We start from the raw sequence: 115,343 nt of genomic DNA on the forward strand, positions 1-115,343 counted from the left end.
GACCCAGTTGACCCAGTTGACCCAGTTGACCCAGTTGACCCAGTTGACCCAGTTGACCCAGTTGACCCAGTTGACCCAGTTGACCCAGTTGACCCAGTTGACCCAGTTGACCCAGTTGACCCAGTTGACCCAGTACAACCACCATTAACAGAGCTTGATAGTACAGATGACAATAGTGCTAGGACCGACGCGCAAAACACTAATGTTGCGGAGCGAGGCAGTATTGGTCTAAATGACATTTCAAATATTAATTATGTCAGCTTAGATGATACGCCTACTGCCGCAGGTGAAAATATGACTGAAGAAGCGCCAGAGCAGAAAAAAGGTCCAGTTAAAAATGCACGTGCACTGGTGATTAACTACTTTGGTAACGGTATTAATGTTCCACAATAGTTAACGCAATGATGTAATGAACAAAGCTCACTTAAATCATCTTTATATAGATGGCTTTTGTGAGCTTTTTTTGTGTAAAATGTATTCAATTTAAATATTAATCAATAGATAAGCCAATGATGCAAAATAAAAAATTAGTTCCAATCACATTATTAGCAATGTCAACCTATACAGGCTTATTAGTCGCTGGTGAGGTTCAACCACAACCTGACGCAGGCCGTACGTTGCAAGAGCTTTCAATAACACCTCCTGCCTTACCTAAGAAATCCATTGAGATTGATGTTAAAGCACCCGAAATTAAAGAAGATATAGCGGGTGGTATTTCAGTTGTAGTGGAAACAATTACGCTAAGTGGCAATACTGTTTATAGTGATGAAGTATTGTTGGGTGTAATTGGAGATTATGCAGGTAAATCTTATGATCTAGCCGCAATAAAAAACTTAGCTAATTTAATTACGACTTACTATCGTAGTCATGGCTACCCTTTTGCACGTGCTTATATTCCAGCACAGTCGATGACTGATGGAAAAGTAAACATTGAGGTGATTGAGGGTAGGTATAACAACTCTACGATTAATAGTACGGATGCAAAAGCCCAAAAAGGGGCTCAGAAATTCTTAGATTACTTAAAGACTGGTGATGTGATTGATAGTCGTAAGCTTGAGCGGACAATCCTAATTCTGTCTGATCAACCAGGCTATAAAGCAACACCAGTCGTGAGTCCTGGTGAAAAAGTTGGTACTGCTGATTTGGATGTAAGTGTTGTGCCAGATAAAAAGTATGGTGGTGATATTGGGATAGATAACTACGGCAACCGCTACACAGGTCGTTTACGTGGTTCAGTCAACTTGTATGTAAATAGTCCATTTGTATTTGGTGATCAGTTACGTGTAAGCACATTATATTCTGAAGAAGACTTATGGTTAGGTTCTGTGAATTATAGCTTACCTGTAGGTGGCTCTGGATTAAGAGCAAACTTTGGTTATGCACATACGTCTTATGACCTTGGTAAAGAGTTCGCAGTACTAGATGCTACTGGTACGGCACAAGTAGCAAGTATGGGCTTATCTTACCCAATTATTCGAAGTCAAACGGCTAACCTTACTATTGGTGCGAATTATCAGCACAAAAAACTACAAGATAATCAAGGTGTATCAGATCAGCGGGATTCAAAATACAGTAACTCATTACCAATTAGCTTGAGTTTCGATTTGGTTGATCAGTTGTTTGGTGGTGGCGTTACTTATGGTAGTGTGAGTTGGACGCATGGTGACCTTAATTTAGATAGCAGCCTATCTGCGGTTGATAGGCAATCTGCTAAAACAGAAGGTACATTTGATAAATATAACTTTGACATTGCCAGATTACAGGCATTGCCTGGTAATTTTTCATTTTTGGGTAGATTATCCATGCAAGTTGCTTCTGATAATTTAGACTCATCTGAGAAGTTTGGTCTCGGCGGTATCAATGGCGTAAGAGCATACCCAAGTGGTGAGGGTTTTGGTGATGAAGGTAGTTTAGCTCGATTAGAGTTACGCTACGACATTAATCAATTCACACCCTATGCATTTTATGATATTGGCACTATCAAATTTAACCATAATGAGTTTTCTAATGGTGATAATCGTAGAACCGTTGCGGGCTCAGGTTTAGGCTTGAGGTTTAATACTGCATCATGGACTGCAGATACCAGCCTTGCTTGGAGAAATGTTGGCGGCAATCCTTTATCAGATACTAAAGATTACCAACCTATGTTTTGGGCAGGTGCAAGATACAAGTTCTAATATATTTTTAAGCAGTAGCTAGCTAATCAAAAAACCCTGATTTGAAAAGATCAGGGTTTTTTATTGTGAGTAGTTATTACGGAATTAGCGAATGGTTAGGAGAACTATCGTTAATCACTATAAAGAATATAAGAGTATTAGTATTAGGGCGGTCTTACATTTATTTGATTACAGCTAATATCCTAATCAACTAATAAATGAAAATACATAACATGCTAAATTTTCGACATGCTAAGTTTTTGGATATTATATATACTGAATTTAATGCTAAACGGCTAATTGATGCGACAACTATTTCAATGAAAAACTGGATTGCGTAGCATCAAGAAGACTTTCAAATTCATCAATAGTCACTGGTTTGGAGTATAAATAGCCTTGTGCAAAATCACATCCAGCGCTACGTAACAAATCTCGTTGCTCATTAGTTTCTACGCCTTCAGCAATCACTTTCATGCCAAGTTTGTGTGACATTTCGATAATCGCTTCGCACAACACCATATCGCTAGAGTTGGGAGCGATATTAGAGGTGAATGAGCGGTCAATCTTAACGAAATCAATATCGAACTTTCGTAGGTAAGCTAGTGATGAATACCCAGTGCCAAAATCGTCAATCGCGATTTTCATCCCAGCTTCTCTAAATGCGTTCAGTTGGTTAATTACAGAGTCCCTAGCATCTAGCAGCAAACCCTCAGTAATTTCGACAATAAAACTTTCACCCGACAACCCTAATAGCTTTAACTGTTCTATCCAATTAGTGCAATTATCGTGCACACTTCTAAACTGAACAGGTGATTTATTGACGCTTACTTGCAGGTTAGGGTAGCGTTGTTTCCATTTTGCAGTTTGGCTGGCAACTTCATTAAAAAGCCAATCGCCAATATCCACAATTAAGCCAGTATCTTCAGCCACTGGAATAAATTCATTGGGGCTGACTAAACCACGCGTTGGATGTTGCCAGCGTATCAGCGCTTCTGCTTTAAACACTGCGCCTGTCGCAAGGTCTACAATCGGTTGATAGTACACTCTAAACTGGTTGTCATTTAAAGCACCCCATAAATCGCTGATTAAGCGCATACGCTTTAATGCTTCTTCTTGCATGATCGGTGTGAAATACTGAAAACGGTTTCGACCTTGCTCTTTAGCCGCGTACATGGCTTGGTCTGCATTTTTGAGTAGCAGTTCTACCTCATTACCATCTTTAGGATAGTTGCTAATGCCGATACTGGTTGAAATATGGATGACTTCATCGCCAAGATGAAATGGCGTGGTCATTTTATCTAGAATGTCTTGTGCGATACGCTCGATATTTATTTGGCTATTGATATCACTTAAAATAATCGTGAACTCATCGCCACCCATGCGCGCCACAGTGTCAGATTCTCTCACGCAACTTTCTAAGCGTCGCGCAACACCTTTTAATAGCATGTCCCCAATGTCGTGACCAAGTGAATCGTTCACTTCTTTGAACTTATCTAGGTCTAAAAACATGAGCGTCACGGATTGCCCTGTCCGCTGTGCTTTTTTAATATCTTGTCTCAAACGGTCAAGAAATAGCACACGATTTGGTAATCCTGTTAATTGGTCGTAGTGGGCTAAATGCGTCACTTGGGCTTCTGAAGTTTTGCGGTTAGTGATGTCAGTATGTGTGCCAATCATCCTGATTGGCTTTCCATCTTCAGACCTGCTGACTACCATGCCACGGCTTAGCGTCCATTTCCATGAGCCATCTTTACAGCGTAGACGAAACTCAGAAGTATAGATTTCTTTGTCCCCAGTAAAATAGTCTTGTACATCACTTAATAATGTAATGAGATCATCAGGATGTACTAACTCTCTACCAGCAGTTGCAGTAGGTGTTATTTCATTTTCAGCGTAGCCATAAATTTCATGCCAGCGTGTAGAACGAAAAACATGGTCAGAAGGAATATCCCAATCCCATACGCCATCGCCAGAGCCCTCAAGTGCAAACTTCCAGCGTTCTTCACTTGCTTGTAATGATTGTTCAATGAGTTTTTGTTGACGTAGGGTTTTTCGGAACAGTAAATAAAGAATAACCGCCGTGACTAAAATAAAGGCAACACCTTTATAGGTGTTAAGCAGTGAGAGCTCCTCATGATTAGCAATGAGCTTAAACAGCGCAGAGTCAGTAACAACTATCCAAAGCAAGCCGAATGCAAGATAGATAGCTACGATGCGTAAGACAATTAAATCTAGCTTAGATATTATTTTATTGAACAGCTGATTCACTACTGAGCCTTTTTAGACATATATATTGCATTGTAGATTGATTTTATATTGTGACAAGGTTTGGTTTTACGCTGTGATATTGAAAGTGGTTGCAATGTTTGGTAGCGTACAGATTAAATATTGATAGGTAGATAAATTATGATAAGGATTGATAGACTACACACATTGCACTTAAGCGATTGATGATGCCAACAGTATTAAAGGAGTGCTTTTAATTTCAATATTGGTCAATACATTTCTAGAGAATGCTATCACATTCATCGGAAATAATGATGACGGCCGTCATCTTGGTATTGATGATTCAGCACGAATCAAGTGACAAGATAAAAGAAGTAATAAATAGAGTAGCTTTATAAACACTATACATAATCACTAGCAAAGTAAGATGAAATCGCTGTTACAGATATTAATGTTATTTTAGCTAAGTTGTTGATATGGTTTAAATAATATCTAATCTCCAAAAACCACAGGCAATCGCTGAGTAATAGCACTAAGGAGTAGCATATGAAAACAAGAATAGAATTTATGATGCCAAACTTGGAAGCTTCTATTCAAGTCAGAGGTGCATTGCTTGCTGAGTTGGTCGAGATTAAAGATATTCATTTCTTAGCAAACGAAGAGACTGATTTAGCTGATTTAAATGTAGCAAACGCAGTTGAAGGTAGCAATCTTCTTCATGAGGGGGAAAAGGGACTGCTGTACGGCATGGGCTTTGGTTTGTTAGCTGGTTTATATGTTTTGTTTTTCCCAAGCTGGTTGACCACTTCGCCTACTTGGTACAGTCAATCACCTTGGTATGTTGTTTTGATGGTGACCATTTCGTTGGGTGCTATATTTACTGCGATAGGTGCGGCATTTTTAGGCGTAAATATCTTTAATACAGATCTTAAGCAATATAAAAAAAGAATCGGAAAAGGAGAGATACTAATGATTGTTTCAGCAGATATGTATAGGGTTCCTAAAATTCGTAGGATTGTGAAAGAGAATCTAAAAAATGCAGACGCTAATAAGACTGCAAAAACGACTTAAGCTGATTTAAGTCTTTCTGTCGTTTTACAATGTTAAGTCTCAGTGAATGTTAAAGCCAGCGTCTCGCAAGTATCTTTAAACAAACTCTTTGAGTAAACTTTTCACAAAATCTGCACGTAGATTAATCGCTTCAAACTCTACTGAAACCCTGAGTTTATCTGGCCCATTCATACGGCATCTTCTGTCACGCTGTAATAGGTTAATTAATTTCAATGGGTCTATATCTGCCTTAGGGTTAAATTGCAATTGAATTGCAGCATCCGAAGCATCAATTTTAATAATACCTAGCGGTTTAGCGGCGATACGCAGGCGGTGGCATGCCAGCAGTGCTTCACCTTGCTCTGGTAGTAATCCAAAGCGGTCAATCAGTTCTTCTTGCAAGTTATCTAATGCATCGTCATCGTTGCAATTAGCTAGGCGTTTATAGATTACCAAACGTTCATGCACATCAGGGCAATACTCATTGGTGAGTAGTGCAGGGGTATGTAGATTGATTTCTGTGGTCACGCCTAATGGTGCATTTAGGTCTGGCTCTTTGCCAGCTTTCAGTTGTTTCACGGCGTGGTTCAGCATATCGGCATATAAGTTAAAGCCAATTTCTTGCATTTCACCGCTTTGTGAGTCACCAAGTAATTCACCTGCGCCACGAATCTCTAAGTCGTGCATCGCAAGGTGGAAGCCTGCGCCAAGATCTTCCATTAATTGAATCGCATCTAAGCGTTTTTGTGCCTGTACGGTGATTTTACGGCCAGCTTCCGTGAGCAGGTAGGCGTAAGCTTGATGATGTGAGCGCCCAACACGGCCACGCAGTTGATGCATTTGCGCTAGGCCAAACATGTCGGCTTTGTTCATGATGATAGTATTAGCCGTTGGCACATCAATACCAGTTTCAATAATGGTGGTGCAAAGCAATAGGTTGTAACGTTGGTGATAAAAATCACGCATCACATGCTCTAGCTCACGTTCGCGTAACTGTCCGTGTGCAACGGCAATGCGCGCGTCTGGCAGAATACGTTCAAGTTTTTCACGCATGGAATGGATCGTGTCTACTTCATTGTGCAGAAAGTACACCTGGCCGCCACGTTTAAACTCACGGGTCGCCGCTTCGCGGATAATGCCCTCTGAATATTCCGTATGGAATGTTTTAATGCTCAAGCGTTTTTGTGGTGGTGTGGCAATCACACTAAACTCACGCAGACCTTCCATTGCCATACTCAATGTACGTGGGATAGGCGTTGCCGTGAGCGTCAGTACATCAACCTCTGCACGTAAGGCTTTGAGTTGCTCTTTTTGACGCACGCCAAAGCGATGCTCTTCATCCAGAATCGCTAACCCTAAGTTTTTGAACTTCACGTCTTTTTGAATCAAACGGTGGGTGCCGATAATAATGTCAATTTCACCAGCTTCTAGCCCACGTAAAGCTTCAGCCTGTTCTTTGGCTGTTCTGAAACGTGAGATTTCTGCGATTTTGATGGGCCACTCGGCAAAGCGGTCACTAAAGTTATTGAAATGCTGTTCGGCAAGCAAGGTTGTCGGCACTAGCACTGCAACCTGACGCCCACCCATGACGGCAACAAATGCCGCGCGTAGTGCAACTTCGGTTTTACCAAAGCCAACATCGCCACATACCAACCTATCCATGGGGCGGCCTGATTGCATGTCTTTAATGACGTTTTCAATCGCTTCTAGTTGGTCTGGCGTTTCTTCAAACGGAAAACCCTCGCTGAATGCTTCATAATCTTGCAGGCTTAAGGTAAATGCATGACCACGCCTTGCGGCACGTTGCGCATAAAGATTCAGTAACTCAGCCGCAGTATCGCGGATTTGTTTCAGGGCTTTTTTCTTCGCTTTTTCCCAACTGCCACTGCCTAAACGGTGTAATGGGGCAGATTCTGGCGGTCCACCAGAGTAACGTGAGATGATAAATAACTGTGACACTGGCACATATAGCTTATCGTCACCGTAATACTCTAACAGTAAGAACTCGGTTTCACCTTCACCTAGGTCAAGGTTAATCAAGCCTTTGTAGCGGCCTACACCATGCTGTTCGTGCACGACAGGGTCGTTGATGCGTAACTCAGATAAGTCTTTGAGCATGCCTTCTGTACTACGGGCTTTTTCTTTCTCGCGACGGCGCTGCTGGCGCACGGTGGCAGCATATAGCTCTGCTTCAGTAATGATAGCAATCGATTGTGCATGGATATCTTTAAAAGCGACACCACTATGCAGTGAGCTGACGCCTAACATCACATGCGCATCACTGGCTAGAAACTCAACCCAAGTTTCGCAGATGGCGACTTTTAAGCCATGTTCTGCAAACAATTGCGACATGGTTTCACGACGGCCAAGACTTTCAGCCACAATCAGAATGCGGCCCTTAAATTGACTGATGAAGGCGGTTAATTTATGTAGTGGATGCTCTGCACGACGCTCAATATCGAGTGCAGGCAGTGTGCTGGTCGTTTTTCCTGCTTCTAAGGTGCCGCTAGTGAGTACCACTCTGGCAAAAGTATGGGTAGTGCTGAAAAAGTCTTCAGTTTTAATGAGCAGTTTTTCTGGCGGCAATAGTGGGCGCTCAGCATCATGCGCTAATGTGCGGTAGCGAGATTGCGCCTCCCGCCAGAACTGTTGTGCACTTGAATCTAGGTCGCCATGCAGGCATAGCAGACTGTCATTTGCTAAATAATCAAGTAGTGTGGCGGTTTGTTCAAAAAATAGGGGTAAATACCACTCAATACCACCAGAGGCGACACCTTTACTCACATCTTTATAGATTTTTGCGCGTTGTGGGTCACCTTCAAATGTTTCACGGAATTGGCTACGGAATAGGGCAATCCCTGTTTCATCCAGCGGAAACTCACGCGCAGGCAATAATCTTATCTCAGGCACTGGATAAAGGCTACGCTGAGTATCTACGTCAAAAGTGCGGATGGTTTCAATTTCATCGTCAAACAGGTCAATACGATACGGCAGTGCAGAACCCATTGGAAATAAGTCTACCAAACCACCGCGTACACTGAACTCACCATGAGAGATCACTTGTGTGACATGGTGATAACCCGCTTCTGCGCATTGCATACGCAGTGCTTCAATATCGAGTGTTTGCCCTTTTTTGAGCATAAAGGTATTGGCACTTAAATAAGCCTTAGGGCTTAAGCGAATGAGCGCTGTTGCCAACGGTACAATCACCACATCACAGGCGTTTTGGGCGATATGGTAGAGCGTGGTGAGGCGGTCTGAAATTAAATCTGGGTGTGGCGAAAACTGGTCATACGGCAATGTTTCCCAGTCTGGCAGTAAATGCACGGATAAATCTGGCGAAAAATAGGGGATTTCTTCTAATAGTCTTTGCGCGTCAAATCCACTCGCAGTGATAATCACTAATGGTTGATTAGGTTTCTGCGCCTTGGATTGCGTTGCTAACATGGCGAGTGCATAGGCATCCTCACCACTGTTTTTGAGCGTTAGCCGATTCGCTTGGCCTTTATTGGGAATAGGCAGGGTGTTCTGCGTCATGGGGTTATGATTTTGTTGCGATGAGAAAGGGCAGATTATAACGGCTGTTGGCAACTAACCGTTATAAAATCTGCGTTATAAATTTTACGTTAATTTAGGCCGTGCCACCTACTGTTAAGCCGTCAATTTTCAGGGTTGGTTGCCCAACGCCCACTGGTACGCTTTGTCCTTCTTTGCCACAAGTGCCCACGCCAGAGTCTAGTGACATGTCGTTACCAATCATGGAGACGCGTTTCAGCACATCAGGGCCATTGCCAATGAGTGTTGCGCCTTTCACTGGGTAGGTAATTTTACCGTCTTCAATCATATAAGCTTCTGCGGCACTAAATACAAACTTGCCGCTAGTAATATCGACCTGACCACCACCGAAATTAGCCGCGTATAAGCCTTTTTTCACAGATTTGATGATTTCTTCAGGTGGTAGCGTGCCATTTAGCATGTAAGTATTGGTCATGCGCGGCATTGGAATATGCGCGTAGCTTTCACGGCGCGCATTACCTGTAAGCGGCATATTCATGAGGCGTGCATTTAATGTATCTTGAATATAACCACGTAAAATACCGTCTTCTATCAACACGGTTCTATTGGTAGGGTTGCCTTCATCATCGATGCTAAGTGAGCCGCGACGGTCTGCAATCGTGCCGTCATCAACAATGGTAATGCCTTTTGCGGCGACTTGCTGCCCAATCATATTGCTAAATGCAGAACTGCCTTTGCGGTTGAAGTCACCCTCTAAACCGTGGCCTATTGCCTCGTGTAATAAAATACCTGGCCAGCCTGCACCTAATACGACGGTCATGCTGCCAGCTGGGGCAGGGCGCGCATCTAAATTAACCAGCGCTTGGTGCACTGCTTTTTGTGCATAGTCGTGTAGAACTTCATCGGTGAAATAGCTGTAATCAAAACGGCCACCACCGCCTGCGGAACCTTGCTCGCGGCGACCATTGCTTTCTGCAATGACGTTAATGCCAACACGTACTAAAGGGCGAATGTCTGCAGCCATCACGCCATCATGGCGTGCCACCATAATGACCTCATACTCACCAGCAATTGATGCAGTCACTTGCGTAATGCGTGGGTCTAGTTTTCTTGCAATAGATTCTAAATGCTCTAAAAGTTTTACTTTTGCATCTGCTGAGAGTGAGGCAATCGGATCTTGTGGAAGATATAACTGCGGTGTCTGTGGCTTGATGATAGCACTTGCAGTTTGTTCATTACCCAAACTCGATATCGACTTTGTGGCTTTAGCTGCTTCTACCAACGCTTTTAGATTAATATCATCCGAGTAGGCAAAAGCTGTTTTCTCACCGCTAACAGCGCGTACGCCAACCCCTTGGTCGATTGAAAAATTACCAGATTTCACTTGACCTTCTTCTAGCCCCCAGCTTTCACTACGGCTATATTGAAAATATAGGTCAGCATAGTCAATTTGATGAGACATCATGTCCGCGAGTACATTCTGTAGTTTCGCTACATCTAAGTTTGCAGGTGCGAGCAATGCCTCGGTAGCGGCATCAAAATGCGAACCTTTGATAAGGTTGGTATGCGGTAGTGATGATTCAGTTTTCATGAGTTTATTTTCAATAAGTATTCGGTAAGCAAATGCTATATGTCAGCAAGGTTAATTAATAAGCAAGATTGATTATAGCTAGTCCTCTACTTAATGGCAGTATTTGTAGATTGAAATCTCAGCGTTCGCAGTCGTCATTCCGACGGAGGTCAGAATCCAAGTCACGTGAATACTAGCTTTTTAACAATAAACAATCATTTCTGATCATCACCTTGACTGAATACCAACCTTTCGCGCTTCCACTTAGCACTTTAGTGCTTAGTGGAGCGGTGAAGACCTCCACGGTCTCGCTGATATGACGTTATTTGTGAGATTAGCTATAGTAAATTAGTTGCGTAATTTTCCAGTTAAAACTTACTCCTTAGCCAAGTAGCGTCGATGTAATGCAATGGAATCGAGGGGAGTATGCTTATCCGACAACCTTAATAGTGCGATGTTTCAATGCAGGCAAACTTTTTCTTAAACTTTCCTGATATTTTGGGTTCATGGTTGCCATGACAACCCCTGAGCCGCGCGGTAAACGATCAAGCACGACGCCCCACGGGTCTACAATCATACTATTGCCATGTGTTTCACGTCCTGAAATATGGTATCCACCTTGTGCAGGTGCAATTACATAGCTTAAGTTTTCTATTGCGCGTGCACGAATCAGGCTTTCCCAGTGGGCTTTGCCTGTGGTATCTGTAAATGCAGAAGGCACGACGATGATGTTGACCTCTCCCATGGCGCGGTATAGCTCTGGGAAACGTAAGTCATAGCAAATGGATAAACCAATTTTGCCGAACGGGCTATCAATTACTTTAATTGTGTCGCCAGCTTCAATCGTTTTTTCTTCCGTGTAATGTTCGTTACCAAGTTTTAGGCCAAACAGATGAATTTTATCGTAGCGTGCAACTTGCTTACCTTTGTCATCGAACACTAAGCAACTATTGCGTACTTTGTTTGGAAAGTTACTCACTAACGGAACAGAGCCGCCAATCAGCCAGATTTTATGTTTTTTCGCAGTTTTGCTTAAAAAGTCTTGAATCGGACCTTTGCCATCTTCTTCGCGCGCAGCTACTTTGTCAGATTCTTTTAAGCCCATGATGGCAAAGTACTCTGGTAATACAATCAGCCTTGCACCTTGGTTAGCGGCAATTTCAATTAGACGTTCAGCTTCACTGAGGTTGGCACTTACATAGGGGCCAGATGCCATCTGAATGCCAGCCATTTTAATAATACCTTTTGTTGCACTCTGGCTGCTGAGTTTAGCTTTGGTAGTTGTTACGCGGGAGGTAATCGCCATATGATATCCAAACAGTTTTTAAATTCTTTTTAATGCTTAAGTATAGGTGCTTATTTTTAATTGATTAGCGGGTTATTTTCATTATTTTTAGGTTCATTCTCAGACTTTACTTCTTGTGGGTTATCCCACGTGCCAATGATTTCATAGTCAGTCGATGCGATTTTGTTAAAAGGGTCTTTTAGCACTTTTTGCGCTAAAAATGCCACAGCACCGACTAGGGGCCCGCCAGCCAAGGCCGCAAGCGAAATGCTATCACTAATTCTAGGGGAAACGTTAACAAAAAGATGCTGCGTCTCTTTTTGGAGGTTTGTTTCACCTTTAATACTGACATCGGCCGCTGGGCCTGCCATTTTAAAATTGTCACTGCGCATAATGCCTCGTTCAATTTTAACGGTTGCATTGATTTTATCAAAAGCAAAGCCATTACTAAACAAATCTCTAAAATCCAATGTCAGGCGTCTTGGTAAGCTTTGCAGGCTGAGTAAGCCTAGCAATCTTCCTACCCCTGGCTGAACTTGTAAGATTTGACCTTTACGCACGTCAAACTTAAGTTCACCACTTAGCCTTGTTGTATTAAATTGATGTGGGCTGCCTGGCCAATGTAGCTGGCCACTAAGTTTACCTTCGCCATCTTTGATGGTGTTGGCATAACCTAGTCTAGTCAGTGTTTTGCCTAAATCTTTAATATCCCAGTTGATATTAAGATAAGTATTGGGGCTTCTTACCCAGTTATTCCATTGGCCTTCTGCACTTATCGAACCTTCAGGTGAGCTGAGTTTTATTTTCTGCATATCCCAGTTGTCGTTCTCTGGGTAAGCGATTAACTCTAATTTCCCTAGGTTTTTTTTATTAAACTCAAAATTTTCCGCAATGATGTCTAACGTTGGGTAGTCTTGCTCTAACTTGATAAATTGTTTGATATTGGCATTGTCTGTAGTGTCACTTGGCGCTGACATTTGGTCTGGTGCAGGTTCTGGAATAGTGAGGTTGCTTAAACGAGCAATCAGCTTGCCATTTTTATGGTCTATCCACTGCAAGTCGCCTGTAATTTCTTTGCTTTGAATAGCAATACGCAAATTATCTGTGTTGTTCAGCTCAGTGATGTTAACTTGGTTAAGGCGTCGGTTAAAGATGTCGAGCGCTTTAATGGATAGTGCAACTTTTTGAATTGGCAGATTAGGCTGTTGCTCCGATGAGTCGGACAAGTTCTTCACCACATAACGCCATGCATCAGCGTTCAGGTAATCTAAGTTGCCAGTTAAAGAAATACCGGCTAGCTTGCCTGATTCATTAGGTATTGAAGGCTCAACTTTGATGTCGCCCCCCAAATTGATATTGGCATTATTCAATTCAAACTTGCCGTCGTTTAAGGTGCTGGTGATTTTTGCACTAGCTTTGTTGCCAAGGTTGATAAAAGTGTTACTTAAATTACCTTCTTGTTTTTTATCAATACGCAGGCTTAGTGCTTGGTTTGCAGGTTTATTAAATGGCGCTGGTAGGCCAGAGCTTATGCCTGTTAAGTCCGAGCGGATACTAATGTTGGTGCGTGGTTTCTGAATTAGAATGTCGCCAATCCAATCAGTGCCACCGCTGATATAGTTACTCACTTTTTCCAGTGATTGCTCTTTTAGTATTTGCTTGATGCTGCTATCACTGAGTTTTCCTCTTGCCAGTATTCGTATGGACTGGTCTTTATTTGTGCTTAAGTTAAAAGTAAGCGGGGAGCCAAAAGCCAAGGCTTTAATATTTTTAGCGCTCAAGCTACTTTCTGTGAACTCTAAATTACCGTTAATTTGGGTCAGTGCTGGGATGTCTTCACTTTCCATTTTTCCGTTGGTAATTTGATATAGCCCTTTATATTTAGAGGCATCTAAGTCTTCTAATGGAATACTTAAGCCTAAATTAAGTTTACCTGCGCCACTGGTTTTAAGATTATCAGTAAAGCCTTCCGTGAGTTTATGTACTGGGCTTTTGTTCACAAAAACAATCCCTTCACTTACTGGCCCTTGGAGCTCAGATTGAATATTGAGGATAGGGTAGTCAGCGTCTAATTGCGCGATGGTTGTTTTGCTTTTAATGATTTGATTGCCAAATATACGTCCCGTATGCGCATTAAGCTCCATGCGCTTACCTTCAAATAGAAGGTCTAAACCTAATTTTTCGATGGCAGGCCAACCTGTGCCGTACTCTAAAAGAGCATCGCTGACCTTTGCGGTTACTCTGAATACCCCCTTTTTGGTGTCTAGATTATTTTTGCTATCCACAAACGGAAAGTCTGCTAAACGGCCTTTTACCGTTAAATTGATATCGTTAGCAGTACCCTCTAGTATTGAGGTATCTAACCAATTAAGCGTGGTCTCACCTAACATGGTTGGATAGTAAAATTTGGCATATTGTGCATTGCCGTTATTAAACTTCCCTTTTAAATCAAGGTAGCCATCTTTGCTTCCATCTTTTCCCACACCTTTTTTTTCTTCCATCAAGTAAGTTGCATTAACAGTGCCAGATAGATGCGGGCTATTCATCGTTAATGAATTAACATTAATTTTTGTTTGCTTTTGATCGATGTTCCAAGTGATTTTTCCCTCAAGTGTATTAAAAGGGATTGGCCAACGTAATATGCCCTTCATATCCAGATGAGCCTGTTGTGTATCTAACAGTAGAAGCCCCGATTTTTGGTTCGCGTTAAGCTCACCAGATAGATTATTGAAACCAGGTATGTTTTCGTAAGCAGTTGAACTTAAGCGATTAAATTTAGTATTGAGTTGGTAGTTTTTTGTGACATTGTTTTGTGCTTCCCATATGATGCTCAGGTCTTTTAACTCTCCTTGTGGGTTGGTAGCGTTGATAGATGCTAACCATTGTTCAGGAAGTGGTAACTGCGATAGTGTTGTTTGAATGTTAGTTAACCCTAAGCTTGGCATGCTTAGATTAAAGTTTTGTTCACCTTTAACTGTTTGGGTATAGTTAGCTGATAGCGCTTTGATATTAAAGCCATTAACTGTGCTGGCATCCAGCTCGCTTACACTTATAGACTGGCCGAACTTGCTTGCAGTACCTAGTAGTCTGTTCTTGTTTAGATTTTTCCATACAATGTTGCCAGATAGTTTATCGAGCATTAATGGCGCAAGGTTAGGCTTTGTTTGTAGCTGTATGTTTTTTAAAGCAATATGGCTGTTGATTGATTGAATTTGGTGATTCGAGAAGCTCATCAAGACATTTGTACTACCTGTGCCCGTTCTTAAATCCATTGGGTAATCTACCCATGCTTTGTAGGCAGCTAAATCAGCATTTTCTAGTTGTAAACGTATTTTGCCATCCCAGTCTTTAGTTTTACTGATATCGCTTCCATAAAAGCTACCACTTAAGCGTACTGGATAGATACTGCCGACTGATGGTGATGCGCTGATCGTGAAGCTGTGATTTCTCACTAAGCTTCTCCACGGCGGGCTTAAAATCTCTAAGTTGAGGTTATTTAAACTTAGTTCAGGCGCGTTTCTCAGTTCGTCTAACCAAAGCACTTTAGCATTGGTGATGGCTAATTTATTTTGTCTTAACAACCAATTGGCTAACTCAGGTTTTGATTCTCCAGCGGTACTAATGCCTGCAACAAAAATTTCGCCCTTGGTATTGCGACGTATGGTGAGCTCTGTGTCGTGAATGATGAGCTCAGCTAAGTGCGGCTCTAGCAGTGGAATACTTAGCCATGACAAAGCGACATCAATATTTTTTAACTGTAGTGCAGTGCGGTCTTGTGCATCAAAAATATCGATATTACTTAATAGTAAATGTGGATTAATGCCTTGCCAGTCGGTCTTGATGTCACCGATGGTGATTTTTTGATTAGATGATTTGCTAGCAAAACTGGCAATTTCATCTTTATGCTGGCCGATATTTGGCATCAGCCAGAAATGAATAGTGAGTGCGGTAGCAACTACGATAACAGCTGACACGCCAGCTAGCCAAAGTATTGCTCGATAAACCCAAAGTAGAGATTTTTTAACCATTGATAATGTGGGTTTTATTTTTAATATGTTCAGCCCTGCATTTTACTTGAATATTGCGTGTATAGATTGATAATCAGGGCGGAGCAACTGTAAAACTGCGTAAATTTTCACAAATCTAGCCTAAAAGTAAAAGAGTGTTTAAGACTATGCACGTTAATCATTTAGAATAACGAACTTGTCGAGTTAGCAACACGTAATGGTGACGCTTCATTATGCTAACCAATTTACTGGGTGACGCTCACTGTAATTGACCAGTTTTGTTCAATTTAATTCATATGGTTATCTCTTGATTCAATTTAAACAACTTACTTTAACGCGCGGCCTTAAAATTTTAATTCAAGGCGCATCCATGCAGCTTCATCCTGGCCATAAAGTTGGTTTAACGGGGGCTAATGGGGCGGGTAAATCGTCTCTTTTTGCCATGCTGCGGGGCGAGGTGCATCCTGAGCAGGGTGATTTAGAAATGCCAGCAAGCTGGGTGGTGGCACATGTTGCGCAAGAGACGCCTGCACTAGCTATGCCCGCGATTGAGTTTGTGCTGGATGGCGATGCTGAGTTACGTGAAATTGAAGCAGGGTTAGTAGCCGCAGAGACGAACCATCAAGGTGAACTCATTGCAGAGTTGCATCAGCGTTTAACTGATATAGATGGCTACAGTGCAAAAGCGCGTGCTTCTGAGTTACTGAATGGTTTAGGATTTAGTCAAACAGCGCTACAACAGCCTGTATCAACTTTTTCAGGTGGCTGGCGTGTTCGTTTGAACTTGGCGCGTGCTTTGATGTGCCGTTCCGATTTGCTACTGCTCGATGAGCCAACTAACCATTTAGACTTAGACGCCGTCATTTGGCTTGAAAGCTGGTTGCAGAGTTACCGCGGCACGCTGTTATTGATTTCGCATGATAGAGATTTCTTAGATGCCATTGTGAACCACATTGCACATATTGAGCAGCAGACATTAACGCTTTATCGCGGTGGTTACTCTGATTTTGAGCGCCAACGTGCTGAAAAACTGGCATTACAGCAAGCCATGTTTGAAAAACAGCAACGTAAAGTAGCCCATTTGCATAGCTATATTGATCGCTTTCGTGTGCAGGCAACTAAAGCCCGCCAAGCACAAAGCCGCATTAAAGCGCTTGAGCGTATGGAGATGATTTCTGCTGCACACGTAGATTCACAATTTTCGTTTGAATTTAGAGCGCCAATTGCTGCGCCTGACCCTTTGCTAGTGTTGGATGATATGAGCGTGGGCTATCAGCACAAACCATTGATTAGCAATATTGAATTGGCGATTAGGCCAGGTGAGCGTATCGGTTTGCTAGGAAAAAACGGCGCAGGTAAAACCACGCTCATAAAATTATTAGCGCATGAACTTGCACCGCTTGGCGGCAAACGGGTAGAAGGCAAAGACCTTAATATTGGCTATTTTGCACAACATCAGCTTGAGCAACTGCGTCCTGATGATTCACCGTTGCAACACATGATGAAGCTGGACCCACTCACACGTGAGCAAGAGCATCTTAATTATTTAGGTGGTTTTGATTTTAAAGGCGATATGGCTAGAGCACCTTGTGCTAATTTTTCTGGTGGTGAAAAATCGCGTTTAGCGTTGGCATTGTTGATTTGGACGCGACCTAATTTGTTATTACTCGATGAGCCAACCAACCATCTGGATTTAGAAATGCGTCATGCGCTGACGCTGGCCTTACAGGATTTTGAAGGTGGCGTTATCTTAGTGTCGCATGATAGAGCCTTGCTGCGAGCGACCTGTGATGAGTTTATTTTAGTGGCAGATGGCAAAGCTACGCAGTTTGATGGTGATTTAGAAGACTACGGCCAATGGCTGAACGAGCAACGTATTAAAGAAAATAAGCTAAATCAGGTGGTTGCAACAGATAAGCCTAATAAAAATGATCGTGCCGCTAATAAAGCTGAGCGCCAGGCTAGAATTTTAGAACGCCGCCCACTATTAAAAGAACTTGAGCAAATAGAGCGCAATATGGCACAGTGGCAAACGGATAAAAAATTGTGTGATGAGCAGTTGAATGATGCCGATCTTTACACCAGTGCTGATAAATCGGTATTGCAGCAACTTTTAAAAACACAAGCGACGTTAACGAATCAATTAGAATCCGCAGAAGAGCGCTGGCTCACATTACACGAGATGTTAGAGGCGATTCCAGCTTTAGATTAATGAATGGCTGGATTAAACCCCGTTTTATTTAAGATTAATAAGGACTGCAAAGATGGAAATGACGTATTCACAACGTTTAAAGCTCATGCATGGTTTATGCTTGGCTGCGACACACCGCGATGACGAAACCCCTAATACTAATCTAGATGATTATGATGCGTTGAATGCGGCTGATTATTTAAGCTGCTATGTTACGTTTAAGGCGATTCAATCAGCTGACCGCTCACCACTGGCTGAGCGTAGTGAAAATTTTGACATGTTGAGTGTGTACCAAGCATTTGCATTATTGACCTATGCATTTTTTACTTCGCCCCTAGTGCAAGAGAATATCAAGCCTGATTTCCAAGCTACGCAAATAACCATAGCAAAAACGCTATTCGCAGGTTTACCAGATGCCGAGTTAATTGAAATTGTAGAGTCAGGCTTTAGTAAATTCCAATTAATTGCGGATGCAGAAGCCGAGCACTGGACGCAATTTAGAGAGAACGTAGATAAATTAGTGATTGCACTTGTGGTTGCTGGGACGGACGATGATAGCCCGCATACGATGGAAGAAGTGTTGCCGATTTTTGGTCAGTTGCTAAGCCAGTTGTGTGAGGCGTTTGAGAGCGCTTAGTAAGTAGTGCGCAATCTAATGGTATTTTAATGATGGGATTGTGCTAAGTTTCAGCACTGATTGTTTCCCCCTCTAGGGCTTTGTGAATCTGCTCCATTAAAAAGCTTGCAGATTCACGCCCCAGTTTGGATTCTCGCATCGCCATGTGCCAATTTGAAATTGTTTGTCTTAAGTTATTTTCGTTGTCGCAGGTTTCAATGTTGGCTTTAATACCTCGTCCCATAATGCCAAGGTAGTCATCGGTAGCCTCTATCAGAATAGCTTTCACGGTTGCCATCTTTGTTGAGCAGATTGGCTCTGTTTTGCTTGGTATATCCTGCAAAACAAGTGGATTTTGGAATGTGTTTGCAAATTCAGGCGGCCTTTGTTGCCCATATGGCAGTTGAATATAGCCTTCCGTTTCAAGTTTTTTGATAGTGTCTAGTAATAAGTCTTTTTTAAAGAACTTATTCAAATCATCTAAGTTCCGCACACCATTCACCAGTAGCAATACCTGACGTTCACGCACACCTAAGGTACGTTTGTTATTGGTAAATTCATTAAAACCGAGCCTGGATTTTTCATACACCATGGTCGTTATCTCAGCTGATTTCAATGATTTTCAATAATATCTTTGTGAGCATAAAATCTATGTAAGCATTCATGAGTAGAATGCTACTTAATCAATATGAAATTAACGTGACAGTTTTATGGTGAGAATCTTCATTAACCGAGTTGTCGTCGCTTAATGAAAGATATTAGGTTTTAAATTCGAGTAACGAAAGTTAGTTTGAGATTAGTTCTTAACTTCTAACTTTTAAATTCAGTGATTTTTAGTGTGCATCCTTGCCTACAAAATTAAACGGATAAGTTTGTTATCTTAGTCGCTATGGTGATGATGTATACCATAGTCTATAGCACCCCAAGCCAAAACCTCATAGAATGACATGTGCATTGTAAATGTTTGATAAATATGAAAATAATAACTTCTAGGAAGTGATAATAAAACCTTATGCAAACCTCAATCTCGTTAAAAGAAATTTGCACAATTAATCCAATCAGCGTATCGCAGACTACGGTATTAGCTGATGTGTTAGAAATGATGGCTAGCCATCATATCAGTTCGATTGTGGTGGTTGAGGGGAAACGCCCCGTTGGCATTTTTACCGAGCGAGATGCCTTACGTATTATTCCTGATTTATTGAACACCGCGACCACATCTATTAGTCGTGTCATGAGTGATATTCCTGTAGTTGCACCTACACATCTTGATCTATATGAGGCATACCATCTTTGCGCGCAAAAAAATCTGCGTCACTTAATTGTTGTGGATAGTGAAGGTGACTTATATGGTATTGCCACAGATAACGACTTTATGAAAATGCTGGGGTTTGACGTACTTTCTGGACAGGAAGTCGTTGAAAATATCATGCATAAGAATATTCATACGCTCGCCAAGCATGACACGCTAAACGATGCGATTATTTCGATGGTTAAATCTAATGCAAGCGGGATTGTGATTACTGAAGCAAATAAGCCGATTGGCATTATCACCGAGCGCGATTTAGTGAGGCTAGGGCGGGATCATGCAAATGGCAGCATGTTATTAGCAGATGCAATGACTTCTCCTGTTGTTTGTATAGATAGTAAGCGTTCAATTTACTTTGCGATAGAGCGCATGCGTGAGCAAAAAATACGCACTTTGGTTGTAGTGAATGATCAAGGCATATTAGAAGGTCTGATGACTGAGCATGACGTAGTGAAAAAAATTGAGAGCCACTATGTACATATGCTTAATACGATTATTAAAAGACAAGCGGATGATATTGTTCGTATCCGAAAAGAGTTGGATGACCGACATGTACTTTCTGCGGTGTTGCATGAATCACTTGGCGTGAGTTTGATTATTGCCGATCCTGACAAAAAAGTACGATATTTGAATCCTGCCGCCTCCGATTTATTCGGTATTACCCATGAGAAAATAGACGGACAACACATTGAATCGTTATTTAGCAAGGCGAATATGCCTGTGGACAATCTACTTGTCGCCTTAGAAAAAGTGCAAAATGGCGAGAGTTATGAGTATGATTTAGCGCATCAGATCAACGACGAAATGTTTGAGCTACATGTGCGAATGGCGCCAATTCAAGATCAAGATAACAACCTGTTAGGGTATGTACAAACGATACAAGATGAAACTGATAAAAAACACTCGGAGCGTAAGTTAAAACAGGCGGCTTCAATTTTTGATAATACGATTGAAGGGATTATTATCACTGACGCAAAGGCCAATATCCTTTCAGTTAACCCTGCATTTATGAAAATTACAGGGTACGATGAAAATGAAGTTCGTGGTAAAAATCCAAGCGTGCTTAGTTCAGGCAGGCAAGATAAAGCTTTTTATGGTCGCATGTGGGAGTCTCTAAATGCAAGTGGTCACTGGCAAGGAGAATTGTGGAATCGGCGAAAAAGTGGTGAAACATACGCTGAATGGCTAACAATCAGTGCTATTCTAGATGCTAAAAGCCAAGTGAAAAATTACATTGCAGTATTTGCAGATATTACCTCTTCTAAATTAGCGCATGATCAGTTTGAGTTTTTAGCCCATCATGACCCTTTAACTAAACTACCTAACCGCCTTTTGTTTAATGCTCGGTTGAGTCATTCGTTATCTCGTACAAAACGGACGGGCGATTTGGTTGCAGTGTTGATGGTTGATCTAGATGGGTTCAAACTAATTAATGACCATTACGGACATCAAGCAGGCGATCGCGTACTTGAAGTGGTAGCTGAACGTTTAATCGCTCATACACGTGGTGAAGATACTGTTGCTCGCTTGGGGGGGGATGAGTTTGTTGTTGTGTTAGAGGATATTACAGAGCAGTCAGAGGCGATGGAGGTTGCTAATAAGTTAATAGCCTCTATCTCGCAACCTATTATGCTAATGGAAAGCACAGTGTCTGTGACGGCGAGTGTAGGTATTGCATTGTCTTTTAATGCAGGAAATAACCCAAAAATGCTTGTGGCAGACGCGGATGATGCTTTATATCAAGCTAAGAGTGCTGGTAAAAACACAGCGATTTGTGCGCAACCTCAATCTTAAATAATACTTAAAAAACGGAAGTTCATGCATAAATCTTTATTTGGTACAGTCATTAAGAAAGTTCGTCAAGATCTTGGCCTTACACAGGAAATGCTAGCCTCTCTTTCTGGCTTAGAGCGTACTTTTATTTCTATGCTAGAGCGAGGTGTTAAACAGCCTAGCTTAAAAACGGTGAGTAGTATTGCGCATGCGATGCATTTGAAAAGTTATGAGCTGTTGCATCTGGTGGAAGAGCAGATTCATGCTGATCATGTGCAAAATCACTTAAGTACAGACCTTGAAGCGGAGCAACGTCGTTTAGATGCGTTGGAGTTAGAGCGTGAAAAATCTCGTATCGGTGAGATTGTGAACACGATTCCAGTCATCTTTTTTGCCAGAACGCCTATGCCAGAATATGCCATGACCTTTGTGAGCAAAAATATCAGTCAATTATTTGGCTATGACAAAGATAAGTTCATGGCGCATAGTGGATTTTGGCATGCGCATATTCATCAAGATGATCTACCAAAGGTGATGGAGCGCTTACAAAACATTAGTGCAAGTGATTTGTTAAGGCACGAGTACAGGTTTTTAACAGCAAGTGGAATATGGTTGTTGGTAAGAGAGGAGCTGAAATTAGTGGTGAGTGAATCTGGCGCGCCAAAAGAGGTGATAGGCTCAATTGTAGGCGTTACGCCACTTGGTCGGGATTAGTGTTCCAGGCTATTGTTTCAATCGCTTTATAAAATAGATAGTGAACCAAATTCCCCCTAATTTACCAACTAAACTTACCTAAGTAATGCGCTTAGTTGGGTTAAATGGTTTCGTAAGATAATCATGGCTTCAATCAATGGTTGAAATAATTGATTGGCTTTTTGATTCAATCAATTAGCTTGAATCAAAAAGCTCAAAATACTTTTTCGGTTTGAGCTTTGTTTTTAGAACATGAAGTTTTATCACAATAAAACTGTAGAAAATTACTGATCTTCACCGCTCACGTAGTACCAGCTTGCGTTAATGCGCTCAAACTGACTAACTTCATGTAGCCTTTCAGCACGGCCGCTTAGGTTGTCGGCATGCTTATAACGCGCAACAAACTCAACTACTGCGTGATTCTCATCAATTTGTTTGTACTTTTTTACCTGCAAACCTAACCATTTCAGTGGATATTGGTTTAAATCTAGTTGTGCAGGGCGCGTGTCTGGATGCCAAGTCTTAAGTAGGTATGCCTCAAGTTTTAACACATAGGCACTGTAACGCGAGCGCATCAGTGCTTCTGCATTAGGTGCGGCAATACTAATATGATATTGTTCACAGCAAGCTTGGTATGCGTTGCCACTTCCACATGGACATTCAGACATTGTTTGCTACCAAGTGCCAGCAAGTTCAGCAATGGCTTGCTGGGCTGTGTGGCTTGATAAATTATGCAATTTCACGTGTTTCTAAAAATTGAATATCAGGGTAACGTTCTTGCGCCATCTGTAGGTTAACGCGGTTAGGCGCTAAGTACACATAATCATCTGCACCATCGAATGCCACGTTAAAGCCGTATTTATCTGCAATGGTTTTTAAATCTGCGTCAGAGCCGCGTAACCAGCGTGCTGTGTAGCAATCGTATGGTTCAAATACCATATCTACGCTGTATTCATGCTCTAAACGATGTGCAACCACCTCAAACTGCAACATACCAACTGCACCTAAAATAAGATCGTTTGAAAGCAGAGGGCGGAACAACTGTGCAGCACCTTCTTCTGCCAATTGTTTTAGGCCAATTTGTAGCTGCTTCATTTTCATCGGGTTTTTAATGCGCGCACGGCGGAAGAACTCAGGCGCAAATGATGGAATCCCCGTGAATTTAAGGTTTTCACCCTCAGTAAAAGTATCGCCCAATTTCACGGTGCCATGGTTCGGAATGCCAATAATGTCACCAGAATACGCTTCATCCATCGTGGTACGGTCTTGTGCCATAAAGGTAATGGCGTTGTTCACGCTTAATGTTTTGCCAGTGGCAACTTGCTTCACCTTCATGCCACGTTCGAAACGGCCTGAACACACACGCAAGAACGCGATACGGTCACGGTGTTTTGGGTCCATGTTTGCCTGAATTTTGAATACAAAACCTGAAAACTTACCCTCATTTGCTTCTACAGGGCGGCTTGCTGTGTTGCGCGATTGTGGAGGTGGAGATAAATCTACTACTGCATCTAGCAATGATTGCACGCCAAAGTTGTTAATGGCAGAGCCAAAGAACACAGGTGTTTGTTTACCGTTTAAATAGCGCTCTTTATTAAACTCATGTGATGCACCACGCACCAGTTCAATATCAATACGCAATTCCTCAGCTTGACGGCCTAATAGTTCATCAACGCGTGGATTATCTAAGCCTTTAATCGTTTCAGAGGTGCCTTTTTCTGCACGCGGGTCAAAGAAAGAGATTTCATCGTTATACAAATGATAAACGCCACGGAAGCCTTTGCCCATGCCAATTGGCCAGGTCATTGGCGCGCATTCCATGCCAAGCGTGGTTTCAATTTCATCTAATAATTCAATGGGTGGGCGGCTTTCACGGTCTAGTTTATTAATGAACGTGATAATCGGTGTGTCACGCATACGACATACGTTTAATAGTTTAATGGTTTGCGCTTCAACACCGTTTACAGAGTCAATGACCATCACCGCAGAGTCTACTGCGGTTAATGTACGGTAAGTATCTTCAGAAAAGTCATCATGGCCTGGGGTGTCTAGTAGGTTAATCATGTGTTCGCGGTAAGGGAACTGCATGACAGATGAGGTCACGGAAATACCGCGTTGTTTCTCAAGCTCCATCCAGTCTGACGTTGCATGACGTGCAGCTTTACGGCCACGCACCTCACCAGCTACCTGAATTGCACCACCGAACCAGAGCAGTTTTTCGGTCAGTGTGGTTTTACCAGCATCGGGGTGAGAAATAATAGCAAACGTACGGCGGCGGGAAATTTCGTCTTGAAGCGATGACATGTTTTGATAGATTTGATTTAAAAGCGTCATTTTACCTTAAATATGGCTTAACTCGAAAAAACGGGTATTAGCTGAGATGGCTTTGTTGTCAGCTAATGACGCATATTTTATATTTGAGATGACTAGCTTAGACGTTACCTTGGCCTTAACGTCTTGATGACGTCTCATTTTTAAGTTCACGCGTCACCAATTTTGATAATGAGCCAATCTCGTTAGAGAGCAGTATTAGTAAGTCATCCAGCGTTACAATGGCTGTGAGTGTGCCATGCTCGTCCACAACAGGTAGTCTTCTAACACCTTTTGATGTCATGATTTTAATCGTATCAAATATCCCAGAATTTTCTTTGACTACTGATAAATGCCTGACCATGATGTCACTCACCGTCATGACTTTGCAATCTAACTCAGTTGCTACAACTTCTATGACTAAATCACGGTCTGTGACGATGCCTAAGGGGATATTTTTACCTTGATTTTCTTTGACGACCACAACATCGCCAACGTGGTGGCTACGCATTAATTGAGCAGCTTCAAAAACAGTGGCATCTGCTTTAACTGTGACCACTTCGTGATTACAAATAGCGCTAATTGACATAATGGGTTCCTTTTTACTGTTAAATACGATTGTGGGTATTTCAGTCATTTACTTATTTAACTGTGCGTCTTAACTAGTTTAACTGTGTGTCTTAACTAGGAGCACAGGTACGTGGCTTTGTTTGATCACCATATCTGCATCGCTACCCATCATTAAACGTGCGAATCCACGTAGGCCGTGTGTCCCCATCACAACTACATCTGCGGGCCACTCTTCTACTTGTTTAATAATCTGTTTAGATACACGCTCACCAATACTTTCTACGATAATGCACTCGGCTGACACGCCATATTGACGTGCTCTTTCTTCAGCAACCTCTAGTATTTTTTTACCTTGGCTACGTTGAATATCCGCAAGATACAAAATATTAAGTTCTCCATTTGCGTCTAAAATCGGGAAATAAGTATCGACTATATGTAAGAACCTAAGGTTTGCTTGAAGTGCTTTTGCAAGACTAATAGCTTCCACCATGCCACAGTTTGAAGTGCTGCTACCATCTATCGGACAAAGAATATGTTTGTACATTTTTAAACGCCTCCCAACACACACACGCCGCGTTGATCGTATGCAAACCAATCATTTCTTAGCTTAATTATGTTAATTAACGCTCCCTGTCGTTATGTTCGACAGAATGCGAGGATGTTTACGCGAGGAGGGAGGAGGCATGTCATCAGGGTAGCCAACAACAATCGGTGCTACTACCGTAAACTCATTAGGGATGCCTAGTTTAGTTTTTACCTCGGGTAAATTTAGAACAGGAAGCGCACTCCCAATAATGCATGACCCAAGCCCCATTGCGCAGGCAGCTAAAATTAAATTTTCAGCGGCCAGCCAACAATCCCCCCCAAAAAATTTTATCTTTGTATTCCCACAGATTAGGATGAGCGTTCCTGCATCATAAAAAATATTAAAGTCTTGATCGATTGGTAATTCAAATAGCTTCAGCGCATGCTGATGTTGATTGTGATGCATCATCGTGAGTAACATGGGCTTAGCTTGGTCTGATATTTTTTTTAGCAACTGCTGATCTTGTATGATGACAAATGCCCAAGGTTCACCATGCATAGCGGTGGGTGCACGTATTGCAGCTTCAAGAAGGCTAGAAACAGCCCCTTTTTCTAGCTTTTGTGTTGTGTAGCTACGTACAGAGCGCCTAGCTAATATGGCTTCGTAAAGGCTCATTTCGATTTCAAGTAATGACATTTATGTACTCCCATCAGTGACTCACGCGATACATTTACCTGTATTTTTTTAAAACTTGTCCAGAACTACAGTATCAAGAATAAACGCATTAGTTAATCCGCGCGAACACGTATAAATGATTATTTTAGGTTGATGGGTTCGATGGCATTTGAAGCGTTACAAACGGGAAGTGATTGAGTGCCTAACGCATTGAATGGTCACCAAAGCGCAAAATAAACTTTAATCATCACCCTAAAATAGTTACAGTTCTGTTATCTGGCACACAGTCAGTAGCAAATTATTCATTAATAATTATTTCAGTAGAGATCAACTTCACCCCTGCTGTTGAATAATTGTTTAATGAAGGAGAGCATTATGTTTAACGATACTCACAAGTTATTGCTCGGTTTGGCATTACTTGGGCCTAGCTCGGCATTGGCAAACGTCATCCATTGGGAAGTTAATAGCAACTTTGACCCTAACGCGTATTGGTGGGGTGAGGGTGGGGATGAGAACTTTATACTAAGTGGCGGTTTTGATTTAAACACTGATACTGGCACTATTTCCAACATTACCGTGAAAACATCTGGCGCGGCTGGTTGTGTAGCCTGTAATGATTTTTCTGATGGTGGCATCGGGGAGTTTAGCATCATTTCATTTGATGGTGCCGTTACATTTACCGAGAGTTATGGCCCTAATATATATTCCCCTGGAAGTTATTGGTTACAGATTCTAGGGGAGGGGTTTGATCCTTCCACGCCAGGTACTCATGCAACAATGGACATATCGTATTGGGGGCAGACTTTGCTATACGACCCATTTGACCCTAACACGTACATGAATATTGGTTGTTATTGGTGCGTTAGCATGATAGGCACGCTATCACCTGTACCAGAACCTGAAACCTATACGCTGATGCTGGTTGGGTTGGGAATATTGGGATGGCGTGCGAAGCGCAAAACCAGCTTTAATGCACAGGGCGCACTTATGTATGCATAAAATAAATGAGCTCAGACTCCTTCAGCGCTTAAATGTGGGCATAGTTCAGCTGAACCTAAGTAGGTGTTTTAAGCAAAAGTAGCTTATTCAAATATAAACAAAATAGAAACTACATTTGCGCTAAATTCCACAGTTTATGACAGGCTCAAATTTACTCTTTTAAGCCACTTTTATGTGCGATACGAGCTAAATCGAGCACATGGTTTGCGCCAGTTTTGTGCATGATATTGGATTTATGAATTTCTACAGTACGATGACTAATGCCAAGTTTTCGTGCGATATCTTTATTGTGATGCCCTTGTATTGCTAGCAGCATGACGTCGTATTCTCGCTCGGTTAGGCTGGCGATGCATTTTTCAGCTTCTTTACAGCTAGCGCTTTCTGTTAGTGATTTTTCTGATTCCATCATTGCCGCTGTGACAACGCTGATTAGTTTTTCTCGTCTTACGGGTTTGGTTAAGAAATCTATTGCCCCAGCTTTAATGGCTTTTACGCTGGTTGGAATATTTCCATGACCTGTTAGAAAGATGATAGGTATTGAGATATTACGTTTTGCGAGTTCTTCTTGAAGTTGCAAGCCATCCATTTCAGGCATTCTGTAGTCGACAATTGCACATCCGTAGCACTCTTCTGGGCAAACGGCTAAGAACGCTTCAGCACTTTCAAACGCCAATACTGGAATGTTTTCTTGAGCAATCATTAATGTTAATGAGTCACGAATCGCATGTTCATCGTCAATAATATAAATGGTAGGGTGATGAGTGTTCATGATGCGAATGGGAGTGTGAAATGGAAGGTTGCACCTACTTTGATATCAGGATCTAACCAGAGTTGACCACCGTTAGCCTCTGCTAGCGTACGGCTAATCGCAAGTCCCATCCCAATACCTTTAGCTTTTGTGGTAAAAAACGGCTCAAAAATTCGGCTGGCAATTTCATCACTAAGTCCAGGGCCGACATCTTGTACGGTGACATGTGCCATGTTGATATTAGCGTTAGTGCGGACGGTAATGCTAATGGATGAAAGTGATATTCCAGCGCCACGCATCGCTTCAACGCCATTTCTTAACAGGTTGACGAGTATTTTAAGCACTTGTGTTTTATTCCCGATAACTGGTTTTATATTGCTTTCTAACTGTAATACTGGGTAAAAATCGTAATAACCATAGTTTTTTGCAATCACTAACGCTTCTTTTACGGCCTCGTTAATGTCTAAGTGATCTTTGATTAGCTCTCCTTTTTGCAGAAAAGCGAGTAACTCATGCAAGCTTCCACCAGCACGTTGCGCTTGTGTTACACAGCCTTCAAGTGCACGCTTGAGGCTGGATGAATCAATTTTTTCCTGCTCTAGTGCATGCAGGGCAACCTCGCTATAGGCAGAGATTGCAGTGAGTGGTTGGTTAATTTCATGCGCAATCGCAGAGGCAGTTTGTGTTGCTACTTCTTTTGCAAATAGCGTTTCAGTTTCTGCATGTTGGTCTTGCAGTTTTTTCTCAAGCAATTTTTGCTCGGTGATGTCTCTTGCTACGCCTAATAATCTGGTTGCGTGACCATCTTTAAAATGTGCTTTGCCTATGGCAGATACCCAGTGTATGGAGTTGTCTGTTCGATTGATGACACGATACTCTACGTTAAACTCACCATTACCTGCGGGATCAGTTGCAAGCTGTATAGCTGATTCTCTAGTAGCTAGGTCTTGTGGATGTATTAGAGGCGTTTTTTCATCATATTGCTTTGTTTTATCTGGATCTACTCCCCAAATGGCTAATAAATGTTCATTTTCGTTGAGCATATTTAGATTTTCATCAAAATCAAAAACGCTTAATCCAGCAGCTTTCTTTGCAAGTCTTAAACGTTCTTCGCTCATGCGTAGCGCACGTTCAACTTCTTGACGTTTAAATACGCTGTAAAAAGTGACTAGGATATAAAGCTGGCCTTCATGATGAATTGGACTAAGCCCGATATCTACTGTGAGTTCTTTGCCACCTTTTGTTAAGACTGAAAGTTCGTTCCCACTACCCATGGGGCGTTTTTCTGGGTTTTGTATAAAGGCCATTCGATAGTGGCTGTGATGATCTCGATAACGTTGAGGGATTAGCGCGTCAACTTCTAGCCCGATGATTTCTTGCGCGGTATAGCCTAACAGCGTTTGCGCTGCCACGTTTGCTTGGGCGACTTGTCCTGTGCGGCTAACAAGTAACATGGCGTCAGCTACTGCATCAAATAAGGTTTGAAAACTTAAGCTTTGTAATGGGTAGGTCAAGAAAAGTCCTTATCAAATATCGAGATACACGTAAGGCAACTTGTTAATTCATTATAGATTAAAAATTAATGAATGTGTGCCTCAACCAATAGCCCATAAAGGCTAGGGGTTCGCTCGTATATTAGTGTTAGGGCGATTGCAGTAGATTATGCATATCGGCGTAACAGTAGGGCTGATAAAGGAATAATAAAAAGTGATTGCCGCAAGGTGAGGAAACACAAAGCAGTAAGCAATGGTAGTTTTGTAGCACGTATTTTTCAATAAAAGGAGTTTCAAAATGAAAAGTTTATATTTAGGTTTGCAGCGATTCATTCATGACGAAGAGGGCGTTACTGCTATTGAATATGCGTTGATTGCAGCGCTTATTGCGGTAGTGATTATCGCCGCGGTCACAACAACAGGTAATCGTGTTTGTGAAACTTTCAGAAGTGTTGCAACCGCGCTTGGTGGTAGTCCAGCAGCTTGTACTGGTGGAGGCGGAGGTACTTAATATATAGATAATTGTAGCCTTGATAGTTAATCATAAACCAATGTTGCTTGTAGTTTGCAAGGGGTATAGGCGGCGTTAATCAAGGCTACGATTTCTAGATGTATTAAAAATTAGCAAAGTAAAGAGGTACCAAAATGACGCCAAATTTAATGGGTCTATTAGCGTTAATGCCAATGATTATATTGCTGTTGCTGGCGACAAAACAGGATGTTAGTAGTCATCGAATATCTAACAAAGTAGTGTTAATTGGCGTGTTGCTTGGCGTTGTTTTAAATGGAATTTTACCTGAGGGCTGGGGGTTTAATTCACAGATACCCGGTGCGTTGGGTTGGTGGGTAGCATTGAAAGGTTTGGTGGTAGGCATGGCAGTGTTTTTACCACTTTATTGGTTACGTGCCATGGGCGCAGGGGATGTGAAGTTGATGGGCATGGTAGGCGCCTTTTTAGGACCCAATGAAGTATTAGGCGCTGTGTTAGCCACATTGGTAGTAGGTGGAGTGATGGCGATATTGGTGGTGCTGTGGTCAAAACAGTTAGGGTTGATGTTACAGAACGTTAAATTGATGCTCTACGGCAGTGCAGTTAAATTAAGTGCAGGGCAGGCGCCATTGATGAATGATTTACCAGTTTCGGTAGGAAAGTTACCTTATGCAGTGGCCATTACCTTAGGTACCTTTGCTTACCTGATTTGGCAGCGCTTGTAGAGTAAGTCTGACTTAATCGTTGATTATCAGTCAATGCTAAGTGTTAATAAGTGAGTGTATGGAGGGTTAAAGCGCGCTAGGTTCAGTTACTAAGTTTGGGTATTAGTTTGGTTGTTAAGTTTACGGATTGGTTAAGTGAGGGTATAGCCCGAAACGAGTAAAGATAATACAAAAAATAAATGAATGAATTAACCGAAAAAGTGAATGAGATCATGAAAATAGGCCTGACAGAGCATAGGCAGCAAGCGCATGAAGAACGGCGTAAAACCTTAGTTCCGATGCAGCCGCGCACTATTGATGAAACTGGGCTTAGTTTTCAATTTATTGTTGAGATTTTGACCAAAGCCTTATTCTTACGTGGCCAGATGCGTTTAATGGATCTGGTTTCTTACGTCAAACTACCTGTTTTAGTACTAGAGCCATTACTCGCATTTATGCGGACAGAACGCATGTGCGAGGCGGTGCGTAGCAGTGAAGCAGAGACAGCCATTGCTTACAGCCTCACTGAGTTGGGAAGGTTGCGCGCAGAAGATTATCTACGTAAAAATCAGTATGTAGGCCCTGCACCTGTCAGTTTAGCCGCTTATATCAAACAGGTGCGTCAGCAGTCTGTTACTAATATGCATGTGACACGAGAGCAGTTGCTTAGTGTGTTTGATGGCTTGGTGGTTAAAGAGCGCATTCTTAAACAATTTGGCGCAGCCATGAACTCTGGCCGTGCAATATTTGTATATGGTCCAGCGGGTAGCGGTAAAACATTTATAGCAGAGCATTTGGCTGGGTTGTTATCGGGTGATGTTGCGATTCCGCATGCGATTGTGGTGGATAACGAAGTCATTCAGGTGTTTGATCCCCTAAGTCATCATCAATCCATACCAGCAGATGATGCTGGTAGTCTTAGTTTAGATAGAAGATCGCAGTCAGACCAGCGATGGGTGACATGTCATCGGCCTGTGATTAAAACGGGTGGTGAGTTAACACTTTCTATGCTGGATTTAGATTTTGATGAGAGCGCTCGTTTTTATCAGGCCCCGCCTCAGGTGAAAGCCAATAATGGATTGTTGATTATTGATGATTTGGGCCGTCAGTTGACGCCAGCCATCGATATTATGAATCGCTGGATTGTGCCGCTAGACCGTCATGTTGACTATTTAGCGTTACATACAGGCAAGAAATTTATGTTGCCTTTTGATGTGATTGTGGTGTTCTCCACTAATTTAGCCCCTAGCAAACTGGCCGATGAGGCGTTTTTACGTCGCCTTGGTTACAAGATATATGTAGGACCATTAAGCGAAGATGAATATCGCATCATTGCTAAACAAGTTTGCGAAGAGATCAATGTTCCATTTAGTGAAGAAGGCCTGCATTACCTTTTGCATGAGCATCATTACAAGACAGGCAGGCCATTATCTGCCTGTATCCCTAGAGATATATTGGAGCAGTTAAGAGATATAGCACGTTATGAAGATCAGCCAGCGACGATGAGTAAAGAGTTGCTGGATTGGGCTTGGAATAATTATTTCACCCATGATTAATGAATGCGTCACGACATGTTGATGAGAACAGACAATAAAGGGGATGACAGATGAAAAATCCAAGAGCATTTTTAATGATTGTGGTTTCAGTCGGTATAGGGTTAGGCGCTGTTGTGCTGGCTTCACGATGGATCTCTCAACAAGCGGCTACAGTAGCTTCTAGCAAGGTGGTGGTGGCAGCCATTAATATTGATTTAGGTACACCACTCACACCGCAAATGCTTAAGTTGGCTGATTGGCCAAAAGGAAGCGTGCCTGCAGGTGCGACTGAAGATATGAAAACTTTAGATACGAGGGTAGTAAAAACGAGTTTGTTAAGAGGCGAGCCAGTGCTGGAATCTAAATTGGCACCCATTGGCGCAACTGGTGGTTTGTCTGCGGTGATTGGCCAAGGTAATCGTGCCATGACGGTGAGAGTGAATGATGTGGTAGGTGTGGCGGGCTTTGCTTTACCTGGTAATTATGTCGATATTGTAGTGAATACTGAGGATGAAAGTGTTAAGGCTGATAACGTGAACAAGAGTATTTCAAAAATTGTACTTGAGCACATTATGGTGTTGGCCGTGGCACAAGAGCAAAACAGAGATGAGACAAAACCTAAAGTTGTGAATGCAGTGACGCTTGAGGTGACACCAGAGCAAGCTGAAAAGCTAGACCTTGCACGTAGTGTTGGTACTTTGTCTTTAGTGTTGCGTAACCAGATTGATACCAGTGTGGTGACTAGCCAAGGGTCAACCAAAAAGGACCTGCTTAATCGTGTAGAGCAGCCTATGGTGGCGCAGCAGCCTCAGGTTAAAGCTGAGGTGAAAACGGTTGTGAGTAAATCGCCTGCACGTAAAGTGGTAGCAGTAAAAAAACCATCTTATGAGCAGGTTGAAGTGGTGCGCGGTGCAACCAAAACGATAGAGGAGTTTAAACCTGCTACTGAGTAGATTTTAAATGTAGCAAGTGAATTAAAGGACATGTTGAAGGGTAAATTGAAAGATGGGTTGAAGCGCTTAGTTTCAAAAGACAGTGAGATCGAAGCAACGGTGATGGGTTAAGTAGGTGTGAAGTGGGTACTGTGAACTGAATACTTAGACAAAACCTAGCTCGTATCGAAATTTGGAAGCGAAACGGCATATTGTCAGGGAGAAATGAGATGAACAAGCACAAGATCAAACGTGATCAGTTTTTACACAGTCAGGTAAGGTGCTGTGTGAATAATCTTTTGGCTGCCATGTTAGGAATGACGTTGCTTTCAATAGCACCGGTGTATGCAGCTGAGCCTCAGGTTGGTATGCAGAATATTTTGCTTGCTGCGGTAACGCCAAAGAAAGCAGTGCGGCCTGTGCCATCTTCTACAGAGATCGTGCCTAGCGTTGAACTGTCACTAGGGCAATCGCATCTGGTGAGGTTACCTGCTGGTGTTAATCTACAAAGGGTAAAAGTGGATGACGAAAAAGTGGTCCAGGTAGATGTCACTAGCCCGCGAGAGGTTGTGTTACATGCAAAATCTATCGGCTCTACGATGGTAATTATTTTAGATAAGTCAGGCCAGTCTGCTGTGATGGATGTAAGAGTTGTTGCCGTCACCACTGCAATGGATGCTGCTTCCTTGCATGCGAAATTGCAACAAATTATGCCAAGTGAAAAAGGCATTAAAGTCAGTACAGCCGCAGACTCATTGGTACTTAGTGGCACGGTGGCTGATGCTGTGAAAGTTGATCAAGCCATGGCGCTGGCAGAGGCTTATGGTGGTAAAGATAAGGATAAAAAAGTCATTAATATGCTTCGGGTAGCAGCCCCTCAACAGGTAATGCTTGAGGTAAAAATGGCTGAGGTGTCAAAAAACCTGTTAGATAAATTGGGCGCATCATTTGGAGCTTCTCGTAGTAATGGTGGTGTTGCTTATGCCATTGCTTCTGGGTTTTTAAGCCTGACAGGGGCTGACCCATTATCACCAGGTGGTTTATTGACCATTACCCATGGTAATAAGGAAATTAAAATCGATGCTGAGAACAAAGAAGGTGTGGTTAAGATTTTAGCCGAGCCTAATATTATTGCCATCAGTGGACAAGAAGGTAGCTTTTTGGCGGGCGGTAAAATTTTCATTCCTGTTCCACAAAACAATGCGGTTGGCGGCGCATCTATTATCACCTTAGAAGAGCGTGATTTTGGTGTTGGACTAAGATTTACACCAACAGTATTAGAGGAAGGGCTAATTAATTTAAGAGTGGCACCTGAAGTTTCTGAGCTTACTCAAGGCGGCACGACAGTGGGCGGTAGTGTGTTTCCATCATTTACCGTTAGGCGTGTTTCTACCACAGTGCAGTTGCGAGATGGTCAAAGTTTTGCGATTGCAGGTTTGATCAAAAACAACATTACAGAGAGCATTCGCCGCTTTCCAATCTTGGGAGATATTCCAATCCTTGGCGCGCTGTTCAGAAGCAGTTCTTTCCAAGAGGATAAAACTGAGCTGTTGTTTGTAATCACCCCACGTTTGGTAAAACCATTACCACCTAACTTTGCGTTGCCTACCGATAGCTTTAACCCACCAAGTAAAACAGAGTTTTTCTTGAATGGGCAGTTAGAAGGTAAACCTGCGGACTCAAAAACTACAGACCCAGCAGATAGCGCCCCTGTACCTCAGCCAAATACAGAAGTGCCAGAGCCCAATAGTGCTAAAGAAGGCGGTACTAAAGATGGTGGCGCTCAAGATGGCTTTGAAATGAAATAAGGAGATAGTCATGCACACCTCAATATTGAAAACCATTCTATCTGCCTTCATTGCATCTGTTGCAATCGCTGGTTGTGCCACTAAAACACCAATACTTGATGACCATTTTGGTGAGGCCGTGAACGCTGCAAAAGCCCAGCAGACTATTAATCCTGATGCCTCGATGAATACCGACCCTGTGGCTGGGGTGGGCGGTCAGGCAGCAGATGCTGCGGTAGATAGATATCACAAATCATTTACACAACCACCTGTCACCCCCAACGTATTTAACATTGGCATTGGTTCTAGTGGAAGTGGCGCTGGTGGCGGCAGTAGTGGTAGTAGTACAGGAACAAGGTAAGGCTTTGGCGCCCGCTGGGCAACGAAGGAGAACAACATGAGCGAGCATAGAAAATATAGTCAGCATGGCAAGCAGCAGCAAGGTGCGGTAGCGATTATCGTTGCAATCTGCCTGACCTTGCTGGTGGGAATGTTAGGCTTAGTGTTGGATCTAGGCCATCTCTATGTCGCTAAAACAGAGTTACAAAACGCAGCAGACTCTGCTTCTCTCAGTGGCGCTAAAGAGCTTAATGGTAGAGTGACAGGCATTAACAGTGCTTTGACGCGTGCCATTGAAGCGTCTGGTAAAAATAACTATGACCTCAATAGTAATCAAGTAGTGATTAACACTAGCAATGTATGGGTAGGTAGTTGCCCAAGTGATGGCTGTATGGTGCCAATAAGTTCTGTTACTACCGATGCCTTGGCGGCTGATAAGACCTTTGTCAAAGTAGATACAGGATTACGTAACTTAAATACTTGGTTTATTCAGGTGTTGCCAGGAGTTGCAAACACGACACAGACTTTCGGCATGGCGGTGGCAGGTAAATATTCCGTTGATATTACGCCCATTGCTATCTGTGAGCAGCCTGACCCTGGTACCACACACGAGTTAGGATTTGAGCGTGGTGTTTCATACAGGGTGAGCGAGGCTAACCCACTTGGCCCAGGGACGATGTTTTGGATAGATCCTGAGTCAAACGTACCAGGGGTTTGTCCAGTGACTAGTACTAACGAGACTAGACCTTATGTTTGTGCAGGTAAAACTGGTTTTACCCCGATTGTAGGTGATACGGTTAACACTAACACGGGGATATCTGTTCCACAATTGTCTGCGTTGGATTCAAGGTTTGGTGATTACACGCCTCAAAATCAGTGTGATCCAGCTACCGCACCACCTGATAGCAATGTTAAGGAATATCGTTATAACAATGCCGGTGCAGGGTCACCTCGTGATTGGATGGGTACAGATCCAGTACAACAGAGCATTACTTTTGTTGAAAGAGCTGACGTGAGCAGCCTATGTTCTCCTAGCGGTCCTTGTCAATCTAAACTATACACTCAACCAAGAGTCGCTACCGATTACGGTGTTTTATGGGCTGGTTATCGTCGGTTAGGGGCAACAGTCGCAGATTGGCCAGCGTTATACAGTGGCAATACTGCAACAGCTTACCCAGAGCCATCACCCTATGCGCAAACCAGCGGTAATTACTTTACTGCACCGCCAGCTGCTTATCAGCCAGGTAAGCCAGGACGCAGAATACTTAATATGGTGATTATCGATTGTGCAACGGCAGGTGGTGTTTGCAGGCCAGCGCCAGTGGTTGGTGTGGGTCGGTTCTTGATGCAGAGGAGGTCGGATGTTCCAGGTGACCGTGATGTTTTTGTAGAGTTTGGCGGTTTGTTACCAACGCCATTACCAACCAGTGATATTAAGCTTTATCGATAATCATGAAAATCATTCAACTAAAATTTAAGCGTAGTTTAGGGCAGGAAAAACAGCATGGCGCTGCGGTGATTGAGTTTGCTTTGTTATTAGTGCTATTGCTGATGTTTGTGGCTGGTGTTGTAGAGTTTGGCCGCGCTTTTTGGTACTACGATGCATTGACCAAAGCAACACGTGATGGTGCGAGATACCTTTCAAATACTAGAGTGAGCGCTTTAGTGGCACTTGATGCCGCAACACAAGACCAAGCAAAACAAATGGTTGTTGATGCCGCTGCTCTTGCACAAGTACCAGGCTTTGCTGCGGCAGATGTCGCCGTGATTTGTGAGCCAAGTTGCGATGCACCAGATTACGTCACAGTGGCAATTAATGCGTATCCAATTACGATAGGTGGGTGGATTCCAATCTTTTTGCCGATTGGCTCAACGACCTGGAGTGCCACGTTATCACCCTCTACCGCTATGCGATACATGCATTGAAGGGAATGATGATGCTTAACATGATTAAAAACTACAGCAAGCCCAAACAAGCGCAACGAGGTGCTGCGGCGGTTGAGTTTGCGATTATTGCCTTACTGTTGTTCACATTATTGTTTGGCATTATCGAGTTTGGGCGCTTGTTTTATCTTTACAACAGCGTTCAAGAAGTCACACGTCATGCAGCACGCGAGGCTGTGGTGAGGTGGGTTGATAACTCAAGTACTAGTCCTGCAAAAGTGTTAGCGCTTTTTGGTGGAGCCAGTTTGCCAGCGGGTGCTGAGATCACCGCAGACAATATTGATATTGAATACCTCACCGAAAGTGGCGCGGTGCCTAGTCCATTTCCAACGAGTGCATCAGACAATATATCCGCTTGTTTAACAGGGCCAACAGGTTGTATTGCACTGGTGCGAGTTTCTATTGTTAATGCTTATTATGTACCGATGGTTGGGCTGTTTCCGTTTCTTGCAGTGCCGATTCCAGCATCTACAGTGACGATGCCAGCGGAGAGTTTAGGGTATACGGGTTAAATAAGTGATTTGCGTTTAATTGAATGGCGGCAAAAAAATGAAAATAATCGTGATTTCGCCTAACAAGGTGTTAAAAGAAGAAATCTTACATAGCCTAAAAAGCGCAGATGCGGCTAGGTATTCGCTAGTATTTGATGACGGGTTGAATGATTTATGGCAAGTCACAGCGGATGAAGATCCAGACCTGATTATTATTGATGGACTCTGTGTGGAGGGGGGAGGTCTCTGTGCTTTAGAGAATATATGCCTGAGATATCCAGATGTATCTGTCATCATTTTGTCTGAAAATGCATCGACAGAGTTTTTAATGGCAGCCATGCGTAGTGGTGTGAAAGATGTATTGAGTTTGCCGCTACAGATAAGCGATTTACAGGCGGCAGTAAATCGTGTTGATCTTAAGCTAAAACAGACCGTGCCTAAAAGTAAAAAAGGCAAGGTCATTGCATTTGTTGGTAGTAAAGGCGGAAGTGGCGCTACATTCTTGGCGTGTAATCTGGCCTATATATTGGCAGAAACTAGCAAGGCTAAGGTGGCATTGTTAGATTTGAATCTTCAATTTGGGGATGCCGTACTTTTTGTTAATGACCATGTGCCATCCAATACCTTAGCAGATGTAGCAAAAAATATTAAACGGTTAGATGCGTCATTGTTGAGTTCTTCTATGGTCAGTATTTTACCTAACTTCAGTGTGCTAGCTGCGCCAGAGGATGCAGAGTCAGCACAGGATGTCAGGCCTGAGCATATTGATGCACTGCTTAAATTAACCATATCTCAATATGATTTTGTGCTCATCGATATTGGTAGAACACTCAATGCAACAAGTGTTAAAGCGCTGGATCATACCGATATTATTTTTATTGTACTTCAAGAAACGCTGCCATTTATTCGTGATTCAAAACGTTTATTACATGCACTTCAATCGCTAGGCTATGCAAAAGAGAAAGTGAAATTAGTGCTTAATCGGTATGAAAAGGGAGGGGATATCCGGTTAGTAGATGTAGAAACCGCACTAGATATGAAGGTATTTAAAACCATACCTAATAGTTATCAGGCTGTTTCTGCATCGGTTAATCAAGGTGTCCCTATCATACAAATTGCTAAGAGTGATCCAGTGACTAAAGCCTTACAAGAGGTAGCAGAAAACTTGGTAGAAGGTGCTAAAGCCAAAAAATCTAGCTGGTTAGATAGTTTGTTACATCATGCATCGTTATTTTGAACGAGATTGCAGCATGGTCGATTAACTGATGGTTGATAAGAATAAATGCTGAATTGAGGAAGGAATTAGATTATGTCACTCCGTGATCGATTAGAAGATGTCAAAAAAGATGCAGTGCAAGAACTGCAGAGCAACCAAACTGATGGTGTGATGGGTAATAAAGTGTATCAAGCGTTAAGGTCGCGCATTCATCGTAAACTGCTAGATCGGGTTGACCTAGCCATGATGGAAAATATGGCACCAGAGCTATTGCGCGCGGAGCTAAAAACATTGGTGGAGCGACTTCTGACAGAGGAAGACGTGGCGATTAATGATGCAGAACGTATTAGCTTAGTCCGTGACATTCAGCATGAGGTATTAGGCTTAGGGCCACTAGAAACATTAATGGCAGATTCAACCATTTCAGACATATTGGTCAATACCTATAACCAGATTTACGTTGAGCGTAAGGGCAAGTTAGAACTTACGGATGTGCGATTTGAGAGTGAAGCACACTTGCTGAAAATTATCGACAAAATTGTTTCTGGTGTAGGTCGCCGTGTAGATGAATCTAGCCCGATGGTGGATGCTCGCCTACCTGACGGTTCCCGCGTAAATGCCATCATTCCGCCGCTAGCTGTGGATGGCGCTATCTTGTCAATTCGTCGTTTTGCAGTCACACCGCTACAGATGAAAGATTTTATTCAATATAAAAGCTTAACGCCAGAAATGGCTGAATTGCTTGAGGGCTTAGTAAAGTCAAAAGTGAATATCTTGATTTCTGGAGGTACTGGTACAGGTAAAACGACCTTACTGAATGTGTTATCTGGGTATATTCCATCCAATGAGCGGATTGTCACTATTGAAGATGCCGCTGAGTTGCAGTTACAACAACCGCACGTCGTTCGCTTAGAAGTAAGACCACCCAACATTGAAGGTAAGGGTGAAGTGACCACGCGCATGTTAGTAAGAAACAGTTTGCGGATGCGTCCTGACCGTATCATCGTTGGTGAGGTAAGGGGGGCAGAGGTGGTGGATATGTTACAAGCAATGAACACTGGTCATGAAGGCTCTATGGCCACTGTGCATGCCAATACGCCACGAGATGCATTAACTCGTTTAGAAAATATGATGGGCATGGCTGGTTTCAATTTGCCAACTAAAGCCATGCGTGAGCAAATTAGCTCGGCATTAACTGTGGTGGTTCATGTTTCTCGTTTAGGTGATGGTAAACGTAAGGTGACCAGTATTAAAGAAATAACAGGCATGGAAAGTGAAATTATCACCATGCAAGATATTTTTGTTTACGAGCAAACTGGTGTTGCTGAAGATGGAAAAGTGTTGGGTCATTTTAAAGCAACAGGCATAAGGCCAAGATTCATTGACCGCTTACGTGTGTATGGCGTGCAAATATCAGACAACTTGTTTGATCCAATGCGATTGTATGAGTAGGAGTTTAATATGGACTATCTCTACTATCTATTTGTTGTACTAGCGTTTCTCGCAGTTGTGCTTTTTTTAGAAGGCGCATACTTGGCGTGGAACACTTATAAAGGCCCTGAAGCGAAAAGAATTGAAAAACGCTTACAGGCCATGACGATTAGTAATGCCCATGAAAGTAGTTTGGTGAAACAGAGGCTACTTGCACAAGCTCCTGGTCTGCAAAGATTTTTAGCGCAGATTCCACGTATCAATCAGTTAGATAAAGTTATTTTGCAATCAGGGCTTAATTACAGTGTAGCAAGATTTATAGCGATTTGCATACTCATGGCTGCGGGTGGTTTTGTGATGACGTTATTGCTAGGATTTAGCCTGACAGCCGCAATTGTCGTTGCAATTTTTGCCACTAGTTTGCCGCTAATTTACATGTTTAATGCTAAGCAAAAGCGTATTTATACGGTTGAGCAACAGTTACCAAGTGCGTTAGATTTAATGGGGCGCGCAATGACAGCAGGACATGCTTTTCCTAGCGCATTGCAAATGGTAGGTAGTGAAATGCCAGAGCCAATTGCTTCTGAGTTTCGGATTGTATTTGATGAAATCAACTATGGTATTCCCACACAAGAAGCCTTAATGAATCTTGCTGAACGTGTCCCAAGTACAGACTTAAGGTATTTTGTGATAGCCGTGCTAATTCAGCGTGAAACTGGCGGTAATTTGGCAGAGCTATTAGCCAACATCAGTGAGTTGATTAGAGCGCGTTTAAAACTACTCGGAACAGTACGTGTTTTATCAGCGGAGGGACGTTTATCAGCTTGGATTTTAACAGTACTCCCATTTGCCTTAGGTTTTGTACTTCAACTCATGAATCCTAAATTTTTGAGTGTGCTATGGACAGACCCAATGGGTGTGAAAATGGTAGTGATGGCACTCATCATGATGGTTTTTGGTGTTTTTGTCATGTGGCGCATTATCAAGATTAGGGTCTGATACAGATTAAATAAGCGAGAACATCATGAACACAATTCAAATAATTTATCTGGTTCTTATTTTTATCACGGTATTTATCGTTGCGATGGTGATCTTTGGGCAGTTTAGTACGCGCCCTTTAGATGCCAGACTGCAAATATTAAGAGGAGATTCACCACACTTATCAGATGCAACAGATGAACCTGCTTGGTTAAGCCACATGGTTAAATTAACTGGCCCAATTGCCAAACTTTCTTTACCAAAAGAAGGATGGGAGACATCGCAGCTACGCGTTCGGTTTATGAATGCTGGGCTGCGTAGTGCAGGGGCACCAATCTTATACTTTGCTGCTAAAACGTTACTTACCATTGCGTTACCTGCTTTGTTTGTGATGTACACCGTGATTGCTGGCAAAGTTGTGAGCCCTAATAACTTTATGATGTTGTTAATCATGTTGGCCGCGATTGGTTATTTTATTCCAAATGCTGTGCTAGCAAGGCGCATTGCTTATCGTAAACGTGAAATATTTGAAAGCTTTCCTGATGCGCTAGATTTAATCATTGTCTGTGTTGAGGCTGGTTTAGGGCTAGACGCTGCGCTTTCTCGAGTAGGTGAAGAAATGCATGTTAGAAGCCCCATCTTAGGGGAGGAATTGCACCTAATCAACCTAGAGCTACGCGCAGGCAGCTCACGGGAAAGAGCATTGCGTAATTTAGCTTTGCGTACAGGGGTTGAAGATATTGATACGCTCGTCGCCATGCTGGTGCAATCAGATCGTTTTGGTACCAATGTGGCAGATTCATTAAGAGTACATGCTGATACTTTACGTACTAAACGCCGCTTATTAGCAGAAGAGGCCGCGGCAAAAATTGCAGTTAAATTGTTGTTTCCACTTATTTTCTTTATTTTCCCGTCGATGTTGTTGGTGTTGTTAGGGCCAGCTTTTATCAGCATACACAATATTTTGTTACCAACACTGGCAGGGCAATAAGTGAATAAGACAAGTAGTGAAAGCTTTAGCTTAAACGGTTGTATGGAGGTGAATCATGAAAAGTAAACGCAAAATATTACCTGCGGCATGCTGCGTTGCAATACTTAGCGCATGTGCGTCTAATCCGCAGGTAAGTGAAGCACCGTGGGTGATTAGTCCAAATATTAAGACAAGCAACACAAGCGCTAATCCCATTGTTAACCCTAGTGCTATGTATAATTTAGGTAGATATTATCAAGGCCAGCAGCGCGATAATCTTGCGATTGAATCTTACCAAAAAGCAATTGCAGCAGATCATCGCTTTGTAGAGGCTCATAATGGCCTAGGTGTTATTTATGCTAAAAAAGGTCAATATCAAGAAGCTGCCAAAGCGTTCAAAACTGCACTTAAATATGCACCAGACGCAGCGCATTTATATAGCAATATGGGCTATGCCTATTATTTGCAAGGGCAGTATGCCGAGGCGGTGCTTGCGTTAAAGCAGGCAACAACGCTTGATCCGTCCAATCATAAGGCGCTAAACAACCTTGGGCTAGCTTATGCCAAAGCAGGTAGTCAAGGCGAGTCATTTCAGGCTTTTGCTCAAGCGGTCAATGTTGAGTCTGTCAATTCAGCATCTGCCAATGTGGCATCGGTAAAAGTCCCTTCATTGCAAGACGTACCTGCTGATGCTAGTGAACAAAAATCCGCATCGGTTACTTTGATATTTGCAGATAAAGTTTCCACACAACCAACGGATGCACAGGTGCTGGAACTTCCTAAGAATGGCGGCATTATTAGGTCAATATCTGCCTCAAATGCACTACCAGTAGTAGAAAGCCGTGTGAAATTAGTGCAGTTATCACCAAATGTCTATGAGCTACATACACAGCCAATGAGTGATATATCGGTTCAGGTTGCAGAGGTACCTGAAAAAGTTAACTTGGCACTATTACGCGTTGAGGTATCTAATGGAAATGGTGTGACTGGCATGGCGGCTAAGGTAGGTAAGTTTTTACTAGATCAAGGGTACCCAGCAACAAGGCTGACTAATCAAAAACCATTTAATATTAAAAAATCACAAATTCAGTACCGAGATGGTCACTATGCAGAAGCTCAACTTTTAAAAGATAGCTTGCCAGAGTCTCCAGAGCTTATTCAGCGTAGTGACATGCGTGCAGATATTGGCGTGAGATTAGTACTTGGTAGAGATATGAGCACACATTTGGCCTACTTTGGTACCAAACAGCAAAAAACTCAGATAGCTTTGGTGATGGACGAGCCTAAAACTTAAGGGTAACTAAATATTGAATTAACTTTCATTTAAGACTTTTTTTGGTTTAAAACTATTTTGTAGTGCAGTGTAGTAAGTCGGTAAGTTGTTAAATTCTTTAATTTAAGGGAGTGTGAAATGGCTAATATGGACAATATTATAGAACCAGAGAGACAAGGGCTTTGGATTGCGGCAACTTTCATTATTGCATTGCTAGCATTAGTTATCGCAATTGTTGGGGTTAGTCGTAATAATGATTTAATGTACATGACACAAACAGAGATGCTATTGATTAACGATAAAATCGAATCTTTACAAACTGGCGCACCTCCAGCAGCACCGAGTGCAACACAAGAGTAAACATTAACATGTGCAATCGTATTCAACATGCTCTAAAAAGTCGCCCATTAGCAATATTTACAGGGCATGTTGAATATATTGCTGCGCAATGATTGTTGTAATTATAGACCTTAGTAGTACGTAAACATTCTCATTATACTAGTAAGTATATAAGGGTTAGCCCTTACGTGTTTACCCGAATGTACCAACTTAACCAATAAGCGTAAATTATCAGCTCAACGTAGTTGTGCGCGAGTTTACAGTCAACATTGACAGTCAACAATACAATGACTAGTCAAGTTGTGCTGCTAATTTTAACCTATTGATTGGGAGGTCTCATGGTACTTTCAACAGTAAGCATTCAAGACTGTAAGTCAAAAGATTCAGTCAAGAAAAATCCTAAGCCTAATGGAGAGATACATTCACAATCAAGCATAACTGATGCACATAAGAAGTTGCTAAGTATTGCAGTGACTGCATACTACAAAACAGAGGCTCGTTGTTTTGAAGCAGGGCATGAAATACAAGGTTTGTTGGAAGCCGAAGCAGAGGTCGCTAAATGAACGCATCGTCGACCACACATCAAGCGCAAGGCATCATCGCTAGTAATCTATTAAACAATAATGAACATGATCATGAAGATATTGGTTTAAATCTGCCAATATTAACCATCTATCATAACGGTATGATTAGAAGCTGTAGTCATGCAGCTATAGAGTTACTAGGCTGCTCACAAGACACACTTAAATGGCGGCACATCTCCAGCTTCCTGCCACAATTAGCCGATATAGCGATAATCCAAGGCGGTAGAATTAATCCTAATCTCAGGTTTCTTTCACATATAGGCCACAGTTTTGATGTCATTAACATGCACGGAGTGCATATGACGTGCGCACTATTTTTTAATGAGATTGAACGCTATGATCGGCATTACTTAAGAGTCATTTTTCGTCCGCTCGAACCTCAATACTCAATGCGCTAATGTACACGCTTTAATAAAGCGTTAATAATTAACACAAGAGCCCCAGCAATACTATTGCCATAGGTTGTAGGGCAGCAGTATTGTGAACGAACTTCTTATGTGTTGTAGAATACAAACAGCGGTCATATATACGTGATATAACAGGCTATCAGATTTAAGTGGTTGAACAAAAATGAGGAGAACACCAATGAAACATTTGAAACCTATGAAGCAAATCATCACAGCTACCATCGTTGCGCTAGGGCTATCAATCTCGATGGCAGCTTCAGCATACACAGACATACCTGAAGAAATTATCCCTGAAGATTCCGCAGAACCAGACATGAGCGCAGTAAGTCCGGTTACTGTTGGAGAGATTACCTATTTATCAGGGGGGATAGGCAGGTCAGAGTCTGTCGCCATGCGCCAGAATGCTAAAAACTATCCGCTAGAAATCGTCTTTGTAGAAAAAGCGGGCACTTTAGAGGAATACCTATCAGAAGTACGCTTACAGATTCAAGACGCGAACAAAAATGATCTATTAGAAATTGCCACACAAGGCCCATATTTTTTAGCGAACTTACCACAAGGTAAATATTTGGTGAGTGCCGAATATCATGGTGAAGTCAAAACACAATGGGTCACCATTAATAAAAAGAAACATTCAAAACTAGTGTTTTGGTGGCGTGCTCAATAGACAATTATTCAGTGCACTTTTGGTATTCAGATATAGCTTATCTAAACAATAACGTCAGCTAGATGATGAAACTAAACTGATACCAACGGCTTTAAAGTCAAACTTTAAAGCCGTTATTACTCAAAACTACTTGTTTTCAGCCTTTAGCGCTAAGCATGTAAGTCACTTATGTAAATATTACTCGCCAAGTGCATTTCGCCATGCTGCAATCTTCTGCGCTAAGGTTAGCGTATGTGCAGGGCTTGAAGAGGGGAGACGTACAAAAGTGATGTCATTCATATTGAGTAACGGAAAAAATAATTTCTTAAAGCGCTCTTCTGCTTTAGCCCCGTTAAAGCCAACAAGCTTGATGTTCGGATGTTGTTTGAAAAACAACACAAAATCATTCGCTATCTGCGACTTGTTATCAATGGCACTATCTAAGCTGCCAGCGCGAGCACAAGTATGCAACACATCCCAAAGCGCAACACCAGATGCCGTTAATTTTTTAACGCGTTCCTCATAAGGTAAGTCAGCATCAAATCCGTATATGTTACCCATGATGCGCCAAAATGCGTTGCGAGGGTGTGCGTAATACTGATTAGCTTTAAGTGAAAGTACGCCAGGCATGCTACCTAAAATGATAATTCGCGCCGATTCTTCTGCAATAGGCGGAAAGCTTGTGACAGTGTTCATCTATATTCCTAACAAAGCCATATGAAAGTATCTACAAGCATCTTGCCTGTGTAAGAGCGCATAAGTCAATGTGACACGTGCTAAATATAGAGGTGAGCGACCATCATTATAGGTATTCAGTTTGTATTCAAATAGGGGCTGGCGGTGCGCTAAGCCAAATAGCCATGAAATTTGTAACAACCAATGTTATATAGAATGTATGCGACTTTTGTAGGGTGGGGTTTTCACTTAGAATAAGAAGCTTGTTTATAAGCGACTATATTCTGTGGGGTTAAGCCAAATACTGGCTTAACCCCACGCGGGATGTGAAAATTTAACCATTGCAACGCTTGGGTCAGGAGTGACCCACCCTACTGGACTAGCTTCCAAGAGTTATTACTGAGTAACAACGCGATTTCGGCCAGAATTCTTGGCTTGATACAGACGCTCATCTGCCAGCTTCAGCAAGTCATCTAATTGTTCGCTTGTATTTGCGAGTTGTGCTACGCCAAAGCTGGCAGTGAATTGGATTTTTTCTTCATTAGCACTAATCACAATCATACTCAATGATGTTCTTATTTTTTCAGCAACTAATGCTGCACCGTGCAAGTCAGTATTGCACAGCAAAATAGCAAATTCTTCGCCACCTAATCGTGCACATATATCAGAAGCACGTATAGAGATTGTTAGTGTATTAGCTACTTCCTTTAAAACAACGTCACCAACGGCATGCCCATATTCATCGTTAATCATTTTAAATTTATCAAGATCAAGCATAATGATCGCTAGATCCAGCGCTTCTCGCTTAGCCGTTTCAAGCGCATATGACCCCAACTCGAAAAAAGAGCGTCTATTTGCCAGCCCCGTTAGCGGATCGGTTCGAGCCTGTTGTTCGGCCATCTCTTTGGCCTTCTCCAACTCATTAGTACGGAGCTTTATTGTTTCTTCCATAGAGTGGTTTTGTTGATAGATGCGATCCGCCATTGAAAGCATAGCCAAGCTTAATCTTCCTACTTCATCTCTACGGTTATTAACATCAGCTAATGTGGAGTGAAGATCATATTCGCCTTTGCTCACTAATTTAGACGCAGCTTCAAACTGCCTCATCGGATCAAGTACCTTTTTCAATAAAACCAGATATAGCATGAACAGTTCAACAACAAGTGAAATAAGGCCTAGAATAAAAATAAATTGGGCTGTTTTCTGAGCAGGCGTTGCCAATAGTGATTTAGGATAAACAGTGACGAAATACCAGTCAGGCCCCTGTATTGGCGCAATGGCTATAAAGGCATTTGACTTGTCATCATCAATGATTTGCGGCTTGCGCCCATGATGATTAATGCTCGCTAAAATGCTTTGATATTGAGATGCGATTTGCTCATCCGCCAACTCAGCAATAGCCAGCAATCCATTTGCTTCTCTAATTTGATTAACATACAAAGGATGCGCGATTAAACGACCATCTTCCCTCATAATAAAATTATGAGCACCTTCAAGATGATCATCAAACACGCGCTGAAATACACTATTGAGGAGAATATCATGCCCAATATTGATGAGATGTTGTCCATTTTCATCATCAACTGGCGTTTCACAGGAAACCATCCATTCATCTGCCGTTTGATCATAATAAAGGCCTGTCCAAACTGATTTACGCTCTGGATTATGTTCCTTATTGGCAATATAAACCCACTCTTCTTTTGGAATATCCAAATCTGAGTTGGCACCTACCGCCCAATTTAGATATGGCCAATACACAATATTGACGCCCTCTGGCAATGAAACGTAGGTATTGGCAAAACGGTTGGACCAAGCGTGTGCAAACTGATCAACTAAATCATACGAAAGTAATGCCCGGTTGCGAAATTCATTACTCGTGACGGGTGTGCCCTTTCCTATAAACCCGCTGATCCACCGACTTTCCCCCTTATAGTCACTTGCCGATGTGTGAGAACGCTCAAGGCCTAAAAACGTAGCTGGAATTAATCGTAGCGTTCCATTGCCCGCGTTCTCGAATAGCTGGTCAAATCGAGGGTTTGCATTGGCTATTTTGCGTTCAGGCCACAGTTCCAGAAAGGCTTGCTTGAAGGTAGTGTGATTATCTTCTGCAAGTTTAAAGATAGCAGATTCTTTTTGCGCTCTTTCCATGATATAGCTTTCAAGCTTATCGAGCGTTTGCTGCTTAAGATTATCCAGAATATGGAAATAACTTAACAAGGACATAACCATTACTACTATGGAAATACGAATTCCCATGCTTATCAATGTTGATTTTGCTAATGATTTTTTTATACTAGTCAACACGTTATGTAATGTCCTGAAATTTTTATTAATTTTCACTTACTAAAGTCGTAGCTATTGATGTTTAAAAACAACAATCATTATCAACCTAAACCCTTAGGTTACCAAATTTCTCAGACACGCATGGTGCAAATGTAATTTTGCCTCCCATGACCATATGTATTCATTTATTACTTGGATAATTACAGTCGGCGATATATAAACACACATAACAACCGTTGACTATTGGGTAATGGATTACTACTTAGTAAGTGAATACTTAGTTTGGGTCCAGATTTAGCTCTATAGCTATTCCATCAAATAGTTCGATTGCCTCTACGTACAAAATCACTATACCGACGAGACCGTGAACCAGTGTGGCTTCCCCAGTTTGCTGCTCATAAATGGCATCACTACCAATCTAAGTAGCTAAGCTCTAAGATTGGTGCGATAAGCTAGTAAGATCGTAAAGGTATTCCCCACTGAATGTATGCGCTGAAAAAATGCAATCGAGGGGAATGAATCATCATAGCCCCTTGATTTCGTTTTGCTCTTACCATGGTGATGGTAGGCGGATGCGGTAACGTGTCCGCTGTATTAATTTACTTAACCACTTCCTTAAGTTGCTCCAAAATCGCTGGGTTGTCCAACGTAGAAATATCCGAAGTAATTTCCTCGCCTCTTGCTAGCGTACGTAATAATCTACGCATGATTTTGCCAGAGCGTGTTTTTGGTAAGTTGTCACCAAAGCGGATTTCATCAGGTTTGGCGATTGGGCCAATTTCTTTGCCCACCCATTCGCGTAGCTCTGCAACGATTTTCTTCGCTTCTTCGCCTTCTGGGCGTGCGCCTTTTAGTACCACATAGGCAACAACCGATTCACCTTTTACATCGTGCGGTTTGCCTACTACCGCGGCTTCTGCAACTAAATGATTAGCGACTAATGCTGATTCAATCTCCATCGTGCCTAAACGGTGCCCAGAGACGTTTAGCACGTCATCAATACGGCCCATAATGGTGAAGTTACCTGTTTTTGCATCGCGGATTGCGCCGTCACCAGCTAGGTAAATCTTGCCGCCTAAATCCACTGGGTAGTAGCTGGTTTTGTAGCGTTCTGGGTCGTTGTAGATAGTACGTATCATCGATGGCCATGGTTTTTTAATCACTAATAAACCACCTGTGCCCCAAGGTACGTCTTTACCTGTTTCATCTACCACATCAATATCAATACCGGGGAAGGGAAGTGTGCATGAGCCAGGTACCAGTGCAGTAGCGCCTGGTAATGGGGTAATGACATGGCCGCCTGTTTCAGTTTGCCAGAAAGTATCGGCAATTGGGCAACGGCTACCGCCGACTTGTTCAAAGTACCACATCCATGCTTCTGGGTTGATTGGCTCACCTACTGAACCTAGCAAACGCAGGCTAGATAAGTTGTAATTTTTTGGCGCTACTTCTGGCGTAGTTTCAGACGCTTTAATCAATGAGCGGATGGCTGTTGGCGCAGTGTAAAAGATAGAGACTTTGTGCTTTTCTATCATTTGCCAGAAACGGCCAGCGTTTGGATAGGTTGGAATGCCTTCAAAAATGATTTGTGTTGCACCCATCGCAAGTGGGCCGTAAGCCACGTATGAGTGGCCTGTAATCCAGCCCACATCGGCTGTACACCAAAATACATCGTTTTCATGAATATCAAAGGTCCAGCGCATGGTGTTCATGGCGTGTAGCAAGTAACCAGCAGAGCTGTGTTGTACGCCTTTTGGTTTACCTGTAGAGCCTGATGTGTAGAGTAAAAATAGCGGATGTTCTGCACTCACCATCACAGGTTCACATGTGTCTGCAACGTCGGCAATCAGATCATGCCACCAAATGTTATTGCTGTTCCATGTGATATCCAGCCCAGTTTTTTTCAGTACGACGACATTTTGAATGGCTTCGCAACCGCCCATTGCTATACCTTCGTCAACGGCTGATTTTAATGGCAAGGTTTTACCGCCACGGAACTGGCCGTCAGACGTGATGACAGCTTTAGCACCAGCATCAATAATGCGTTCGTTTAAACTTTTAGCAGAAAAGCCGCCAAATACCACAGAGTGAATCAGGCCAATGCGTGCGCAAGCTTGCATGGCAACAACAGCCTCAATACCCATTGGTAAATAGATAATTACGCGGTCACCCACGCTGAGGTTTAGCTTTTTTAAACCATTCGCAAACTGGCAAACTTGGTGGTACAGGTCTTTGTAAGTCACTTCTTTAGTGTTGCCATCATCACCTTCAAAAATAATGGCGACTTTGTTCGGGATAGTATTTAAGTGTTTATCTAGGCAGTTGGCAGAAACGTTCAGCTCGCCATCTTCAAACCATTTGTAGAATGGTGCGTTTTCTTCATTCAGCGTTTTAGTAAAGGGTTTGCTCCAGACCAATAATTCACGCGCTAACTTTGCCCAAAAACCTTCATAATCGGCAGCGGCTTCTGCGCAGAGCTGATTGTAAGTCGCCATGCCTGAGACATTGGCTTTTTTAACAAAGTCTGCACTAGGTTCAAAAACGCGGTTTTCGTGAAGAACTGATTCGATTGACATGCTTAAAATCCCCTTAAATCTTTGTGACCCGTTTATAATTTGGTCTAAAGTTATCTAGTTATACCTAGTTGCTACGTAGATAGATAACCACTAAAAGTAAGTTGTTACACCGTTGTAACTATGCCATATTACATGAAAAATCTTATGCTAACACTCGATAATTTATTATCCCTAAACCGCGCCCCTACTAGTGATGAGGCTTGTGTACTACATGCGGTCTCTTGCAGCCCGTTTGTTGAAAGATTGTTTAGAAAAGATGCGCTTTTACTGCAAGATTTGTTACAAAATCTACATCAAGCCTATCTTTTGAGCGATATGCAAAATTTTTTAGCAGCTGAACAAATCATTGATGAAACTAGTTTAAAACGAGCGTTACGATTTCTACGAAGCCGTGTCATGGCACGTATGATTGTAAGAGACTTAAGCGGTTTAGCAAATTTACAAGAGGTTATGTTCACGACATCAGCGTTGGCTGAGTGTGTGATTAACACCGCGATTGAGTATCTTCATCAATGGCAAGCTACGGTGTATGGTCAGCCTGTAGATGTAGGGGGCAAACAGCAGCAACTTATTGTCATTGGAATGGGAAAGCTAGGCGGTGGTGAGCTTAATGTTTCATCCGATATTGATTTGATTTTTGCCTATGAGTCAGATGGTGCTACACAAGGCGCAAAATCCGTTAGCAATCAAGATTTCTTTTCGCGTTTAGCCAAAAAGCTGATCGCTGCGATTGATGAAATCACTGAAGATGGCTTTGTGTTCCGTGTGGATATGCGTTTAAGACCGTTTGGGTCAGAAGGCGCCATTGTGTGCAATCTTGATGCACTTGAAGACTATTATCAAAACAATGGACGAGAGTGGGAGCGTTACGCGTGGATTAAAGGTCGCGAAGTGACGGGAGGGGATGCAGTCTCGCGATTATTGAGGCCATTTGTGTTCCGTAAGTATCTGGATTTTGGCGCTTTTACTAGCATGCGTGATTTAAAAATCCAGATTCAACGTGATGTAAACAGCAAGGGCATGCACGACAACATTAAACTGGGGCGGGGTGGTATTCGTGAAATTGAGTTTATTGCACAAGTATTTCAGTTAATCCGTGGCGGCCAAGACAATAGCTTGCAAATTAAGCCAACCTTATCAGTATTAAACTTATTAAAAAACAAAGGTCTATTGCCAGAAAAAACAGTAGTAGAGCTAAGCGAGGCTTATGTTTTTTTAAGAAATCTCGAACACCGCTTGATGTATGTCGATGACGTACAAACCCAAGAGCTGCCAAAGTCTGATGAAGCAAAAGCGCGCATTGCAAAAGCGATGAATTATCAAAGTTGGGCAGCATTTTTACAAAAACTAGACGAATATCGAGCGCAAGTACAGCAGCACTTTGATGCTACATTTGATGATGCTGGTGCCAGTAAAGATACACTGGAAGCTGAAAAGTCTATTTGGAATGCTTCTATCAGTGAAGTCGATTCAATTAAGACGCTAGATAGCATAGGTTTCTCCGAAGCGATTGAAACTTATCGCCGTTTAAATATTTTGCACCAAAGCAGCCGATACAAACAATTGCCAGAGCTAAGTAGACAACGTTTTGATGCGGTGATGCCCCATGTGATTTCACAGGCAGGGCAAATGAAAAACGCTGATATTACGTTGACAAGAGTGATGGATTTATTGGAAAGCATCTGTAGACGCGCCAGTTATTTAGCACTATTGGCTGAGCATCCGCAGGCGATGCAATTGCTGGTCAAGTTATGTAGCAGTAGCCCATGGCTCGCTAATTATTTAACCAGCCACCCAATCTTGTTGGATGAGCTTTTAGATGTGCGTACCCTACATGCAGCACCAGATTTTGCCGCGATGCGCACCGAGCTGCTTGAGCGGTTGGCTGAAGTGACGGGTGATATAGAGCGTCAAATGGATGTCATGCGCCATTTTAAACATGCTTATATCTTTCGCTTTGCGGTACAGGACATTAATGGTGAATTACAGCTAGAAACGATATCAGACTACTTAAGTGAGCTAGCGGATTTAATTTTAAGTGTAGCGTTAGAAATCATATGGCCCAACGTGCGCGGCCGACATGTAGATGTGCCTAAATTTGCAGTGATAGGCTACGGTAAACTAGGCGGTAAAGAGTTAGGCTACGCTTCCGACCTAGACATTATTTTTCTTTATGATGATGAGTCTCCCGAGGCGAGCGAGGTATATGCACGATTTGCACAGCGTATTAATAACTGGTTTAACAGCCTAACCTCCGCTGGTTTATTGTATGAAACCGACTTGCAATTACGCCCAGATGGTAACAGCGGCTTACTAGTAAGTAGAGTAGATGCATTTAGAGATTATCAGCTAAATAAAGCATGGGTATGGGAGCATCAAGCCCTAACGCGTGCTCGTTTTGTGGCAGGCGATAGGGAAATTGGTCAGGCTTTTGATGAAATTAGAGCAGAGGTCATGACGCAGGCGCGGGATGCCACAATCCTAAAAACTGAAGTGTTAGCCATGCGTGAAAAAATGCGAAAAGCGCAACATACTCACGAAGGCATGTTTGATTTGAAGCAGGGAGTAGGCGGAATTATTGACGTAGAGTTTTTGGTGCAATATTTAGTGTTACTGTATGCACCAGGCCACCCAGAACTCACGGTTAATATCGGCAATATAGGCTTACTAAAGCGGATGGCAACTTTAAAAATGATAGATGCAGAATTAGCAGAAAGCGTCGCTGATGCTTATCGAGAGTATCGACATATGCAACATATGCTAAAGCTACAAGGTGCTACGCAGTTGAATATTAACGCCGAAGAAATAGCTGAACAAATTGCCAAAGTAACTGCGTTATGGAACCAAGTGTTTGCGTAAAGTGACCACTGTTTCGCACGATAAGTAGAGATGACAGTCACTTGCGATCTAGGCAGAATGTTATAGACTAAATGGAATAAAAACTTTTAAACGCTCTGTTTATTAAGTTAAATCTAGCGATGCCTTATGACTAAGGGTTTTGAAATTGATGGTTGTAAGATACAGGCCGTGAAATAAAAGAGTATGAAAGAAGTATGAAAAGCAAGCTAGGAGCTAAAACAACTCGATTTCGCCTTCTTTTTTATTTTCTTGTAAGCTACCATCGGCGATCAATAGCTCATAAGAATCTACACGGTTACGACCATGATTTTTAGCGTAATAAAGTGCAGTATCTGCGCGGTCTATAATCTGGCTTGAGGTGTCAAAAGGTGAGATTTCAGTAAACCCAGCACTGACCGTGACTTTGCCTACTTGTGGAAATTGAAAATTAGCGACTTTGAGTTTAAATCGTTCAAAAATATTCTGAATATCCATTGTGCTGGCGCATTCAAAAAAACCAACAAACTCTTCGCCACCAAAGCGGAAAAGCGGGTCGGTTTCCCTAAAACTTTGACGCATGAGCTGCGAGAACATCAACAAAACCTCATCGCCAATTAAATGACCGAACTCGTCATTGATTCTCTTAAAGTGATCAATGTCAAAAATCGCTAAAAAATAAATCTGGTCAGCTTTATCTTCCTTGCGGTTAGTGCTGCTATGCATTTGTGCAAGAATTTTATTGATTTTAAAGTCAAAAGTTTTGCGATTTAGTAAACCAGTGAGCGTGTCACACTCGTTCTCGTTGTTAAGTAGCACAAAGTTTTGATAAATTTCTAAAATCATACAAATCGACACATCTAGATATTCATCAATTTGGTCGCTTTCTACTGCAATCACGCAATCTATATGCCCCATCACACCTCTCATGGGGTGAAGCTTAATGATACGGTTGTTTTCAGATTGATAGGTGTAACGACTATCTGTTTGTATACAGTTAAGAATAGCTTGTTTTAAGTCAGCAGAGACTATGGCGTTGTCTGGGGTATTTTCAGCCGTTAATACGGAAATTGTTTGTTTCTTTACATCTTTAAGGAGGTAAATAACGACTGATTTTTTAGGGGTAGCATGAGCTGAGTTGATAAAATGAGTCAGCGTCTTAATCAGAGAGACTTGCAGGGACAAATCGTCACGCTCTTTGGTGAGTGTTACCAGTTCGCCTAATAAAGAGTTTATGCCGTAAGTTTGCAAGGATTAGCTTGATTTAAAATGATTAATTGCTAGATGTTTAATCATTTTAAATTAATTTGGTTATTGATGCTCAATCATACTATATAACCATTCTGCTAGGTATACTTTAGTAATTGGCATTAGCCGATTGTAGAATTTAATGGTTTTGCTTAGCCCGAATGGATGGTTATGCGATGATTTAAACACCCCACCTGAGTGTGGCTGTGTGCACTGGGCTATCCCAATGCTGTTTAATTTCATCATCTAATAGGCATAACGTAATCGATGCGCCAGCCATGTCTAAGGCGGTGGTGTAGTTGCCGACTAATGAGCGCGTAATATTAATACCGTGATGATTGAGTAACTTTGCAGCGGTATTGTAAATAAGGTAAAGCTCCATTAATGGCGTAGCGCCAAAGCCGTTAATCAGTAATAATGCTTCGCTATTTTGTGCAGGTTTTAATGCATCCAGTATAGCGTTAACTACATCTTGAATAATGGCATCAGCTTCACGTATGGTTTCGCGTTTTCGGCCTGGTTCACCATGTATGCCCACGCCCATTTCAAGCTCGTTATCGTCAATGTCAAAAGTAGGGCGGCCAGCGGCGGGTACTGTGCAACTGGTTAAGGCAACGCCCATGCTTGCAGTGCGGCTGTTAACTTTGTCTCCTAGTGTTTTACAGGCTTGCAAAGTCGCACCAGTTTCGGCCAAACTACCTACACATTTTTCCACAATGACCGTGCCTGCTACACCGCGCCGCCCTGTGGTGTACGTGCTGTTAATGACAGCGCAGTCGTCACTAGTGAGTACGGTGGCAGATTCAAATGGCAACATCTCAGCAGCCATTTCAAAGTTCATCACATCGCCAGCGTAATTTTTAACAATAAATAAAATACCTTTGTCGGCATGTGCAGCCTCTGCTGCTGCTAACATTTGGTCTGGGGTGGGTGATGTAAACACATGGCCTGGGCAGGCTGCATCCAGCATGCCGTAACCAATGTAGCCTGCGTGTAGTGGCTCGTGCCCAGAGCCGCCGCCAGAAATAATTGCTACTTTATTATTAGACTTTTGTTGGCGGGTTAAAAAGTTAGGGTCCAGATTAAGCTTAACTAAATCATGATGTGCGGCAGCAAAGCCGCTAAGACTTTCAACTAAAACATCGTCAATTTTATTAATAAACTTTTTCATTATCGGCCTTTTAATTTTGAGTCCATTTAGTCTTGAACAATATTTAATCTTGAATCAATAGTCGTTGTTTGCAAACGGCTTCAATCATTAATTGGCAACTCTTTGCGCCTGGGTCGATATGCCCGATAGCGCGCTCGCCCAAGCTTGCTGCACGCCCTTTGGTTGCAATTAACGCCTTTGTAGATAACATACCTTGTTCAGCGGTGTGTATGAGTGATGCACAGATTTCTTTTGTATTTGTATGCGATGCAGTAAGTGTTAAAAATTGTTGTGCGACTGGAATAAGTACATCTAACATGGTTTTTTCACCTAAACCAGCTTTTCCGCGTTGTTGAATAGCTTTTACACCATCAGCAAATGCAGCAGCATAGCTAATAGCGCCATCATCAGCTTTTTCTTTAAGCGTTTTGCCCATACTCATAAAAAAACTCGCGAGGAGTGGGCCTGAAGCGCCGCCAATGGTACTGAGTAATTTCATGCCAATTTTATTTAGCGCTGCATCTGGCGTGAGTGATTCAAGTTCAGCACGCATTTCTACAATGGCACTCGCGCCACGTTTCATATTAATGTAATGATCACCGTCGCCAATGGCACGGTCTAGTGATTCCAATTCTGATTCATGGTCTAAAATGGCGTCGCGTATATACTCCGCAACATTTAATATAAATGATGTTTTCATGAATAACACTATATAGCGATTTGATTAAAGTTGTTAAACTCTACACATGTCATTAAGTGATTTCAACTCATGAGCTTACGTTTTCGTTTAAATTTACTGATTACCTTATTATCAATGGCATTTATATTGGTAGTGGGGTCAATATTAGTGACAGATACTCGCGTTTCGATTCGTGAACGGGTAGAGGCTGCCAGTCGCGTTACTGTGCAGTTGCTGGATACAGTGATTATTAGCTCGACATTAAATCCAGAAATGGGCCCTACCCATGTTGTGTTGCAGGGGTTCTTGGCTTCTTTGGGTTATGTGCGTAGTAGTCATATTACGCTTTATGATTACCAAGGTTACGAGCTATATAGCTCTCCAGAGTCAACTTTTAAATCTGACGTGAGCCCACCGCAATGGTTCGTTAAATTAGTGCAACCTAAAGTTGAAAGAGTTGAGCGCAGGATTCGCTATGGCACTTTAGTGGTGGAGTCCAGTGCTGCTGGTTCTATCCGTGAGGCGTGGGCTGGGTTTAATCAGCTAATGTGGGTTGGATTGGGATTTTTTGTCATACTGAATACTTTGGTTTATATATTGTTAAGCCACTCCCTAAAACCTATTGGTAGAATTTTGGGCGCAATTAACCGCATTGAGCAGGGCGATTTAACAACGCGCTTGCCAACTTTTCCTTTGCCAGAGTTCGATACGATAGGCCACAGCCTTAATAGAATGGCAGAATCACTGACTGCTGAGCGTTTGTTGGAAGAAAATCGACAGCTCACACATTTGATTCAAAAGCATATAGAAGATGAACGCCGCAGCTTAGCACGTGAGCTTCACGATGAGCTTGGTCAGTACGTGACAGCAATTAAAACCTTTGCCGTTGGGATTGCGAATAAAGCGAAAGCAAATAGCACGGGTACAGGTATGACAGAAATTGCATCAAGTGCACAGGTGATTGTGTCTGCAGCAAATCAAATTTACGATGGTATGCATAATATCGTTCGCCAATTACGCCCAGGTTCGCTTGATAATTTGGGTCTGGCTGAAACATTGAAAGACTTGGTCAGCAGTTATCAGGTGCAACATCCAGCACTAAATATTCAGCTTTATTTGTCTGAAAACCTGCAATCAGGAAACTTGCAGAGCTTAGGTGAAACTATCAGCATCAATTTGTATCGAATAGTGCAAGAGTCGCTGAATAACGCATTAAAATACGCACAGGCGACTTCAATAGAAATACGACTCATTAAAGTGTCTGATGGTGAGTTGCAATTGAGTATTAAAGATAATGGCATAGGCATGGATGTGGATGCTGTAGATCAAAGTCGGCATTTTGGATTGCTCGGTATGCGTGAGCGTGTCCAAGCCTTGCATGGTACTTTTGTCATAGAGTCTGCCCCTAGCCAAGGGACTTCAATTTTTATCAATGTTCCTGGAAATGAAGTACCTAGCATTGAAGTGCTTGGAAATAACATATCTAGAAATATTGAGAATTAATGTAATTTATGTGCCCAGCAACGGGAGAAAGTAAGTGAATGAGCCAGATTAATGTGATGTTAGTAGATGATCACGCGGTTGTTCGTATGGGATTCAAAATGTTACTTGAGTCCGATGCGGATATTAAAGTGATCGCAGAGGCTGAAAGTGGTGAACAAGCAATTCAGCGTTACGTTGAGCATAAACCCAATATCGTTGTTATGGATATTACAATGCCAGGCATAGGTGGTTTAGAAGCGATAGAGCGTATTCTGGCAAAAGACAGCGCTGCGAAAATACTAGTATTATCCGCACATGAAGATTCTGTTCATCCTAAACGCGTGCTTAATGCGGGTGCAATGGGATACCTCACCAAACGTAGTGCAGCAGAAGAGTTGATTAAAGCAATCCGCACTGTTGCTGGTGGCAAAAAATACCTAGAAGCAAGCGTTGCACAGCAAATGGCAATCCAGCAGTTATCAGGAGATCAAAACCCTGTAGATGTACTCTCACCACGTGAGTTTGAGGTGTTTATGGCATTGGCTAAAGGTAAAACGACCAATGAGATTGCAGAAACCCTATTTTTGAGCCCACGCACAGTAGGGACACATTTGTACAATATTAAACAAAAACTGAATGCTAATAACTCTGCGGAAATTGCATTGATTGCAATGCGTAGTGGTTTGTTAGATGCTTAAGTATTCACTAAAAATGATCAGTAATAATGACGTAAAGCGATAAACTGCTTTACGTCACTTTCTTGAGCTTTACTTTTCTGAATCTAGTTTAATTCTACTTGGATTAATTCTAATCGGCTTAATGCTAACGTGCAGTACGGATGCTGATAATGCCACTCAGTATAATCAAACCAATCGCAATCCATGCATCTAAGCTTAAATGTTCCTGCCACCAAATCACACCAAATAAACTTGCCAGTAAAATAGTGACATAAGCAAGGCTAGCCACGACTAAGGTGTCTCCAGTGCGGTAAGCGCGTGTAAGGGCAAGTTGTGCAACCGTAGCAGATACCCCTAAACCTATCAGAATAGGCAAATCTTGCCATACCAGTGCGTGAAAGTGATCAAACAGCATCCATGCACCTACACAGACTGAAGAAACTAACGTAAAGTAAAATACAGTACGCCAATCAGGCTCGTTAGCCTGCCCAAGTTGTTTAACATGTACATAAGCTAATGCCGCGCCAATTCCTGATAGTAGACCTAAAAAACCAGCCAACCATTGAGATTGATTGATAGTCGGCCTGAGTAATAAGCTCACTCCAATAAAGCCAATCGCCAACGCAATGAGCAATATTTTCTTTGGTTTTTCATGCAAAAAGAAAGGCATGAATATCGCTAAAAATAAAGGGGATGTGTAATTGAGTGTGATAGCGGTCGCTAGTGGTAAATGTGCAATAGCGTAGAAAAATAAAATCAGTGCACTGAAACCAACACCAGCTCGCGACATTTGTTTGTACATGACTGGAGTAGCTAGCGGTAGTTTCTTGTAAAAAATGAACAAGCCGATAAACACTAGACCAAATAATGAACGATAAAATACCAGTTCCGCGCTACTAAACTTCTGGGCACCGAGTTTAACCAGTGCGCCCATGATGGCAAACCCCAGAGCGGCTACCAGCATCCATAGGCTACCCAAGTTGGGTAGGGCGTAGCAATTTTTTTTCATGTGCAATGATTCATGGATAAAGCATTAGTTTGCATGATGTTCAAACTAACGGAATATGCTCTTGCATTTGTTGGCGGTACCATTGATGAAAATGCTCCATTCCAGTTTCCATCGGGTGTTGGTATGGACCACGCTCATCAATGCCTTGTGCAAATAAGGCGTGGCGACCATCGTGCATGCGTTGGCAAATGTCATTGTCTTCTACCGCGGTTTCTTCGTAGGCCGCTTGTTGGGCAGCCACGTATTCGCGCTCAAATAAACCAATATCTTCAGGGTAGTAAAATTCAACCACATTGGTACATGCGTTTACACCACGCGGAATGATATGTGATACGACTAACACGTTTGGATACCATTCAATCATCAGAAAAGGATAGTACACCATCCAGATTGCGCCATATTTGGGTGTTTTATCTGCGTGGTATTTTGCTACCTGCGCTTGCCACGCTTGGTAAGTTGGTGAGCCAGCTTTATTAAGTGATTGTTTAAAGCCTACAGTTTGCACACTGTAATTGTCAGCAAATTCCCAGTTGAGTTGTTCGCAGTTTACAAATTGATTGAGGCCAGGGTGAAATGGGCCAACGTGATAGTCTTCTAAATAGACTTCAATAAAGGTTTTCCAGTTGAAGTTATATTCTTCAACCGCCACACGGTCTAGCATGTAGCCTGTAAAATCAAAGTCTTGTTTGCACCCTAGGTTTGCAAGGTCTTTTGCGATATCTCGTTTTGTATCAAACAGTAAACCTTGCCAGTTTTGTAAAGTCTTTTTATCAAGATTCAGACAGGGGTTTTTCTCGAAATGTGGAGCACCTAACAACGTACCCTCTAGGTCGTAAGTCCAGCGGTGCAGTGGGCACACGATATTTTTTGTTTGTCCTCGGCCTTTAAGCATCAGTGCTTGGCGATGTCTGCACACATTACTGATGGCGTTTATGCCATCTTGTTGGTGTACCAAGCTTTTTGCTTGCCCCATCCAGTCTAATACGTGGTAATCGCCAACATTTGGAACCATTAGCTCATGCCCGAGGTAATGCGGCGCATGGGCGAACAAATGCTTTTGTTCAATTGCATAAATGTTTTTATCCACATACCAGGAGACTGGAAGTTGCGGGCTTGTGTCTTGTTGGGAAACCAAAGTTAAAGATGCCATATGAAAATATGATTGGCAGTTAAAATTTAGGGATGGCGATTTTTGCCTAAATTGCTATTTTTATCAAGTCATTATTATATAATTATCTCTAAGTTTTGTGCTGTAAAACTTGCCAATAGTGAGGTTTTCAGCTACTCTCGTGAGAGTTTCTTTACCCTCAATTAAAATATAATCATCATCGTTTTTTAATTAATAAACCTAAATATTAATAAACCAAAGATGTTGTCTCGATTCTTCATTCATGGATGAATTGCGGGATTTTTATTTTTTGTAGGTTGCCTGCGATAAAGTTAACGTAGGATTTAGTCATGCTTAATCATTTGTATTTGAGTAAATAATAATGTCAGACCACTTAATGAACACCTATATGCGTCAGCCAGTTACCTTTGTAAAAGGTGAGGGCGTTTGGCTGTGGGATAACCATAATGATCAATATCTTGATGCACTGGCAGGCGTAGCCGTTAATGGCTTAGGTCATGCGCATCCTAAGTTGGTGGATGCAATTGCCAAACAGGCCGCGAAGTTGATTCATGTTTCCAATATCTACAATATTGCAGAACAGTCTGCACTGGCAGATAAGTTGTGTGAAATATCTGGCATGGATAAAGTGTTTTTTTGCAACTCGGGCTGTGAGGCTAATGAGGCTGCGATTAAATTAGCACGTCTCTATGGGCACAATAAAGGCATCAATACCCCTGAAATTATTGTGATGGATCAGTCTTTTCATGGACGTACATTAGCGACACTTTCAGCGACAGGTAATCGTAAAGTGCAAGCTGGGTTTGATCCTTTAGTGAGTGGTTTTATACGCGTGCCATATGATGATGTAGAAGCGGTTAAACAAGTGGCGTTACATCATCCTAATGTTGTTGCAATATTGGTCGAGCCAGTACAAGGTGAAGGTGGTATTAATATCCCTAAAGATGCGGGTGCTTATTTAGAGCAATTGCGTCAAATATGTGACGCCAATGGATGGTTGTTGATGTTGGATGAAGTGCAGACTGGCATCGCGCGAACAGGTACTTGGTTTGCTTTTCAGCATACCAGTATTAAACCTGACGTGATGAGTCTTGCTAAAGGTTTAGGTTCGGGTGTGCCGATTGGTGCTTGTGTTGCAAGTGGTAAGGCTGCCGACGTATTCACCTATGGTAAACATGGGTCAACCTTTGGCGGTAATCCTTTAGCAACAGCGGCGGGTTTAGCGACCTTAAATATTATAGAAGAAGAACACCTGCTCGAGAATGCTGAAAAGATTGGCAATTTGATTCGTGAAGGCTTTGCCGCAGAGTTAACAGGTGCTCAAGGGTTTGTTACCGTACGCAACGCTGGGTTGATGATTGGTATCGAGCTAGATCGACCATGCGTTGAGTTAGTCAAAATGGCACTAGAAGCCAAATTGCTGATTAACGTGACCGCAGATAAAGTCGTGCGTTTGTTACCTCCGCTCGTGATGAGCGAAGCTGAAGCAAAAGAATTGGTGCAACGTTTATCTGCATTAATCAAAACATTTTTATCAAAATAAATCATTTATAACATAACTAACTTGTAGTCAGTTTTAATAAAATTTGAACTACCAACTATGATGGCAATAAAACATTTTTTACAATTTAACGATTTGAACAGTGACGAGCTTGAGTACGTCTTTGAGCGTACACGCTGGATCAAAAGCCAATTTAAAGATTATCAGCAATATTGGCCATTGCAAGATCGTACATTGGTGATGATTTTTGAAAAAGCCAGTACGCGTACACGCTTGTCATTTGAGGCGGGTATGCAGCAACTGGGTGGCTCTGCGATCTACTTAAATACTAGAGATTCTCAGTTAGGTCGCGGTGAGCCAGTAGAAGATGCTGCACAGGTGATTTCACGCATGAGTGATATTGTGATGATTCGTACTTTTGAGCAAGAAATCATCGAGCGCTTTGCAGCTAACTCACGTGTCCCTGTGATTAATGGCTTAACGAATGAATATCATCCATGCCAGATTCTCGCGGATATTTTTACATACATTGAACACCGCGGCTCGATTAAAGGCAAAACCGTCGCTTGGATTGGTGATAGCAATAATATGTGTCATACCTGGTTACAGGCTGCTGAGTTATTAGACTTTAATGTACATGTTTCTACGCCGCCAGGTTATGAAGTTGAGCCTGAACGTGCCAATTTGTATGGGACTGATCACTTTGAGGTATTTGCTGACCCAATGGACGCTGCACGAGGTGCTGACTTAGTGACCACAGATGTTTGGACAAGCATGGGCTTTGAAGCAGAGAACGAAGAGCGCATGCGAGATTTTGCTGACTGGCAGGTTGATAGTGACATGATGCGTGTTGCCGCTAAAGATGCATTATTTATGCATTGTTTGCCAGCACACCGCGGTGAAGAAGTTTCTGCAGATGTGATTGATGGTGTACAAAGTGTAGTGTGGGATGAAGCCGAGAACAGGCTACACACCCAAAAAGCATTGATGGAATATTTGTTATTAGGACAAGTTTAATTAACAACAGGCGTGCTTGATTTGAATGCAGTGCGAGCTAGATTGGCATTCAAATTTTAGCAAGTGGTTGCTAAATATCTATAGAAAGAGATCATGAGTAAAGTAAATAAAGTTGTATTGGCGTATTCAGGTGGTTTAGATACTTCAGTTATTTTGAAATGGCTACAAGATGAATACCAATGTGAAGTGGTGACTTACACGGCTGATTTGGGTCAGGGTGAAGAGTTAGAGCCTGCACGTGCAAAAGCAAAAGCTGCGGGTGTAAAAGAGATTTTTATTGATGACGTACGTGAAGAGTTTGTGCGTGATTTCGTATTCCCAATGTTCCGCGCTAATACCGTGTACGAAGGTGAGTATTTATTAGGTACGTCTATTGCACGTCCGCTTATTGCTAAGCGTTTAATTGAAGTTGCTCGCGATACCAATGCCGATGCAATTTCACATGGTGCAACAGGTAAGGGTAACGACCAAGTGCGTTTTGAGCTTGGTGCTTATGCGCTAAACCCAAATATCCAAATTATTGCACCATGGCGCGAGTGGGATTTACTAAGCCGTGAAAAATTAATGGCCTATGCTGAAAAACACGGCATTCCTGTCGATATGAAGCATAAGCAAGGTGGTAGCCCATACAGCATGGATGCGAACTTGTTGCATATTTCTTATGAAGGCCGTCATTTGGAGAACCCAGCAGCAGAGGCTGAAGAGTCTATGTGGCGCTGGAGTGTTAGCCCAGAAAAAGCACCAGATGCACCGGAGTATTTAGATATTGAATACGTCAATGGTGACCCAGTGAGCTTAAATGGCGAGCCTATGAAAGCGCACGACTTGCTTGCACATTTGAACAAAATTGGTGGTAAGCACGGAGTGGGCCGTTTGGACCTTGTTGAAAACCGCTATGTAGGCATGAAGTCTCGTGGTTGCTATGAAACCCCAGGCGGCACGATTTTACTAAAAGCACACCGTGCAATTGAGTCTATTACCTTAGACCGTGAAGTCGCACACTTAAAAGACGATTTGATGCCACGTTACGCTAGCATGATTTATAACGGATACTGGTGGAGCCCTGAGCGTCTTACATTACAAACCTTGATTGATCATACACAGCAAACGGTGAATGGCTGGGTGCGCGTAAAGCTGTACAAAGGTAACGTGATTGTGACTGGTCGTGATAGTAAAACTAACTCTCTATTTGACCCTAACATCGCGACTTTTGAAGATGATAAAGGTGCTTATGACCAAAAAGATGCAGGCGGCTTTATTAAGCTTAATGCGTTGAGAATGCGTATTGCAGCAAATTTAAGAGATAAAAAATAAGACCTATACTCAACGGTAGCGATTAATTTGAATTTAATTGCTATTTAGAATGCGCTTTAAATAAGAAAAGCACCTAAGATTACTTAGGTGCTTTTCTTATTTGGTATCGGCTATTTACGATGTCTAGTTAGTACCTTAGTCTATAATGATACGGGCATTAATTGCTTGTAATGGCCTGTTGTTGTTTTTAGTGGCTAGTGCCTCAATTTGCTCTTTACTTGCCGTCATTGGTGTTTTGACCAATATCCAGCGTATGCCTTCGGTGCAGGGTGGAGTAGTGAGTGACCCGCTGAAACGATAGTAATCTTGGTTGTTTGGCATCATTTCACTAGCAAGTAGTCTAGATTTTAGCGCAACTGGTTTATCGCCATCCTGCGGTAGTTGTTTTAATATTTTAGCTAAAGCAGAGTTTGCTCTGCCTTCTTTGAACATAACTGCAATAATCGCAGTATTTCCCTTAGTGTCTGTATGTAGAAATTGTGCTTCTAGGGGGAATGATTTGCCCTGAATTCTGTGTTCACTGGGGGTGTGAAAGTTTACTTGTTTAAGCTTGAAAGTCATGCTGTCAATAGCGACAATGTTGCCATCTCTGAAATTGAGCTGTATTGAATGATTGCTTTGCAATATTTCTTTAGCTGGAAACTTTTGTAGTAGCTTTAATGGTTTTAGATTGGCATCAATGCTTTCAGTGACATCAATCGGTGATTGAGTGCTACCAGTACTACATGTTGAGAATTCGCTATTTAGCTTACTCCAGTTTTCAGGACCTTCTTTACCCTCGTAGCTCCATGTCACAGGTTTTTTAATGTCATCTGGTTTCTTACCAGTTGGTTTTGCAGGTGCTTTTTCTATAGGCTTAACTTCAGCTGGTTTGCTTTCCGTATCTGCAGGTTTAGCACTAGGGTTGGTTTCAGTTTTTGTTTCTGCGGGAGGAGCTTTGGGGGCTGCCGGTGTTGGTGCCGCAGATTTAACATTGGCACTTTTATTGGTTGTACATACATATCGCATCGCACGATCAAAGTCTGTTTCAGGTACTGGTTCTATAAATTTAGCATCTTTAATATTATTAATGGCTGCTGAATGGACAAGCTCGGAATTTAGGTATTGAAATACCTGTGAAGCAGCTGATTTTTGCGCTGGACAATCAAAATACCATAATAATTTTGATAGGTTATATTGAGTATCTGGAGACTCTAAGTTTTTTTGAATCGTCTTGTACTCAATTTGGACCCAAGCACGTTTCAGTTTATCTCTTTCCAAAATCGATTGCTTGTCTATCATTAACTTTGAGGTGCTGTTCTCATTGAGCTTGACCCAAGTGGCAGCTGAGCAGGTGCCTATGCTTATAAAAAAACAAACGAGTGATAAGTTGAGATAAGTGACCGCTTTTTGCATATTACATTCCGACTTTATTATTGATGCTTATCGTTAATTAGCTTTTAACCTAAAATTTGGCACTAAATGATGGTTTGATTAAAGTGATAACAAATTCATATATATTCAGTTAACGGCTGAATTACGCATTTGTTTAATAAATATTACACATCTTTGCCATACAAATTTACGGTACAAATTTTTTATATTAAATTGATGATGTCGGCATGAATATTTAAGTGTATTAGCCATGCTTGGCGCTGTGATGTTCTATAATCATTATTAATTTAGAGTAAAGTGAATTTGATTAATGACAACAGAAGTAGCAGCTAAGCGTTCTACCGTAGAAATTTATGCAGATGGTGCATGTAAAGGCAACCCTGGCCCTGGTGGGTGGGGGGCTTGGATTAGTTACGATGGGCATGAGAAAGAACTATTTGGTGGTGAGTCACTGACAACAAACAATCGCATGGAACTTACTGCAGTAATACGTGCTTTAGAGGCTTTAAAACGGACATGTCACGCAAAAGTATTTACCGATTCTGTGTATGTGCAGAAAGGCATTTCTGAGTGGATCATCGGTTGGAAAGCACGTAATTGGCGCACCGCTGATAAAAAACCAGTTAAGAACGATGATTTATGGCGTATTCTGGATGTGTTAGCACAGCAACATACGGTGGAGTGGGTGTGGGTGAAAGGGCATGCTGGTAATGTAGGAAACGAGCGCGCCGACATGCTGGCTAACAAGGGGGTAGATCAAATTTTGCAGAAGGGAGTTAGTGCGTCATGAGGCAGATTTTCTTAGATACGGAAACCACAGGTTTGTATCATGCCCAAGGGCATCGTGTGATTGAGATTGCAGCTGTCGAGGTGGTGAATAGACGCTTAACTAAACACCATTTTCATTATTATTTAAATCCAGACCGTGAAATTGATCAAGGTGCACAAGAAGTGCATGGTATTTCACTTGAGTTCTTGCAAGATAAACCGCGCTTTGCAGACATTGCTAATGAGCTGATTGCATTTATTGCGGATGCAGAGCTGATTATGCATAACGCCCCATTTGATGTGGGTTTTCTAAATTATGAGTTAGGGTTGATTGGCCAGAAAAAGGTTGAGTCAATCACTGCCAAAATTACGGATACACTCAAAATTGCAAAAGAGATGCGGCCTGGCCAACGTAATAACTTAGATGCCTTATGTAGGCATTTTGGTATTGATAACTCAAGACGTACCTTACATGGCGCGTTGCTTGATGCTGAGTTATTGGCCGATGTTTATATGGCGATGACGCGCGGCCAAGAAAGCTTGATGATTGGATTAGACCAGCCTAGCCAGAGCATTGCTGAAATGAGTGCTGTGAGTCATGCACCAGTATTAGTGAAGCACGCTACTGCTGATGAAATTGCTGACCATGAAGCGTATTTGGCTGGACTGGCAAAGTCAGGTAATTGCGTTTGGAATGGCTAGTACTAGTCTAGCTGGCCTAGGATTAAGTAAATTTAAGAAAGTATCAATGATGAATAACACAATTCTTGTGACAGGTGGGGCCGGTTTTATTGGGTCAAATTTTGTATTGGCGTGGGTAAAGCAGGGTTTAGGTACTGTGGTTAATTTAGACAAATTGACCTATGCTGGCAATCTGGAAAACTTGGTTACGCTAGAACATAATCCTCATCATCTATTTGTGCATGGTGATATTGGCGATCAGCATTTAGTGGCAAGCTTGTTAGCTGAGCATAAACCATGTGCAGTGGTCAATTTTGCAGCTGAGAGCCATGTAGACCGCTCAATACATGGCCCAGAAGACTTTATTCAAACGAATATTGTAGGGACCTTCCATTTACTTGAAGCCATACGTGCTTACTGGGGTGCTTTAAATGCTGTTGATAAAGCAAACTTCCGCTTCTTGCACGTTTCTACAGATGAAGTTTACGGTTCGCTAGGTAAAGATGACCCAGCATTTACTGAAACTACGCCGTATGCACCCAATAGCCCTTACTCTGCCTCTAAAGCATCATCTGATCATTTAGTGCGTTCGTATTATCATACTTATGGCTTACCGACATTAACGACTAATTGCTCAAATAACTATGGGCCTTATCATTTTCCTGAGAAGTTAATTCCGCTGGTTATTCACAATGCATTAGCGGGTAAGCCTTTGCCAGTTTATGGAAATGGTTTGCAAGTGCGCGATTGGCTGTATGTTGAAGACCACTGTGCAGCCATCAGGCGCGTGCTGGCGGCTGGTAAAGTTGGTGAGGTTTACAACATTGGTGGCTGGAATGAAAAAACCAATATTGATATTGTACGAACACTATGCCGCATGCTCGATGCTAAGCAACCGCGTGCTGATGGACAGTCTTATGTGGATCTTATTACTTATGTGACTGATCGGCCAGGGCATGACCTGCGCTATGCAATTGATGCCACAAAAATCGCGGCTGAACTTGGCTGGAAACCAGCTGAGACATTTGAAACTGGCATAGAAAAAACAGTGAACTGGTATTTGGCACATCAAGACTGGGTGAACAATATTACCAGTGGTGATTACAGAAACTGGATTCAAACTCATTATTCAGAACGTGGTGAGGAAATGGCATGAAAGGGATTATTTTAGCGGGTGGTTCTGGTACACGGTTGCATCCAGTCACGCAGGTCGTTTCTAAACAGCTATTACCTGTGTATGACAAACCGATGATTTATTATCCATTAACCACGCTCATGCTTGCGGGTATTCGCGACATTTTGGTAATCTCGACCCCAGAAGATACACCACGCTTTCAGCAGTTACTTGGTGATGGTAGCCAATGGGGAATTTCAATTCAGTTCGCGGTGCAACCATCACCTGATGGTTTGGCACAAGCGTTTATCATTGGTAAGTCGTTTATTGGCAATGATAGCTGTGCGCTAGTGCTTGGCGATAATATTTTCTACGGGCATGAGTTAGCTGTTAAAACGCAGGCTGCTGCAGCCATCAAGACTGGTGCTACTGTTTTTGCGTATCCTGTGAGTGACCCTGAGCGTTATGGTGTGGTTGAATTTAATGCGCAAGGACAGGCGGTTAGTTTGGAAGAAAAACCAGCGGTGCCTAAGTCTAGATATGCTGTCACGGGACTATATTTTTACGACAATGACGTGATTAGTATCGCTGAACAATTGAAACCATCACCAAGAGGTGAGTTGGAAATTACTGACGTGAATAGAGCGTACCTAGAACGCGGTGATTTGCAGGTAGAGGTGATGGGGCGAGGTATTGCATGGCTTGACACTGGTACGCATGAGTCGCTGTTAGAGGCTTCAATGTTCATTGAAACCATAGAAAAACGTCAGGGTTTAAAAGTGGCAAGTCCTGAAGAAGTCGCTTATAGAATGCAATATATCGATGCTGCCGCGCTAGATCAGTTAGCTAATCGTTATATTAAAAACGCATATGGCCAATATTTAAAAATGCTACTGACTGAACAGGTGTATTAAATGCAAGCGATTCAAACTGCAATTCCAGATGTGTTGATATTAGAGCCTAAAGTATTTGGTGATGATAGAGGATTTTTTTTCGAAAGTTTTAACCAACGAACGTTTGAGCAGTTAACAGGGGTTAAAACACAATTCGTGCAGGATAATCATTCAAAATCTGCTGCTAATGTGCTGCGTGGTCTGCATTACCAAATTCAACAGCCGCAGGGTAAGTTAGTGCGCGTTATTGCTGGCGAAGTATTTGATGTTGCAGTAGATTTACGCAGACAATCTAAAACTTTTGGTCAATGGGTAGGCGCTGTTTTATCTGCTGAGAACAAACGTCAGATGTGGGTGCCAGAGGGTTTTGCACACGGATTTTTAGTGTTGAAAGACAATACCGAGTTCTTATATAAAACGACAGATTACTATGCGCCTCAACATGAGCGCTGTATTAGATGGGATGACCCAGCGATTGCTATTAAATGGCCTATATCAGTTATGGCTGAGCGTTTTAGCCCTGCGCTGTCAGCTAAGGATCAGTTAGGCTTAAGTTTGGCTGATGCTGAAGTATTTGAATAAAAACCGTTAATAGCGAATCATTTAGTATGTACAACAAAATATTATTAACTGGTATTAACGGACAAGTCGGGCATGAATTGCAGCGAGTATTTTCTGAGCATCATGCCTTATTTGGCGAACTAGTCTGCCTTGATAGAAACCAGCTCGATTTGTCAGATCAGCAAGCAATACGTGATGTCGTACAAACCATTAAGCCGGATTTGATTATCAACCCAGCAGCCTATACCGCTGTAGACAATGCCGAAACAGAGCCTGAACTTGCTTATGCGATTAATGCAGTAGCACCTGGCGTGCTTGCTGCAGAAGCGGCAAAACTTGGTGCTAGGCTCATTCATTTTTCAACAGATTATGTCTATGCAGGTAATAAGGTTGGTCTCTACGTTGAGGATGATGCTACCGCACCTTTGAGTGTTTATGGGAAATCTAAATTGGCTGGAGAAGAAGCTATTCGTTCAGTCGGGTTGCCACACCTTATTTTTAGAACCTCATGGGTGTATGGTGCCTACGGTAAGAACTTTCTCAATACGATTCTGCGCTTAGCGAAAGAGCGTGACCAATTGCGCATCGTGGCAGACCAAGTTGGCGCTCCGACCAGTAGCTATAGTATTGCTGATACGGTTGTTAATGTGTTGGATCAATGGCAGGGTGACGCGTCTGGCATCTATCACCTTGTGAATGCAGGGTATACCACCTGGCATGGATTTGCTATTGCAATCGTAGAAGAGTATTCGCGCTTGGAGGCTGTGAAGGGATGGCAGCCACTTAAAGCGCAAGTGGAAAATATACAGGCAATCACGACAGCAGACTATCCAACCCCAGCAGTACGTCCAGCTAATTCACGTTTAGACTGTAGTCGATTGCTCCGAGATTTTTCTATCAGCATCCCAGATTGGCGTGAGGCCTTAATCGCTGAACTTCAAGCATTGCCCTTAGCCAATAACTAACTAAGCGCTAACTCAGTTAGCCTAATGCATCTGCCCAGCTATTAGGTGTTTCATATAAACGTACTTTTTCTAGCTTTAGATGATTGCCATAAGTATCTTGATAACGCGCTTTTAAAATTCTAAAGGCTTCAGCCGCCATGTTTTCTGCGGTGGGGACCGTTGGAAACACAACTGTTTTATGATTTTGCAGTGTATTTAAGAAGTTTAACACTTCTGTATCGTGTTGATATACTAAAAATGCATGATCCCAAACGTTGACGACAGCATCTTTTGCAATGGATTTTACATCTGAAAAATCCATCACCATGCCGTTATCAGAAGTATTTTCTGCGGTGATGATGTCGCCAGATAGTGTAATTTCGATTGCATACCGATGACCATGCAAGTTCTTGCATTGACTCTTGTGGTTAGGGATACGATGGCCTGCATCAAACTCTAGGCGGGTAGTAATATGCATATTGGGTTGTCATTTAATAGAGATTTTAATAGTACGCTCAGCCATGCTAAACGTAATAAACAAACGCTATTATACCCTTAGTCATTGCACTTGTTGGCTTGGAGATTTTTAGGGTAAAGAGTAAGCCAATGATTGGCGATGCTTACTCATTAAGTAGTGGTTGCTGGCTCTCAAAGTTAGGAAGCCACACGTTAAAGTCATCTAGTGACATCGATTTTGAATAGTAATAACCCTGTATTTTGTCACATTGCATTTCAATGAGTATATTTAGGCAATTTCTATTCTCAACACCTTCTGCCACGACTGTTTTTCCTAAGCTGTGCGCTAATTGGATGATGGATAGCACAATTTCTCTATCTTGATTAGATTGCTCAATTTGTTTTACAAAAGATTGGTCAATTTTAACTAAGCTAATAGGCATGTTGCGTAATCGTGTCATAGATGAATAGCCTGTTCCAAAGTCATCTAATGCAAATGAGCAGCCAAGTTGTGAAATTCTGTTAATGATAGACATTGCTTTTTTCTCGTCTAGCATTAAATCACTCTCTGTAATTTCAATCACAAGGGATTTTGCTGGTATGTCCCACAATGCAATGGATTGGGCAATTAATTCTGGTAGATCTGCATCTAATAGATCTGGAGATGAAAGATTGACGGTTAATGAGAAGTTTCTTTGATGCGTTGTGATAATTTCGGCAATCCGTTGGCATGCGGTGTTGATGAGCCAGCGGATGAATATTTTGCCAAATCCTTTTTTGTAGATAGTGTCGATGAGGCGCATTGGAGAAACTCCAACCCATTCAGGATTGTGCCAGCGCAATAGAATTTCAGCACTGATGCAAGTTGCAAGCTTCAAATCATGATTGGGTAAACTTATAATTGGCTGTAAGTAGACTTCCAGCTCATTATTCTGCAAAGCCTCAATAATCGCTTCTTCTAGTGAATGCGTGCTGGAAAATACACTGGTAATGTGCTGATCATACATTTCAATTTGATAATGATTAATCATGGCATGGTGTAGCGCTAATTTTGCGCATTCGTACAACGAGTGCGTTTTTGAGGTATGTGTAAAGGTGGTCACACCGCCAAAGTAGGGTTTTACAATTAAGCTATTATTCACTAATGGTAAAGACGATTCAAAAGCATGAATAAGCTCAGATGCAATCAGACCGAGTTGCGCAGGAAAGTGCAAATGTTCAATTACTAATACAAATTCATTTGGACTGATATAAAAAAGTCTCGCATCTTTGCTTAGGTGTTGTTGGATTAAATCAACTGCGGCCAATGAGAGTTTAGATTGATCGGCATTTATTTTTCTCTCTTTATCAGGGTTGATGTTCAGGTTAAGTAAAAGCAAACCTAGCTTTGTATGCTCAGTTTCTGCTTTTTTAATCAGCTTTAGCATGAGTTCTTGATTTGGTAAGCCTGTTGTTAAATCAAAGCTCTTTGAATAATCATGCTGATATTGATCAAACTGGTTGGTGGAGAGTGCAAGTAAATGTGTCAACACAAGGTGAAGCTTATCGTCGTTGGTTGAAGTCACTGAGTTTGTGTCGATTTCAGACTGCAACTTAATACATTGGCTGAGCATTAGCGCGTCTTCCAGTTGCGCGCCAGCTTTATAGTCTTGTAGCCAACTATGTAACAACTCATCAATATACTGATTGAGTTGAGACCAATTTAATTGCTGAGGCCAATGCTGCAAAACATTTAGCAACTTATTCGGTATAGGACTCACGCTAAGGTTGCTTGTAGAAACCTGTTCAAATGTTTTAGGGTCGTAATGATAAGGGCCTGAAAGGTCATTCGAGTTTAATCGATACCCCTTCATGATGTTCAGTAAATGGTTAGGCGATAAATTTAGTGTAAATTCTTGATCTATTAAGCTGTAGATTTCTTCTTGTATTTTCATGTTGGATCTGTAACAGGCTAGCTAAAGTAGTTGTTAATATTGAGACCATAGCTGTCAGGCGGCAGTCCTCTTACAATTTTGTAAGGCTCGCCGCTTGGCGTTAATGGCAAATTGATTAAATTAAGTGTTGGCGGATATTCGTTCTTTGTTTTATCTGGATTAAGTAAAATCATGACCTTTGGTAGCAGACGGCGAACGCTATTTTGTTGAATGACGACACCAACCTCCCCAGAGTTGAGTTCAACTAAAGAGCTTACGGGATACATACCTAGAAACTGCACCAATTGATCAATCAGACGTCCATCAAATTTAGTATCGCGTAGTACATGTATCTTTTCCAGCGCAAACTGATTATAAACACTTTTTGCATAGGCTTTGTTACTTGTTAACGCACAGTATGTGTCAATGAGCCCTGACATTTGTCCAGTCAGGCTAATTTGTTTTCCTTTAAGCTGATATGGATAGCCGCTACCATCAATGCGTTCATGGTGCTGTGATACCGTAATCATCGTCGTGCTGGAAATATTATTCGTTACTTCTAATAGTGCTAAAGCATGGTCCACATGTTTTTTAAATACCTCAAACTCTTCTGCGGTAATTTTTTCTTTCTTTTGCAATAGATCTTTAGGTATTTTAACTTTTCCTATATCTTGCAATAAACCAGCAAGGCCCAAGTCTTTAATTTGCTTCTTGGGCAGTGCCATGAAATTGGCAAGTGCCATTAATGTAATCGAAACATTGAGTGCATGGTTGTAAGAGTAATCATCAGTTTGTTTTAAACGTGCCAGCCATACCAGCGCATCTGAATTACGCTCAATACTATCCACCATATCGTTAAGTGCTTCATCCACTTTGCTAAGGTCTACCAGTTGGTTTTCTGCCATTGCGTTAAAGAATGCTTGCGTGACTAATTGTGTTTTCTCATAAATGGGATAGATTGTGGTGATTTCTTGCTCTATGGGGTATTTTTCTTCAATGACTGTATTGTCTAAATAATTTATTTTGTTGGCTGCAGTTACATCTTCACTTTGGGTTGCTTGTGAAGTGATGTGATTGTTTTTCTTTTTCCATGATTGACGCCAGCCTTTTAACCCCAATACAAAGTTTGATAAATCAGCCTTGATTTGTTTGGATAATGACAAGCCAGTTGGGTTGTTTTCCGTATTAAGTTCTGCATCTTGGCTTAAGTAGCTCAAATTTATATTAGTGTTGTTTGTGCTGGGTGTTTGCGGTGTGCTCTGATTGAAGTCCTGAATTTCTCTGATAATATTAAAGAAAGAGCGTTGCTCTTTATGGGTATTAATCTTGTTATTTTGTGTGTGAATAGTAGGGTTGGTATTATTTAGTACCGTTGACTGATGAATAGAGGTCGAAACATTACGTTTAATTGCGATAGGTTTCTTTGGAGATGCTAGGTAATGCGGACCAAGTGAAACGGTACGGTCGATATAGACAAACTCACATAAAGTCGCTAGCGTGGCAATTTGTGCCTCATCTTCAATTAATACACCTTCTAATAGAAAAGGTGTACCAAGCCAGGGTCGATCAAGCTCACACACAAACATGCCTAAACTTAATGAAGATACAGGTATTTGTTCTTTGCGAATATCAGTCAATTGATTTGATTCTGAATGCGGTTCCATATGGTTTTTTTAGTTTAGCCTTAGATATATACTAAACTCAATCGATAGGGTTGAATAGTGTAGTCAGTGACTATTGTTTTAGTTAAACTTTGGTGTTTACTTTTGGATATAACACTAAGCTTATCGTTCCAATAGAGAGTACTGTTTTATATTAACACTACTTACGCCTGCATCAGAGAACTGATATGCGTACTAGCAGCCAGTCCTAACGCCGGCAGGTGGTAGCCACCTTCCAGTATAGAAATAATTTTTCCTTGCGCATGTTGCTTCGCTACTTGCTTAATAAACTCTGTCATCCATGTATAGTCCTGATTTACCAAGCTCATTCCAGCAAGCGGGTCATCTACGTGCGCATCAAACCCTGCTGATACATAAATAATTTCAGGTTTAAATTGGTTGAGGACGGGCAAAAACTCATGGTTAAACGCTCGTTGATACGCTTTACCGTCTGCATTGGCAGCTAACGGCACGTTAATCATAGTCTTGGTTCGTGTATCAAACCCACGATGTGGGTAGAATGGATGCTGAAAGGTCGAGCAGAGCATCACCTGTGGATTGTGCTTAAATATGTCTTCTGTGCCATCTCCATGATGTACATCAAAATCAATGATCGCAACACGTTTAACTTGATATTGCGTTAAGGCATGGGCAACGCCAACCGCAATATGGTTGAAGATACAAAAGCCTGCGCTATTTCCCCAGCCAGCATGATGCCCTGGTGGCCTAGTGCAACAGAAAGCATTATCTACTTTTCCTTGCATCACAAGGTCTGTTGCTAATATCGCGGCGCCACTCGCATGGAGTGTTGCAGATAAGCTCATTGGACCCATTGCGGTGTCTGGATCTAGCCTAACTAATCCTGCTTTTGGTGATAATGCACGAATACGCGCTATATAATCAGCACGGTGAACCTTTGCTAATTGCGCATCTGTGGCTACAGGTGATTCATAGATGGATAAGCTATCGTAAACACCTTGCTTAATTAAAGCATTTTTAATGGCAGTGATGCGTGCTGGCGATTCAGGATGGTTGCCATCCATCATGTGTAATAGGGTGTCAGGGTGACTAATGAAAGCCGTAGTCATATCATACCTGTGATAGATTAATGTGTTGAGTGAGTAATCTCAGTACGTAACATTTTATAAATTGCTAGTCTTTCTGCCGATATTTTATTTTGCGCTAGTGCTTCAGTGATTGCACAGTCAGGTTCTTGCAGGTGCTTACAATCATTAAACCTACATTTTCCAAGAAATGGCCTGAATTCGATAAACGCATGTTCAAGCTCATCTGTGCTTAAATGGTGCAAACCAAACTCTTGTAGACCTGGTGAGTCAATGAGCCGACTACTTGCATCAAGGTGGTATAAGTGAGCCGCGGTGGTTGTGTGCTTACCGCTGTCCAGTACTTGGCTGACTTCTTGAGTGCGTACGGCTTCGCCTGGCAACAGCGCATTAATCATGGTTGATTTCCCCATGCCAGATTGCCCCACTAAAATGCTGACCTCATTTTGTAAATAGGGTCTAAGGCTAGAAATATCTTGTTTTGCTGATAATGGTAATACCTGATAACCCAGTTTAGTATAAAGCGCTAGCTTCTGTAGCGCATCATGGTTATCTGCTAAATCACACTTGTTAAGTACAATTAATGCTTTAATGCCTGCGGCTTCTGCTGCAATTAAACAGCGGTTAAGCAATGCCTCATAAAAGCTAGGTTGTGTCGCTAATACAATAATAATTTGCGTTACGTTAGCAGCGAGCATTTTGCTTTTAAACGCATTGCTGCGAAACAACAAGGTTTTGCGGGGTAGGGTAGATTCAACTACGCCTTCATGTTTATCTGTAAGTTTGAGTGTGACTAAATCACCACAAGCAAGATCAGTTTTTTTACCACGGGTCACGCAACTGATACGTTGCTTGGTTTCAGTGAGCTCTACTTGAAAACGTTTACCATAAGCGGCAACCACAGTGCCTTGCAAGCTTGTTTCATCTTGCACATTATTTGAGATACTCACGAGCCCGCTATTCTGTATATTGATAGTATTGTTGATTAAGATATTTTGCAACGTTAAGCTCTTCATCTTCAAACCACTTTAAGCCCAACATGGTGTTGCAATTACGCACTTGTGCAGCTAAAGCTTGGGCATTTTTTACTTTACGCAATTCACGTGTATAGATGCCCGAACCATCACCACCAAAACTAGCAGCATGACAACTGATACAATGTTGATTAACCAGTGTTTTTCCAGCCGATGCATCCGCATTTTGAAAAGGTTCCGCAGATGCACTGCTAGTGATTAACAGCAATAATACATATCGCAATAATTTCATCTAGGTCACCTTTTCAAAGACGTTGCTAACTAGTATACGCCGCTAATTTTGAAATTCTAATACTTGCTGGCGGATGCGAGTCATAAAAAGCAGAATGTAGTGGGTCTGGTGTTAATGTAGAGGCGTTGTCGCGATATAACTTCACTAGCGCCTCAATTAAATATTTAGCATCTGCATGTTTAGCCGCATAGTTATCTGCTTCAAATTCATTCTTGCGTGAGTAACTAGCCATGATTGGTCTCAACATGAATAGAAATACTGGTGAAACCAATAAAAATAAAACCAGCGCCATGTAATTACTCATTTCGGTCACGCCAAGACCTGCATAAAACCAAGGCTGATTCATGAGCCAGCCGAGCAATGCTAGGCCCAAAAAGCTCACGAAGAACATCATGGCGATGCGTTTAATTACATGGTGATGTTTAAAGTGACCAAGCTCGTGCGCTAACACTGCCTCAATTTCATCTGGATTCAGTCTATCTAGCAACGTATCAAAGAACACGACACGTTTAGATGAGCCAAACCCTGTAAAGTAAGCATTGCCATGGCTACTGCGTGCTGAGCCGTCCATCACAAACAAGCCTTGCGATTTAAAGCCACATTTAGTGAGTAATGTCTCAATTCTTTGTTTCAAACTCTGATCTTCAAGCGGCGTGAATTTATTAAAGAATGGCGCGATAAATGTTGGATAAATTGCAAGCATCAGTAGATTAAATACACTCCAAACTACCCAAAGGTATAACCACCAATATTCACCAGCGCCTTGCATTAACCACAAGGCAGCAAACAGAATAGGCGCACCTAAAACAATGCCTACAACACTTTGTTTAATAAGATCACTAAAAAACATCTTGGGTGTCATTTTATTAAACCCAAATTTCTCATCTACAACAAATGTCTTGTAATACTCAAATGGTAAATCAATCAGGCTACTCACAAGCATTGCACTCACAATCACGAGTGCGCCACGTGCAATTTCATGGTTAATGATTAGATTGCGCCATATATCATCAATCCACTGTAAACCGCCGCCGATTATTAACACTGCTAACAATATGGATTGTACAGTAGCCTCTAATAGCGCTAATTTTGTTTTATCCGTAGTGTAATCAGCCGCTTTTTGATGCGCCTCTAGGGCAATGTTTTCGCTAAATGCCTGAGGCACTTGGTTGCGATGTGACTGCACATATGAAATATGTCGATTTCCAAGCCATATGCGCACAAATGTGGTTGCAATTAGCAGTGTAATGAATGTAATCGTGAGTGTGTAAGCCATTTTATCGTTCGTTTAAAAATTGAATTAAGTTAATATATGTATTGTGAAGCATTTTAGATATGATGGTTCACCAAGTTTACTTAATAATACTCATTTTAATGGAAATCATGATGACAGCTTCAGACAATACGACGAATCAGAATAATTTAATTTGGCTTGATATGGAAATGAGCGGTTTACTCCCAGATTCTGACCGTATTTTGGAGTTGGCAGCGGTGGTGACTGATGCAGATTTAAATGTAATCGCGGAATCACCAGTATTAGTTGTGCATCAGACTGATGCAGTATTAGATGGCATGGATGCATGGAACAAAGGCGCTCATGGTCGTTCAGGTTTAATAGACAAAGTAAAAGCTTCAACCCTAAGTGAAGCGGAAGCTTCAGCGCAAATGATTGAGTTCCTGAAAGCGCATGTGCCAGCTGGAAAATCGCCTATGTGTGGTAACTCAATTTGTCAGGATAGACGCTTTATGGCGCGATACATGCCTGAATTAGAAAACTTTTTCCATTATCGCAATTTAGATGTAAGTGTTTTTAAAGAGCTTGCACGCAGATGGAAACCAGAGATTTATTCAGGTTTTAAAAAAGCGAGTCGTCATGAAGCGTTGGCGGATATTTACGAGTCAATTGATGAGCTTAAGTATTACCGTGAACATTTCATTGTGAAGTAATTAGCAATAATTAACACCAGTTAATATTAAAAAAAAGGGCGCCAATCAAAGGCGCCCAAAGGGGAGAAAATCGGCTTAGGAGAAATATGTAAGCTTGATTTTATATAAGCATTAAGCATGCCAACTTCCATCCCCTTTTTGTTTTGAGTGGTTTTAAATGAGTGATTGATATAAAGCCAAGTACTCTGTTGCACTTTTATCCCAGCTCAAGTTTTGAGACATCCCATTTTTTTGTAATTGCTTCCAAGTTTTAGGTGCGTTGATAAACATATCTAGCGCCCGATAAATGCTTGCAATTAAACCATCTGCACTAGCCTCCACCATGACAAATCCGTTTGCAGTGTTGTTAGCTAAGTGCGCTGTATTTGCATCAATAATAGAGTCTGCAAGCCCGCCAGTAGCATTAACGACGGGTGGTGTACCATACGCTAGCCCATATAACTGATTCAAGCCGCACGGCTCAAACCGTGACGGCATGATAAACATATCGCTACCAGCCATGATTTGGTGAGATAAAGGCTCATTGTAGCCAATGGTAGTGCTGACGCGACTTGGGTTCTTTGATGCAATCTCTAGAAACGCTAACTCTAATTCAGTTTCACCACTACCAAGTAATGCAAACTGGCATCCTTGGTCAATCAGGCTTTGTAGATGGGGAAGCAACATATCTAAGCCTTTTTGATGTGTCAAGCGGCTTACTACGCCCAACAATGGTGCGCTTGCATCGATATCGAGCCCAAGTTTTTGCTGTAATGCTTTTTTTACTTGTTTTTTGCCAGCTAATTTAGAAGCACTGTAATTCTTGATTAAATACTGATCAGTTTCTGGGTTCCATTCATCGGTTTCAATTCCATTTAAAATTCCTTTAATTTCATCGCCCCGTTTACTGAGTAGGCCTTCTAATCCAAAACCAAAGGCGGTTGTTTGAATCTCTTGCGCATAGCGTGGGCTAACCGTTGATATACCATCAGCGTAAAATATTCCAGCTTTTAAAAATGATAGTTGGCCGTGATACTCAAAACCCTCAATACTAAAACCTGTGCTAGGTAAGCCTAAACTCGTCACCCAATGTGGCGGGTAGCAACCTTGAAATGCCATATTATGTAGGCTGATAATTGATTTAGCCTGAGCGTGTTCTGTGAGCTTCATATATGCAGGGGTCAACCCAGTTTGCCAATCATTGCAATGTACAATGTCTGGATGCCAGTCATCAATAGGAGAGTGGTTGCTTGCCAATATTGACGCGACTTTTGATAGCACACCAAAGCGGATTGGATTGTCTTGCCATTCCAATCCAAGTTTGTCTGAATAAGGTCCGCCATCTCGTTCATAGATGTCAGGTGCTTTAATCACCAACACCTTGACTTGTGTATCCTCTATTGTGCCAAACTGTAGCTCTGCATGGCCAATATGCGGTAAGTTGTCTATGCGTGCCAATGTTTTGAGGCTATTTAATGATTCCAATACAGCAGGGTATCCTGGTATCAGGATGCGAATATCAACCCCCAGCCCCTGTAATGCGCTGGGTAAAGAGCCGCTAACATCAGCCAATCCACCTGTTTTAATCAGTGGAAAAACTTCGGAGCTCACAAATAATACTTTCATTGCCATGGTTTTCTCGCTAAAGTTCTTATGTTTATTCTAGTATTGATTAAATTTATTAGAAGATTTTACTATACGACGATACTAATCTGGGTTTAAGAATATGAATTCCGCGATAAATATTACAAATACGTTTGCTGTTGGCGTTGGCGCTGCATTAGGTGCTTGGAGTCGATGGGGGCTAGGGATTGCATTTAATGCAGTTCTGCCAAACCTGCCACTTGGTACTTTAATAGCCAATCTTAGTGGCGGGTTATTGATGGGTGTTGCAATGGGTTTAATTGGTCTAGGTAGTTTGGATCACCCAAGCTTGCGGTTATTTGTCACGACTGGTTTCCTCGGTGGGCTCACTACATTTTCTGCTTTTACTGGTGAAAGTTTATCTTTATTACATAAGCATGAGTATCACTTGGCCGTTTTTCATACGTTTACTCACCTATTTGGAGCGTTGCTAATGGCGGCATTAGGGGTTGCTGCGGTGCAATATTTTAAACATTAATGAAGTTTAGTGGAATTTTGTATTAGGGAATTAGTCGTAGTGTTATCAATGTTTTTTATATTCTACTGCGAGTGAAAATGCGACTATTAACTAATACTTTAAGCTTGAGTTTGTCAGTACTACTTTCAATGACTCTTCTATCGGTGGCTAACATGGCAAATGCTGCTTGCTCTGACTTGTACAATCATCAGTTTTCAACCTTGCAAGGTGAAAAAATTAATCTTTGTGATTATCAAAACAAACCAATTTTAGTTGTAAATACAGCAAGTAAGTGTGGTTTCACGCCACAATTTGAAGCTTTAGAAGGTTTATATAGTCAATACAAAGATCGTGGTTTGCTGGTCATCGGTTTTCCTTCAAATGATTTTAAGCAAGAATTAAGCGATGATAAGCAGATTGGTGATTTTTGTAAGTTAACTTACTCAGTTAAATTCCCGATGATCACTAAATCCTCTGTGAGTGGTAAAACAGCTAACCCATTTTATAAGCAGCTAATCGTAAAAACAGGGCAATCGCCAAGTTGGAATTTCTTTAAATATGTCATTTTGCCAGGTGGCAATGATGTTTATGCATTTAGTAGTGATGTAAAGCCTAATGCTGTAGAAATTGTGAGTAAGATTAAGTCTGGTTTGAAATAAAAGTTGCTTAGATGAATATAATAAAAAGGTGCTTGTTGCACCTTTTTATTATATTGAAGAGCCTGAGCTACTATTTGCTAATTGCAGGATGTCTCATCTTTTCTAGAATAATCGCTGAAAGCTCCTCAACAGAGCGACTAGTGGAGTCTGCCCAAGTGATTCCTGCCGTTCGCATTAAACTCTCGGCGGTTGTAATTTCTTGGCGACAGTTATCCAGTGAAGCATAGAAGCTTCCAGCTCTACGTTCGTTACGAACAGCATGAAGTCGCTCAGCTTTAATGGTTAACCCAAAAATCTTACCTAAGTGTTTATGTAGTACTGCGGGTAATGTGCCACGTTCAAAGTCTTCAGGGATAAGCGGGTAGTTTGCTGCCTTAACCCCAAATTGCATGGCAAGATAAACGCTGGTGGGTGTTTTACCGCAACGTGAGACGCCAACTAAAATCACCTCAGCTTCTTCTAGGCCTGAGTTGGTCATTCCATCATCATGGTTAAGCGTAAAATTAATCGCCTCCATGCGCTCATTATAGCTACTGCCCATGACGCTATGCGCAATACCAGCGCCAGTGAGGGGTTTTTGATCCAGCTCTAAGCCAAGAGGGTCAATAAAAGTATTAAACAAGTCGATAAAGTAGGCGTTGCATTGCTTTAACGCATTACGCAAGGCAATGTCGCCTAAGGTCATAATCACTACTGGTCGCCCACCGTCTTCTTCAGTTGCTAACGCAATGGCATCTTGCGCTAGTTTTATCTTCTCTAACGTATTGGTAAATGGGAGGCGCACCAGCTTGAAATGAGTGCTAGGAAAGTGTTCCAGCAACTTACCTAATGCGCCTGCCGTAATACCCGTGCCGTCCGAAATAAAGAATGCAGTACGATTAATCATGACAGTTTATCCATATTGACTAGCTTTTGTTTTTAGTGAGAAGCTGCCAAGTAGCTACAACTGTATCTGGGTTTAGTGAGATAGATTTAATGCCCTCATCTACTAACCATTCCGCAAAGTCAGGATGATCTGACGGGCCTTGACCACAAATACCTACATATTTACCTAAACGGTTGCAGGTGCTGATGGCCATTTTGAGTAACACTTTTACCGCATCGTTACGTTCATCAAAGCCATCTGCAAGTATGCCAGAGTCACGGTCCATCCCTAAAGTTAGTTGCGTTAAGTCATTTGAACCAATTGAGAAGCCATCAAAGTAAGCGAGGAACTGCTCTGCAAGCAATGCATTAGATGGAATTTCACACATCATGATGAGGCGTAAACCATTTTCACCACGTTTCAGACCATTTGCAGCCATGATTTCAGTCACTGCTTTTGCTTCAGCAATAGTGCGAACGAAAGGAATCATTAACTCAACGTTGGTTAAACCCATTTCATCACGTACTTTTTTCATAGCAACACATTCCATTGCAAAGCACTCTTTAAAGTCTTCTGCCATGTAACGAGCCGCACCGCGGAAGCCAATCATTGGATTTTCTTCATCTGGCTCGTAAATCTCGCCGCCCACTAACTTTTTGTATTCATTAGATTTAAAGTCTGAAGTACGCACAATCACAGGTTTTGGGTAAAACGCAGCAGCAATCGTGGCAACGCCTTCAGCTACTTTGTCGATATAAAATTGCTTAGGTGAAGCATAGCCACGTGAGCGGTTTTTAATCGTTGCTTGAATCGCACTTGGCATTGCATCCATATTTAAAATTGCTTTTGGATGGATGCCTACCATGTTGTTAATCACAAATTCTAGGCGGGCTAAGCCTACGCCATCATTTGGTGTTTTAGCAAAGCTGAACGCCATATCAGGGTTGCCAACGTTCATCATGATTTTACATGGGGCAGGTTTAAGTGCAGCAGCAGCTTGCGTGCTTACGTCATATTCAATCTCACCATGGTACACAAAGCCTGATTCACCTTCAGCACATGATACGGTAACGATTTCACCTTCACGTAATACATCAGTAGCGTTAACCGCGCCAACAATTGCTGGAATGCCTAGTTCACGCGCGATAATCGCTGCATGGCAGGTACGGCCACCACGGTTAGTGACTAAAGCACTTGCGCGTTTCATCACTGGTTCCCAGTTAGGGTCTGTCATGTCAGCCACCAATACGTCACCTGGTTGCACTAAGTGCATGTCTGCTGGATCAAGCACGATACGCACAGGGCCTACGCCTACTTTTTGCGTAACAGCGCGACCTACCACCAGTGGTTTCTCGCTATGTTTGTTCAGTTTGAAAGTCTCTGTCACGTTGTTCACTGCTTCTTGTGATTTTACGGTTTCAGGACGTGCTTGTAATATATAGAGCTTATTGTCTACACCATTCTTACCCCATTCGATGTCCATTGGGCAGCCGTAATGTTGTTCAATGGTCATTGCGTAACGAGCAAGTTCTAATACATCTTCATTCGATAATGAGTAGCGGTCGCTATCAACTGGATCCACGTCAATGGTATGTGTACTCTTGCCAGCACGAGTTGCATCACTGAATACCATCTTAATCAATTTAGAACCCATGGTGCGGCGTACGATTGATGGTTTACCTTGTGCTAAGGTTGGTTTGTGTACGTAGAACTCATCAGGGTTTACTGCACCTTGTACTACAGTTTCACCCAGGCCGTAAGATGATGTGATAAACACTACATCTTTAAAGCCTGATTCAGTGTCAATCGTAAACATGACGCCTGCACAGCCAATATCACTACGTACCATTTGTTGTACACCCGCTGAAAGTGCAACATCAGCGTGAACAAAGCCTTTATGAACGCGGTATGAAATTGCGCGGTCGTTATATAAAGAAGCAAATACTTCTTTAATTGCGTGCAAGATATTATCTAAGCCTTGAATATTTAAGAACGACTCTTGCTGACCAGCAAAAGATGCATCTGGTAAATCTTCTGCGGTCGCTGATGAACGAACTGCAAACGTAGCACCGTTACCTGATTTAGCTGTCAAGATTTCGTAGTTTTCAGCAATTGCTTTTTCTAATGCCACAGGGAATGGTGCTGCCATAATCCACTCGCGCACTTGTTTACCACATATGGCAAGTGCTTGTGTGTCATCGACGTTTAATTTATCAAGTTCAGCATTGATTTTGGCATCCAAGCCATTTTGAGCTAAAAATTCACGATATGCATCTGCAGTGGTAGCAAAGCCAGTAGGGACCCTTACACCTTTTGCAGTTAGCTGAGAAATCATTTCACCTAACGATGCATTCTTACCGCCGACTGAAGGTACGTCTACGTTGCGTAAATTTTCAAATGGAATAACGTGGGCTGACATGATAGTTCCTTAGATGTTTCTAACAAATGATTAGTTTTCTAACTTTAAACTCGCGCTTCATTAAGACTTAATTCATTTCACTGACTATGCCTTATGAGCAGAAGGGGAGATGACATGCGTTAGATTATTTTAATAATCCCTTATTTTGCCTAATTATGTTGGGGTTGTCACCTGAAAAACTACACATTGAATAAATTCTTTGGTTTTTAAATATACTTTAACCATTAATGCTTGGAACATTAGTCTTGAGAATTATGAAAATTGCTTAGGCTAAGCTAAAATGTCGTGGATAGCTAAAATTATCATCAATAAACACATTCATTACTCAGTCTTATCATTATGCAATCTTACAGAGAACAAAACGACCTAATTATTATCGGTCCTACTAATACTCAGTTTAGTAGGCACCATCAATGACCGCAAGTATTGAAGTGTCAACCAGTGGTCGTTTGCATATGGGTTTTTTTGATTTGCATGGTGGCTTAGGCCGCAAATTTGGCAGTATTGGTTTGAGCCTATCTGAGCCTAGCCTGGTAATGACTGCCAAACCATCAAAGGTACTTAACGTATCTGGGGCTGATTCTGTACCTGAATCTGTGATTTCAAGGGTTTCTGCAGTTGCACGACAGATTTTAGGCGCCATGAATGTTGCAGAGGCTGTTGAAATAAATGTTAGCGAGTCCTTGCCAGAGCACTCTGGCCTAGGTTCTGGCACACAAATGGCGCTGGCTACTGGTGCTGTTATCAATTATTTATATCAGCTTAACCTCAATACGATGCAGCTTGCTGCGTTGACGGGACGTGGCAGGCGCTCTGGTGTGGGTATCTCTGCGTTTGATTATGGTGGGTTGTTGATTGATGGTGGTCGAGCGCTCTCTGCGACACATGCGAGCCCGCCACCGATGCTAGCAAGGTATGATTTTCCTAAAGAGTGGGCTATATTGTTAATCTTTGATACAAGTGAGCCAGGTATTCATGGTGAGCAAGAGAAAATTGCATTTAACGAGCTTCCAGCTTTCTCAGAAAATTTAGCTGCACATTTATGTAGACATGTATTGATGCAGGCGATGCCAGCTTTAGTTGAGCGGGATTTAATTGCTTTTGGCCAAAGCATACAAGTGTTGCAGCAACATGTAGGAGACTATTTTTTACCTGTGCAAGGGGGACGGTACGCGAGTAGGTTGGTCAGTGCAGTGCTTGAGCGACTTGAGGCAATGGGAGCGCCATGTTTTGGCCAGAGCTCATGGGGGCCAACAGGTTTTGCTATATTCGCCAATAAACAAGACGCAGAACAGCATTTGCAGCAACTGAAAACAAAGTTTACCGACCAAGCGCTTTCATGGAAAATTTGCAGTGCATGCAATCATGGTGCAAAATTCAATAAATTAGAGATAACCGTATAAACTTTACAACAGTTAGGTTTATAAAATTAACACAAACATACAACATTTAAGGAAAGTAACAATGGAAAAAGCTAGCATTTTGCATTTATTCACAGCCGCTAAGAACGCTAGTCCGTTTGATGTCAATATGGCTTTTGACGCTGGTTTTGACAAAATTATGCCTTATACCAATGTTGAGCTCTCTGAGGTCACTGGCTTAACGCAAGATGCAATTTTCTCACGCGGTCTCTCTGGTGTGAAGCGTGAGGGTATTTTTATCGGTGGTCGTGATATCGATTTAGCGATGGATATGCTTACTGCTGCGAAGAAAGCGATGTTTGCACCTTTTGCTTGTTCTGTATTTGCTGATCCATCAGGCGCTTTTACTACAGCTGCAGCGATGATTGCAAAAGTAGAAGCACACCTTAAAGAAAACTTTGGTGAAAGCTTGAGCGGTAAAACCTTAAGTGTATTTGGTTCTACAGGTCCAGTTGGAAGCTGTGCATCAATTATTGCAGCGCAACAAGGCGCTAATGTGCAAATGGTTGCGCATAGCTCAGTGGCTTCTGTTGAGCCTAAGGCTGCTGCTTGGAATGAAAAATACCAAGTGAATATGAAAGTAGTGGACGGTACAACCGAGGCGAAGAAAGAAGAAATTCTTGCTCAGTCTGATATCGTGATTTGTTCTGCGGCGGCGGGTATACAAGTGATTAGCAAAGAGCAGTTAGCACTTGCGAGAAATCTAAAAGTGGTTGCTGATGTTAATGCAGTTGCACCGCTTGGCGTGCAAGGTGTGGGCGTAAGTGATGATGGTGTGAAAATTGAGGGTACCAATATTTACGGTATTGGTGCAATTGCGGTTGGGCAGTTAAAATATAACACCCAACATCAACTACTTAAACAAATGATGCCAACAGACCAGCCGTTTGAAAAACCTAAGTACTTAGAATTTGCTGCAGCATTTAAGTTGGCACGTGACTTATTAAAAGTTCACTCTTAATCATTGCTTTATCAGCGCGGCCTTTTGTTGAGGCCGCGGTAAATGCTGGATACAATGTTTTTGCTATTGATGCATTTTCCGATGAGCAAACTGTTGCATTGGCAGAGAAAGCGCTGGTTGTAAGTTATGGCGACCTTGGATTTAATGCGGATGATCTACTGCAGAAGCTCCATGAGTTAGATAAAGAGTTGATGCAACTAAGCCAGTTTGTTGGCTTAGTGTATGGAAGTGGGTTTGAAGCGCAGCCTGATTTGTTGCAAAAAGTGGCTGAGCTAATTCCTGTGATTGGTAATTCCACAGCTACTTTAATGGCTGTCAAAAGTGCGAGTGTTTTTTTTGCGACTATGCAAAAGCTGAACATTAAGCACCCTGAAACTTATGAGAAGTTACCTGCTGATGCTGATTTAAGTTTGTATGTATATAAGTTTTCTGGTGGTAGTGGTGGTGTACATATAAAACCTGCAAAGTCGATACAAAGTCACTTATTAGAGAACCATTACTTCCAAAGTAAAATTGAAGGGTTGTCTGTTTCATTATTATTTATCGCCAATGGTGATGAAGTTGAACTCGTGGGGTTTAATGAGCAGTGGTTAAGCGCTAATGAGCATGTATCGTTCCGCTATGGCGGCGCAGTGAGTCATGCTGATCTATCCGTAGATGTACAGCAGCAGTTGTTAAGTGCGGCTAAGCAGTTAACAGTTGCATTTGGTCTGGTAGGTTTAAATAGTCTAGATGCGATTGTGCAAAAAACGAATGTAGGTGTAGAGCAAGTGTATGTGTTAGAAATCAACCCTAGGCTCAGTGCAACGGTTGATTTGTATGGGGTTGATGATAAAGCTTTACTTTATCGCCATACACAGGCCTGTTTGAATCAGCAGTTGGATAGCATGGGTCGCCAGCCTCAGCATGAGCTAGGTGTAAAATCTAAGGCGCATGCTATTGTGTATGCTGATATTGATGTAGTACTAATGGCTGGAATGGTTTGGCCAAGTTGGGTGACGGATAGTCCTATCCAAATAAATACACCATTGAAAATTATGGCTGGTGCTCCAGTTTGCAGTGTGTTTGCGTATGCAGATAATGCAGATGCAGCAAAAAAAGAAGTGCTAACTAGAGTGCGGCAGATTAAAAAATTATTACAATCTACCAATTAGAAAAAAGCTATCCTTAATTAGGGGTATTGAGTAGAACTAAAGGGAAAAAATGCAAAACACACCTTCATCACAAATATTAGCAACAAAACCTAGCGTTAATCAGCTTAGCGCGCCATTAGTAAAAAGACTGATAGAGCAAGCGGATACTTTGCATGTTGGTGTGTCGAAGCACGCTTCTGGATGTACTTTAGTTGATGCAGGTATTCAATTTCCAGGCTGTGCAGAGGCTGGTCGTTTAATTGCAGAAATCTGCATGGGTGGCTTAGGGGTGGTTAATCTGCAATCTGACGACCGTTTTGCAGATTGGCATGACGCAATTGCCGTGACCTCAACGCAGCCTGTGTTTGCTTGTTTGGCTAGCCAATATGCTGGCTGGGCGCTCAGTCATGAGAAATTCTTTTCATTAGGTTCTGGCCCTGCGCGTGCACTCGCGCAACGTGAAGATTTATTTAAAGAGCTTGAGTATGTAGATAGTGGTACCAGCACTTGTATCGTTTTAGAAACAGATAAAGTGCCACCTGTTGAAGTTGTCGAAAAAATATTACGTGACACTAAAATGTCGCCAGAGCAGCTAACTATCATCTTAACGCCAACAACAAGTGTTGCTGGTGTAGTGCAAATTGTCGGTCGTGTATTAGAAGTGGCCTTACACAAAGCGCATACTTTACATTTTCCACTTGAGAATATTGTAAGTGGGACAGGCTTGGCTGTGTTGCCGCCAGTTGCAAATGACTTTATGACTGGCATGGGGCGTACCAATGATGCTATTTTGTTTGGCGGATTTGTGAGCTTACAAGTAAAGGGTGATGATGCTGCAGCGGCTAAATTAGCACAAGATTTGCCGAGTAGCGCGTCTAAAGACTACGGTAAAACCTTTGCTGAAGTTTTTAAATTCTATGACATGGATTTTTACAAAATCGATCCTATGCTATTTAGCCCAGCTAAAGTGGCTGTGACTAACATTGATACAGGCAACGTGTTTGAAGCTGGTCAGTTAAATGCAGACTTGATTGATTTATCATTTCGCTAATCGTATTAAAAATGTCTTTAAGCCCTGAGTTAGTTTAATTATTCGTTTGATTTAAGCTTTGAAAATACCTATATTCACAGATGATGCTGGTTGGCAGGGCAACCAGCTGAAGCTCGCATTTGCAAAACGTGGTGTCGAAACTACGTTTGTATCTTTACAGGATTGCGTAATTAATTTAGCGCAACAACGCCCACATATCGAAATTCCATATTTTGATACCAAACCACAGGCGGCATTTGTACGCGGTGTGGCTGGCGGAACTTTACCGCAGGTCATTACCCGCTTAAATGTGTTGCATATGCTTACGATGCAAGGCGTTCGTATTTATAACCAAGTGCGCGCAATTGAACGCACTGTTGATAAAGCGATGACGAGTTTTTTATTACGTGAGCATGATGTGATGACACCAGCTACTTGGGTATGTGAATCTAGGTCGCAAGCAGGAATGGTGCGAGAGCAAGCGCAAAAAAATAATCAACAATTAGTGTTAAAACCACTTTTTGGCTCGCAAGGGCAGGGTGTTCGTAAACTCAGTGCGCATGAATCTTTGCCTGTGCCTATGCAGCAATATGTGGATGGCGTTTATTATTTTCAAGAGTTCATTGAAACGGCTGATTCACCACATGATTATCGTGTCTTTGTGATTGCTGGTAGAGTGATTTCAACCATGCGTAGGCTCGGTAGCGGATTTGTCAATAATGTCGCTGCTGGTGGGCGTTGTGAGGCTGTGCAGGCCAATGAGGCTATGATAGAGATTGCCTTAAAAGCGGCCCAAGCCGTTGATATAGATTATTGCGGTGTCGATGTTATTCAGGCTGAGACAGGCGAATATTATGTATTAGAGGTGAATAGCATTCCCGCTTGGCGCGGCTTGCAGAGCGTTACTGATTTTAATATTGCTGAAGTGCTCGTTGATGATTTCCTGGATAAACTTAATTGAATGTCTTGAGCTATGCCGAATAAGCTAACACCTGATCAATTAGCACTCGCTTATAAAAATGCATGCATGGCCGAATTGCAGGCATTAAAACCAGGAAACGTACACGCATTTGCAGATGGTCACGGTATGACCATTCATGACTTTATTCAAAGTGCTGATGTGACCGCAGAACCCATTACTAGACCTGATCTATCTGTAGGTGAGCGTGTTTTTTACTCAGTAGAGGCGACAAAGAATGCAGTTGGACAGAATACCAATTTGGGTATGCTTTTGCTGTGTGCGCCGTTGATACATGCAGCCTTAAATTTGCAATCCGGACAGTCCTTATGGAGTCAGTTGAATGCAACATTAAATCAATTGACTGTAGATGATGCAGTGCTTGTTGCCGAATCAATTGTTTTGGCTAACCCCGCTGGCTTGGGTGCATCTGATCAACATGATGTACATGAAACACCCAAAATCAATCTGCTTGAAATGATGCGTTCTGCACAAGATAAAGACCGCATTTCTTGGCAATATGCAAATGCATTTCAAGATGTTGCCAGTTTTGGTGTTAATTTATATGCTGATGCTTTGCTTAAGTGGGAAAATACAGCGTGGGCAACAACAGCATTGTATTTGGGGTTTTTAACTAAAAATACCGATACACATGTACAGCGTAAATATGGAGTAGAGATTGCTAATATTTTGATGCAAGAGGCTAAAGAAATTGAATCCAATTATTGGGCCACGCATAATCCTAAATTAATACAGAAGCAGTTGCTGGCTTGGGACGCATCACTTAAAGCAAGGGAAATTAACCCAGGCACAACTGCGGATTTGACGGTAGCCACTTTATTAGCTAGTAATTTAGCGCTTTCACCATAAAAAACTAATCATCTTTTTGTCACGTTTTTTGCCTCACGTCGGATCCGACTATCGATTCTCATGAGATCAAAATTAGAATGCTAAGTATGATAAGTGCTTCAAATATTAAGCATATTTAGACACTGAACATCACCAATTTGGAATAAAAATATAAATGAAAATAGCATTATTGGAAGATGATCTGGCATTTGCCGAAATATTGATAGAGTGGCTACAAGAAGCTGATTTTGAGGTGGATCATTTTAAAACAGGGATAGATTTCTTACGTAAGTTCCCTCATGAGCAATACGATTTGTGTGTCTTTGACTGGGCTTTGCCAGACATGGAAGGCCCAGATGTGATGGTTAGCATCAAGCTTAGAGCAAATAAACTACCTCCAATTATCTTCTTTACAGGTAGATCAGAAGAGCAGGATATTGTTCGTGTAATTGAAGCAGGGGCTGATGATTATGTCGTCAAGCCGGCTAGCCGTCCTTTGTTGATGGCGCGCATTAACGCATTACTCAGACGTACATCTAATCAGCATGCAGATGAAACTGATTACGAGTTTGGCGCATTAAAGTTTGATGTAAAACTAAGAGCTGTAACGCTTGCTGGAGAAGAGGTTAGGTTAACTGATAAAGAGTTTGATTTAGCGTTGTATTTCTTGAAAAATGAGGGAGCTTTGTTATCAAGAGTGCATTTAATGCATGTGGTATGGGGTGCTAGCTCAGATGTTGAAACACGCAAAGTAGATGTACATATTAGTCATCTACGTTCAAAATTAAAGCTCACACCAGAGTATGGCTGGAAGTTAACCTCCATTTACCAGCAGGGTTATCGGCTTGAACGTAAGTTAGATTGATGTAGTTGTCCGCAGCATATAATTTACAAAACTTAACATACGCATATTGCGTGTAATAGGTAAATTTAGAACTGTTCATGGTATTTTGTTCATGACTTACAGTTCTAGAAGTTAACCTGCATCATGACTATAAAAATAAAAGACCAATCTTGTGTGATATTTGCAATATTATTAAGCGTTAGTAATGCTTGCTTTGTCGATGGACTGACACAATCTGCGTGGCAACATCCTGCAACAACTAACGATTTTTTGGAAATGAATTGTCAAGACTGTCAGGTTGCAGGCTCAAATATACTTTTACCGTCGTGGCAGGTGCCTAAAAACTCGGTAGGAAAGCTACTATCAGAGCAAGTTATTCATATAACATCCGTAGGTCTGTAAGTTATTTATGCGAATGAATGACAAGATATTTACAGCAATTACACTTGCGTTGATAGCTTCTATATTAGCGTTAAGTGAAGTTTTGGTTCGGTTTGATTATTTGTATTATGATTTAGGACGGCATCTAAGTTTCAAGAGCGCGCCAGACAATGTCGTGATTGTCGCAATTGATGAAGTGAGCTTAGATGCGATAGGCAGATGGCCTTGGTCTAGGCGGTTTCATACTGAACTCATTAATCATTTAATCAACGAGAGACCAAAGGCGATAGGTTTTGATATCGTGTTTTCTGAACCAGAGCTCGATGCTACAGACGTAGACTATGCTTTTGCGGAAGCAATTCGCCGTGCTGGTAACGTTGTGTTACCGATTTTTCTGGAGGCGCAGTATGCAGGGGCCACCATCAAACAAAACACACCCATTCCAGCATTGGCCTCCGCTGCGGCGGCGCTAGGCCGTATTAATGTTTCGCTTGATGCTTATGGGGTTGCTCGTGGCATTTACTTGTGGGAAGGGTTGTCAGAAGATGGTTTGGCCGCGGTAGGGTTGCCTCATTTTTCACAATCAATATTGCAAATAGCTGATTTATTGCCTGCTAATATGAATATTATTCCTCCTGGTCTTCACCTAGTCGAGCCAGTTGCTTTAAATGCTGGTGCTTATGTCGAGAAACGTTTGATTTCTAGCTCGCAGCGTAAAATTAGTATTTTCGGACCATCTAAACACTTTATCCAAATATCCTATATTGATGTGCTGGCGAACAAATACTCATCGGGGTTTTTTAAAGATAAAATTGTACTCATTGGTGTTACAGCGCCAAGATTTGGCGATGTATTGCCCACTCCTCTTTCACTTACGTCTCAATCAATGTCTGGTATCGAGTTTCATGCTAACGTGATAGCTACGATGCAAAGCTCTTCGTTGGTGATAGATGCGCCAAGTTGGATAGTTAGTTTGTTGTGCGCATTGTTAGCGATGCTACCTTTGTTTTGGCTATCAAGACTGACTCCTTTTAAATCAGTGGTGTTGATTGCTGTATATTTCTTTGCAATTATTTTGGCTTCACTTTCTATCGTTCATGGGTGGGGTATTTGGGTGCCTACATCGGGCGCGTTAATTGCGATATTACTGGCGTATCCAATCTGGAGTTGGCGCAAGCTTGATTCTGCTCAACTGTCCCTTGACAAAGAATTACAAAGATTGCGTGACGAGTTGTCCGCATTAGGTATGGTGACAGAAGATAACATAGACGGAGTATACGAGGATCCTTTACAGTCAAGAATTCTAAAGGTGAACTTAACTGCCCAGCACTTACGTAACTTGCACAAAAGTAGAAATGATACGCTAGCGTTTATTTCACACGATATCCGGGCGCCTCTTGGCGCAGCAATGATGTTGCTAGATAAGTTTGAAGCTAACAAATACTCCGAACGCATGAGCAAAATGCTAATCCGTGCACATAGCATGGCTGAAGGATTTTTACAGGCGTCACGTGCTGAGATGGCAAATGTGAATAGATTTCATGAGTTAGATATTGTCAGTCTGACGCAACAAGCGATTGATGATATATATGAAATATCGATGGCTAAGCAGCTCAAGATACTCACAGACTTTCCTAAAGAGTGTGTATGGGTAAGAGGTGACTTTGGCTTGCTCTTGAGAGCAATTTCTAACATTTTATTGAACGCTGTGAAATACTCACCAGAACTAAGTGAGATAAACGTCATTTTAAAAAGCGATGTGCAATCGACTGTTTTGAAAGTGATCGATCAGGGACCAGGAATACCTGCAAAGAAAATCACAAAAGTATTTAGGCGATTTAGTCGCGCCGAAGGTGAACATCAGGCGCAGGAAGGTAGTGGTTTAGGTTTGTATTTTGTGAATGTGACTATCAAAAAGCATCGAGGTACTGTTTCTGTTCACAGTGAAGAAGGGGCTGGAGCAACTTTCATCATTTCACTACCACTTGAGCGCCGTAAAAGTAATAATCCAGTTGAGAGTGATAGAAGAAAGCATCATGTGTCGCCATTTAATGACACCATATAGTTTTTAACATCATCACTTTTAAGATATAATCTTGCACTTGATTTTGTATAAGACTGTTGTATTCAGATAATTTTACGGAGGCATGTAATGGCTACTTTATTAGACCAATTAAAAACTATGACCACTATCGTGGCAGATACTGGTGACGTTGAAGCAATCAAGGCAGTTAAGCCTGTTGATGCAACAACAAACCCATCATTAGTGTTAAAAGCAAGCCAATTGCCACAATACGCACCTTTAATTGAAACCGCGATTGCTTATGCAAAAGCACAAGGCGGCACTAAGGCAGAACAAATTGACAATGCAGCTGACAAATTAGCGGTATTGATCGGTACAGAAATTACTAAAGAAGTGCCAGGTCGCATTTCAACAGAAGTGGATGCACGTTTATCTTTCAACTTAGATGCAATGGTGGCTAAAGGCCGTAAATTGATCAAGCTTTACGAAGAAGCAGGCGTGAGTAAAGACCGCGTGTTGATCAAATTAGCATCAACATGGGAGGGCATTAAAGCTGGCGAAATCTTAGAAAAAGAAGGCATCCAATGTAACTTAACATTGTTGTTTGGTTTTGGCCAAGCACGAGCTTGTGCTGAAGCTGGTGTATTCTTAATCTCACCATTCGTTGGTCGCATCTTAGACTGGTACAAAGCTAAAAACCCAGGCACTGAGTACACACAAGAAACAGATCCAGGCGTAGTTTCAGTACGTGCTATCTATCAGTATTACAAAGAGCATGGCTATAAAACAGTAGTGATGGGCGCTTCATTCCGTAACACTGGTGAGCTAATTGCTTTGGCTGGTTGTGATCGTTTAACAGTTTCACCAAACTTGTTGCAAGACCTTGCTGCTACAGAAGGTACATTGACTCAAGTGATGAAAGATACTGGCGCGACTAAAACACCTCCAGCAAAAATGACTGAAGCTGAGTTCCGCTTTGAATTAAACCAAGATCCAATGGCAACAGAAAAACTTGCTGAAGGTATTCGTGGTTTTGTCGTTGACCAAAACAAACTTGAAGCAGCATTAAGCGAAAAACTTTAATACTTTGGTATTATTTTTGTAATTAAAGCGTAATGATGTCGCTTTAGAATTGACATAATTCGGCTGGGCATTTAACATAAGTGTCCAGTTTTTATAAGGCCGGATTTAGGCACTTAAATTCGAACTAGTGGAATTCGAAACACATTCAACCTTAGTTGATAGTCTCGTAGTAAATTGCGAATGTTAGTTAAGTGTGATGTGGAACGAGTTTCGCAAAAATAGCAATAAATTGTAATTCTTAAAATTATTAAACGGAGAAACACCATGGCTAAAACCCAAATGGCATTAGATTCATTAGATTTCGACGCAACAGTTGCATTAGCAACAACAGTTGCTCCACACGTGGACATTCTTGAAATCGGTACACCATGCATCAAGCACAACGGTATCAAATTGCTTGAAACATTACGTGCTAAATTCCCTAACAACCAAATCTTAGTTGACTTGAAAACAGCTGACGCTGGTTTCTACGAAGCTGAGCCATTCTACAAAGCTGGTGCTGACATCGTTACTGTATTAGGTATTTCTGATATGGGTACAATCAAAGGTGTAATTGATGCTGCTAACAAATACGGCAAAAAAGCACAAATCGATTTGATCAACGTTGCTGATAAAGCTGCTGTTACTAAAGCTGCTGCTGCTGCTGGCGCACACATCATTGGCGTGCACACTGGTTTAGATCAACAAGCTGCTGGTCAAACACCATTTGCTGACTTAGCATTGGTTGCTGCTTTGAACCTAGGCGTTGAAATCTCAGTTGCTGGTGGCGTTAAAGCTGCTACTGCTAAACAAGTTAAAGATGCTGGCGCAACAATCATCGTTGCTGGTGCTGCAATCTACGGCGCTGCTGATCCTGCTGCTGCTGCTGCTGAAATCACAGCTATCGTTCACGGTTAATTTAACCTATTTTCAATAAGCTTTTATTGAAATGAACGATTAAAAAATCCTGACTCAGTAATGGGTCGGGATTTTTTTTGTATTTTAAGTGTTCACTAAAATCATTGATTCGATAAGGAAATATCATGAGTAGTAGTCAAAAATTAATTTTAGACAAGTTAACGAGTATCTTGGCTGAAACAGACAATTCTAAATCAGCTGAGCTTTTAAAGCTGGTTGAAGGTGCTGGTCGTACATTTATTGGTGGCGCTGGCCGTTCTTTACTTGTGTCACGTTTCTTTGCAATGCGTTTAGTACACGCTGGTTACAATGTAAGCATGATCGGCGAAGTGGTAACGCCAGCAATTAAAGCAGGTGATTTGTTGATTTTGGTTTCAGGTTCAGGCGGTACAGAAACATTGTTGCCATTTGTTAAAAAGGCAAAATCAGTGGGGGCTAAATTAGTGGTGATTTCTATGAAAAAATCTTCACCAATGGCTGACGTAGCTGATTTGACGATTCAAATCGGTAATGACAGTAGCTTCCCATTAACAAATGGTATGCCTATGGGCTCACAGTTTGAGCTTTCTACGCTTGTTTTCTTAGAAGCAACGATTGCTGATTTGATTTTTTCAAAAGGCTTAACTGAAGAAGGTATGCGCGCTATTCATGCTAACTTAGAATAGTCGCAGGCTGTACTTAGTTTATCGGTTAAACAGTATAGCTATTTAAAAGGTTAGCTGGTAAATCAGTAGTTGTAAAAAAGCCCGACTAGTCGGGCTTTTTTATTGTTGAAGTGATGATAACTGTTCGTGAGATAACTGCTTATCGTGTAATGCTGTGGCAATCAGTGCACCATGAATACCTATAGATTTTAACGTATACAAATCTTCGACTCCACGGACTCCACCAGCAGCATATATGTGGAAGGTGCTTGCTTGTTGCTTTATTTTGGAGAGTAGTTGTATATTTGTGCCCTGATTTGCACCTACATGCGCAAGTGACATGATAATGACCTCTTGCGGCCAGTATGTCGTGTTCTCTAATAGCGCTAATGGTCCTTGGTAACCATTCGGCATAAAATCAAGCGATAGAATATGTTGGGTATTGCTTTCAGGATATGAAGTTATATATTGCTCGATACTTGAAAAGTTTTCACTGCCCAGAATGAGTTTTACATGTAGTGATGACCATAATATAAATTCTGCAATATTGCTGATACCAGCATCTACCCAAATTGTTAGATTGGGGTAGCGAAGTGAAATTAACTCGATGATGCTAAAGTTGTTACTTTGAGAGGTGGTATTAGGGTTGCTAATTTTTTGTATCGCATTCAAATCTGCGATGTAGAGTTGCTCAAAAGGGTGGAGCATGAGTAGCGCGGCGACAATATCTAAAGGCTCGCTAGACAATGTAAGTTGCGAAGTAATCGGTAGGTAATGCTGACGATCACCTTTCTTTGCGTGAACGACTATACCGTTCAATAAGTCAATTACTGGAATTATCTGCATTAATTTCTCAAGAAGCGTAGAAGTTAGTATGTTTTTTTCAGCATATTTATCACTAGTCACTTTGTTTAACTTAAATGTTAGCCTACACTTTCAGTGGTTATAGATAGCTGTAACTAGGCTGTATTATCTCAGCTTCTTTGCGTATTGGCATGAGTCTTATGTCTGGCGTAATTAGTCGGCAGTACATTTTATGCAGGCAATCTGCCAAATAGTGTAATTAAAGAGGAGTTTTGATCATCGAACCATTAAAAAAAATATTAGTCTGTGAGTATCTTACTGGCGGAGGCTTAAGTGCAGAAGCGTTGCCCGAATCATTGGTGAATGAAGGCTCGCTCATGCGGGATGCTTTGTTACGCCAATTAGTTGAGATGAATCAATTCGAAATCTTGACATTACATGATGTTAGGCTTACACCATCTTCATTGGCGAATCAAAGCGTTGAAGTAAACTCTGGACAGTTTAATCATGTGTTTACAGAAACAGTTGCCACAGTCGACTTGGTGTGGTTAATTGCGCCAGAAACCAATGGTGTTTTGCTTGAGCTAAGTGAGTTGTGTTATGCGAGCCATGAAAAAGGCGCGTTGTTTTTGGGTTGCGGATTTGACTCTACGCTAATTGGCACCAGTAAAACTTTGTGTTGTGAAGCATTACAACAGGCCAATATTCACACCTTGCTCGTGTATGCAGGTGAAGACCTCATGCAAGACAAATATCAAGTCTCAGGCACACAAAATATTCATCAATGGGTAGCTAAGCCAGAAGACGGTGCTGGTTGTGAGGGGGTTCAGATATTTGACTCATTAGATGATTTAAAAAGTTGGATTGCAAAGGATGAGCGATATCTCACGTATCTAGCTCAGCCGTATCAAGCTGGAGTAGCTGCCAGTTTTTCTATGTTGTGCCGTAATGGAAAAGCTTGGTTGCTAAGTTGTAATGAACAGCATATCGAGCATGTTGGTCGCCATTTTAAATTAACAGGGATTACGATTAACGGCATGTCCGCCTACTGGCAACGTTTTGAAACGATCGCTAGAAAGATTGCTAAGATGTTACCAGACGCATTAGGTTATATTGGTGTAGATGTGATTGTAGACACTGAAAATGACAATAAAATTTATGTGATTGAAATTAATCCGCGATTAACCACGAGCTATGTAGGGTTGGAGCAGGCCTTAGATTATAATCCTGCCAAGTTGATTTTAGATTGTGTGTTAAATGATAAGTTCTCTATGCCAAATTTAGCTAAAAAGCAGGTTGTCATTAAACTATGAGTCAAACACGTATGATAGGTTGGGATGTAGGCGGCGCGCATCTCAAAGCTGTGTTAATGAATGACCAAGGACATGTTTTAGACGCCAAGCAGGTTTACTGTCCTTTATGGAAAGGGCTTAATGAGTTGGAGTCTTCAATAGATGCCATATTATTAGAGATGCATGCCGACTCGCATGCGGTGACGATGACTGGTGAGCTAGCGGATATATTTGCAGACCGCCACACCGGCGTGTTGGAAATTTCGCAGACAATGCAGCGTAAACTTAGTATGGCTAAGCATGATGTAGTGGTTGAGTTTTTTGCTGGCGATAAAGGATTTGTTGGTATCGATGCAGTAAAACAAGTGACGAGTGATATTGCATCGATGAACTGGTTGGCGAGTGTCCATTTCTTGGCTGAAAAAGTACCACAGGCCATTTTTATTGATATTGGCAGTACTACGACCGATATCGCCTTGGTCTGTGATGGCAAGCCTCAGGTGCAAGGCCATACTGATGCGACACGCATGCAGTTTGATGAGTTGGTTTATACTGGTGTAATACGCACCCCATTAATGGCTTTAGTCCAAAAAATCCCATTTTCTGGGCAGCTTGTAAATGTTGCAGCCGAGCATTTTGCTACCACAGCAGATGTTTATACATTAACAGGCGATTTAACACCTAGTGAGAATATGGCAGATACCGCAGATGGTGCTGATAAGAATATTGCATCCAGTGCACGCCGCATTGCAAGGATGATAGGATGGGATGCACAAGAAGCCCCCTTAAGCGTTTGGATAAAACTTGCTAATGCGTTTAAACATGCGCAGCTTAACCTTGTACGTCAGGCTGTGTTAACAAAATGGTCGTCTGATCAAGATAACAATCCTAGCTTGCAGTTGATTGGGGCAGGTGCTGGAGAGTTTTTAACAGCGTCACTTGCTCAGCAATTAGGTATCCAATATCGTTCAGTAAGTGATTTTATTTCTGCAGAAAGTATATTGATTAAAAATATGGCAAAGGTTTGTTTCCCAGCATTTGCAGTTGCTTCGTTAAGGCTGTCTAGATGAGCTTTCTACAGCATCAATTGCAGTATCAGGCTGATAGCGCACATTATTTTGCGCGTATCGCTCATATGCCATGGGCGATGTTCTTAGATAGTGGACAATTGCTAAATCCTTTGACGGGTAGGGCAGGCAGTCAATATGGTCACTATGACATTTTAGTGGCTAAACCATTTATGACATTCTCTACTCATGCTCAGCATACTGAGGTGGTGAAGCATGATGAAAAATATATATCTACTGAAGACCCATTTAAGCTGGTGAATGAGGCACTAGCACCGTTGCGAGCGACTAAATCTGCTTGGCCATTTACTGGCGGCGCTGTTGGTTATTTTGGCTATGATTTAGCCAGACGGTTAGAAAAGTTAGAAAATACTGCGACTGATGACGGTTTGGTTCCTGATATGCAAATTGGTATTTATGATTGGGCGGTAGTGGTGGACCATCGTAATAAGACTGCTCATTTGGTTTCAAACGGTTTTGATCGCCAAACACATGAAGCGTGGTTGGCGTTGTGTGCCTTATTTGATGTGAAGAATGACGTTGATGCTGAGCAATTTTCCCAATTTGAAGTGACCTCTGCTGTGCATTCAAATATGGATAAAAGTGCCTATACCACAGCATTTAATGCAATTCAGACCTATATACATGAGGGTGATTGTTACCAAGTGAATCTGGCACAGCGATTTTCAGCCACTGCACGGGGTGATGCATGGACTTTTTACCAGAAGTTGAGAGAGGTAAGCCCTGCACCTTTCATGGCATATATGAATTTTGGCGACATGCAGGTGATTTCTGGGTCTCCAGAGCGATTTTTACAAGTAGTCGATGGGTATGTGGAAACGCGGCCAATTAAAGGCACTAGACCACGTGCTGATGATGCCAAGCTAGATGCACAGTATGCGAAAGAACTGCAAAAAAGTCTTAAAGACCGAGCAGAAAATCTGATGATTGTAGATTTGCTACGAAATGATATCAGTAAAAATTGTGTCACTGGTTCAGTCAAAGCAGATAAGCTTTTTCAGTTACAAAGTTTTGCAAACGTGCATCATTTAGTGAGTATTGTCACAGGTGAATTACAGGTGCGTAAAACGGCAATTGATTTATTGCGTGGTTGCTTTCCTGGTGGGTCAATTACTGGTGCGCCTAAGTTGCGATCTATGCAGATTATTGAAGAGCTGGAACCACATCGGCGTGGCGTATATTGCGGTGCTATTGGTTATATAGGCTTTGATGGCAATATGGATACTAACATTGCTATACGCACGGCTGTTTATGTGGCAAACAAAGACGGTGATGGTGAAATTAGTTTTTATGCTGGCGGTGGTATTGTTGCAGACTCAGAGGTGGAGAAAGAGTATGTGGAAACTTGGGATAAAGCCTCTAGTATGTTGAAAGTGGTGGAGTGTTTTAGTCGCAAGGCCGATTAACGGTAAGCCCTAGTTCTAAATCAAGGGGTCCTATATGTGGGTTGTTAAATTAGGTGGTAGTTTGTTGGGGTCGCCTGAACTGCCGCATTGGCTAGACATGTTGGTAAAAATCAGCGATGGCAAAGTGATTATTGTGCCAGGCGGTAGTGTGTTTGCCGATGCTGTGCGTGAAGCACAACAACGCACAGGTGTGGACGACACCGTTGCACACCATTTAGCTTTATTAGCGATGGACCAGTTCGGATTACTGCTGACGGGGATTAATAAGCAATTAGTCACCGCCAGTAGCGAGTTAGAGATTGCTGAACGTGGCTGGCAGCATCGCGCGATTGTCTGGCTACCAAGTAAAATGGTGTTAGCTGATGATGCCATTTCTAAAAATTGGCAAGTCACTTCTGATAGCTTAAGTGCTTGGTTAGCAAAAAAAATTGGTGCGGAACGGTTGTTATTAGTGAAGTCTAAACCATTGGGTACTTATGCAAATTCAACATCGGTATCATTACAAGCCTTAGTAGGCGATAGTTTAGTTGATGAAGCCTTTAAGGATTTTTACCTAACGCAACATTTTCAAGCTTACGTAATACATAAAACAAATTATGATGCTGTGGAGTCCGTATTAAGCAAACGTCATGCTGATGATGACGTGATTGTTGCTGAGAACTTATTACTTGTTCATCATTAATGTAGTCAGTTAATAGAAAGGTTCACGATGTTGTCTAAACCAGTTTTGTCTGATCAAGAAATTGAAACTAAGCTAGCCGCTGAACTACCGCATTGGTATTTAGAAAATGGCTGGATAAGGCGTAAATATAAAACCAGTGGCTGGAAAGCTACTTTAATGGTGGTGAATACCGTTGGACATTTGGCAGAAGCGGCATGGCATCATCCAGATTTAACCGTTTCTTATGCGTTTGTCATTGTGAAACTATGTACGCATGATGCAAAAGGCATCACCGAAAAAGACTTTGAGTTAGCCAAGAAAATTGAGACCGTCATTGCGTGGCAGCCAGCCAAAGAGGGTGGCGCTTTGAGTGGTACACCAAACGATGATGTTAGGTTTAAATATATTAAGTATGATGATAAATAGTATTTAATTAAGGGTATTTAATCCTGTTGAGCACGCTCAAATTTTCCGAAATGTAGCATGATTGTTGGTAGTATAAGCAGGTTGAGTATCGTAGAGGTGACTAACCCACCCACAATAATTGTGGCCATTGGTCCTTCGATTTCCCGTCCAGGCTGACCGCTACCAACGGCCAATGGTAAAAGGCCAAGCGCAGTCACTAGCGCTGTCATTAAAATCGACGGTAGGCGCTCAGAAGCGCCGCGAATGCAGGTCTCTAATCCCCACATACAGTTTTCTTTATCAACGAGATGCTGAAAGTGTGACACCATCATAATCGAGTTACGTAAGGTAATGCCAAATAACGTAACAAAGCCCACTAGCGAGCCCAGTGAAATCCATCCGCCTGTAAACATTACAGCTAGTACACCACCAATCAGTGCAAAAGGTAAGTTGACAAAGGTGAGTAGTAAGTTCCGTAGGCGCCCAAATGCGATATATAGCATTAAAAATACACTCACCCCAGCCAATGCTGATTGTAAAATCAGTTTTTCCCTAGATTTTGCATTAGCTTCCGCCGCGCCAGTAAACTCCAAGTAAGATCCTTGCGATATTGATACCTCTGCATTCAAGCGGCTTTTAAGCTCGCTGGTAAATGAGTCAATATCTCGTCCAACGACATTTGCAGTGACTGTTTGAATGCGTTTAGCACCAGCGTGAAGTATTTTTGAGCGACCGTTTTCCTGCACGATATCTGCAACATCACGTAATCTAAATAATTTACCTTCAGCATTAAATAGAGGTAGATTGCCAGCCTCTTGTACGTCATCTCTTGCTTCTAAATCTAAAACAACACTAACACCAATCACACGATTGCCTTCATACACTTGTGTAATTGGCACGCCTTCATAGGCTGCACGAATATTATCTAAAACATCAGTAGGATATAAACCAAGCTGTGCCATTTTTTCTGGGCGTAAGCGTACTACTAGTTGTGGCGTACCAGGAGGGGATTGAACTGTTACATCTTGTGCGCCTTGAATATCATTCAGAATTTTTGCAATGTTGTTGGCATCGCTGTCCAATGCGTCAAGATTTTGCCCATACACATTGATTACAGTAGATGCCGCATAGCCTGAGATGGTTTCTTCGATACGTTCTGTTAAAAAAGTATTAATTGCAAAATTGACACCGACGAAACCAGGCTCAGCCACACCGTCTCCATCGTGGTCATCATCCTCTCCTGAAAGTACCTCTCTAATTTCGGCTAGAATACGGCGCTGTTCTTGTCCTGAAATAGCACCTATTTCAATTTCGAACTCACTGTAGTGTGTGCCAAATGTATCTGCACCATTTGGGGCGCGACCTACCCATTGTGTGACTGACTTAACACCATCAATTTTACGAATAACAGCAGAGACCTTTTTACCAATTCTTAAAGATTCTTGTTCAGAAGTGCCTGGAACAGCGGTCATATGCATAATGTAATGACCCTCATGCAATGCAGGGATGAACTGACTTTTAAATAAGGGCAGTGTACCTAAGCCAATTGCGATTAAAACAAAGCTAATAACGATGACCATTTTGTAATGCGTATCTATTTTTACTAGCGTTTTTACATATACTTTTTTGATGGCTTGAATTAATGGCGGATCTTTATCGTCCAGTGCGGCGTTACCTAGCATGATGTAGCACAAAGCTGGGGTGAGTGTGAGTGCTACAAAAAGTGAGGCCATGATGGCAGCAATATAAGCGATGCCAAGAGGTGCGAACAGTTTTCCTGCTACACCGCCTAATGTGAGCAACGGTAAAAACACTAATGCCACAATAAACGTTGCATACACGACAGAGTTACGTACTTCCATTGATGCATTAAATACCACTTGATACGTTGGTAAGGGGTGATCAAGTAGGCGATTCTCACGTAATCGTCGGAAAATATTTTCCGTGTCAATAATTGCATCGTCTACTACCTCGCCAAGCGCAATGGCAAGGCCACCTAATACCATAATATTTAAGCCAATATTAAAGTAGCTCATCACAACGATTGCGGTTAATAATGACAATGGAATTGCTGTTGCCGAGATAAAGGCAGTGCGTACATTGAATAAAAATAAAAATAGTATGGTAATGACTAATACTGAGCCAATTAAAATATCAGTACGTACACCATCTACGGCCACTTCAATAAAGTTAGCTGGTCTGAATAGGCCGTTGTGTAGGGTGATCTGTTCAGCGGCCAAGTTGGGTTCGAGCTCTTTTAAAGCGTGCTCAATATTTCGTGTAACACCATGTGTGTTGGCGCCAAGCTGACCTTGTACTGAGAGATATACACCAGTTTCCTCATTAATCGCTGCTGCACTGATTGATGGCGCAGCGCCCTCGACAACTTTACCAATGTCGCCAAGCCTGATGGTTTGGCCATTTTTGTAGAGCAATGTCACCAGTGCGAGTTTTTCTGGCGTTGTCGATTGCCCTTCAGTATTAATCACAATGCGTTGGTTTTGATTTTCAATAAAGCCACTACCACGGACCCCAGTGGCTTTTTTAACGGCTTCTTCAACTTGTAATAATGAAATGCCATAGCGAATCATTTTTTCAGGATCAACTTGCACTTGTAGTTGCCTGACCTTGCCACCAAATACATTTACATCGGCTACGCCTGGAATCGAGAGTAAATGGGGCACAATTGTCCAATCTACCATGGTGCGAATTTCAGTGAGGGAGCGGGTTTTTGATGTGAGGCCGAACCCAAGCACCGTGCTAGCGGATGAGGTGAGTGGGGTAATGTTAGGTGTGATGCCTTGCGGTAGTTTATTGGTTAAGGTTGAAAGTCGCTCCGCAATAACTTGGCGATTGCGATAAATATCAGTTGTTTCATCAAAAATAATCGTGACGATAGACAAGCCTGGGATGGACTGCGAGCGCATGCTTTCAATACCAACAGTGCCTGCTACACTGGTTTCAATCGGTTGCGTGACTAAACTCTCAACTAACTCGGCTGATAAACCAGGTGACTCTGTCTGAATCACAATTTGTGTCGGGGCAAACTCAGGAAATACATCAAGATTACTGCGCGTAAGGCTAAATAAACCATACACAACAATAAGGGTTGCTAACCCAATAATGACCCCACTAAAGCGGATTGAAAAGCGAACTAAGGCTTGCATCATAATAAGAAAGCCTTACCTACGGCTTGAATGCAATTTAAATGATGATGGCTCTGAACTGAGCATATTTTCTGCATTGCTAATCCCTTGTTGTCAGCGTCATCTGGCTGTATTGTTTTTTAATATGAAGATTAACACTTCAATTTAATCATCATTCTCGTTCATGATTTGTGATTTGAACTCTTCTGATAGCAGTAGTTGAGCCCCGCTGATCACTACTTCATCATTGGCCTTAAGTTGCCCTTGATAAAACCAGCCATCTTCTACCTCAATATCCGTATGAATTGGTTTGCGACTAAATTGATCAGCTTCCATTTTTTGATAAACCCAAGGTTTTCCTGCGTACCAAATGATGGCGTTGTTGGGCACAATCACACCGTTACTTTTTTTACTGGATGTCGCAGTTGTCGCATTAATTTGCATGCCTGCGCGCAATTCACTGGTCACCGCGTGGTAAAAATAAGTTTTCCCTTGAATCGTCGTGTTGGTAATAGGCGCTGGTGAAAGGTAATTAGCGCTCATGGTGTGCGATGGGGCGGCGGTTGGTGCAATCGTAATGCTGCTATTTAACTTTGGTTCAGACGCATCAAAGGGGAGCGTCGTTTGAATCAATACTCTTTTATTTGAAATCAGCGCCTGCAATAAATCACTCATTTTTGGATTAATTGCGTGTTGGGCTAAAGTATCTCCCCACAGTTGACGTATGCTATCGGTGATGTTTTTAGCATTAGACTCGGCAGCCGCGATTTTTGCCTCATCAGTTTTGGTATTGACCACTGCGGCAGCAACCACCTTGTCAGATACATTTTTATTGTCCTGATTCAAAATCTTAAAGCGATCTAATTCGATTTTATTATGGTTGAGTGACGCTCTTAAAATATCGATTTCTGATTTTACGGCTAGATAGCGATTGCGTAACTCAATCAGGCTATCAATACTCACAACGTTACCATAGGTACTGATGCTTGCTTGATGACTACTGGCCTTGAGGGGCGCTGTCAAGATATCACTTTGTTTTTGTGCTGCAGGGCTGATGTTAATAAGGGTCGCACCATCTTTATTCACAACACGGTTGATTGTTTCGATTTCTTCTTCAGAATGTTCTGACATCGCTTCGAATTCATCTTTGCCATAAAAGATGAGTAGCCAAAATAACATGACGATTAAAAAAGCTTGCAAGCCAATAATAATGGCAAGTTTTCGATTCATTCAGTTTATCTCCATCGTGCAGCCTATTTAATATCAAAACCAATCAATTTGATGCATTAAAAGCGTTAGGTTTAATGCCCTGTTCGTTGAGCGGTTGTTGTAAAGTATTCTCTAGATTATTAATAGAGTTATGCATCTGAAAGTGAGCAAGCGCTAAGCTTTTTTCAGACATCAGCTCTTCTAGTTTGGTCATCGTCAGCTCTAACCTATCGATTTCTCCAGAAGTGAAAAGGCTTTGCATCCGTTTGGTATTGTCTTGCTGTAACGCGTACAGTTTTTTACTATCAACCAACGATTGTTCTGATTGCATCAATTTAGCACGTACAGCATGCGCCTCGTTAATAATGCTGTTTTGTAAAGATTCAAACTGAGCCGCTTCTACTTCACGTAATTGATTAGCTTCTTCAATCGCAAATTTATTCTTATCAAGAAAAGTCATCAAGCTAGATAACCCTAAAGACCATACCTTATTACCAAATTCATAGATGTAAGATGGTTTGATATTAATATTAGGGTACTGTTTTGCAATTTCTAACTTTAGCTTGCTTTCAGCTAGCGCGTAACGTTCCAGAGCAATCCGCAAATCCAAACGATTCAATAACGCTTGCGATTGCACGTCTATAGCCACGTTCTGACTAGCTAAAGCCATCATGGCATCAGAAAATGGGGCTTCAGCTAAAGTCATTTGCTGAACTTGATGTAAAGGTAGTCCTAAATTACTCGCAAGTTTTGCTGTTAGAACTACTTTGTTCTGTTGTTGAGCGTTTAGCGCTGCATTTGTGGTTTGTAGTAAAAGCTTTGAGTGGCTTAATTCAATTCTGGAGGCAAGACCTAAGTCATGTCGTTTCTGGTAAAGATCAACAATCTCTTGCCGGTATGATGACTCTTTTGAAAGTGTACGCAGTTGAGCTTGATTAAACTGTAGTTCGTAATAAGTCGCAGCAACCTGCGTACGTAAATTCCACGCTGTTTGTGCGATTTCTAATTTGGCTGATTCAGATAAATGCTCTGCATTTTCAATGCGAATATTGCGTTTGTTTGCTGTTTCAATCGGTATATCAATACTTAAATTGTAAGTATATGGACTGATATCATTATTTGCGTTGTTACCTTTACCATAATTACCGCTCACACTTGGTAATGCTCTGGCACCAGCACTAGCTTCAGTCGCTTGAGCTGCACGCCATTGCGCACGCGCAACATCTAAACTTGGGTGAAAGAAAAGTGAACAATAAGTGAGCTCATCTAAACCCCATTGCGTAATAGGGAAAGTATCAGGCTTATAGTTGTTATAAGCTAAATACGTTTTGAATTGCTCACTGTTTGGATTTTTATGCTCAAACTTTTGAATAACGGCTTGCTGGTCAATCGGCTTGGCAATGTAGTCTATAAAGCCACACGAGGATAATGCTAACGGCATACACACAAGCCAAAGGCTTCTGCGTATAGATTGAAATCTAACTTTGCTGTAGATGAAATACATGCGCTAATCGAGTTGAGGGGCTTTAAATCTAACTTACAATTTCTGCGTGTACAGCATCCAATGCATCTTGTAGCGTTTCTTCACTTAAACCATTAATCGATGTCGCGAGAATATCCGCCGCTTCAACTGTAGAAATAGGTAGGTTATGACTATCCATTTCAGCAATAAGTCCAGCAGCAACGCCAGCAATCTTTAATAAAGCTTGTCGTTCGCGCATTAACAGTTCGAGCTCTGCGCGAAGCATATTGATTTCGTTTTGATTGATTGTGTTTGGCATATTGATTAACTTTTATTGATAGGGTGAGTTTAGTGCTAAGCATATTTTCGCACAATCATCGACTGCTCTGCTAGTTATTCAGCATTAAAAAGTAACAGATGAAAATAAAACATCATATTTTTGTGATTATCTCTTTTCTGAATGGGATAAGTTCGCTACAATAGCGACCTTGTTTGAACGACGGTATTTTTAAGTCGTAAACCACCTGCGAGAGTGGCGGAATTGGTAGACGCACTGGATTTAGGTTCCAGCGCCGCAAGGCGTGAGAGTTCGAGTCTCTCCTTTCGCACCAAAAAGCATTAAAATCAATTTTTTGATTTTAATGCTTTTTTTTTGCTATTTTTTTGAATTTATGTGAGCATCAAGTTGCTAGCATGGTAGTACTATTTCAACACAAAATCCTTGAGGCATGATATTTTTTGCAAGTACGTGTCCACCATGTGCTTCTACCACTTGTTTTGTAATGGCCAGTCCAACCCCATGGCCGAGCGACTGGCTACCAGAGGCACCTCTAACAAAAGGTTTGAATATATCCTCTAATTCGAGTGTGTCAACGCCATGACCTTGGTCTGTAACACTAATATGGATTTGCTGATGTTCCATACTTTTGCTGCAAACGATATTAATTTCACTGTCATTTGGACCATATTTAATCGCATTGCGAATTACATTTTCAATTGCACGATATAGTAAGTCAGGTTGTCCGTGTAATAGGTAGTCTTTATTTAGAAGCATGCATAATTTCATATTTTTTGATGCAGCCTCGAATTGAGCATCTTCAACAATGCTGTGCATCAATTGATTTAACTCAAGCGTTTCTTTCTTGATTTGAACTGCACCAGACTCTAATCTGGATATTGTTAATAATTCCCCCACTAATCCATCCATGCGGTTAGCTTCTAATGTTATGCGATCAAGAAATTCTGCAATTTTTTGTGGACTTTGTCTGACTAAGCCAAGCGCCATTTGTATCCTTGCAAGGGGTGAGCGTAATTCATGAGAAATATGATGCAATAATTTAGTTTGGCTTTGTAATAAGTTCTCCAGACGAGATGCCATTGCATCAAAGTCGCGCCCCAGATCTGAAAGTTCATCACGACGTCCACCCATTGCATTTGCTATACGTACATCTAGTTTGCCGTGAGAAGCTTTTTCAAACGCAGTGCGTAGAATATTGATTGGCTTTGAAAAATACCAAGCCAATAATGCTGCAAATATAAAACTAACAACAATGCCGCCTAGTAGTGGCATTAATGGGAATCGTCCGCCTACTTTACGAGCTGCGCCTTTGTGTGGCTTTGTTTCTGCTGGGCGTTGCACAAGTCCATGGTTGCGACCATCGTCAGGTATAAATAATAAGTATGATTGACCGTTACTCAATTTGATTTGTTTGACATGGCGCTGATTATCTTCAACTAACGATGTCGCAGCATCAAAGCTTGTTTTTGGGTAGCTGCGCTGTAGTAACTCTTTACCATTAGCATCTATCGCTAGTAGCTGAAGAACATGGCGCGTTTGCCAGTTCTGCAGTAAATTTCGCAAGCTTTCCACACCACCAAACTGTAATGTAGACGAGGCTGCTTCCACCAATGAACGTGCAGAGGGTGACGTTTCCACGCCTATGCTTTGTAAATCCTCATGGCGGTGTTGTAACCAAATTGCAACGCTAACCCCAATGACTGCAGTTAGTTGTGCCACGAAGAGGAATATGAAGAATTTCCAGAATAATCTACTCATGATTGTTTAGCTGCCTGAGTTTTAATCAGTTGGTATCCCATGCGATAAACTGTTTGAATACAGTCTCGTCCGTCATGAAGTGTGCCAATTTTTTGTCTGATACTGCTCATATGTACGTCAATACTACGGTCAAATCTTGCCAATGGTTTGCCCATTCCTTGTTGTGACAATTCTTTCTTACTGACCACTTGACCAGCGTTTTTAGCTAGTACTTCTAGCAGATTGAACTCTGTACTCGTAAGGTTTAGCGTGCTTCCATTTAATTCAACGCGACGCTGCTCTGGCCATATCGTAAGATCGCCTATGGTCAGCTCGTTTTCAAAATGTGTATTGTCTTGATGAAGTTGTGTTCTGCGTAATATTGCCCTAATACGCGCAGTGAGTTCTCTAGGTGTGCAAGGTTTAGGTACGTAATCATCAGCGCCTAATTCTAAACCAAAAAAACGATCAGCCTCATCACCTCTGGCGGTGAGCATAATCACAGGAATGTGGCTTGATTTGCGGATAATGCCTAGTGTTTCAATGCCATTCATTTTAGGCATCATGACATCAAGTACTACAAGGTTAAATTGATTGCTAAGCGCAAGTTGCGCACCCGTGATGCCGTCGCTTGCGGAGGTCACGTCAAAACCTTCCACGCATAAAAACTCCTTAAGCATTGCAGTCAGCTCAACATCATCATCAATTAATAGTATTTTGTTTATCATGACATATGGAATGATTGTTTAATACGAACATCATAGCGATGACTTTATAGTAACAACAATAGGGTAGTGGTGGATTTACTTAACTTTACGTTTGCTTAACCTGTATTTACATGCTGTGCAGGCAAAATGCAGTTGTCATTTGATTGGATGTTTTTTTCAACCATGATACTTAATATTACTACTAGGAGTCTGTCAATGAAAATCACCACCCCTTTGTTAGCGCTAGCATTGGCTACAATGACTGTTCCATTAACCTCTTACGCAGAATCAGACAAACAGGCACGTTGCCATCAGCGCGCCTCTATCTCACATGGTCCAGGCCAGCTATCTCATGAAGGATTTGGCTTGAGAGGTGTTCCTCCACATTTGGCGGCATTAAATTTATCTGAAACTCAGCAAGACAAAGTTTTTGAATTGATGCACTCACAAATGCCTAAAGCGAGGCAAGCTGAGAAGCAGCGGCATCAGTTAATAGCTGAGTTACACAAGCTTGCTAATTCTGGCGGTTATGATGAATCTAAAGTTAAACTAATTTCTGAGAAGCTAGCAGTGATTGAAAAAGAAGGTGTGTTAAGCCGCGCTAGTACACATCATCAGGTTTATCAAATTTTAACACCTGAGCAACGTAAGCAGTTGGGCGAAATGAAGCCAGTTCATGATGAAGGTGGTTTTAGTAAAAGTAGGTTTGAAAGACGCCAGAATCACTCTGGAAAATTAGAGCGAACATTCTAGGCTTTAGTACTTTCAGCGACCTCAACTTGGCTGGTAAATAATCTCTCTCAATTAATTTACCAGCCATACGAAAGATGTTTCAGTCTAAAAAGCATTCAGCCATCAAGGTGTTTTGACTTACAGTAAGTGTTAAAAGAATGTTGGGCGCACAAATACTTGATGGCTATCGTTTCATTTATAGGAGATATCCTAAATCTCCTGACGGGAAATGCCGTTTATCAAAGCATAACCGATAAAATCTCATTTATTGAGTACATAATATTCTTGTGAACACCTAATGGCCCTGAATTTATATATGTTTTTATCTTCTCATTTCATCTAGACTTGATGAGTTTTCTTGTGTAACATCCACAGTCTTTCAACCTTAATTGTTTAGTGATGTTTTGAGGTTTTCAAGTGATTTGCTTGGATTTGTTAAAACATTAATCAGCAATAGGTTACAGACGTTAAAGACTAGCTTTACATCACGCTCCATGTGTTGGTCCCATGGTGTAGATAGATAGCGACAACTTTTTCGCCACCCCTTTACTTTATCAATAGCATGATTGTAAATGGCGCTCATCATGAGCGCTTGTTTATGGTGTGCAGTTAAGAATTAGGAATGACAGCATGGCTCTGAATGTTGAAACCCTCAGCAACCTTGAACGTAGAATTTCAATCAGCGTTCCTTTGCAACCGCTAGAGGCGCAAATTAAACAAAGACTAAATCAAGTTGCACGTACTGCAAAATTTTCTGGCTTTAGACCAGGTAAAGCTCCTATGGGCTTAGTTAACCAACATTACGGCAATCAAGTGCGTGATGAAGTTTACTCAGCAGCTGTAGAAAAAAGCTTTGGTGAAGCGGTAGATGAAGCAAAATTACGTGTTGCTGGCTTCCCTAATATTCAGCACAAGCCATTTGATGCTGCATCAGAAGCTTTAGAATACACTGCAACTTTTGAAGTGTTCCCAGAGGTTGTTGTGGGTGACCTATCAAAGGTTAAAATCGAGCGTCCAGTGCTTGAAGTGGGCGAAGCCGACGTTAAAAAGACATTAGATGTTTTAGTGAAACAACGCGTACAGTTTGAACCAGTTAAACGCGCAGCTAAAAAAGGCGACCGCGTTAACGTCACGTTAAAAGCCTTTATCGATGGTGAAGAAGTTGAGTCTACTGGCGACAATGGTATTGATTTGGTATTAGGTGAAGCTGGACGTATGGCTACATTTGATGATGAATTAATTGGCGGTAAAACAGGCGCTACTAAAAAGTTCGATATTACTTATCCAGAAGACCATAATCCTGCACAGTTAGCAGGTAAAGCAGTTGGTTATGAAGTCACCTTTATTTCTGTTTCTCAGCCAGTATTGCCAGAAATCGATGCGGACTTTGCAAAAAGTTTAGGCGTTGAAGATGGTGATGTTGAAAAAATGAAAGCTGAAGTTGCAGAGAGTTTGAAGCAAGAAGTGGCTAAGCGTGTTAGCGCTAAATTGAAAGAACAAGTGTTTCAAGCATTAGTTGATTCAGCTGATTTTGAAATTCCACGTATTTTGCTTGAAACTGAAATTAATCGCATGATGCAAACAACAGAGCAAAATCTGAAACAACGTGGTGCTGATTTAGCCAATATTCAGCTAGAGCCTACAATGTTTGAAGATCAAGCAAAACGCAGTACTAAGTTGCGTCTGCTTTTAGGCGAGTTGATTAATACTAATGGCTTGCATGCAAATGCAGATCAAGTACGCGCAATGGTTGATGTGTTCTCACAAAGCTTTGAACGCCCAGCTGATGTTGTCACTTGGTACTATGCAGACCATAAACGTTTAGATGAACCCGCTGCATTAGCTACTGAAGAGAACGCAGTGAGCTGGGTGTTGTCTCAAGCTAAAGTTACTGATAAAAAAGTTAAATTTGATGATTTAATGGGAAACGCGTAAATGAATAAGCACCTGCAACCTCAAGCTCAGTCTGAATTGATCACCGGATTGGGATATATCCCGATGGTGATTGAGCAAAGTGGTCGCGGTGAGCGCTCATTTGATATCTACTCACGCTTGTTGAAAGAGCGCGTGATTTTTCTGGTTGGTCCTGTGAACGACATGTCTGCAAACCTAGTGGTCGCGCAGTTGTTGTTTCTAGAAGCAGATAATCCAGA

99 protein-coding genes and 1 tRNA gene (1 of these 100 running past the window's edge) are annotated in these 115,343 nt (G+C 41.8%); 61 read left to right on the forward strand and 39 right to left on the reverse strand.

The annotated features are described in order from the left end of the window. Both Q7U33_RS10970 and Q7U33_RS10975 read left to right on the forward strand, forming a co-directional pair. The coding region (locus Q7U33_RS10970) for a hypothetical protein (protein ID WP_304860835.1) at positions 1 to 393 on the forward strand (393 nt) is incomplete at its 5' end. A gap of 116 nt (positions 394 to 509) precedes the next feature. Next, a complete protein-coding gene (locus Q7U33_RS10975) occupies positions 510 to 2,177 on the forward strand; it encodes a ShlB/FhaC/HecB family hemolysin secretion/activation protein (protein ID WP_304860837.1) in 1,668 nt (555 codons plus the stop codon). 291 nt (positions 2,178 to 2,468) lie between these two features. Here Q7U33_RS10975 and Q7U33_RS10980 read toward each other — a convergent pair whose 3' ends face one another. Continuing rightward, complete coding sequence (locus Q7U33_RS10980) at positions 2,469 to 4,424, reverse strand: bifunctional diguanylate cyclase/phosphodiesterase (protein ID WP_304860839.1); 1,956 nt, start codon at positions 4,422 to 4,424, stop codon at positions 2,469 to 2,471. A 504-nt stretch (positions 4,425 to 4,928) separates the two neighbouring features. Here Q7U33_RS10980 and Q7U33_RS10985 point away from each other — a divergent pair. Beyond that, positions 4,929 to 5,453: a hypothetical protein gene (locus Q7U33_RS10985; RefSeq protein ID WP_304860841.1), complete on the forward strand. Its 525-nt coding sequence runs from the start codon at positions 4,929 to 4,931 to the stop codon at positions 5,451 to 5,453. A gap of 75 nt (positions 5,454 to 5,528) precedes the next feature. Here the strand turns inward: Q7U33_RS10985 and mfd are convergent, their stop codons facing one another. The 4 genes from mfd to Q7U33_RS11005 form a co-directional block, all read right to left on the reverse strand. Further along, positions 5,529 to 8,969 (reverse strand): transcription-repair coupling factor, encoded by a 3,441-nt coding sequence (mfd, locus tag Q7U33_RS10990; RefSeq protein ID WP_304860844.1) that lies wholly within the window; start codon positions 8,967 to 8,969, stop codon positions 5,529 to 5,531. A 94-nt stretch (positions 8,970 to 9,063) separates the two neighbouring features. Beyond that, positions 9,064 to 10,539, reverse strand: a complete 1,476-nt coding sequence (gene tldD, locus Q7U33_RS10995; protein ID WP_304860847.1) for a metalloprotease TldD — start codon at positions 10,537 to 10,539, stop codon at positions 9,064 to 9,066. A gap of 409 nt (positions 10,540 to 10,948) precedes the next feature. Continuing rightward, positions 10,949 to 11,824, reverse strand: coding sequence for a carbon-nitrogen hydrolase family protein (locus Q7U33_RS11000; protein ID WP_304860850.1), 876 nt, complete (start codon positions 11,822 to 11,824; stop codon positions 10,949 to 10,951). 56 nt (positions 11,825 to 11,880) lie between these two features. After that, complete coding sequence (locus Q7U33_RS11005; protein ID WP_304860852.1) at positions 11,881 to 15,831, reverse strand: YhdP family protein; 3,951 nt, start codon at positions 15,829 to 15,831, stop codon at positions 11,881 to 11,883. Positions 15,832 to 16,117: 286 nt separating this feature from the next. On the opposite strand from Q7U33_RS11005, the gene Q7U33_RS11010 reads away from it, so the two are divergent. Both Q7U33_RS11010 and Q7U33_RS11015 read left to right on the forward strand, forming a co-directional pair. After that, positions 16,118 to 18,022, forward strand: a complete 1,905-nt coding sequence (locus Q7U33_RS11010; RefSeq protein WP_304860855.1) for an ATP-binding cassette domain-containing protein — start codon at positions 16,118 to 16,120, stop codon at positions 18,020 to 18,022. A 52-nt stretch (positions 18,023 to 18,074) separates the two neighbouring features. Beyond that, positions 18,075 to 18,638 (forward strand): hypothetical protein, encoded by a 564-nt coding sequence (locus Q7U33_RS11015; protein ID WP_304860857.1) that lies wholly within the window; start codon positions 18,075 to 18,077, stop codon positions 18,636 to 18,638. Between the two features lie 43 nt (positions 18,639 to 18,681). Here Q7U33_RS11015 and Q7U33_RS11020 read toward each other — a convergent pair whose 3' ends face one another. Next, complete coding sequence (locus Q7U33_RS11020; protein WP_304860859.1) at positions 18,682 to 19,233, reverse strand: hypothetical protein; 552 nt, start codon at positions 19,231 to 19,233, stop codon at positions 18,682 to 18,684. Between the two features lie 396 nt (positions 19,234 to 19,629). On the opposite strand from Q7U33_RS11020, the gene Q7U33_RS11025 reads away from it, so the two are divergent. After that, positions 19,630 to 21,720, forward strand: coding sequence for a diguanylate cyclase domain-containing protein (locus tag Q7U33_RS11025; protein WP_304860862.1), 2,091 nt, complete (start codon positions 19,630 to 19,632; stop codon positions 21,718 to 21,720). 24 nt (positions 21,721 to 21,744) lie between these two features. Beyond that, positions 21,745 to 22,413 carry a PAS domain-containing protein gene (locus Q7U33_RS11030; RefSeq protein WP_304860864.1) on the forward strand — a complete coding sequence of 223 codons (669 nt, stop codon included), beginning with the start codon at positions 21,745 to 21,747 and terminating at the stop codon, positions 22,411 to 22,413. Positions 22,414 to 22,676: 263 nt separating this feature from the next. On the opposite strand, the gene Q7U33_RS11035 is transcribed toward Q7U33_RS11030, so the two are convergent. The 5 genes from Q7U33_RS11035 to Q7U33_RS11055 form a co-directional block, all read right to left on the reverse strand. Further along, entirely contained in the window at positions 22,677 to 23,060 is a 384-nt protein-coding gene (locus tag Q7U33_RS11035; protein WP_304860868.1) for a YchJ family protein, read from the reverse strand. Between the two features lie 61 nt (positions 23,061 to 23,121). Continuing rightward, positions 23,122 to 24,696 carry a peptide chain release factor 3 gene (locus tag Q7U33_RS11040; protein ID WP_304860872.1) on the reverse strand — a complete coding sequence of 525 codons (1,575 nt, stop codon included), beginning with the start codon at positions 24,694 to 24,696 and terminating at the stop codon, positions 23,122 to 23,124. Positions 24,697 to 24,841: 145 nt separating this feature from the next. Further along, complete coding sequence (locus Q7U33_RS11045) at positions 24,842 to 25,291, reverse strand: CBS domain-containing protein (RefSeq protein ID WP_304860874.1); 450 nt, start codon at positions 25,289 to 25,291, stop codon at positions 24,842 to 24,844. Positions 25,292 to 25,369: 78 nt separating this feature from the next. Further along, positions 25,370 to 25,816 (reverse strand): universal stress protein, encoded by a 447-nt coding sequence (locus tag Q7U33_RS11050; RefSeq protein WP_304860876.1) that lies wholly within the window; start codon positions 25,814 to 25,816, stop codon positions 25,370 to 25,372. Between the two features lie 72 nt (positions 25,817 to 25,888). Continuing rightward, positions 25,889 to 26,494, reverse strand: a complete 606-nt coding sequence (locus tag Q7U33_RS11055; protein WP_304860878.1) for a nitroreductase family protein — start codon at positions 26,492 to 26,494, stop codon at positions 25,889 to 25,891. Positions 26,495 to 26,848: 354 nt separating this feature from the next. Here Q7U33_RS11055 and Q7U33_RS11060 point away from each other — a divergent pair, with 354 nt between their 5' ends. Beyond that, positions 26,849 to 27,472, forward strand: coding sequence for a PEP-CTERM sorting domain-containing protein (locus tag Q7U33_RS11060; protein WP_304860880.1), 624 nt, complete (start codon positions 26,849 to 26,851; stop codon positions 27,470 to 27,472). A 151-nt stretch (positions 27,473 to 27,623) separates the two neighbouring features. Here Q7U33_RS11060 and Q7U33_RS11065 read toward each other — a convergent pair whose 3' ends face one another. Continuing rightward, the gene (locus Q7U33_RS11065; protein WP_304860882.1) at positions 27,624 to 28,241 is read right to left on the reverse strand and encodes a response regulator transcription factor; all 618 of its coding nucleotides are present in this window, start codon (positions 28,239 to 28,241) and stop codon (positions 27,624 to 27,626) included. Further along, positions 28,238 to 29,734 (reverse strand): PAS domain-containing sensor histidine kinase, encoded by a 1,497-nt coding sequence (locus Q7U33_RS11070; protein ID WP_304860884.1) that lies wholly within the window; start codon positions 29,732 to 29,734, stop codon positions 28,238 to 28,240. Before Q7U33_RS11070 ends, Q7U33_RS11065 begins: the two co-directional genes overlap by 4 nt. Positions 29,735 to 30,011: 277 nt before the next feature. On the opposite strand from Q7U33_RS11070, the gene Q7U33_RS11075 reads away from it, so the two are divergent. The 18 genes from Q7U33_RS11075 (at position 30,012) to Q7U33_RS11160 (ending at position 45,800) form a co-directional block, all read left to right on the forward strand. Beyond that, positions 30,012 to 30,224: a Flp family type IVb pilin gene (locus tag Q7U33_RS11075; protein ID WP_304860886.1), complete on the forward strand. Its 213-nt coding sequence runs from the start codon at positions 30,012 to 30,014 to the stop codon at positions 30,222 to 30,224. A 134-nt stretch (positions 30,225 to 30,358) separates the two neighbouring features. After that, positions 30,359 to 30,928, forward strand: coding sequence for a prepilin peptidase (locus tag Q7U33_RS11080; RefSeq protein WP_304860888.1), 570 nt, complete (start codon positions 30,359 to 30,361; stop codon positions 30,926 to 30,928). A gap of 179 nt (positions 30,929 to 31,107) precedes the next feature. After that, positions 31,108 to 32,463 carry an ATP-binding protein gene (locus Q7U33_RS11085; RefSeq protein WP_304860890.1) on the forward strand — a complete coding sequence of 452 codons (1,356 nt, stop codon included), beginning with the start codon at positions 31,108 to 31,110 and terminating at the stop codon, positions 32,461 to 32,463. A 50-nt stretch (positions 32,464 to 32,513) separates the two neighbouring features. Continuing rightward, the gene (gene cpaB, locus Q7U33_RS11090) at positions 32,514 to 33,395 is read left to right on the forward strand and encodes a Flp pilus assembly protein CpaB (protein ID WP_304860892.1); all 882 of its coding nucleotides are present in this window, start codon (positions 32,514 to 32,516) and stop codon (positions 33,393 to 33,395) included. Between the two features lie 209 nt (positions 33,396 to 33,604). Then, a complete protein-coding gene (locus tag Q7U33_RS11095) occupies positions 33,605 to 35,182 on the forward strand; it encodes a type II and III secretion system protein family protein (protein WP_304860894.1) in 1,578 nt (525 codons plus the stop codon). Positions 35,183 to 35,192: 10 nt separating this feature from the next. After that, a complete protein-coding gene (locus Q7U33_RS11100) occupies positions 35,193 to 35,522 on the forward strand; it encodes a hypothetical protein (RefSeq protein ID WP_304860896.1) in 330 nt (109 codons plus the stop codon). 36 nt (positions 35,523 to 35,558) lie between these two features. Continuing rightward, positions 35,559 to 36,950, forward strand: coding sequence for a Tad domain-containing protein (locus Q7U33_RS11105; protein ID WP_304860898.1), 1,392 nt, complete (start codon positions 35,559 to 35,561; stop codon positions 36,948 to 36,950). Between the two features lie 2 nt (positions 36,951 to 36,952). Then, positions 36,953 to 37,426, forward strand: coding sequence for a TadE/TadG family type IV pilus assembly protein (locus Q7U33_RS11110; protein ID WP_304860901.1), 474 nt, complete (start codon positions 36,953 to 36,955; stop codon positions 37,424 to 37,426). Positions 37,427 to 37,446: 20 nt separating this feature from the next. After that, positions 37,447 to 37,956, forward strand: a complete 510-nt coding sequence (locus Q7U33_RS11115; protein WP_304860904.1) for a TadE/TadG family type IV pilus assembly protein — start codon at positions 37,447 to 37,449, stop codon at positions 37,954 to 37,956. Between the two features lie 37 nt (positions 37,957 to 37,993). Next, entirely contained in the window at positions 37,994 to 39,172 is a 1,179-nt protein-coding gene (locus Q7U33_RS11120) for an AAA family ATPase (protein ID WP_304860906.1), read from the forward strand. A 72-nt stretch (positions 39,173 to 39,244) separates the two neighbouring features. After that, complete coding sequence (locus Q7U33_RS11125) at positions 39,245 to 40,603, forward strand: CpaF family protein (RefSeq protein ID WP_304860909.1); 1,359 nt, start codon at positions 39,245 to 39,247, stop codon at positions 40,601 to 40,603. Positions 40,604 to 40,612: 9 nt separating this feature from the next. Then, on the forward strand, positions 40,613 to 41,581 hold the full coding sequence (locus tag Q7U33_RS11130) for a type II secretion system F family protein (protein ID WP_304860912.1): 969 nt from the start codon (positions 40,613 to 40,615) through the stop codon (positions 41,579 to 41,581). Between the two features lie 25 nt (positions 41,582 to 41,606). After that, positions 41,607 to 42,551, forward strand: coding sequence for a type II secretion system F family protein (locus Q7U33_RS11135; RefSeq protein WP_304860915.1), 945 nt, complete (start codon positions 41,607 to 41,609; stop codon positions 42,549 to 42,551). Positions 42,552 to 42,606: 55 nt separating this feature from the next. After that, positions 42,607 to 43,824 (forward strand): LytR C-terminal domain-containing protein, encoded by a 1,218-nt coding sequence (locus tag Q7U33_RS11140; RefSeq protein ID WP_304860917.1) that lies wholly within the window; start codon positions 42,607 to 42,609, stop codon positions 43,822 to 43,824. A gap of 117 nt (positions 43,825 to 43,941) precedes the next feature. Beyond that, a complete protein-coding gene (locus Q7U33_RS11145; RefSeq protein ID WP_304860920.1) occupies positions 43,942 to 44,163 on the forward strand; it encodes a hypothetical protein in 222 nt (73 codons plus the stop codon). 317 nt (positions 44,164 to 44,480) lie between these two features. Further along, entirely contained in the window at positions 44,481 to 44,705 is a 225-nt protein-coding gene (locus Q7U33_RS11150; RefSeq protein WP_304860922.1) for a hypothetical protein, read from the forward strand. Next, the gene (locus tag Q7U33_RS11155) at positions 44,702 to 45,124 is read left to right on the forward strand and encodes a hypothetical protein (RefSeq protein WP_304860925.1); all 423 of its coding nucleotides are present in this window, start codon (positions 44,702 to 44,704) and stop codon (positions 45,122 to 45,124) included. The genes Q7U33_RS11150 and Q7U33_RS11155 overlap by 4 nt, the downstream gene beginning before the upstream one ends. Positions 45,125 to 45,311: 187 nt before the next feature. After that, the gene (locus Q7U33_RS11160) at positions 45,312 to 45,800 is read left to right on the forward strand and encodes a hypothetical protein (RefSeq protein ID WP_304860928.1); all 489 of its coding nucleotides are present in this window, start codon (positions 45,312 to 45,314) and stop codon (positions 45,798 to 45,800) included. A 177-nt stretch (positions 45,801 to 45,977) separates the two neighbouring features. Here the strand turns inward: Q7U33_RS11160 and Q7U33_RS11165 are convergent, their stop codons facing one another. The 3 genes from Q7U33_RS11165 to acs all read right to left on the reverse strand — a co-directional run bounded on the left by Q7U33_RS11165 (position 45,978) and on the right by acs (position 51,313). Beyond that, the gene (locus Q7U33_RS11165; RefSeq protein WP_304860930.1) at positions 45,978 to 46,475 is read right to left on the reverse strand and encodes a DNA-deoxyinosine glycosylase; all 498 of its coding nucleotides are present in this window, start codon (positions 46,473 to 46,475) and stop codon (positions 45,978 to 45,980) included. A 375-nt stretch (positions 46,476 to 46,850) separates the two neighbouring features. Continuing rightward, the gene (locus tag Q7U33_RS11170) at positions 46,851 to 48,794 is read right to left on the reverse strand and encodes a diguanylate cyclase (protein ID WP_304860932.1); all 1,944 of its coding nucleotides are present in this window, start codon (positions 48,792 to 48,794) and stop codon (positions 46,851 to 46,853) included. Positions 48,795 to 49,336: 542 nt separating this feature from the next. After that, positions 49,337 to 51,313: an acetate--CoA ligase gene (gene acs, locus Q7U33_RS11175; RefSeq protein ID WP_304860934.1), complete on the reverse strand. Its 1,977-nt coding sequence runs from the start codon at positions 51,311 to 51,313 to the stop codon at positions 49,337 to 49,339. A gap of 144 nt (positions 51,314 to 51,457) precedes the next feature. Here acs and glnE point away from each other — a divergent pair, with 144 nt between their 5' ends. Then, complete coding sequence (gene glnE / locus Q7U33_RS11180; protein ID WP_304861066.1) at positions 51,458 to 54,172, forward strand: bifunctional [glutamate--ammonia ligase]-adenylyl-L-tyrosine phosphorylase/[glutamate--ammonia-ligase] adenylyltransferase; 2,715 nt, start codon at positions 51,458 to 51,460, stop codon at positions 54,170 to 54,172. A 213-nt stretch (positions 54,173 to 54,385) separates the two neighbouring features. Here the strand turns inward: glnE and Q7U33_RS11185 are convergent, their stop codons facing one another. The 3 genes from Q7U33_RS11185 to dhaL all read right to left on the reverse strand — a co-directional run bounded on the left by Q7U33_RS11185 (position 54,386) and on the right by dhaL (position 57,246). Then, positions 54,386 to 55,399, reverse strand: a complete 1,014-nt coding sequence (locus Q7U33_RS11185; RefSeq protein ID WP_304860936.1) for a GGDEF domain-containing protein — start codon at positions 55,397 to 55,399, stop codon at positions 54,386 to 54,388. A gap of 178 nt (positions 55,400 to 55,577) precedes the next feature. Continuing rightward, complete coding sequence (gene dhaK / locus Q7U33_RS11190; RefSeq protein WP_304860938.1) at positions 55,578 to 56,567, reverse strand: dihydroxyacetone kinase subunit DhaK; 990 nt, start codon at positions 56,565 to 56,567, stop codon at positions 55,578 to 55,580. A gap of 43 nt (positions 56,568 to 56,610) precedes the next feature. Continuing rightward, complete coding sequence (gene dhaL / locus Q7U33_RS11195; protein ID WP_304860940.1) at positions 56,611 to 57,246, reverse strand: dihydroxyacetone kinase subunit DhaL; 636 nt, start codon at positions 57,244 to 57,246, stop codon at positions 56,611 to 56,613. 69 nt (positions 57,247 to 57,315) lie between these two features. Between dhaL and Q7U33_RS11200 the strand changes: the two genes are divergently transcribed. Together Q7U33_RS11200 and Q7U33_RS11205 are read left to right on the forward strand one after the other, a co-directional pair. Further along, on the forward strand, positions 57,316 to 58,728 hold the full coding sequence (locus Q7U33_RS11200; protein ID WP_304860942.1) for an ATP-binding protein: 1,413 nt from the start codon (positions 57,316 to 57,318) through the stop codon (positions 58,726 to 58,728). A 38-nt stretch (positions 58,729 to 58,766) separates the two neighbouring features. After that, positions 58,767 to 59,405 carry a response regulator transcription factor gene (locus Q7U33_RS11205; RefSeq protein ID WP_304860945.1) on the forward strand — a complete coding sequence of 213 codons (639 nt, stop codon included), beginning with the start codon at positions 58,767 to 58,769 and terminating at the stop codon, positions 59,403 to 59,405. A gap of 124 nt (positions 59,406 to 59,529) precedes the next feature. On the opposite strand, the gene Q7U33_RS11210 is transcribed toward Q7U33_RS11205, so the two are convergent. Together Q7U33_RS11210 and Q7U33_RS11215 are read right to left on the reverse strand one after the other, a co-directional pair. Beyond that, a complete protein-coding gene (locus Q7U33_RS11210; protein ID WP_304860947.1) occupies positions 59,530 to 60,393 on the reverse strand; it encodes a DMT family transporter in 864 nt (287 codons plus the stop codon). A gap of 40 nt (positions 60,394 to 60,433) precedes the next feature. Then, the gene (locus Q7U33_RS11215; protein ID WP_304860949.1) at positions 60,434 to 61,543 is read right to left on the reverse strand and encodes an aromatic ring-hydroxylating dioxygenase subunit alpha; all 1,110 of its coding nucleotides are present in this window, start codon (positions 61,541 to 61,543) and stop codon (positions 60,434 to 60,436) included. A gap of 340 nt (positions 61,544 to 61,883) precedes the next feature. On the opposite strand from Q7U33_RS11215, the gene Q7U33_RS11220 reads away from it, so the two are divergent. From Q7U33_RS11220 to Q7U33_RS11230, 3 genes are all read left to right on the forward strand, one after another. Next, positions 61,884 to 63,065 (forward strand): aspartate aminotransferase family protein, encoded by a 1,182-nt coding sequence (locus tag Q7U33_RS11220; protein WP_304860950.1) that lies wholly within the window; start codon positions 61,884 to 61,886, stop codon positions 63,063 to 63,065. A 60-nt stretch (positions 63,066 to 63,125) separates the two neighbouring features. Further along, on the forward strand, positions 63,126 to 64,040 hold the full coding sequence (argF, locus tag Q7U33_RS11225; protein WP_304861070.1) for an ornithine carbamoyltransferase: 915 nt from the start codon (positions 63,126 to 63,128) through the stop codon (positions 64,038 to 64,040). A 93-nt stretch (positions 64,041 to 64,133) separates the two neighbouring features. Continuing rightward, positions 64,134 to 65,354 (forward strand): argininosuccinate synthase, encoded by a 1,221-nt coding sequence (locus Q7U33_RS11230; protein WP_304860952.1) that lies wholly within the window; start codon positions 64,134 to 64,136, stop codon positions 65,352 to 65,354. A gap of 135 nt (positions 65,355 to 65,489) precedes the next feature. Here the strand turns inward: Q7U33_RS11230 and Q7U33_RS11235 are convergent, their stop codons facing one another. Beyond that, positions 65,490 to 66,749, reverse strand: coding sequence for a carbonic anhydrase (locus tag Q7U33_RS11235; protein ID WP_370652009.1), 1,260 nt, complete (start codon positions 66,747 to 66,749; stop codon positions 65,490 to 65,492). 289 nt (positions 66,750 to 67,038) lie between these two features. On the opposite strand from Q7U33_RS11235, the gene rnhA reads away from it, so the two are divergent. The 6 genes from rnhA to rfbD are packed head-to-tail and all read left to right on the forward strand — an operon-like array spanning position 67,039 to position 71,710. Then, a complete protein-coding gene (rnhA, locus tag Q7U33_RS11240) occupies positions 67,039 to 67,518 on the forward strand; it encodes a ribonuclease HI (protein WP_304860956.1) in 480 nt (159 codons plus the stop codon). Further along, on the forward strand, positions 67,515 to 68,198 hold the full coding sequence (dnaQ, locus tag Q7U33_RS11245) for a DNA polymerase III subunit epsilon (protein ID WP_304860958.1): 684 nt from the start codon (positions 67,515 to 67,517) through the stop codon (positions 68,196 to 68,198). Before rnhA ends, dnaQ begins: the two co-directional genes overlap by 4 nt. A gap of 49 nt (positions 68,199 to 68,247) precedes the next feature. Further along, positions 68,248 to 69,333: a dTDP-glucose 4,6-dehydratase gene (rfbB, locus tag Q7U33_RS11250; RefSeq protein WP_304861075.1), complete on the forward strand. Its 1,086-nt coding sequence runs from the start codon at positions 68,248 to 68,250 to the stop codon at positions 69,331 to 69,333. Next, positions 69,330 to 70,205: a glucose-1-phosphate thymidylyltransferase RfbA gene (gene rfbA, locus Q7U33_RS11255; protein ID WP_304860960.1), complete on the forward strand. Its 876-nt coding sequence runs from the start codon at positions 69,330 to 69,332 to the stop codon at positions 70,203 to 70,205. The genes rfbB and rfbA overlap by 4 nt, the downstream gene beginning before the upstream one ends. Next, a complete protein-coding gene (rfbC, locus tag Q7U33_RS11260; protein WP_304860963.1) occupies positions 70,206 to 70,766 on the forward strand; it encodes a dTDP-4-dehydrorhamnose 3,5-epimerase in 561 nt (186 codons plus the stop codon). It abuts the gene before it with no gap. A 26-nt stretch (positions 70,767 to 70,792) separates the two neighbouring features. Beyond that, complete coding sequence (gene rfbD, locus Q7U33_RS11265) at positions 70,793 to 71,710, forward strand: dTDP-4-dehydrorhamnose reductase (protein ID WP_304860965.1); 918 nt, start codon at positions 70,793 to 70,795, stop codon at positions 71,708 to 71,710. A gap of 16 nt (positions 71,711 to 71,726) precedes the next feature. Here the strand turns inward: rfbD and queD are convergent, their stop codons facing one another. The 7 genes from queD to Q7U33_RS11300 form a co-directional block, all read right to left on the reverse strand. Continuing rightward, a complete protein-coding gene (gene queD, locus Q7U33_RS11270; protein ID WP_304860968.1) occupies positions 71,727 to 72,167 on the reverse strand; it encodes a 6-carboxytetrahydropterin synthase QueD in 441 nt (146 codons plus the stop codon). A gap of 142 nt (positions 72,168 to 72,309) precedes the next feature. Beyond that, the gene (locus tag Q7U33_RS11275) at positions 72,310 to 74,079 is read right to left on the reverse strand and encodes an EAL domain-containing protein (protein WP_304860970.1); all 1,770 of its coding nucleotides are present in this window, start codon (positions 74,077 to 74,079) and stop codon (positions 72,310 to 72,312) included. A 17-nt stretch (positions 74,080 to 74,096) separates the two neighbouring features. Beyond that, entirely contained in the window at positions 74,097 to 75,722 is a 1,626-nt protein-coding gene (locus tag Q7U33_RS11280; protein WP_304860973.1) for an HD-GYP domain-containing protein, read from the reverse strand. Positions 75,723 to 75,883: 161 nt separating this feature from the next. Beyond that, the gene (locus Q7U33_RS11285; RefSeq protein WP_304860975.1) at positions 75,884 to 76,807 is read right to left on the reverse strand and encodes a histone deacetylase family protein; all 924 of its coding nucleotides are present in this window, start codon (positions 76,805 to 76,807) and stop codon (positions 75,884 to 75,886) included. Positions 76,808 to 76,824: 17 nt separating this feature from the next. Continuing rightward, positions 76,825 to 77,799, reverse strand: a complete 975-nt coding sequence (gene rsgA / locus Q7U33_RS11290) for a ribosome small subunit-dependent GTPase A (protein WP_304860976.1) — start codon at positions 77,797 to 77,799, stop codon at positions 76,825 to 76,827. Further along, a complete protein-coding gene (locus Q7U33_RS11295) occupies positions 77,741 to 78,049 on the reverse strand; it encodes a cytochrome c (RefSeq protein ID WP_304860979.1) in 309 nt (102 codons plus the stop codon). The genes rsgA and Q7U33_RS11295 overlap by 59 nt, the downstream gene beginning before the upstream one ends. Positions 78,050 to 78,074: 25 nt before the next feature. Next, positions 78,075 to 79,325 carry a M48 family metallopeptidase gene (locus Q7U33_RS11300; protein ID WP_304860983.1) on the reverse strand — a complete coding sequence of 417 codons (1,251 nt, stop codon included), beginning with the start codon at positions 79,323 to 79,325 and terminating at the stop codon, positions 78,075 to 78,077. Positions 79,326 to 79,435: 110 nt separating this feature from the next. Here Q7U33_RS11300 and orn point away from each other — a divergent pair, with 110 nt between their 5' ends. After that, positions 79,436 to 79,996: an oligoribonuclease gene (orn, locus tag Q7U33_RS11305; protein ID WP_304861079.1), complete on the forward strand. Its 561-nt coding sequence runs from the start codon at positions 79,436 to 79,438 to the stop codon at positions 79,994 to 79,996. A 153-nt stretch (positions 79,997 to 80,149) separates the two neighbouring features. On the opposite strand, the gene glgA is transcribed toward orn, so the two are convergent. Further along, positions 80,150 to 81,607, reverse strand: coding sequence for a glycogen synthase GlgA (gene glgA, locus Q7U33_RS11310; protein ID WP_304860986.1), 1,458 nt, complete (start codon positions 81,605 to 81,607; stop codon positions 80,150 to 80,152). Positions 81,608 to 81,701: 94 nt separating this feature from the next. Between glgA and crcB the strand changes: the two genes are divergently transcribed. Then, complete coding sequence (gene crcB, locus Q7U33_RS11315) at positions 81,702 to 82,097, forward strand: fluoride efflux transporter CrcB (protein WP_304860988.1); 396 nt, start codon at positions 81,702 to 81,704, stop codon at positions 82,095 to 82,097. A gap of 152 nt (positions 82,098 to 82,249) precedes the next feature. Next, positions 82,250 to 82,735, forward strand: a complete 486-nt coding sequence (locus Q7U33_RS11320; RefSeq protein WP_304860990.1) for a glutathione peroxidase — start codon at positions 82,250 to 82,252, stop codon at positions 82,733 to 82,735. A 70-nt stretch (positions 82,736 to 82,805) separates the two neighbouring features. On the opposite strand, the gene Q7U33_RS11325 is transcribed toward Q7U33_RS11320, so the two are convergent. Together Q7U33_RS11325 and ppsA are read right to left on the reverse strand one after the other, a co-directional pair. Further along, positions 82,806 to 83,621, reverse strand: coding sequence for a pyruvate, water dikinase regulatory protein (locus tag Q7U33_RS11325; protein ID WP_304860992.1), 816 nt, complete (start codon positions 83,619 to 83,621; stop codon positions 82,806 to 82,808). A 19-nt stretch (positions 83,622 to 83,640) separates the two neighbouring features. Continuing rightward, the gene (gene ppsA, locus Q7U33_RS11330; protein WP_304860994.1) at positions 83,641 to 86,019 is read right to left on the reverse strand and encodes a phosphoenolpyruvate synthase; all 2,379 of its coding nucleotides are present in this window, start codon (positions 86,017 to 86,019) and stop codon (positions 83,641 to 83,643) included. Positions 86,020 to 86,432: 413 nt separating this feature from the next. Between ppsA and Q7U33_RS11335 the strand changes: the two genes are divergently transcribed. From Q7U33_RS11335 to hxlB, 11 genes are all read left to right on the forward strand, one after another. Beyond that, the gene (locus tag Q7U33_RS11335; protein WP_304860997.1) at positions 86,433 to 87,422 is read left to right on the forward strand and encodes a beta-ribofuranosylaminobenzene 5'-phosphate synthase family protein; all 990 of its coding nucleotides are present in this window, start codon (positions 86,433 to 86,435) and stop codon (positions 87,420 to 87,422) included. 61 nt (positions 87,423 to 87,483) lie between these two features. Beyond that, positions 87,484 to 88,401, forward strand: coding sequence for an NAD(P)-dependent methylenetetrahydromethanopterin dehydrogenase (locus Q7U33_RS11340; RefSeq protein WP_304860998.1), 918 nt, complete (start codon positions 87,484 to 87,486; stop codon positions 88,399 to 88,401). Positions 88,402 to 88,499: 98 nt separating this feature from the next. Then, a complete protein-coding gene (locus tag Q7U33_RS11345; protein WP_304861001.1) occupies positions 88,500 to 89,555 on the forward strand; it encodes an ATP-grasp domain-containing protein in 1,056 nt (351 codons plus the stop codon). A gap of 49 nt (positions 89,556 to 89,604) precedes the next feature. Then, on the forward strand, positions 89,605 to 90,585 hold the full coding sequence (mch, locus tag Q7U33_RS11350; RefSeq protein WP_304861004.1) for a methenyltetrahydromethanopterin cyclohydrolase: 981 nt from the start codon (positions 89,605 to 89,607) through the stop codon (positions 90,583 to 90,585). Positions 90,586 to 90,643: 58 nt separating this feature from the next. Beyond that, entirely contained in the window at positions 90,644 to 91,525 is an 882-nt protein-coding gene (locus tag Q7U33_RS11355) for a RimK family alpha-L-glutamate ligase (RefSeq protein WP_304861006.1), read from the forward strand. Between the two features lie 12 nt (positions 91,526 to 91,537). Beyond that, entirely contained in the window at positions 91,538 to 92,392 is an 855-nt protein-coding gene (locus tag Q7U33_RS11360) for a triphosphoribosyl-dephospho-CoA synthase (RefSeq protein ID WP_304861009.1), read from the forward strand. Positions 92,393 to 92,546: 154 nt separating this feature from the next. Further along, positions 92,547 to 93,236, forward strand: a complete 690-nt coding sequence (locus tag Q7U33_RS11365) for a response regulator transcription factor (RefSeq protein WP_304861011.1) — start codon at positions 92,547 to 92,549, stop codon at positions 93,234 to 93,236. A gap of 388 nt (positions 93,237 to 93,624) precedes the next feature. Beyond that, positions 93,625 to 95,661: a CHASE2 domain-containing protein gene (locus Q7U33_RS11370; RefSeq protein WP_304861013.1), complete on the forward strand. Its 2,037-nt coding sequence runs from the start codon at positions 93,625 to 93,627 to the stop codon at positions 95,659 to 95,661. An 87-nt stretch (positions 95,662 to 95,748) separates the two neighbouring features. Next, on the forward strand, positions 95,749 to 96,702 hold the full coding sequence (gene tal, locus Q7U33_RS11375) for a transaldolase (RefSeq protein ID WP_304861015.1): 954 nt from the start codon (positions 95,749 to 95,751) through the stop codon (positions 96,700 to 96,702). A 264-nt stretch (positions 96,703 to 96,966) separates the two neighbouring features. Further along, positions 96,967 to 97,599, forward strand: coding sequence for a 3-hexulose-6-phosphate synthase (gene hxlA, locus Q7U33_RS11380; RefSeq protein ID WP_304861017.1), 633 nt, complete (start codon positions 96,967 to 96,969; stop codon positions 97,597 to 97,599). Between the two features lie 125 nt (positions 97,600 to 97,724). Next, on the forward strand, positions 97,725 to 98,264 hold the full coding sequence (gene hxlB / locus Q7U33_RS11385) for a 6-phospho-3-hexuloisomerase (RefSeq protein WP_304861019.1): 540 nt from the start codon (positions 97,725 to 97,727) through the stop codon (positions 98,262 to 98,264). 99 nt (positions 98,265 to 98,363) lie between these two features. On the opposite strand, the gene Q7U33_RS11390 is transcribed toward hxlB, so the two are convergent. Beyond that, the gene (locus Q7U33_RS11390) at positions 98,364 to 99,149 is read right to left on the reverse strand and encodes a HisA/HisF-related TIM barrel protein (protein WP_304861021.1); all 786 of its coding nucleotides are present in this window, start codon (positions 99,147 to 99,149) and stop codon (positions 98,364 to 98,366) included. A 170-nt stretch (positions 99,150 to 99,319) separates the two neighbouring features. Between Q7U33_RS11390 and Q7U33_RS11395 the strand changes: the two genes are divergently transcribed. Genes Q7U33_RS11395 through Q7U33_RS11415 form a run of 5 tightly spaced genes read left to right on the forward strand, consistent with a single transcriptional unit; the run spans position 99,320 to position 103,920 of the window. Then, on the forward strand, positions 99,320 to 100,360 hold the full coding sequence (locus Q7U33_RS11395; protein ID WP_304861023.1) for an ATP-grasp domain-containing protein: 1,041 nt from the start codon (positions 99,320 to 99,322) through the stop codon (positions 100,358 to 100,360). Continuing rightward, positions 100,357 to 101,409 (forward strand): hydantoinase/oxoprolinase family protein, encoded by a 1,053-nt coding sequence (locus Q7U33_RS11400; RefSeq protein ID WP_304861025.1) that lies wholly within the window; start codon positions 100,357 to 100,359, stop codon positions 101,407 to 101,409. Before Q7U33_RS11395 ends, Q7U33_RS11400 begins: the two co-directional genes overlap by 4 nt. Next, positions 101,406 to 102,833: an aminodeoxychorismate synthase component I gene (pabB, locus tag Q7U33_RS11405; RefSeq protein ID WP_304861028.1), complete on the forward strand. Its 1,428-nt coding sequence runs from the start codon at positions 101,406 to 101,408 to the stop codon at positions 102,831 to 102,833. Before Q7U33_RS11400 ends, pabB begins: the two co-directional genes overlap by 4 nt. A gap of 34 nt (positions 102,834 to 102,867) precedes the next feature. Next, entirely contained in the window at positions 102,868 to 103,515 is a 648-nt protein-coding gene (locus tag Q7U33_RS11410; protein ID WP_304861031.1) for a uridylate kinase, read from the forward strand. A 27-nt stretch (positions 103,516 to 103,542) separates the two neighbouring features. Then, entirely contained in the window at positions 103,543 to 103,920 is a 378-nt protein-coding gene (locus tag Q7U33_RS11415; RefSeq protein WP_304861033.1) for a 4a-hydroxytetrahydrobiopterin dehydratase, read from the forward strand. Positions 103,921 to 103,937: 17 nt separating this feature from the next. Here Q7U33_RS11415 and Q7U33_RS11420 read toward each other — a convergent pair whose 3' ends face one another. The 4 genes from Q7U33_RS11420 to Q7U33_RS11435 form a co-directional block, all read right to left on the reverse strand. Continuing rightward, a complete protein-coding gene (locus Q7U33_RS11420; protein ID WP_304861035.1) occupies positions 103,938 to 107,069 on the reverse strand; it encodes an efflux RND transporter permease subunit in 3,132 nt (1,043 codons plus the stop codon). 141 nt (positions 107,070 to 107,210) lie between these two features. Next, complete coding sequence (locus Q7U33_RS11425) at positions 107,211 to 108,275, reverse strand: hypothetical protein (protein WP_304861039.1); 1,065 nt, start codon at positions 108,273 to 108,275, stop codon at positions 107,211 to 107,213. A gap of 43 nt (positions 108,276 to 108,318) precedes the next feature. Continuing rightward, a complete protein-coding gene (locus Q7U33_RS11430; RefSeq protein ID WP_304861042.1) occupies positions 108,319 to 109,695 on the reverse strand; it encodes a TolC family protein in 1,377 nt (458 codons plus the stop codon). A gap of 91 nt (positions 109,696 to 109,786) precedes the next feature. Then, positions 109,787 to 110,035, reverse strand: a complete 249-nt coding sequence (locus tag Q7U33_RS11435) for a hypothetical protein (RefSeq protein WP_304861045.1) — start codon at positions 110,033 to 110,035, stop codon at positions 109,787 to 109,789. Positions 110,036 to 110,242: 207 nt separating this feature from the next. Between Q7U33_RS11435 and Q7U33_RS11440 the strand changes: the two genes are divergently transcribed. Beyond that, a tRNA-Leu gene (locus Q7U33_RS11440) sits at positions 110,243 to 110,327 on the forward strand. Positions 110,328 to 110,404: 77 nt separating this feature from the next. Here the strand turns inward: Q7U33_RS11440 and Q7U33_RS11445 are convergent. Together Q7U33_RS11445 and Q7U33_RS11450 are read right to left on the reverse strand one after the other, a co-directional pair. Then, the gene (locus Q7U33_RS11445) at positions 110,405 to 111,772 is read right to left on the reverse strand and encodes an ATP-binding protein (RefSeq protein ID WP_304861048.1); all 1,368 of its coding nucleotides are present in this window, start codon (positions 111,770 to 111,772) and stop codon (positions 110,405 to 110,407) included. Further along, complete coding sequence (locus Q7U33_RS11450; protein WP_304861083.1) at positions 111,769 to 112,476, reverse strand: response regulator transcription factor; 708 nt, start codon at positions 112,474 to 112,476, stop codon at positions 111,769 to 111,771. The genes Q7U33_RS11445 and Q7U33_RS11450 overlap by 4 nt, the downstream gene beginning before the upstream one ends. A gap of 198 nt (positions 112,477 to 112,674) precedes the next feature. Between Q7U33_RS11450 and Q7U33_RS11455 the strand changes: the two genes are divergently transcribed. The 3 genes from Q7U33_RS11455 to clpP form a co-directional block, all read left to right on the forward strand. After that, a complete protein-coding gene (locus Q7U33_RS11455) occupies positions 112,675 to 113,211 on the forward strand; it encodes a Spy/CpxP family protein refolding chaperone (protein ID WP_304861050.1) in 537 nt (178 codons plus the stop codon). Positions 113,212 to 113,820: 609 nt separating this feature from the next. Beyond that, entirely contained in the window at positions 113,821 to 115,125 is a 1,305-nt protein-coding gene (tig, locus tag Q7U33_RS11460; RefSeq protein WP_304861053.1) for a trigger factor, read from the forward strand. Further along, a protein-coding gene (gene clpP, locus Q7U33_RS11465; RefSeq protein ID WP_304861055.1) for an ATP-dependent Clp endopeptidase proteolytic subunit ClpP crosses the window boundary here: on the forward strand, positions 115,126 to 115,343 show its 5' portion. 424 nt of this gene lie beyond the right edge of the window; the window shows 218 of its 642 coding nt (coding positions 1–218); it begins with the start codon at positions 115,126 to 115,128; the stop codon falls past the right edge of the window. It begins immediately after the preceding gene.

The organism is Methylotenera sp. (assembly GCF_030653755.1).
Taxonomy (GTDB): Bacteria; Pseudomonadota; Gammaproteobacteria; order Burkholderiales; family Methylophilaceae; genus Methylotenera.

Coding starts and splice junctions, on each gene's coding strand:
- Q7U33_RS10975 (WP_304860837.1), top strand. CDS start 510: ATGATGCAAAATAAAAAATTAGTTCCAATCACATTATTAGCAATGTCA.
- Q7U33_RS10985 (WP_304860841.1), top strand. CDS start 4,929: ATGAAAACAAGAATAGAATTTATGATGCCAAACTTGGAAGCTTCTATT.
- mfd (WP_304860844.1), bottom strand. CDS start 8,969: ATGACGCAGAACACCCTGCCTATTCCCAATAAAGGCCAAGCGAATCGG.
- tldD (WP_304860847.1), bottom strand. CDS start 10,539: ATGAAAACTGAATCATCACTACCGCATACCAACCTTATCAAAGGTTCG.
- Q7U33_RS11000 (WP_304860850.1), bottom strand. CDS start 11,824: ATGGCGATTACCTCCCGCGTAACAACTACCAAAGCTAAACTCAGCAGC.
- Q7U33_RS11005 (WP_304860852.1), bottom strand. CDS start 15,831: ATGGTTAAAAAATCTCTACTTTGGGTTTATCGAGCAATACTTTGGCTA.
- Q7U33_RS11015 (WP_304860857.1), top strand. CDS start 18,075: ATGGAAATGACGTATTCACAACGTTTAAAGCTCATGCATGGTTTATGC.
- Q7U33_RS11025 (WP_304860862.1), top strand. CDS start 19,630: ATGCAAACCTCAATCTCGTTAAAAGAAATTTGCACAATTAATCCAATC.
- Q7U33_RS11030 (WP_304860864.1), top strand. CDS start 21,745: ATGCATAAATCTTTATTTGGTACAGTCATTAAGAAAGTTCGTCAAGAT.
- Q7U33_RS11035 (WP_304860868.1), bottom strand. CDS start 23,060: ATGTCTGAATGTCCATGTGGAAGTGGCAACGCATACCAAGCTTGCTGT.
- Q7U33_RS11040 (WP_304860872.1), bottom strand. CDS start 24,696: ATGTCATCGCTTCAAGACGAAATTTCCCGCCGCCGTACGTTTGCTATT.
- Q7U33_RS11045 (WP_304860874.1), bottom strand. CDS start 25,291: ATGTCAATTAGCGCTATTTGTAATCACGAAGTGGTCACAGTTAAAGCA.
- Q7U33_RS11050 (WP_304860876.1), bottom strand. CDS start 25,816: ATGTACAAACATATTCTTTGTCCGATAGATGGTAGCAGCACTTCAAAC.
- Q7U33_RS11055 (WP_304860878.1), bottom strand. CDS start 26,494: ATGTCATTACTTGAAATCGAAATGAGCCTTTACGAAGCCATATTAGCT.
- Q7U33_RS11060 (WP_304860880.1), top strand. CDS start 26,849: ATGTTTAACGATACTCACAAGTTATTGCTCGGTTTGGCATTACTTGGG.
- Q7U33_RS11065 (WP_304860882.1), bottom strand. CDS start 28,241: ATGAACACTCATCACCCTACCATTTATATTATTGACGATGAACATGCG.
- Q7U33_RS11075 (WP_304860886.1), top strand. CDS start 30,012: ATGAAAAGTTTATATTTAGGTTTGCAGCGATTCATTCATGACGAAGAG.
- Q7U33_RS11080 (WP_304860888.1), top strand. CDS start 30,359: ATGACGCCAAATTTAATGGGTCTATTAGCGTTAATGCCAATGATTATA.
- Q7U33_RS11085 (WP_304860890.1), top strand. CDS start 31,108: ATGAATGAATTAACCGAAAAAGTGAATGAGATCATGAAAATAGGCCTG.
- cpaB (WP_304860892.1), top strand. CDS start 32,514: ATGAAAAATCCAAGAGCATTTTTAATGATTGTGGTTTCAGTCGGTATA.
- Q7U33_RS11095 (WP_304860894.1), top strand. CDS start 33,605: ATGAACAAGCACAAGATCAAACGTGATCAGTTTTTACACAGTCAGGTA.
- Q7U33_RS11100 (WP_304860896.1), top strand. CDS start 35,193: ATGCACACCTCAATATTGAAAACCATTCTATCTGCCTTCATTGCATCT.
- Q7U33_RS11105 (WP_304860898.1), top strand. CDS start 35,559: ATGAGCGAGCATAGAAAATATAGTCAGCATGGCAAGCAGCAGCAAGGT.
- Q7U33_RS11110 (WP_304860901.1), top strand. CDS start 36,953: ATGAAAATCATTCAACTAAAATTTAAGCGTAGTTTAGGGCAGGAAAAA.
- Q7U33_RS11115 (WP_304860904.1), top strand. CDS start 37,447: ATGATTAAAAACTACAGCAAGCCCAAACAAGCGCAACGAGGTGCTGCG.
- Q7U33_RS11120 (WP_304860906.1), top strand. CDS start 37,994: ATGAAAATAATCGTGATTTCGCCTAACAAGGTGTTAAAAGAAGAAATC.
- Q7U33_RS11125 (WP_304860909.1), top strand. CDS start 39,245: ATGTCACTCCGTGATCGATTAGAAGATGTCAAAAAAGATGCAGTGCAA.
- Q7U33_RS11130 (WP_304860912.1), top strand. CDS start 40,613: ATGGACTATCTCTACTATCTATTTGTTGTACTAGCGTTTCTCGCAGTT.
- Q7U33_RS11135 (WP_304860915.1), top strand. CDS start 41,607: ATGAACACAATTCAAATAATTTATCTGGTTCTTATTTTTATCACGGTA.
- Q7U33_RS11140 (WP_304860917.1), top strand. CDS start 42,607: ATGAAAAGTAAACGCAAAATATTACCTGCGGCATGCTGCGTTGCAATA.
- Q7U33_RS11145 (WP_304860920.1), top strand. CDS start 43,942: ATGGCTAATATGGACAATATTATAGAACCAGAGAGACAAGGGCTTTGG.
- Q7U33_RS11150 (WP_304860922.1), top strand. CDS start 44,481: ATGGTACTTTCAACAGTAAGCATTCAAGACTGTAAGTCAAAAGATTCA.
- Q7U33_RS11155 (WP_304860925.1), top strand. CDS start 44,702: ATGAACGCATCGTCGACCACACATCAAGCGCAAGGCATCATCGCTAGT.
- Q7U33_RS11160 (WP_304860928.1), top strand. CDS start 45,312: ATGAAACATTTGAAACCTATGAAGCAAATCATCACAGCTACCATCGTT.
- Q7U33_RS11165 (WP_304860930.1), bottom strand. CDS start 46,475: ATGAACACTGTCACAAGCTTTCCGCCTATTGCAGAAGAATCGGCGCGA.
- acs (WP_304860934.1), bottom strand. CDS start 51,313: ATGTCAATCGAATCAGTTCTTCACGAAAACCGCGTTTTTGAACCTAGT.
- glnE (WP_304861066.1), top strand. CDS start 51,458: ATGCTAACACTCGATAATTTATTATCCCTAAACCGCGCCCCTACTAGT.
- dhaK (WP_304860938.1), bottom strand. CDS start 56,567: ATGAAAAAGTTTATTAATAAAATTGACGATGTTTTAGTTGAAAGTCTT.
- dhaL (WP_304860940.1), bottom strand. CDS start 57,246: ATGAAAACATCATTTATATTAAATGTTGCGGAGTATATACGCGACGCC.
- Q7U33_RS11200 (WP_304860942.1), top strand. CDS start 57,316: ATGAGCTTACGTTTTCGTTTAAATTTACTGATTACCTTATTATCAATG.
- Q7U33_RS11205 (WP_304860945.1), top strand. CDS start 58,767: ATGAGCCAGATTAATGTGATGTTAGTAGATGATCACGCGGTTGTTCGT.
- Q7U33_RS11210 (WP_304860947.1), bottom strand. CDS start 60,393: ATGAAAAAAAATTGCTACGCCCTACCCAACTTGGGTAGCCTATGGATG.
- Q7U33_RS11215 (WP_304860949.1), bottom strand. CDS start 61,543: ATGGCATCTTTAACTTTGGTTTCCCAACAAGACACAAGCCCGCAACTT.
- Q7U33_RS11220 (WP_304860950.1), top strand. CDS start 61,884: ATGTCAGACCACTTAATGAACACCTATATGCGTCAGCCAGTTACCTTT.
- argF (WP_304861070.1), top strand. CDS start 63,126: ATGGCAATAAAACATTTTTTACAATTTAACGATTTGAACAGTGACGAG.
- Q7U33_RS11230 (WP_304860952.1), top strand. CDS start 64,134: ATGAGTAAAGTAAATAAAGTTGTATTGGCGTATTCAGGTGGTTTAGAT.
- Q7U33_RS11235 (WP_370652009.1), bottom strand. CDS start 66,749: ATGCAAAAAGCGGTCACTTATCTCAACTTATCACTCGTTTGTTTTTTT.
- rnhA (WP_304860956.1), top strand. CDS start 67,039: ATGACAACAGAAGTAGCAGCTAAGCGTTCTACCGTAGAAATTTATGCA.
- dnaQ (WP_304860958.1), top strand. CDS start 67,515: ATGAGGCAGATTTTCTTAGATACGGAAACCACAGGTTTGTATCATGCC.
- rfbB (WP_304861075.1), top strand. CDS start 68,248: ATGAATAACACAATTCTTGTGACAGGTGGGGCCGGTTTTATTGGGTCA.
- rfbA (WP_304860960.1), top strand. CDS start 69,330: ATGAAAGGGATTATTTTAGCGGGTGGTTCTGGTACACGGTTGCATCCA.
- rfbC (WP_304860963.1), top strand. CDS start 70,206: ATGCAAGCGATTCAAACTGCAATTCCAGATGTGTTGATATTAGAGCCT.
- rfbD (WP_304860965.1), top strand. CDS start 70,793: ATGTACAACAAAATATTATTAACTGGTATTAACGGACAAGTCGGGCAT.
- queD (WP_304860968.1), bottom strand. CDS start 72,167: ATGCATATTACTACCCGCCTAGAGTTTGATGCAGGCCATCGTATCCCT.
- Q7U33_RS11275 (WP_304860970.1), bottom strand. CDS start 74,079: ATGAAAATACAAGAAGAAATCTACAGCTTAATAGATCAAGAATTTACA.
- Q7U33_RS11280 (WP_304860973.1), bottom strand. CDS start 75,722: ATGGAACCGCATTCAGAATCAAATCAATTGACTGATATTCGCAAAGAA.
- Q7U33_RS11285 (WP_304860975.1), bottom strand. CDS start 76,807: ATGACTACGGCTTTCATTAGTCACCCTGACACCCTATTACACATGATG.
- rsgA (WP_304860976.1), bottom strand. CDS start 77,799: ATGAAGAGCTTAACGTTGCAAAATATCTTAATCAACAATACTATCAAT.
- Q7U33_RS11295 (WP_304860979.1), bottom strand. CDS start 78,049: ATGAAATTATTGCGATATGTATTATTGCTGTTAATCACTAGCAGTGCA.
- Q7U33_RS11300 (WP_304860983.1), bottom strand. CDS start 79,325: ATGGCTTACACACTCACGATTACATTCATTACACTGCTAATTGCAACC.
- orn (WP_304861079.1), top strand. CDS start 79,436: ATGACAGCTTCAGACAATACGACGAATCAGAATAATTTAATTTGGCTT.
- glgA (WP_304860986.1), bottom strand. CDS start 81,607: ATGGCAATGAAAGTATTATTTGTGAGCTCCGAAGTTTTTCCACTGATT.
- crcB (WP_304860988.1), top strand. CDS start 81,702: ATGAATTCCGCGATAAATATTACAAATACGTTTGCTGTTGGCGTTGGC.
- Q7U33_RS11320 (WP_304860990.1), top strand. CDS start 82,250: ATGGCAAATGCTGCTTGCTCTGACTTGTACAATCATCAGTTTTCAACC.
- Q7U33_RS11325 (WP_304860992.1), bottom strand. CDS start 83,621: ATGATTAATCGTACTGCATTCTTTATTTCGGACGGCACGGGTATTACG.
- ppsA (WP_304860994.1), bottom strand. CDS start 86,019: ATGTCAGCCCACGTTATTCCATTTGAAAATTTACGCAACGTAGACGTA.
- Q7U33_RS11335 (WP_304860997.1), top strand. CDS start 86,433: ATGACCGCAAGTATTGAAGTGTCAACCAGTGGTCGTTTGCATATGGGT.
- Q7U33_RS11340 (WP_304860998.1), top strand. CDS start 87,484: ATGGAAAAAGCTAGCATTTTGCATTTATTCACAGCCGCTAAGAACGCT.
- mch (WP_304861004.1), top strand. CDS start 89,605: ATGCAAAACACACCTTCATCACAAATATTAGCAACAAAACCTAGCGTT.
- Q7U33_RS11360 (WP_304861009.1), top strand. CDS start 91,538: ATGCCGAATAAGCTAACACCTGATCAATTAGCACTCGCTTATAAAAAT.
- Q7U33_RS11365 (WP_304861011.1), top strand. CDS start 92,547: ATGAAAATAGCATTATTGGAAGATGATCTGGCATTTGCCGAAATATTG.
- Q7U33_RS11370 (WP_304861013.1), top strand. CDS start 93,625: ATGCGAATGAATGACAAGATATTTACAGCAATTACACTTGCGTTGATA.
- tal (WP_304861015.1), top strand. CDS start 95,749: ATGGCTACTTTATTAGACCAATTAAAAACTATGACCACTATCGTGGCA.
- hxlA (WP_304861017.1), top strand. CDS start 96,967: ATGGCTAAAACCCAAATGGCATTAGATTCATTAGATTTCGACGCAACA.
- hxlB (WP_304861019.1), top strand. CDS start 97,725: ATGAGTAGTAGTCAAAAATTAATTTTAGACAAGTTAACGAGTATCTTG.
- Q7U33_RS11400 (WP_304861025.1), top strand. CDS start 100,357: ATGAGTCAAACACGTATGATAGGTTGGGATGTAGGCGGCGCGCATCTC.
- pabB (WP_304861028.1), top strand. CDS start 101,406: ATGAGCTTTCTACAGCATCAATTGCAGTATCAGGCTGATAGCGCACAT.
- Q7U33_RS11410 (WP_304861031.1), top strand. CDS start 102,868: ATGTGGGTTGTTAAATTAGGTGGTAGTTTGTTGGGGTCGCCTGAACTG.
- Q7U33_RS11415 (WP_304861033.1), top strand. CDS start 103,543: ATGTTGTCTAAACCAGTTTTGTCTGATCAAGAAATTGAAACTAAGCTA.
- Q7U33_RS11420 (WP_304861035.1), bottom strand. CDS start 107,069: ATGATGCAAGCCTTAGTTCGCTTTTCAATCCGCTTTAGTGGGGTCATT.
- Q7U33_RS11425 (WP_304861039.1), bottom strand. CDS start 108,275: ATGAATCGAAAACTTGCCATTATTATTGGCTTGCAAGCTTTTTTAATC.
- Q7U33_RS11430 (WP_304861042.1), bottom strand. CDS start 109,695: ATGCCGTTAGCATTATCCTCGTGTGGCTTTATAGACTACATTGCCAAG.
- Q7U33_RS11435 (WP_304861045.1), bottom strand. CDS start 110,035: ATGCCAAACACAATCAATCAAAACGAAATCAATATGCTTCGCGCAGAG.
- Q7U33_RS11445 (WP_304861048.1), bottom strand. CDS start 111,772: ATGAGTAGATTATTCTGGAAATTCTTCATATTCCTCTTCGTGGCACAA.
- Q7U33_RS11455 (WP_304861050.1), top strand. CDS start 112,675: ATGAAAATCACCACCCCTTTGTTAGCGCTAGCATTGGCTACAATGACT.
- tig (WP_304861053.1), top strand. CDS start 113,821: ATGGCTCTGAATGTTGAAACCCTCAGCAACCTTGAACGTAGAATTTCA.